Source organism: Stappia sp. P2PMeth1, assembly GCF_900185735.1.
Lineage (GTDB): Bacteria > Pseudomonadota > Alphaproteobacteria > Rhizobiales > Stappiaceae > Stappia.
The window spans coordinates 1-88,422 of record NZ_FYAW01000007.1 but is presented as its reverse complement, the minus strand read 5'-3'; the positions used below and the strand labels follow the sequence as shown (position 1 = coordinate 88,422).

Genomic DNA, 88,422 nt, shown 5'->3' with positions numbered 1-88,422 from the left:
TGGCGGCGAGCCGCGGCGGCTGCGCAGCCCCCCGCCGGCCGCCGGCGAGCGCGGCCGCGTCGGCCCGCCGCTCGATCTCGGCATCCGCGCGCTCAACACCTTCGTCACCTGCTGCGAGGGCCAGCGCATGGGCATCTTCGCCGGCTCCGGCGTCGGCAAGTCGGTGCTGATGTCGATGATCGCCCGCAACATGGCCGCCGATGTCGCGGTGATCGGCCTGATCGGCGAGCGCGGCCGCGAGGTGCAGGAATTCATCGAGGACGACCTGGGGCCGGAAGGCCTTGCCCGCTCGGTCGTCGTCGTCGCCACCTCCGACGAGAGCGTGCTGATGCGGCGCCAGGCCGCCTATCTGACGATGACCGTCGCCGAATATTTCCGCGATGCCGGGCGCAACGTCATGTGCATGATGGACTCCGTCACCCGCTTCGCCATGGCCCAGCGCGAGATCGGCCTGTCGATCGGCGAGCCGCCGACCTCCAAGGGCTACACGCCGACGGTCTTCACCGAACTGCCGAAGCTGCTGGAACGCGCCGGGCCGGGGCGGCCGGGATCGGGCTCGATCACCGGCCTGTTCACCGTGCTGGTAGAGGGCGACAACCACAACGAGCCGGTCGCCGACGCGGTGCGCGGCATTCTCGACGGCCATATCGTCATGGAACGGGCCATCGCCGAGCGCGGCCGCTATCCGGCGATCAATGTGCTGAAGTCGGTCTCGCGCACCATGCCGCGCTGCGTGCCGGAGCCGGTCCAGCCGGTGCTGCGCAAGGCGCGGGCGCTGATGGCGACCTATTCCGACATGGAGGAGCTGATCCGCCTCGGCGCCTATCGGCGCGGCTCGGACCCGGTGGTCGACGAGGCGATCTTCCGCCACGACCGGCTGGAAACCTTTCTCGGCCAGTCGAAGGGCGATGCAAGTACGATCGCCGAGGGCTATAGTGAACTTGCCAACCTTTTGGAAATGACTCTCGCTTAAGTTGGCCTGCGCAACGGGAGTACTGAGTAATGAAGTCGCGTGAGAGTCTCATTCGCCTGAAGCAGTTTCAGGTCGACGAGCGTCGTCGCCAACTGGCCCAGATCGAGTCGATGGTCGACGAGTTCAAGCGCATGGCCCGCGAGCTGGACGACCAGATCCTCGCCGAACAGGAGCGCGTCGGCATCACCGACGTGACCCACTTCGCCTATCCGACCTTCGCCAAGGCCGCCGCCCAGCGCCGCGACAACCTGCTCAACTCGGCAGAGGAGTTGAACGGCCAGCTCGAGGCGGCACGCGAGGACCTGCGCGAGGCGCTGGAGGAGCTGAAGAAGTTCGAGCTGCTGGAAGAGCGCGACCAGATCCGCGAGCGCCAGGAGCGCGAAGCGGCCGAGCAGGACGATCTCGACGAGGTCGCCTCCCGTCGCAAGACCCGGATCTGAGCACCGCCGCCCGCGCGCGGCCCGCGACCGGCTCGGAACACTCTCCCGCCACACTTTCCCAAAGGGCCCGCAGCGCGGGCCCTTTTGCATTTGCGCGAAAGATCGCCGCATGGGATAGCAGCGCCATGTGGACGATACGAGACGCAAGCGCGGGCGAAAGCGCAACGGCCATCGCGATCTGGCGGCGCGCGGTCGCGGCCACCCACGATTTCCTGGCCCCCGACGACCTCGCGGAGATCGAGGCGATGGTGCGCGGCTTCCTGCCGGAGGTGCCGCTGACCTTCGCTGTCGACCGGGACGGCACGGTGGCCGGCTTCATGGTGCTGAGCGAAGGTCATCTCGACGCGCTGTTCATCGATCCGGCCGCCCATGGCCGGGGCGCGGGACGCGCGCTCGTTGCCCATGCGCTGGCGCAGTTTCCCCGCCTCGTGACCGATGTCAACGAGCAAAACGCGGGCGCTGCCGCCTTCTATGCCCGCCTCGGCTTCACCGTCGCCGGCCGCTCGGAGCGCGACGACCAGGGCCGGCCCTATCCGCTGCTGCACCTGGTGCATGAGGCGGCCGATGCCCCCGCGGATGCGGCCTTGCAGGACGGCTGAACCATGCGCCTCATCCTTGCCCTGCTGCTGCCGGCGGCCACAACCTGCTTCATCCTCGGCCTGACCCTGCCGCTGATCGAGCTGGAGCGCTTCTATTTCCTCACCGACCGACCGGCGCTGCTGGCTCTCGTTTCCGGCCTGTGGCGCGACGGCGAGACGCTGCTCGCGGTCGTGGTGGGCCTGTTCTCCATCGCCTTTCCGGCGGTCAAGATCCTCGCCCTGCACGTGGCGGCGGTGGCCGGCCGCTCGGGGATCGGCCACGCCTTGATGCATGCGCTCGGCAAGTGGTCGATGATGGACGTGATGCTGGTGGCGCTCGTCGTCTTCGCCGCCAAGACCAGCGGCCTTGCCTCGGCGATCACCCTGCCCGGCCTGTGGTTCTATGCGGCGGCGACGCTGACGACCGCTCTCGCCGCGGCCATCCTCGCCCGCAGCCGCTGAGCGCAGGGATCAGGAAAGCGGTGCCCCGTTCGGCCGGTGGCTGCGCGGCTGCGCCATGCCGCCCCCTGCGCCGATGCCCGTCCCGCTGCCCGCCTCCACGGCCGGCTTCGAGCGGCGATAGGCATCGAGCCAGCGCATTGCCTGGGTCTCGGGAATGCCGAGGTGGCGGCAGCGCAGATGCGCCAGCGCCAGGAACACCTGGTCGGAGGTTCCCGCGACCCGGCACAGGCCGATCAGCTCGTCGATGCCGGCCTGGAACACCGCCCGCTGCACCGCGCCGACGCTCTCGCGCGTGCGGCGCGACAACAGGTCGAAGGCATCGCCCTGCCGCCCTTCGGCCAGCAGCACCAGCACGATCGAGCCGAAGCTGTAGGTGCCGTCCTGCACCAGTCGCCAGGCCTCGTCGACGTCGCAGGACTCCATGAACAGGTTGTATTTCGTCCGCAGTTCCTCGCTGTCCAGATCCGGCGCCGACAATTCGCGCGGATCGGCGCCGCTGAGGATCGCCTCGAGACGCGCCCGGGTCGGGGCGTTGACATGCGGCAGCAGCCACTCGCAGATCAGCGGCGTCAAATCGCCGCGCACTGCGACGCTCTCCCGCAGGCGGGTGTCGGACAGCGCCCGCTTGGCCAGCGTCCGCAGCGCCCAGTCCGACAGGCCGCTGCGCCGGTTCTCCGCCACCGCTCGCCACACCCTGGTCGGCCCGCGCTCGACCAGCGCATCGGACACCCGGCAGGGCAGGTCGGCGCGGCGGGCCACCGCCAGCAGATGGCTTTCCGGCATCCGCCGGGCGATCTTGACGAGATCGGCCTCCGTCAACGCCGGACTGAGCTCGAGCATCGGCGAGGCGACCAGGATCTCGTCCGTCGCCAGCCGGTAGGCGATCGGATGCGGCGTCTGGCTCCAGGGCGCCATCCGCTTCGACAGATGCGCCCGGTCCTTCAACCCGGCGTCGTCGAGCAGCTTCATGATGATGTCGCTGAAGAGCCGCAGTTCCGCGTCGCTGTGCTCGCCGACGCGCTCCAGAAAAAGGTCCGCCACGCGCTGCAGCAACCTGCGGCGCGCCTCGCGAGTCGTGGTGCGAGCGAGCTTCAACAGTTCGTTGAGCATCCGGTTTCCTTCTGCGGCCGGATCAGCCTGACACGGGATGGTTACCAATCCCTTGTCGGTCGAGGCGCGGTTTCGAGCGATCCGGTCGTTTCCGGCCGGCCTCGCCCCATCCGGCCACCCCTGCCGCGCCGATTGCCGCCGGCTGCCCTCGCACTGCGGATCGACTGGTTGATTTCACTCTGATATATCACTAGTCGAGTACTCGGGGCGATACGTTGCCCGAAACCCGCCTGCCAACCCCGACGCGCTGGAGATACCCATGCCGAACGGTCATCACCTTGTTGCCGGCGACTGGATCGCCGGAACGGGTGCGTTTCACGCCCTCGACCCCGCAACCGGCGAGCAGCTCGCCCCGGCCTTCGCGGAGGCCGACGCGGCCCTAGTCGACCGCGCGGCCCGCGCCGCCGAGGCCGCCTTTGCCGACTATGCCGCCCGTCCCGTCGCCGAGCGCGCCGCCTTCCTGCGCCGCATCGCCCGCGAGATGGAGATCGACGGCCCCGCCATCGTCGCCCGCGCCATGCGCGAGAGCGGCCTGCCGGAGGCCCGCCTGACCGGCGAGCTCGGCCGCACCACCGGCCAGTTGCGCTTCTTCGCCGACTGGATCGAGGCCGGCCACTGCTTCGACGCCCGCATCGACACGGCGCAGCCGGACCGCACGCCGCTGCCGCGTCCCGAGATCCGCTCGATCCTGCGCCCGCTCGGCCCCGTCGCCGTCTTCGGCGCCTCCAACTTCCCCCTCGCCTTCTCGACCACCGGCGGCGACACCGCCTCGGCGCTCGCCGCCGGCTGCCCGGTCGTGGTCAAGGGCCATCCCGCCCATCCCGGCACCGCCGAGCTGGTCGCCCGCGCCGTCGCCGCCGCGATCCGCGCCTGCAACATGCCGGCCGGCACCTTCTCGCTGCTGCAGGGCGCGGGCCATGCCTCGGGCGCCGCTCTCGTCGCCCATCCGCTGATCACCGCCGTCGGCTTCACCGGGTCGCTGCGCGGCGGCCGGGCGCTGTTCGACATCGCCGTCTCGCGGCCGCAGCCGATCCCCTTCTATGGCGAACTCGGCTCGATCAACCCGGTCTTCGCCCTGCCGGCGGCGCTCGCCGCACGCGCGGCGACACTCGGCGCAGACTGGGCCCGCTCGCTGACGCTCGGCACCGGCCAGTTCTGCACCAATCCCGGCGTCGTGGTGGCGCTGGAGAGCGAAGGGCTGGAGGCGTTCCTGTCCGCCGCCGACGCGGTGCTTGCCGGCATGCCGGCGCAGGCCATGCTGACCCCCGCCATTGCCGGCGCCTATCGCCGCGCCGTCGGCACCCGGGCGCAGGATGCGGCGCTGTCGGCACGGATCTCCGCCGCGCCGGCCGGCGAAGGCCCCGGCGCCTGTCACGTCACGCCGGCCGTGTTCGAGACGACGGCCACAGCCTTCCTTGCCTCGCACGCCCTGCAGGAAGAGGTCTTCGGCCCGGCGGCCGTCGTCGTGCGCTGCCGCAGCGAGGACGAGCGCCTCGCGGTCGCTGCCGCCCTTGAAGGCCAGCTCACCGCCACCTTGCTGCTGGAGACGGCGGACGAGGCCGACATGGCGATTGCCCGCAAGCTGGTTCCGGTGCTGGAGCGCAAGGCCGGCCGCCTGCTCGCCAACGGCTTTTCCACCGGCGTCGAGGTCTGCCATGCGATGATGCATGGCGGCCCCTATCCCGCCTCCACCGACACCCGCTCGACCTCGGTCGGATCGCGCGCGATCCTCAGATTCCTGCGCCCCGTCGCCTATCAGAACCTGCCGGCGGCGCTGCTTCCCGAAGGCATCGGCGAGGATGCCGCAGGACCCCGTCTGGTTGACGGCACGCCCCTATCGGGTAGGAGTTAGGGGAACCCTCCGGGAGGAGGCGGCCATTCCTGCCGCCTCCGCCACCGCTCGCCATGCGGTCCCGTCCTCATCTTCCGGGCGAGGCAGGGACGCCGGCGCGGCACAAGAAGGAAGCCGCATGCCCTTCCACGGACGCCTGACCCGTCTCCTCGCCCTCCTGTTCGCCGCCGTTCTGCTGCTGTCGGCCGCCCATGTCGGACCGGGCTTCGCCCAGACTGGCCAGCAATCCGGCCAGCAGCCGGGCGGCCCCGCGACAGGTCAGGCGCCCGGTCAGGCGCCAGGTCAGGCAGGCAGCCAGGCGGACGGCGCAGGGGACGCGGACCCGCAGGCCGGCGCCCGCCAGGACGCGGAAGCCTTGATCCGCCTGCTGCAGGATCCGGGCGCCCGCGACGCGCTGATCGACTATCTGCGAAACGCCCCGCCGACCGCAGGCACGCCGCCGCCGGCAGCGCCCCCCGCCGCGCCGGAAAATGCCCCGGAACCTCCGCCGGCCGAGCCCGCGCCGGACGCAGCGGAGGCGGCCGAGTTTCCGCGCCAGCCGACCCATATTGCGCTGCGCATCGCCGCCGCGACCCAGAACGTGCTCGGCGAGGGCATGGTCTATGCGCAGCGGATCGCCCGCTCCTTCACCTCGCTGCCGACCGCGCTCGCCTACAGCGCCGGCGCCAACTGGGAGCGTGTCCAGAGCATCGTGCTGCGGCTGGCCGTGCTCGCCTTCGCCGTGTTCGCGATCGTCTCGCTGCTGCACCGGCTCGCCGACCGGCTGTTTGCCCGGCTGATCGGCGACGGCAGCTCGGTCACGGTGCTGCGGCGCGTCGTGCTGCTGGTTCTCCATCTCGTGGCGGAGGCGATCGTCGTCGCCATCGCGCTCGGCGCCGGCTATGCGATCGCCCTTTATGCCGGCGACACGAGGGGCCGCGTCGAACTGGTGGAATCGCTGTTCCTCAACGCCTTCTTCTTCACCCAGGTGGCGAAGGTGCTGACCCGCTTCGCCCTCAGCCCGGAATTCACCATCCTGCGCCTCGTCCCGCTCGACGACGAACAGGCTCTGTACTGGCGGCGCTGGCTCTTCGTCATCTACAACCTGCTCGGCTACGGGACGATGGTGGCGGTGCCGCTGGTCGCCAGCAACATCTCCTTCCTGCTCGCCGATTCGCTGCGGATGATAATCGTGCTGGCCAGCGTCGCCATCGCGATCGTCGCGGTCCTGCGCAACCGCCAGGACACCCGCGAGCGGATCCTCGCCTATGCCGAACGCCAGTCCAACGTCGTCGCCACCGGCCTGGTGGAGGTCGCGGCCCGCATCTGGCACCTGGTCGCCATCGTCTATGTGCTGATGCTGCTCGGCGTCTGGCTGTCCCGCCCGTTCGACGCCGTCACCTTCATGGTCCGCGCCACCGGCCTGTCGGTGCTGACGGTGATGGTCGGCACCATCGTCTCGCTGGCGCTGACCCGGACCATCGCCGGCGGCGTACACCTGCCGCAGAACATCCACGAGCGGCTGCCGATGCTGGAGCGGCGGCTCAACACCTTCGTGCCGAGGGTGCTCTCGCTGGTCCGCCTCGCCGTCTTCGTCGGCGTCGTGCTCGGCATCCTGCACGCCTGGGGCACGGTCGACGCCCTGTCCTGGTTCCACTCCAGCGACGGCCAGGACCTGGTCAGCCGGCTGGCCTCCGCCGGCATCATCCTGGGCATCGGCTTCCTGATCTGGCTCGCCGTGATGTCCTGGGTGGACCTGCGCCTCAATCCGCGCGGCCGGTTGCCGACCTCGCGCGAGAAGACGCTGTTCAACCTGTTCCGCAACGCCTTCTCGATCCTGCTGCTGGTGATGATCGCGCTGCTCACCCTGTCGGAGATCGGCGTCAATATCGGCCCGCTGATCGCCGGTGCCGGCGTCTTCGGCCTTGCCATCTCCTTCGGCTCGCAGAAGCTGGTGCAGGACATCATCACCGGCGCCTTCATCCAGTTCGAGAACGCCATGAACGAGGGCGACGTGGTCACGCTGGGCGGCGTCACCGGCACCGTGGAGAAGCTGACGATCCGCTCGGTGCGCCTGCGCGACATCGACGGGGCCGCCCATATGATCCCCTTCTCCACCGTCGACCGGGTGGCGAACTTCATGCGCGGCTGGGCCTATCACGTGGCGGCGATCGGCGTTGCCTATGACAGCGACCTGACCGAGGTGAAACTGGCGATGCATGCCGCCTTTGACCGGCTGATGCAGACCGACTTCAAGTCCGAGATCCTCGAGCCGCTGGAGATGCACGGCATCACCACCTTCGGCGACAGCGCCATCACCGTGCGCGCCCGCATCAAGACCCGCCCCGGCTCGCAATGGTCGGTCGGCCGCGCCTATAATGAGCATATCAAGGCGGTGTTCGACGAGCGCGGCATCGAGATCCCGTTCCCGCAGGTCACCTATCACATGGCCGACAGGGCCCCGGCGGTCGAAGGCGGCAGCCTCGTCGCGCCGGCGGCGCCGGTGCAGGCGGCGCCTGGCGCCCTCGACACGCCGGGGCCGGCAGAGGCCGGTGCAACAACGCCCAAGCCCGCCCGCCGGCGGCGGCGCAAGAAGCCCCAGGACGTGCCGTCCGAGGACGATGTGTGACGGACGGCGACGCTGAGCCGGGTCCTGCCAGGACCCGGGGGCGACGACCCGCAGGCGGCGCCCCGCAGGCGGGCGCTCCTGACCGGGAGCATGGAGGCGCCCCGCCGCCACGCGGCATTCCGCAGGTTGTGGTTTTCCTCTTCACGTGAGCGTTGCGGTTGCCGTGAGGTGGCGTAAAGTAAACACCGCCTGCGCGCCCGTGCGCGACGGCCTTCCCGCACGGCGCCTGTTCGGGATTTTTCTTCCCATTTGCGATGAAAATAGAAACCATCATTCTGTTGTAAGCCTGTGCAGGCGCTATTAATGTGCCCACAAGGCCGTCCCGCAGGAAAACAGACTTCCCCAAGGGAAGATAAATCGGGGCGCGCCGAATCTTCAACTGGGAGAGTATCCATGATCATCCGCCGCAGCATGAAGGCCGCCCTTCTGGGCGTCAGCCTCGCCCTGTTCGCGACCGGCGCCGCCTCCGCCAAGAATCTCGTCTATTGCTCGGAAGGGTCGCCGGAGGGCTTCGATGCCGCCCTCTTCACCGCCGGAACCACCTTCGACGCCTCCGCCAAGCCGATCTACAACCGGCTGGTCGAGTTCAAGCGCGGCACCACCGAGGTCCTGCCGGGCCTGGCCGAGAGCTGGTCGGTCTCCGATGACGGTCTGGAATACACCTTCACCCTGCGCCAGGGCGTGAAGTTCCACACGACGCCGTATTTCACGCCGACCCGCGACTTCAACGCCGACGACGTGATCTTCTCCTTCCAGCGCCAGGGCGACAAGAACCACCCGTGGAACGCCTATACCGCCGGCGCCTCCTGGGAATATTTCGACAGCATGTCGATGCCCGATCTCATCAAGGAGATCGTCAAGGTCGACGACCATACGGTGAAATTCGTGCTCAGCCGGCCGGAAGCGCCGATGATCGCCAATCTCGCCATGGACTTCGCCTCGATCCTGTCGGCCGAATATGCCGACAAGCTCGCCGCCGACGGCAAGATGGAGATGATGAACCAGGAGCCGATCGGCACCGGTCCGTTCTCCTTCGTCGGCTACCAGAAGGACGCGGTCATCCGCTACCAGGCCTTCGCCGACTACTGGGGCGGCAAGCAGCCGATCGACAACCTGATCTTCGCGATCACGCCGGACGCCTCGGTGCGCCTGCAGAAGCTGAAGGCCGGCGAGTGCCACGTGATGCCCTATCCGGCACCGGCCGACCTCGCCGACATCAAGGCCGACGCCAACCTGACCCTGATGGAGCAGGAAGGCCTCAACGTCGGCTATCTCGGCTACAACACCCGGATCGCCCCCTTCGACAATGCCAAGGTCCGCAAGGCCCTCAACATGGCGATCAACAAGCAGGCGATCCTCGACGCGGTGTTCCAGGGCGCCGGCCAGGCGGCCAAGAACCCGATCCCGCCGACCATGTGGTCCTATAACGAGGCCATCGTCGACGATCCCTATGATCCGGAAGCCGCCAAGAAGATGCTCGAGGAAGCCGGCGTCTCGGGTCTCAAGATGAAGGTCTGGGCGATGCCGGTGCAGCGCCCCTACAACCCGAACGCCCGCCGCATGGCCGAACTGATCCAGGCCGACTTCGCCGAGGTCGGCGTCGAGGTCGAGATCGTCTCCTTTGAGTGGGGCGAGTACCTGAAGCGCTCGACCGAGCTCGACCGCGACGGTGCCATCCTGCTCGGCTGGACCGGCGACAACGGCGATCCGGACAACTTCCTCGCCGTGCTGCTCGGCTGCGACAGCGTCGGCAGCGCCAACCGTGCCCAGTGGTGCGACAGGACCTTCGACGATCTGATCCAGAAGGCCAAGGTCACCGCGGACAAGGAAGAGCGCACCAAGCTCTACGAACAGGCGCAGGTCGTGTTCAAGGAGCAGGCGCCGTGGGCCACCATCGCCCATTCGGTCGTGTTCATGCCGATGTCGGCCAAGGTGTCCGGCTATGTCATGGACCCGCTCGGCGGCCACTGGTTTGACGGCGTCGACATCGCCGAGTAAACCGCGCGCGCCGCGGTCTCTCCGCTCCGGCTGCAAGGTCCGGGGCGGAGATGCCCGGCCAACGCCATCCCGCACCGGCCCGGATCTCTTCCGGGGCCGGTGCGGTCGTTTTGGACACGCCCGATGATCCGCTTCCTGTTCGCACGCCTGGCGCTGCTCGTCCCGACCTTCATCGGCGTGACGATCATCGCCTTCGGCTTCATCCGCCTGCTGCCCGGCGATCCGGTGCTGCTGCTCGCCGGCGAGCGCGGCCTCAGCCCCGAACGCTACGCCCAGTTGATGGAGCAGTTCGGCTTTTCCAAGCCCGTCTGGCAGCAATATCTCGACTATCTCGCCGGCGTTCTCACCGGCGATCTCGGCAACTCCATCGTCACCAAGAAGCCGGTCTTCGACGAATTCATGGCGCTGTTCCCGGCGACCGTCGAACTGGCGATCTGCGCGATCATCATCGCGGTGGCGCTCGGCATCCCCGCCGGCATCCTCGCCGCCGTGCGCCGCGGCTCGGTCACCGACCAGGCGATCATGGGCACCGCGCTGGTCGGCTATTCCATGCCGATCTTCTGGTGGGGCCTGCTGCTGATCATCCTGTTCTCCGGCATCCTGCAATGGACGCCGGTCTCGGGCCGCATCTCGCTGATGTACTTCTTCCCGCAGGTCACCGGCTTCATGCTGATCGACAGCCTGCTGTCCGGACAGAAGGGCGCCTTCCAGTCGGCGGTCAGCCACCTGATCCTGCCCTCCCTGGTACTGGCGACGATCCCGCTCGCCGTGATCGCCCGCCAGACCCGCTCGGCGATGCTCGAAGTGCTGGGCGAGGACTATGTCCGTACCGCAAGAGCCAAGGGCCTGGCGCCGCTGCGCGTCATCGGCCTGCACGCGCTCAGAAACGCCATGATCCCGGTGATCACCACCATCGGCCTGCAGGTGGGCGTGCTGCTCGCCGGCGCCATCCTCACCGAGACGATCTTCTCCTGGCCGGGCATCGGCAAGTGGATGATCGACAGCATCTCCCGCCGCGACTATCCCGTAGTCCAGGGCGGCCTGCTGATGATCGCACTGATCGTGATGATCGTGAACCTGACGGTCGACATGCTCTACGGGCTTGTCAATCCGCGCATCCGTCACACCTGAGCCGGGGCCGACCATGACCGACACACCCGTTTCCACCGCCGCCGTCGAGGCGGAAAGCCGCAACGCCACCCGTAAGATGCTGGCGGAGTTCTGGTTCTACTTCTCGCGCAACCGCGGCGCCGTCGCCGGCCTCGTCGTCTTCGGCGCCCTTGTGCTGGTCGCGCTCGCGGCCCCGCTGGTCGCCCCGCACCATCCGGACATGCAGTATCGCGACAGCTTCCTGACCCCGCCGGCCTGGGCGCAAGGGGGCAAGGCCGCCTTCCTGCTCGGCACCGACGCCGTCGGCCGCGACATCCTCTCCCGCCTGATCTTCGGCGCCCGCTTCTCGCTGTTCATCGGCCTGGTGGTGGTCACGATCGCGCTCACCGGCGGCATCGTGCTCGGCCTCGTCGCCGGCTATTTCCGCGGCTGGGTCGACACCGTGATCATGCGGGTGATGGACGTGATCCTCGCCTTCCCCTCGCTGCTGCTGGCGCTGGTGCTGGTCGCCGTGCTCGGGCCCGGGCTTGGCAATGCGATGATCGCCATCGCCATCGTGCTGCAGCCGCATTTCGTCCGCCTGACCCGCGCCGCCGTGCTGGCCGAGCGCAACCGCGACTATGTGGTGGCCGCAAGGCTGGCCGGGGCCGGCCCCCTGCGGCTGATGTTCAAGACGATCCTGCCGAACTGCCTGGCACCCCTGATCGTGCAGGCGACCCTGTCCTTCTCCAACGCCATCCTGGACGCGGCCGCCCTCGGCTTCCTCGGCATGGGCGCCCAGCCGCCGACCCCGGAATGGGGCACGATGCTGGCGGAAGCGCGCGAATTCATCCTGCGCGCCTGGTGGGTGGTCACCTTCCCCGGCCTTGCGATCCTGATCACCGTGCTCGCCATCAACCTGGTCGGCGACGGCCTGCGCGATGCCCTCGATCCGAAGCTGAAGCGGAGCTGACCCGATGAGCCTGCTCGAAATCCGCAATCTCAGCGTCGAATTCGACACCGCCAGCGGCCCGTTCCGCGCGCTTGCCGGCGTCGACTACACGGTCGAGGCCGGGGAGGTGCTCGCCATCGTCGGCGAGAGCGGCTCCGGCAAGTCGGTCGCCATGCTGGCGGTGATGGGACTGCTGCCCGACACCGCGACGGTCACCGCCGAGCGCATGTCCTTCGAGGGCACCGACCTCAGGTCCCTCTCGGCGGCGCAGCGGCGCAAGGTCATCGGCAAGGACATCGCGATGATCTTCCAGGAGCCGATCGCCAGCCTCAACCCCTGCTTCACCGTCGGCTTCCAGCTCGACGAGGCGCTGAAGACCCACACGACCCTCAACCGCCGGCAGCGCCGCGACCGGGTGATCGAACTGCTCACCGCCGTCGGCATTCCCGAGCCGGAGCGCCGGATCGGCGCCTTCCCGCACCAGATGTCGGGCGGCCAGTGCCAGCGGGTGATGATCGCCATCGCCACCGCCTGCAATCCCAAGCTGCTGATCGCCGACGAGCCGACCACGGCGCTCGACGTCACCATCCAGAAGCAGATCCTCGACCTCTTGACCCGCCTGCAGCGCGACCACGGCATGGGGCTGATCATGATCACCCACGACATGGGCGTCGTCGCCGAGACCGCCGACCGGGTCGTCGTCCAGTACCAGGGCCGGCAGATGGAGACCGCCGACGTGCTCACCCTGTTCGAGAACCCCAGCCATCCCTATACGCGGGCGCTGCTCTCGGCCCTGCCGGAAAACGCCACCGGCGACCGGCTGCCGACCGTCGCGGATTTCGCCAGGGACTTCGCCAGGGAAACCCAGGCCGGCACGGATAGCGGCCGGGAGGCACGCCCATGAGCGACGTCATCCTCAAGGTCCGCGACCTCAAGCGCGACTACCAGATCGGCGGCGGCCTGTTCTCCGCGCCGCGCCTGCTGCATGCGGTCAAGGGCGTCAGCTTCGACGTGGAGCGGGGCACGACGCTGGCCGTGGTCGGCGAGAGCGGCTGCGGCAAGTCGACCCTCGCCCGCATGCTGACGATGATCGACGCCCCGACCTCCGGCTCCATCGAGATCGACGGCACGCCGATCGACATCACCCGCCACGGCATCACCCGGGAGATGCGCCAGGCGGTGCAGATCGTCTTCCAGAACCCCTATGGCTCGCTCAATCCGCGCCAGAAGATCGGCGCCGTGCTGGAGGAGCCGCTGCTGCTCAACACCTCGATGAGCGCGGCCGAGCGGCGCGACGCGGCGCTCGCCATGCTGGAAAAGGTCGGGCTCAAGCCGGAGCATTACGGGCGCTATCCGCACATGTTCTCCGGCGGCCAGCGCCAGCGCGTCGCCATTGCCCGCGCGATCATGCTGCGCCCGCGCCTCCTCGTGCTGGACGAGCCGGTCTCCGCGCTGGATCTCTCCGTGCAGGCGCAGATACTCAATCTGCTGGCCGATCTGCAGGACGAATTCGGCCTCACCTATGTGTTCATCAGCCACGACCTGTCGGTCGTGCGCTACATCGCCGACAAGGTGATGGTGATGTATTTCGGCGAAGCGGTGGAATACGGCACGCGGGACGAGGTCTTCGGCAATCCGCAGCACGCCTATACGCGCACGCTCTTTGCCGCCACCCCGAAAGCCGATGTCGCCAGCATCCGGGCCCGGCTGGAGAAGAAGTCGGCCGCCGCCGGCTGAGATTGGGCACCCCCGCCTGCGGGCGGGAGCGGGTGTCAGCCGCCGGCCTTGGCCTTGCTGCGCGTCTCCCGCTTGGGCGCCTGCGGCGGCGGCTGGACTGCCCCGTCCGCTGCCGGCGCCTTGCGTTCGCGCACCGCGCGGATGCGTGCGGCCAGCGACTGAGCCACCGACGGGGCGACAGCATCAGGCGCCTCCGTTGCCGCAAGCACCGGCGCCAGATCCTCGTCGGTCCCGAGCGAGGCGGCAACGGAGGCGGCAAGGCCGGCAAGCTCCGCGCGCAGGGCGACGAAATCGTCATTGCCGCGCAGTTCCGCCCGCAGCCGTTCGTTCTCGGTGCGCAGCCGCGCCGCTTCCCCGGCCAGCGTCTCCTCGCCCGAAGTCCCTTCCGCCAGCACCGACAGGCGGGTGATTTCCGCCTGGGCGGCGATGAGCCGCGACTCCGTCTCGAACAGCCGGTCGTCGCGGGCGCGCAGCTCCTGCCGGCTGAGGCCGCCGCCCCGGCCCGCGCCCTGCGTGCCGGACGCCTCGTCGATCCCGCCGGCCGCGGCGGCGCGCTCCTCGGCGCGCTTGAGCCGGCGCTTCAGCGAGGCGATCTCGCCCTCCAGCGCCGTCACCCTGGTCAGTTCGGAAACCTTGCCGAGCGGATCGTCGCCGCGTGCCGCCACCATCGGCACCTCGACCTCCGCCACGGTCGGGGGGTGGATCGAAACAGGAGGCTGGACGTGAACGGCCTCGCCGGATCCGCCGCCCCTGTCGCCGCTGGCCTCCGCCGCCATCAGCCGCTTGAGGCTGCGTTCCAACTCGCGGATGCGTGCCTTTGCCCGCGCCAGCGCCTCGCCGCCGTCATGGATCTCGCGGCGCAGATCCTCCTCCCGCGCCATCGCCTCGGCCAGCGCCTGATCCTTCGCCCCGAATTCGGCGCGCAGGTCGCCGGCCAGCGCCTCGGCCCGGTCGCGGGCGATGCGGTTCTCCGTCGCCTGCTGCCGCAGCCGCTCCAGCCCCGCCTCCAGCTTGCGGTATTCGACCGCGTGGCGGGCACGCAGGCCGGCGATCTCGCCGCGCACATCCGCATGGGTCATCGGCGTCGTCGCCTCGACGGCGGCGCGCGTCAGCCGCACCGCCCGGCGCCACACGGTCGGGATCAGCGCCACCGCCAGCAGGCCGGCGAGGCAGAAGCCGAGGGCCACATACATTGCCGCTTCAATCAAGACCGCTCACCACCGTTGGAGCACGGGCGCCGGACGGTTCCGGCCATGGAGGCCCCGCACCCGGACCCAGGCACCGAAACCCTGGCGCCTCGCGTGCCTCGGCCTTGCAGGCCGCGGGACATCGACGCCCCGTCACCTGCACATTTTACCATGCCTTCCTGATACAAGACGCAGGGTCGCCCGCCAAGCGCCTCGGCACGGCTCCGCTCAAAAAGGGTTCCAGGTCGGCTGGTCGGTGAACTTCAGGTAGCCGATATTGACCCCGAGCCGCGCGCCGACGCCGGCACGCACCGGCACCACATAGATGTCGTGGTTGGACAGCACCGTCATGCCGAAGCCGCCGATCAGATAGGCCGAGCCGTTGACGCCGACATAGCGGCGATAGATCGCCGACGTGTCGGGCAGATTGTAGACCAGCATCATCACCCGGGCCCCGTCGCCGCCGATGTCCCAGCCAAGCGACGGCCCCTGCCAGAACACCTTGTGGGTGCCGGCATTGCGCGTGTAGAGCTGCCCCTCGCCATAGCGCGCCCCGGCGATCAGCGCGCCGGAGCCTTCCTCCCCGAGGATATAGCCGTTGGGCTGGCCGTATTGTGCCACCGCGCGCTCCACCACCGAGGCAAGGCCGCCCGACAACTGGCCGAAGAAGCGATGGCCGGTATCGAGCAACTCGCCCTGGCTGTACTGCTCGGGCTGCTGCGCCCGCGCCTGCGGCAGGCCGGCCGCGACGAGCGCGAGAAGGCCGAACACCAGGGTGGCGGCGATCGTGCCGGCGCGGAAAGGGGAAAGTGACGTCATGATGCTCCATCCTCGATGCTCGCGCGTGCCAGCGGTTCGCTTCCGGCATCCGCGCGTTTTCCGCGGCCAACCTTTGCCGCCGCCCAAACGCCCTGTCGAACCTGCGCGGACCGCCGACAGACACCTCGTTCCGGCGACACGCGTCCAGTGACGCGTTTCCAGTGACACGTTTCCAGTGACACGTTTCCAGTGACACTGCTGCATTCGGCAAGGGCCGCCGGCCCCCCGGCCGGGCTCCTCCGCGGTTGCCCTCGAACCCGGCTTGTGGGCACAGTCGTCGCCCCGGGGAACGCGGACTGATTCGATGCCAGAGTGTAGTCCAAATCGGAAAAGATTATGGTCGCCGGCCCGGCGCGGCGGACGGAGCCTGCCGGCCCTTGTCGCCGGCCTGCTGGGCGTGTTTCTGATCGCCGCCCCGGCTCCGGCCATCGACTACGCCACCGATCCGATGTCAGGCTATGCGCTCGGCGGCCACGATCCGGTCGCCTATTTCATCGACCGCGCGCCGCGCCAGGGCAGCCGGCGGCAGGAGCTGCGCTGGGACGACACCGTCTGGATGTTCGTCAACGAAGGCAATCGCGCCGCCTTCCTGAAGGACCCGCATGTCTACGCGCCGTTTCTGCGGGGCTGCGACCCGCTGGCGCTCGCCGAAGGCTTCGTCACCATCGGCAACCCGATGATCTTCGCCCTCTACAACGGCCACCTCCTGCTCTTCCATTCCGAAATCAACCGCTTCCTGTTCCTGGCCGATCCGGACAACCTGCTGGCCGCCGCCAGGGGCCATGCCCGCGCCGAAGGCTGCAGCCACTGACCGGCGGGAGACCGGCCGGAGACCGGACCGCTTGGCAGCGCGGAACGGGCGGTGTAACCCTTTCGCGAGGATCGAATCGTGCCGCGACGGCAGGCACGGCCTTGGCATCGTCCGGGACAACCAGGACGGCCGGTCAGGGACGCTGCCACTCGTCGAGGCGCATGTATCGCCAGGGGCCTCCCAGGGATATCGCCAAGGACACTTCATGACCGCCATCGACGAACTCAGCGCCCTCGACCTTGCCGCCCTGGTGGCGAGCCGCGTCTGCCACGACATCATCTCTCCGGTCGGCGCGATCACCAACGGCCTCGAAGTCCTCGACGAGGACAACAGCGAGGACATGAAGGAATTCGCGATGGACCTGATCCGCAAGAGTGCGCGTCAGGCCTCGGCCAAGCTGCAGTTCGCGCGCCTTGCCTTCGGCGCCGCCGGCTCGGCCGGCGCGGAGATCGACCTTGGCGACGCTCATTCGGTTGCCGCCGGCTTCCTCGCCAACGAGAAGGCCGATCTCGACTGGCAGGTGCCCCGCCTCTTGATGGCCAAGAACCGGGTCAAGCTGCTGCTCAACCTGGTGCTGCTGGCCAACCAGTGCGTCCCGCGCGGCGGCCTGATCACCGTCACCATGGACGGCGATGCGCAGGCTCCCACCTTCCGGTTGAAAGTAACGGGATCGACAACCAAGGTTCCGGCCCTTGTTCTCGACATGACCTCCGGCAAGGAACCGGAAAGAATCGACGCCCACACCGTTCAGCCGGTCTACGCCGTCTTGCTCGCCCGTGACTCCGGTATGGCTTTAGAAGTCGTTAAGGAAGACGATGGAGTCAAGATTACTGCCACCTCTGCGGGTTAAACTGCTTCAAAAGTACCCTACGTCGTTTCAGTCTATCTTAACTGTTTGAGCCGCATTGTCTCCGTCAGGGATGGGTGGTCCGGATGCAGGATCCGGATCGTGTACCAGTAACCAGTCGGGTGAGTGTGGCCATGGACGACTTGCTTAGCGAGTTCCTTACAGAAACGAACGAGAGCCTGGATGTCGTCGACGTCGAGCTTGTGAAGTTCGAGCAGGAACCGAACAACGCGAAGATTCTCGACAATATTTTCCGTCTGGTCCACACGATCAAGGGAACCTGCGGTTTCCTCGGCCTGCCGCGCCTCGAGGCGCTGGCCCATGCCGGCGAGACATTGATGGGCAAGTTCCGTGACGGCGCCAAGGTGACGCCCGAGGCGGTCTCGCTCATCCTCTCCTCCATCGACCGCATCAAGGAGATCCTTGCCGATCTCGAGGCGGCCGGCGGAACCGAGCCCGAGGGCAGCGACGACGACCTGATCTCCGAGCTCGAGCGCATGTCGCTCGCGGCCGTGGCCGGGGGCGCCGCCGCCCAGGACGAACCCGTCGCCGAGGAAGAAGGCGTTGCCAGCGGCGGCCTCGTCGAACAGGTGCTGGAGCGTCCGCTCCGTCCCGGCGAAGTCTCCCTCGACGAGTTGGAGCGCGCCTTCCGCGAAGCCGAGGTGGAGGTCGAGCTCCCGGTTTCCGCTCCCGTGTCCGAAATCGAGGCCGATGCGGAGATGGAGGCGGAAGCCGCCGCCCCGCCGCCGCCCCGTGCCATCCGTCCCCGCGTCCGCGAGGAAGAGGCCGCCCCGCGCGAGAGCGCCGAGAAGGGCGAGAAGAAAGCCTCCGTGTCGAGCCAGTCGATCCGCGTCGCGGTCGAGACGCTCGAACACCTGATGACGATGGTCTCCGAGCTGGTCCTCACCCGCAACCAGCTTCTCGAGATCGTCCGCCGGCACGAGGATTCCGAGTTCAAGGTGCCGCTGCAGCGCCTGTCGAACGTGACCGCCGAGCTGCAGGAAGGCGTCATGAAGACGCGCATGCAGCCGATCGGCAATGCCTGGCAGAAGCTGCCGCGCATCGTCCGCGACCTGAGCCAGGAACTCGACAAGCCGATCGAACTGGAGATGATCGGCGCCGAGACCGAACTCGACCGCCAGGTTCTCGAGCTGATCAAGGATCCGCTCACCCACATGATCCGCAACTCCGCCGATCACGGGCTGGAGATGCCGGTCGACCGTCGCGCCGCCGGCAAGCCGGAAAAGGGCACGATCACCCTGTCCGCCTATCATGAGGGCGGCCATATCATCATCGAGGTCAAGGACGACGGGCGCGGCATCGATGTCGACCGCGTCAAGGCCAAGGTGCTGGAGCGCGGGCTGGCCAGCGAGGCCGAGCTCGACAAGATGACGGATCAGCAGATCCACAAGTTCATCTTCCACGCCGGCTTCTCCACGGCGCAGAACGTCACCAGCGTCTCGGGCCGCGGCGTCGGCATGGACGTGGTCCGCAACAATGTGGAGCTGATCGGCGGAACGATCGACCTGCGCTCGGTTCCGGGCCGCGGATCGAGCTTCATCATCAAGATCCCGCTGACGCTCGCCATCGTCTCGGCGCTGATCGTCGAGGCCGGCGGCGACCGCTTCGCCATCCCGCAATTGTCGGTGGTCGAGCTGGTCCGCGTGCAGTCGAACTCCGAACACCGGATCGAGCGCATCAAGGACACCCCGGTCCTGCGTCTGCGCAACAAGCTGCTGCCGCTGGTGCACATGTCCCAGTTGCTGGGCGTCGGCCCGAACAATGGCGGCCAGGAGATCGAGTCCGATACCGGCTTCATCGTCGTGATGCAGGTCGGCAGCCAGACCTTCGGCGTCGTCGTCGACGGGGTCTTCCATACCGAGGAAATCGTCGTCAAGCCGATGTCCTCCATGCTGCGCAACCTGACCATGTTCTCCGGCAACACCATCCTGGGTGACGGTGCGGTGATCATGATCATCGATCCGAACGGCGTCGCCTCCGCCATGGCCAGCCACGCGTCCAGCGTCGTCGCCGAAGGCGAGCGCAAGGAGGCCGAGGAGGCGATGACCTCCGCCCTCGACGGCCAGTCGACCGTGTCGATGCTGCTGTTCCGCGCCGGCTCGCCCGAGCCCAAGGCGGTGCCGCTGTCGCTGGTCACGCGCCTGGAGGAGTTCGAAGTCTCCAAGATCGAGCACTCCAACGGCCGCGACCTGGTCCAGTATCGCGGTGCCCTGATGCCGCTGGTCTATATCGAGGCCTCGCAGACCCGCCGCGCCGACGGAACCCAGCCGATGCTGGTCTTCTCGGATGCCGGCCGGTCCATGGGCCTCGTCGTCGACGAGATCGTCGACATCGTCGAGGACCGCCTGAACATCGAGGTCGGCTCCGACCGGCCCGGCATCCTCGGCTCGGCGGTCATCAAGGACAAGGCGACCGAGATCATCGACCTCGGCTACTACCTGCCGCAGGCCTTCGAGGACTGGTTCATGCGCAAGGAGATGGACATCTCCGCGCTGACCAAGAAGGTTCTCCTGGTCGACGACAGCGCCTTCTTCCGCAACATGCTGACGCCCGTCCTCAAGGCGGCCGGCTACGACGTCACCGCCGTCACCGGTCCGCACCAGGCCTTCGAGCTGCTGGAGAACGGCGACGCGTTCCAGGCGATCGTCAGCGACATCGAGATGCCCGAGATCAACGGCTTCGAGTTCTGCGAGGCGCTCAGGCGCGATCCGCGCTTCCGCAAGATCCCGATCCTGGCGCTGTCGGCGGTGGTCTCTCCGGCCTCCATCGAGCGCGGCCGCCAGGCCGGTTTCGACGACTATGTGGCAAAGTTCGACCGTCCGGGGCTGATCGCCTCGCTGAAGGACCTGTTCGCCGGTGAAATGGGAATTGCGGCATGAGGCACAACGACAATCTCGCAGCCGGTATCGACGATACCATCCAATACGTCACCGTCATCATCGGCGGCCAACTCTTCGGGCTGCCGATCAGCCAGGTGCATGACGTCTTCGTTCCCGAGAGCGTGACCCGCGTGCCGCTGGCCGCTCCCGAGGTCGCCGGCGTGCTGAACCTGCGCGGCCGCATCGTCACCGCCATCGACATGCGCAAGCGGCTGCACCTGCCCGACCGCGGCGAGAACGCCCAGGTCATGGCGGTCGGCATCGAGCACAAGGGCGAAAGCTACGGGCTCGTCATCGATCAGGTCGGCGAGGTGCTGCGCCTGTCGAACGACTCCATGGAACCCAATCCGTCGAATCTCGACAAGCGCTGGGCCGAGATTTCCGGCGGCGTCCACCGCCTCGACGGCAAGCTCATGATCATCCTCGATGTCGGCCGCCTGTTCGGCGCGATGTTCGAGCCGATGGTCGCGGCCTGAAGCGGCCGTACCGGTGAACTGAAACCCGGCAATCGGGAGACCAAGAAATGAAACACTGTCTCGTCGTCGACGATTCCAGCGTCATCCGCAAGGTCGCACGCCGCATCCTGGAGGACCTGTCCTTCGAGATCTCGGAGGCGGAGGACGGACTGAAGGCGCTGGAGGCCTGCCGCAAGCGCATGCCGGATGCCATCCTGCTCGACTGGAACATGCCGGAAATGGACGGCCTGGAGTTCCTGCTGGCCCTGCGCAAGGAATATGGTGGAGAAAAGCCCGTCGTCGTGTTCTGCACGACGGAGAACGACGTCGCGCATATCACCCGGGCCATGCGGGCAGGCGCGAACGAGTACATCATGAAGCCGTTCGACAAGGACATCGTGGAAGCGAAATTCCACGAGGCCGGGCTGCTGTAACCCTTTTCAAGGGCAAACCACATGAACGTCAGTTCTTCAGCGCCGGCCCCTCACCGGGACGGTGCCAAGGCGGATTGTATCCGCGTCATGGTTGTCGACGATTCCGTCGTCATTCGCGGCCTGCTCAGCCGCTGGGTCGAGGCCGACCCGGCGCTGCAGCTCGTCGGCTCGCATCGCAACGGCAAGCTGGCCGTCGACGATATCGAACGCTCCAATCCGGACGTGGTGGTCCTCGACATCGAGATGCCGGAAATGGACGGGCTGACCGCCTTGCCGCTGATGCTGCGCAAGAAGCGTGATCTCGTCGTCATCATGGCCTCCACCCTGACCCGCCGCAACGCCGAGGTCAGCCTGCGCGCCCTGTCGCTCGGGGCCCAGGATTATGTTCCGAAGCCGGAATCGACCAGCGAGGTCACCACCTCGATCGATTTCCGCCGCGAGCTGATCGACAAGGTCAAGGCTCTCGGCCAGCGCCGCCGCAATCTCGGGCCCGCCGGCGGCGGGCGCATGATGCGCGCCCAGACCGCGGCCGGACGCGCCGCGTCGCAGGCCCCGGCCGGCGCCGCCCCTGCCGGCTACAGCCGCCTTGCCGCCGGTCCCGCCGCTGCGCCCGCCGCACCGGCGATCCGCACCCGGCCCTATTCGGCGGCCCGCCCGCGCATCCTGGCCATCGGCTCCTCGACCGGCGGCCCTCAGGCGCTGCAGAAACTGCTGGCCGACATCGGCACGGCCATCCGCGAAGTGCCGGTGGTGGTGACGCAGCACATGCCGCCGACCTTCACCGCGATCCTCGCCGAACATCTCGCCAAGGCCTCGCTCCGGCCGGCGAAGGAAGCGGAGAACGGCGAGATCCTGAAGCCCGGCCACATCTATGTCGCGCCGGGCGGCCTGCACATGACCGTCGACAAGGACGGTGGCCAGGTGCTGGCCCGGCTGAACGACGGCCCGCCGGTGAACTTCTGCAAGCCGGCGGTCGATCCCCTGTTCGACAGCGTCGCCAAGGTCTACGGCTCCGCCACCCTGGCGGTGGTGCTGACCGGCATGGGTCATGACGGCGCCGCGGGCGTGCGCACCATCGCCGCCGGCGGCGGCAGCGTCATCGCCCAGGACGAGGCGACCAGCGTGGTGTGGGGCATGCCCGGCGCGGCCGCGCAGACGGGCATGTGTTGCGAGATCCTGCCGATCTCCCGGATCGGCCCCAAGATCTCCGGATTGTTGAGTGGAGGCCCCAGGTGATTGCGTCACAGTTCGAATATCTCAAGCAGTTCCTGAAGGCCAAGTCTGGACTGGTTCTGACCAACGAGAAGCAGTACCTGGTGGAAAGCCGCCTGCTGCCGGTCGCCCGGCGTCACGGCCATGCCGGCCTTGCCGAGCTGATCCAGGCGATGCAGAAGCCCGGTGCGATGCAGCTCTGCTCCGACGTGGTCGAGGCGATGACCACCAACGAGTCCTTCTTCTTTCGCGACAGCACCCCGTTCCAGCATTTCCGCGAGGTGATGCTGCCGGCGATGCTGAAGGCGCGCGCCGACCGCCGCGCGATCCGCATCTGGTGCGCCGCCGCCTCCACCGGCCAGGAGCCCTATTCGCTCGCGATCTGCCTGAAGGAAGCAGCAGCGAAACTGGCTGGCTACCGGGTCGAGATCATCGGCACGGACCTGTCGAACGAAGTGCTGGAAAAGGCCAGGAACGGCATCTACAGCCAGTTCGAGGTGCAGCGCGGCCTGCCGATCCAGATGCTGCTGAAGTATTTCACCCAGAAGGGTGACCTGTGGCAGATCAACCCGGAACTGCGCTCCATGGTGCAGTGGCGCAAGCTGAACCTGCTGGAGAGCTTTTCCACGCTCGGCTCCTTCGACATCGTCTACTGCCGCAACGTGCTGATCTACTTCGATCAGCCGACCAAGGTGGACGTGCTGCAGCGCATCGCCAAGCAGATGCCGGCCGACGGCTATCTGGTGCTGGGTGCGGCTGAGACGGTGGTCGGCCTGACCGATGCCTTCCGCCCGGTACCGGAACTGCGCGGCCTCTATCAGCCGGCCCAGGCCGCCGGTACGCAGGGCCTTGTGGCCCGCTCGCGCTTCCAGGTCGCCGGCTGAGCCGCCGCAAGCCACATTTGCACGACCCCGAAACGCCGGCGCCCTCGCGCCGGCGTTTTGCATTTGCGGCAGGCACCGGAGGGAAAGGGGCAACCGGAATCGGCACGGGGCCGGATGCCGCGCACGCGAAAAGCCTTGCCCGCAGGCAGCCTGGACGCTTCGATTTTCCGGAAATGTCGTGGATCCGGCGGCAAGTCGCTCGTATCGCAAGCGCTTGCGAAAATTGGCACCCCCAAGGGGACTCGAACCCCTGTTTCCGCCGTGAGAGGGCGGCGTCCTAGACCGCTAGACGATGGGGGCGTCGGCCGGTCAGTTACGAACAGGCCGCGTCAATAGAACGCCCGCGCGCCGAATGCAAGCCCCATTTTTCGCAAAGCCTGTGGACAGTTGAAAAACCGCCATGCCGACCGCCGATGTACCTGGCGGCCGCCCGTTGTTCGCTACTGCGCGACAAACGTCGTCTCGCCGATCAGCCGGCCGGTCGTCGCCTCCAGATGCAGCAGCTTGCTGGTCGTGCCGTCGCGCACCAGCAGGATCAGCCGATCGCCCGACAGGATCATGCTTTCCACCCGCCCGTCCTTGCCGATCGCGACGGTTGCGGCTATATCGCTGCCGTCCGCCCGCTTGCCGCTTTCGGACAGCTTGTAGATGATGGCCGCGAGAACGGCCATGAAGCCGAGCACCATGACGAGGCTCGAGACGGCGAGCAGCCGCTTCAGCTTCTTCTGAACCCGTTCCATCGCCGGATCCAGCGGGGCTTCCGCGTTGCGGTCTTCGTCGTCCATTGCCGGATGTGTCATGTCTATGTCCATTGAAGAGGAAGGCGATGCCGATGGCGTCGCGATCGCAGCCCTTGCCGTTTCCCAGGAGGATGCCGGCAGCCGCCTTGATGCGTGCCTTGCCCGCCATCTGCCGGAAATCAGCCGCAGCCGCATCCAGTCGCTGATCCGTCAGGGCCGGGCGCGCGTCGACGGGCGGACCATACTGGAGCCCAAATACCGGGTCAATTCGGGCGAGGACCTTGCGCTGGAGCTTCCCGAGGCGGAAGAGGCCGAGCCGACGCCGGAGGCGATCCCGCTGACGATCGTCTATGAGGACGAGCATCTCGTCGTCGTCGACAAGCCGGCCGGCCTCGTTGTCCATCCCGGCCCCGGCAACTGGAGCGGCACGCTGGTCAACGCCCTGCTGCACCATTGCGGCGACAGCCTGTCGGGCATCGGCGGCGTCAAGCGGCCCGGCATCGTCCACCGGCTCGACAAGGACACCAGCGGCCTGCTGGTCGTCGCCAAGACCGACCTCGCCCATCAGGGCCTTGCGGCCCAGTTCGCCGACCATGGCCGCACCGGCCCGCTGGAGCGCGAATATGTCGCCCTCGTCTGGGGCGCGCCGATGCAGCTTCGCGGCACGGTCGACGCCGATCTCGCCCGCTCCTCCGCCAACCGGCAGAAGATCGCGGTGACCAAGTCGGGCGGCCGCCATGCCGTCACCCACTGGCAGGTGCGCGAGCGCTTCGGCCCGAAGGACGCCGCCCCGCTGGCCGCCCTGATGGCCTGCCGGCTGGAGACCGGCCGCACCCACCAGATCCGCGTGCACATGGCCCATATCGGTCATCCGCTGATCGGCGATGCCGACTACGGCGCCCATTTCCGCACCAAGTCGGCACGTCTTCCGGACCAGGTCCGCGCGGTCGTCGACGCCTTTCCCCGTCAGGCCTTGCATGCCGGCCTGCTGGCCTTCGCCCATCCGGCGAGCGGGGAAACCCTGCGTTTCGAAAGCCCCCTTCCCGACGACATGGCTGCCCTGATTGCGGCAATCCGGACAATTTCCCCATCATAATTAGCAAAGTTTTGTCCTGATATTGTCCAAATGACACCTATATTGGGAGCTTCGGCGTGCCATTCGGGCGCCGCAACCGAATGCCCTGCGATGGCGGTCGCACACTCGGCCAGGACCGATGCGACCCCGGAGGGATCGTGGGAGAAGGGGTGCTTTCATGGCCCAGAACATTCCGGCGCTGAGCTCCGGCGAAGGCGGGCTCAGCCGATATCTGGACGAGATCCGGCGGTTCCCGATGCTGGAGCCGCAGGAAGAATACATGCTCGCCAAGCGCTACAAGGAGCATGACGACCCGGCCGCGGCCGAGCGGCTCGTGACCTCGCATCTGCGCCTCGTCGCCAAGATCGCCATGGGCTATCGCGGCTACGGCCTGCCGATCTCCGAGGTTGTCTCGGAAGGCAATGTCGGCCTGATGCAGGCGGTCAAGCGCTTCGAGCCCGACAAGGGCTTCCGCCTCGCCACCTATGCGATGTGGTGGATCAAGGCGGCAATCCAGGAATACATCCTGCGCTCCTGGTCGCTCGTGAAGATGGGCACCACCGCCAACCAGAAGCGCCTGTTCTTCAACCTGCGCCGGCTGAAGGGCCGCATCCAGGCGCTCGACGAGGGCGACCTGCGCCCGGAGCATGTCACGGAGATCGCGACCAAGCTCGGCGTCAGCGAGGAGGAGGTCGTGTCGATGAACCGGCGGCTCGCCGGCGACGCCTCGCTCAACGCGCCGATCCGCGCGGAGGCCGACAGCGGCGAGTGGCAGGACTGGCTCGTCGACGAGAGCGACAGCCAGGAGGCGATCTTCGCCCAGCAGGAAGAGCTCGACCAGCGGCGCAAGCTGCTCGGCGACGCGATGGAGGTCCTCAACGACCGCGAGCGGCGGATCTTCGAGGCCCGCCGGCTGTCCGAGGATCCGGTGACGCTGGAGGACCTGTCGAGCGAGTTCGGCGTCAGCCGCGAACGCGTCCGCCAGATCGAGGTCCGCGCCTTCGAGAAGGTGCAGAAGGCGGTCCGCCGGGGCGCGCGCGAGCTGGAACAGCCGCAGGCACAGATCGCCGGCCCGGCCTGACAGGCACGAGCGCCTCTCGCCTCGTGCAAATCGCAGTCCCGCGCCCCCGGCGCGGGACGCGCGTTTGCCGCAAAGCGGATTCCCCTTTCAGATCCGATGCTCTAACCTTCCCGGCAGTGCCGGGAAGGTTAGAGCATCGGACCGGCATGACGGCCGGCGGCAGGAAAGGCGGAAGACCCCATGCGCATCACGCGACGCAAGCGCCTGTTCGTGGCGGCGGTCGGGTGCCTGGTGCTCGCCGTCGTTACCGCGCTGCGCGCCTACGATCCGCCCTTCGTCTCGGAGATCCGTCTGATAGGCCTCGACAGCTACCAGCGCTTCTGGCCACGCCCTCACGATGACTTTCCCGTCCGTATCGTCGACATCGACGAGCGCTCGCTGGCCGTGCACGGCCAATGGCCCTGGCGCCGCGACACGCTGGCAGACCTGACCCGCGCGCTGGCGGAGCTGGGGGCCGCCGCCATCGCCTATGACGTGATCTTCGCAGAACCGGACCGGCTGTCGCCCCACCGCTATGTGCCGGACCTGAAGCTCGGCAGCGATGCCGCACTGGAGGGGCTTGCCGACCGGCTCCCGGACACGGACCAACTTTTCGCGGAGGCGATTGCCGAGGCGCCCGTCGTCCTCGGCTTCGCCATCCTGCCCAATGCCGATGGCGGCCGGCCGGCCGCCAAGGCCGGTTTCGCCCATGCCGGCAGCGACCCGGCCGCCAGCCTTCCCGCCTTCCCCTCGGTGCTTGCCAGCCTGCCCGTGCTGGAGGAGGCGGCGACGGGAAGCGGCGGCCTCAGCCTGTCCAGCCGCGACACGGTCGGCATCGTGCGGCGCGTGCCGATGGTCTTCACCGACGGGCAGGCGCTGTTCCCGAGCCTGGTGATGGAGGCCTTGCGGGTTGCCCAGGGCGCCGGCAGCTACATCATCCGCTCCGCCGATGCGAGCGGGGAACTGGGCACCGGCGCGGCGGCCGTCACCGACATCAAGGTCGGCGCGGTTCCCTTCCCCACCACGGCGCAGGGCGAGCTCTGGGTCTATTTCAACGAGGACCGGCCCGATCGCTACGTCTCCGCCGCCGACGTGCTGGACCCGGCGACACGGACCGGGCTCGCCGCGCAGATCGAGGGTCAGATCGTCTTCGTCGGCACCTCGTCGGTGGGTCTCTTCGACATCCGCGCGACACCCCTCGGCGACCTCGTCCCCGGTGTCTCGGTGCATGCGCAGGCGGCGGAACAGATCCTTGCCGGCACCTTTCTCAGCCGGCCCGACTGGGCCGACGGCGCCGAGATCATCGTCACCGTGCTGCTCGGCATCGCCGTCATCGCGTTGACCCTCGCCTTCGGCGCGATCTGGGCGGCGGCCATCGGCGGCGGCATCGCCCTTGTCCTTTATGCCGGCGCCATCCACCTGTTCCGCACGCAAGGGCTGCTGCTCGATCCGGTCTATCCGACCGCGGTCAACCTGTTCGCCGTCTATGCCGCCGCCACCGCCCTGCTCTACGTCCTGACCGAACGGGAAAAGCGCTTCGTACGCGCCGCCTTCGGCCAGTATCTGGCGCCGGAAATGGTCAAGCGGCTGGAGACGGCGCCGGACGCCCTGCGGCTCGGCGGCGAGATGCGCGACATGACCATCATGTTCATGGACGTGCGCGGCTTCACGCCGATCTCCGAGCAACTGACGCCGACGGATCTGGTCGCCTTCCTCAATGCCCTGCTGTCGCCGCTCTCCGAGGAGATCCAGGCACGCAGCGGCACCATCGACAAATATATCGGCGACAGCATCATGGCCTTCTGGAACGCGCCGATGGATGTCGGCGACCATGCCGCCAAGGCCTGCGGGGCGGCGCTGGAGATGGTGCGGATCGTCGACCGGCTGAACGCGGCAGATGCCTTCCACTTCCGCCAGCGCGGACTGCCGACGCAGAGCGTGCGCATCGGCGTCGGCCTCAACACGGGCGAGGCCTGCGTCGGCAACATGGGCTCCGACCGGCGCTTCAACTATTCGGTGATCGGCGACGCGGTGAACGTCGCGGCGCGAATCGAATCGAGCTGCAAGGCGGTCGGCGCCGATTGCGTCGTCTCCGAGGACACCGCGCGCGCGGCCCCCGGCTTCGCCTTCCTGGAGGCCGGCGCCATCCCGCTGAAGGGCAAGAGCGTGCCGATCCGCCTGTTCGCCCTTGTCGGCGATCCCGACTATGCGACCAGTGCCGAGTTCCAGGCACTCGCCGAAGCCCATGCGGCACTGGTCGCGGCGATCGACGACGGCGACCGCGAGACGGCGCTTGCGCGTCTTGCCGCCTGCCGGGAACGCGCGCCAGAGCGGCTCCACGACATCTACGACCGCTTCGCCGAACGCATCGAGGCAATGCCGCACCGCGCCCCGGCCTAGCGAGGGTCGCTCCCGGCCGGGCGGCGCGAACTGCCGAAGACTGCCAGCACGCGCCCGTCGAGCAGGACCAGACCGGCGAGCAGCACGCCCATGCCGGCGAGTTGCAGCCCCGACAGGGCCTCGCCGAGCAGCAGGGCGGAGATCAGCGTCGCCGATACCGGGATCAGCAGCGTGACCAGCGAGGCATTGGTGGCGCCGCCCTCGCTCAACAGGCGGAAATAGATGAGATAGGCAAAGGCGGTGCAGGCGGTGCCCAGCGCCACCACCGAGGCCCAGGCCGCCGGCCCCGCCATGGCCGGCGACCAGCCGCCGGGACTGGCGGACGCCTGCCAAAGCGCCAGCGGCAACAGCAACAGGCTGGAGCCGGTGAGTTGCCCGGTCGCCGCCACCATCACCGGCACACCGCGAAAGCGGCGGGCGAAAGCGGCGGCAAAGGCATAGGACAGCGCCGCGCCGAGACACAGGAACTGCGCCCAGGCCGGCTCACCGGCAAGGCCCGCCAGCGCGCCCGCCTCCAGCCCCGGCAACAGCAGCAGCGCCACCCCGGCGAAGCCGACGGCGATGCCGGCGACCCGATGCGCCCGCAACACCTCCTGGCGAAACGCCAGCGAGGCGACGAGCACGGTGAAGATCGGCGTCGTCGCGTTGAGGATCGAGGCAAGGCTCGCCGAGATGCCCGTCTGCCCCCACAGGATCAGCGAGAACGGGATCGCGTTGTTGAGAAGCCCCATCAGCAGGAAGGCGCCGAGGGTCGAACGATCGCGCGGAAAGGCAAGCCCGTAGATCCGCAGCACCGCGTGCAGCACCAGCGCCGCCAGCAGCACCCGCAGGAAGGCGAGAACGAAGGGCGGGATCTCGCCAAGGGCGATCTTGCCGAAGGGAAAGGTCGCGCCCCACACCAGCGCCAAGACGACCAGCAGCACCCAGTTCTTCCAGCTCATTGTCCCTCTCCGCCAACGCCTTGTCCGGCGCCTCGACATGCCTATCGCCGGCCGCCCGTCGCACCCACCCGATACGCGAGCGTTGCGGCCATCCAGGTTGAAAAGTCGAAACAGGGGCTTGTGGCGGGCGGCCACCGCGGTCAGGATCGGCGTTCCCGCCGCCCCGAGTGCTGGCCAGCATGCCCGACAATCCGTCCTCCCTCGCCTCGCGTCCGCTGCTCTTCCGCCTGATCCCGCTTCTCGTCGCCGCGGCTCTGCTGCTTGGCGCCAATGGCGTGGCGATGACCGTGATCGCGGTGCGCGGCCGGCTGAACGGCCTTTCCGACACGACCATCGGCCTGTTCGGCTCGGCCTATTATGCCGGCTTCATTCTCGGCGTGCTGGTCACGCCGATCCTGATCCAGCGCGTCGGCCATATCCGGGTGTTCTCGGCCCTTGCAGCGCTGAGCGCCATCTCCGTGCTGCTGTTGCTGCTCACCGCGCCGGGCGTGTCCTGGGCGGGCCTGCGCTTCGTCAGCGGCATCGCCTTCTGCGGCACGGCGATGGTGCTGGAAAGCTGGCTGAATGCGCTTGCCTCGAATGCCGAGCGCGGCCGCATCCTCAGCATCTACCGCATCGTCGACCTGGGCGCGGTGACCGGCGGGCAGTTCCTGCTGCCGGCCTTCGGCGCCGGCGGCGTCGAGATCCTGGTGGTGATCGGCCTTGTCTTCTGCGCCGCGCTCATTCCGGTCTCGCTCGCCCGCGAGGGCAATCCCCCGGTCTCCGACACGACGCGGATCAACTACCTGTCGATCTGGGCGATCTCGCCGGTCGCCGCCGTCGGCTGCCTGACCATCGGCCTGACCAACGGCGCCTTCCGCACCGTCGGCCCGGTCTATGCGCAAGGGGTCGGCCTCGACGCCGACGGGCTGGCGCTCCTGATCAGCCTGTGGGTGATCGCCGGCGCCATCTTCCAGTTTCCGCTCGGCTGGGCCTCGGACCGCATCGACCGGCGCTACGTGCTGATCATGGCGACGCTCGGCGCCGGCCTCTCCTGCCTGTTCCTGTCCGGCGTCACCGCTGAGGCGGCAATATTCCTCGGCGCCTTCCTGTTCGGCGGCTTCGCGCTGCCGCTCTATTCGCTCTCCGCCGCCCATGCCAACGACCATGCCGGCCCCGGACAATATGTCGAGCTCGCCGCCGGGCTGACCATGTTCTTCGCGCTGGGCGCCATGGTCGGCCCGCTGATCGCCTCGGCGGTGATGGACCGGTTCGGGCCCGCCGCCTTCTTCGTCTATACCGGCGGGCTGCACCTCGCCTTCGTCGCCTTTGTCGGCCTGCGGCTTCTGGTCCGCGAGGCGGCTCCGGCGAGCCGACGCGGCCGCTTCGTCTGGCTGCTGCGCACTTCGCCGGCGATCTTTCGCCTGGCAAGCAGTCAGAAGGGACAGGACAAGCCGGATCGGGAGTGACTTTTCCGCCGCGCCGGCCGGGAAAGCGGGTCTTGGGGCTCGTCAATCCGCCCTGCCGCCGTTATAGTCCGCCTCACCTTGCCCCGGTCGGCTGAACCGGGGTTTTTCGTGTGTGCTGGCACCACTGCCAGCCGGGTTTCGAGTGATCGAAGGAACGTATCGCATGGCCAATGTCGTCGTCGTCGGATCTCAATGGGGTGACGAGGGGAAGGGCAAGATCGTCGACTGGCTGTCGGAACAGGCCGACGTCGTCGTGCGCTTCCAGGGCGGCCACAATGCCGGCCACACTCTGGTGATCGACGGTGTCAGCTACAAGCTGTCGCTGCTGCCCTCGGGCGTGGTGCGCGGCAAGCTGTCGGTGATCGGCAACGGCGTGGTGATCGACCCGCATGCGCTGGTGGCGGAGATCGGCCGGCTTGCCGAGCAGGGCATCAAGGTGTCGCCGGACACGCTGGCGATCGCCGGCAACGCGACGCTGATCCTGTCGCTGCACCGCGAACTCGACGCGCTGCGCGAAAACGCCGCCACCGGCACCAAGATCGGCACCACCAAGCGCGGCATCGGCCCGGCCTATGAGGACAAGGTCGGCCGCCGCGCCATCCGCATCATGGACCTTGCCAATCTGAAGAGCCTGCCGGCCAAGATCGACCGGCTGCTGGCGCATCACAATGCCCTGCGCCGCGGGCTCGGCGAGCCGGAAATCGATCCGGCGACGATCTTCGCCGAACTCGAAAGCGTCTCCGGCCAGGTGCTGCCCTATATGCAGACCGTCTGGTCGCTGCTCGACACGTGCCGCCGCGACGGCAAGCGCATTCTCTTCGAGGGCGCGCAAGGAGCCCTGCTCGACATCGACCACGGCACCTATCCGTTCGTCACCTCGTCGAACACCGTCTCCGGACAGGCGGCGGCCGGCAGCGGCCTTGGCCCCGGCTCCATCGGCTATGTGCTCGGCATCACCAAGGCCTATACGACCCGCGTCGGCGAAGGCCCGTTCCCCAGCGAGCAGACCGACGAGATCGGCGAGTTCCTCGGCACCCGCGGCCACGAGTTCGGCACCGTGACCGGGCGCAAGCGCCGCTGCGGCTGGTTCGACGCGGTGCTGGTGCGCCAGAGCTGCAGCATCAACGGCATCAACGGCATCGCCCTGACCAAGCTGGACGTGCTGGACGGGCTCGACGAGATCAAGATCTGCGTCGCCTACGAGCTCGACGGCCAACGCATCGACCACCTGCCCGCCTCCCAGGGCGCGCAGGCCCGCGTCAAGCCGATCTACGAGACCCTGCCGGGCTGGAAGGAATCGACGGAAGGCGCCCGAAGCTGGGCCGAACTGCCGGCGCAGGCGGTCAAGTATGTCCGCCATGTCGAGGAGCTGATCGGCACGCCGGTCGCGCTGCTCTCGACCTCACCCGAACGGGATGACACAATCCTTGTCCAGAATCCGTTTCAGGATTAAGCGTTAAATCGTGGATCGCGCCCCGGCGCGATCCTATGTGCGGCGATCACGAGTGGCGACATGGCAGATTACTACCCGGTTTTGAAAAAAACCGTCGCAGCGCTTCCAGAGAACACCGGAGCAGCCCGGCGCGAGATCTATCAGCGCGCGCGCAAGGCCATCGTCGCCCAGCTCAAGGCCTATGATCCGCCCCTGTCGCCGTCGGAGATCACCGCCGAACAGCTTCGGCTGGAGGAGTCCATCCGCAAGGTGGAGGCGGAAGCCGCGCGCGAGACCCTTGGCTTCTCCGCCGCCCAGCAGCCCGTGGCAACGCCTCGCCCGGCCGCTCCGCCGCCGGCCGCGACCCCGCAGCCAGCCGCAAGGCCAGCCGCCCCGCAAGCCGCTGCCCCCGCGCGCCCGGCGCCCGCAGCGCCGACAGCGGCGGCCGCCCGGCCAACAGTTGCCGCCGAACCGCCGCGCGACACGCTGAAGAGCGCCATCGAGGAAGCGCGCAAGCTGGGCGAGGCCGCCGATCAGGCGAGCCGCTCCGCCCGCAGCGCCCTTGAGGACGAGCCGGCACCCGCGGCCCCACACAAGCGCGAGCCGACGCTCGGCGCCGAGCCCTCGCTTCGCACAGCACCGATGGCCGCGGACGAGGAAGAGCGCCGTCCGCTCGCCGGATCGCGCGGCTCGCGCGCGTCCGGCCGCGATATGGGTCCGTCCAGGGGCCCGTCGCCGCTGCCGCTCGACGCCGACATGCGCCCGTCCCGCCTGCCGGCGCTCCTCGGCGGCCTCGCCCTGCTGCTCGTCGTCGTGGGCATCGGCGCCGTGACCTATTCCCAGCGCGAGACGCTGCTGGGCCTGTTTTCCTCCGACGACAGCGCCCCGGCGCCGTCCCGGCAGACCACGGACACCGGCCCCGCGCCGACCGGCAACGGCGCCGACACCACCCCCGCCTCGCGCAAGGACACTGCCCGCCTGCTCGACGGGCCGGCGCCGGATGCACGCGCCGTGACGACGACGCGGATCACCCCGAACGGCCCGCAGACCGACACGCTGGCGCCCACGGATGCGGACAGCGGCGTGCGCACGGTCGAGCCGCAGACACCGGCTTCGCAGCAGGCCGACAGCGAGACCACCGAGGAGCCGGAAGCCGCCGCGACGGCGGAGGATCTGGCCGTCGAAACCCCGGCCGATGCCCTGCCGCAACAGGACACCCGCACCGCCGCCGCCCCCGCGCAACCCGACCCGACCGCCAGCACCGAGGCGCCGGTCGCCCAGCGCGCCATCCTCTACGAGGAGGGCCCGACCGCCGGCAGCGCCGGCCAGGCCTCGGCCGGCCGCGCGGTGTGGAGCGTCGCGCAGGAGACCGTCGACGGGCGCGCCGAGACGGTGCTGAAGATGCGCATCGAGGTGCCGGACCGCAACATTGCCGCCAATCTGACCCTGAAGCCCAACCGGGACGAAACGCTGCCGGCGAGCCACCTGCTCGAAGTGCAGTTCGAACTGCCGGAAGGCTTCTCCGGCCAGGGCGTCGCCGACGTGCCCGGCCTTGTGATGAAGACCACCGAGGAGGCGCGCGGCGATGCGTTGATCGGCGCCTCGGTGAAGGTCGCCGACGGCTACTTCTGGGTCGCCCTGTCCAACCTGCCGGACGAGCAGGAGCGCAACCTGATGCTGCTGCGCGATCGCGGCTGGATCGACATCCCGATGCTCTACGAGAACGGCAAGCGCGCCATCCTGACGCTGGAAAAGGGCACGCCCGGCAGCCGCGCCGTCCAGCAGGCGACCGACGCCTGGCGCGCCGGCTGACGGCGGCGCCCCCGCGCGACGCGCGCACATGAACACGCACACTTGAACACGCACACATGAAAAGGGCCGGAGCGGCATCCCGCTCCGGCCCTTTTCGCATCGTGCCCAGCGCCGCGAGGCGGCACCGGATCAGAAGGCCAGCGGCTTCGCCTGCTTCACATGCGGCAGCGAAGCGATCTTTGCCAGCACCGCCTCCGGCACCTCGCCGTCCACCTCGACCAGGCAGATCGCATCCTCGCCCGGCGCCGTGCGGCCGAGGTTGAAAGTGGCGATGTTGACCCCGGCCTCGCCCAGGACCGTGCCGAGCTGGCCGATGAAGCCCGGCTTATCCTCGTTGGTGACATAGAGCATGTGGGAGCCGAGCTCGGCTTCCATGTTGATGCCCTTCACCTGGATGACGCGCGGCTTGCCGTCGGAGAACACCGTGCCGGCGACGGAGCGCTCCTGGCGCTCGGTCTTCACCGTCAGGCGGATATAGTTCTCATAGGCGCCAGCCTGGGCCCGGCGCACCTCTTCCACCATGATGCCGCGCTCGCGCGCCATCACCGGAGCCGAAACCATGTTGACGGTCTGCAGCAGCGGCTGCAGCACGCCGGTCAGCGCCGCTGCCGTCAGCGCCTTGATGTTCATCTCCGCGACGGCCCCCTCGTATTCGAGGCGGATGCCGCTGAGACTGGTCTCCGTCAGTTGGCCGGCGAAAGAACCGAGCAGTTCCGCCAGCTTGACGAACGGGGTCAGGCGCGGCGCCTCCTCGGCGGTGATCGAGGGCATGTTGAGCGCGTTGGAAACGGCGCCCTTCATCAGGTAGTCCGACATCTGTTCGGCGACCTGCAGGGCGACATTCTCCTGCGCCTCGCTGGTCGAAGCGCCCAGATGCGGGGTGCAGACCAGGTTGGGCGCGCCGAACAGCACGTTCTCCGTCGCCGGCTCGTCCACGAAGACGTCGACGCCGGCACCGCCCACCTTGCCGCTGTCCAGCGCCGCACGCAGTGCCGCCTCGTCGACCAGCCCGCCGCGGGCGCAGTTGATGAGAATGACGCCGTCGCGCATCTTCGCAATCGCCGCAGCGTCGATGATGTTGCGCGTCTTGTCGGTCAAAGGCGTGTGCAGCGAGATCACATCGGCGCGCGCCAGCAGCGTGTCGAGATCGACCTTTTCGACGCCAAGGTCGACGGCGCGCTCGTCGGACAGGAACGGATCGAACGCCACCACCCGCATCTTAAGCCCGATGGCACGATCCGCGACGATGGAGCCGATATTGCCGCAGCCGATCAGACCGAAGGTCTTGGAGGTGATTTCCGCGCCCATGAAGCGCGACTTTTCCCACTTGCCGGCCTGGGTGGAGATATCGGCGGCCGGGATCTGGCGGGCGACGGCGAACATCATCGCGATGGCATGCTCGGCCGTGGTGATCGAATTGCCGAAGGGCGTGTTCATGACGATGACGCCCTTGGCGGACGCCGCCGGAATGTCGACATTGTCGACGCCGATGCCGGCGCGTCCGACCACCTTCAGCCGGTCGGTGGCGGCAAGCAGCTTGGCCGTCACCTTGGTGGCGGAGCGGATCGCAAGGCCGTCATAGTCGCCGATGGCGGCAAGCAGCGCGTCCTTGTCCTTGCCGAGATCCGGCCGGTAGTCGACCTCGACCCCGCGCGAGCGGAAAATCTCGACGGCGGCCTCGGACAGTTGATCGGAAATGAGAACCCTGGGGGCCATAGGTCAGTCTCCCTGGCTTGCCGGATCACGGTCCCGCGCCCTCGCGCGGGACCGGACGGCCTGTGTCGTCGGTCGTGTGGGGAAAGGCTCAGGCGGCCTTGCCGAGCGCCTGCAACTGCTGCTCGAAGGCCCAGTCGAGCCAGGGCAGCAGCGCCTCGACATCGGCCTGCTCCACCGTGGCGCCGCACCAGATGCGGAAGCCGGACGGCGCGTCGCGATAGGAGCCGATGTCATAGGCGACACCGGCGGCCTCGAGCGCGGTGGCCATCGCCTTGGCGAAGCCGGCCTGCTGCCCGGCATCGAGCCCGGCGACGCGCGGATCGACGATCCGCAGGCAGACGGAGGTGTTGGAACGGGTCGCCGGATCGCTCGCCAGGAAGTCGACCCAGCCGGTGCGCGCGACCCAGTCGGCAATGGCGCCGGCATTGCCGTCCGCACGGGCGATCAGTGCGTCAAGGCCGCCGATCTCCTTCGCCCATTTCAGCGCGTCGATATAGTCCTCGACGCAGAGCATGGACGGCGTGTTGATGGTCTCGCCCTTGAAGATGCCCTCGATCAGCTTGCCGCCCTTGGTCATGCGGAAGATCTTGGGCAGCGGCCAGGCCGGGGTGTAGCTCTCCAGCCGCTCGACCGCGCGCGGGCTGAGGATCAGCATGCCATGCGCCGCCTCGCCGCCCAGCACCTTCTGCCAGGAGAAGGTGACGACATCCAGCTTGGCGAAGTCCAGCGGCTGGGCGAAGGCGGCCGAGGTGGCGTCGCAGATCGTCAGGCCGTCACGGTCGGCCGCGATCCACTCGGCATCCGGCACGCGCACACCGGAGGTCGTGCCGTTCCAGGTGAAGACCACGTCGCGCGCGAAATCGACGGTGGAAAGATCGGGAAGCGCGCCATAGGGCGCCTCGATGACCCGCGTGTCGGCCAGGCGCAACTGCTTGACCGCATCGCTCACCCAACCGGAGCCGAAGCTCTCCCAGGCCAGCAGGTCGACGCCGCGCGGGCCGAGCAGCGTCCACATGGCCATCTCGACGGCGCCGGTGTCGGACGCCGGAACGATGCCGATGCGATAGTCCGCCGGCACTTGCAGGATTTCGCGGGTAAGCTCGATTGCCTCGGCGAGCTTGGCCTTGCCCGGCTTGGCGCGGTGGGAGCGGCCGAGCGGCGCATCGGCGAGCGCCGCGGCCGACCAGCCGGGACGTTTCGCGCAAGGACCGGAGGAGAAACGGGGATTTTCCGGCCGAACGGCCGGTTCTGCATGCTGCGTCATCTGACTACCCTTCCAGATAGGTGCTCCTCGTTGGGGAGGAGTGTCCCGCTGACGGAGATAGCCGAACCGCGTGTGGCCCGCAAGCGGTCAAAACGACGGAGCCGGTTGGGGGCCCCGATCGAAGGCAAGAGCAGAACGCACAGGACCGGGCACAAGGCCCGGTCCCATGATTGTCTCGACTGTCCATGGCAGCCACCCGCGGCGCCATGCCGCGGAGGGCGGTCCGATCAGTATCGGGCGACGATCGGCTCCGGCATGAAGGTCGGGCCGGAGTTGAACGTGTAGCGCATGCCGACCCGGAACTCGTGCGCGGCAAGATCCTGGTAGCGGATCTTGTAGGACGGATTGGCGCCGCCCGTGCTGAAGCTCTTGGTGTAGGCATTGCCGATGTTCAGGTAGCGGTAGCCGGCGTCGATCGCCCAGTTCGGCGTCAACTCATACGACCCGCCCGCCATCAGCGCCCAGGAGAAGTTCCAGGTGCTGCCGCCCGGATACTTGCCGGAGGCGCCGTCCGGATTGAGGAACTTCACGTCGCTGGCGGTGACGTAGGACGTACCGATACCGCCGCCGACATAGGGCGTGAAGCCGGCCCAGGTGCCGAGGTCGACATAGCCGTTGACCAGGAAGGTCAGGACGTCGATCTTCGCCGTCTCCTTGGAGAACCCGCCAATGCCGGGGCCGCCGCACGGCGCCGGGCACGGCGCATAGCCGGTGACCTTGGCCGGAAACTCGTAGTCGACCGTCACGTCGGCGCGCAGATAGTCGCTGAACTTGTAGCCGACGCCGGCACCGATCATGCCGGTGCGGGCCATCTTCTCGTTCCGGAAGTGCAGCGGCCCGTAGGCAACGCTCGGGGTCTGGTAGATCTTGTAGCCGATGTCGCCACGCAGATACCAACCTCCCGTCACGACCGGCACCTGCGGAACATGCTCGATCACCGGGATCGGCATATCCGCTGCGTGGACGGCTGACGAGACGATCATCGCGACGCCAGCCAGGCACATTTTCTTGATTTGGCTGCTCATGTCTCGGTCCTCGTAAGTGCGTCCGTACAGTCTTCGTTTGCCGGCCGCGCACGTGAAACACGAGGCTAGATTTGCCGAAAATGCTTAAGGTGGGCTTAACCGTAAAATTTAACCGTGTTTTTTTACGTTAATGAAGAGTAAACAAAAGAAGAGAGAAATTGCGATAAGCAACAGTCTCCCCGCATCTTTGCAGACTGTTAACCATACGAAAGGGCCGCCTCCTTTCGGAAAGCGGCCCTTGCAGCTTGGCGAGCAGAACGACCGTTCGGCGTCAGGCGGCGGCGCGCGCCACCGCCGCGGCGATCCGGTCGACGACCCCGGTCAGCACATCCTCGTTGTCCGCCTCACCCATCACACGGATCAGCGGCTCGGTGCCGGACGGACGGATGAGCAGGCGGCCGCTGGTGCCGAGCGTCTTGCGGCCATCCTCGATGGCCTGCTGCACGCCCGGATCGTCCAGCGGCGTGGCTCCGGAATAGCGGACATTGCGCAGGATCTGCGGCACCGGATCGAAGCGGCGGCAGACCTCGGAAACCGGCCGGCCGAGCTTGGACACGCAGGCCAGCACCTGCAGCGCCGCGACAAGGCCGTCGCCGGTGGTGGCGAAGTCGGACAGGACGATATGGCCCGACTGTTCGCCGCCGACATTGTAGCCGTGCTGGCGCATGTGCTCGACCACATAACGGTCGCCGACCTTGGTGCGGGCAAGCGTCAGGCCGAGGCCACCAAGATACCGCTCCAGCCCGAGATTGGACATCACCGTGGCGACGATGCCGGAGGCCGCCAGGCGCCCATCCTCCAGCCAGGACTGGGCGACCACCGCCATCAACTGGTCGCCATCGACCACCTTGCCGTTCTCGTCGACGATGATCACCCGGTCGGCATCGCCATCGAGCGCGATGCCGATGTCGGCGCGCACCTCATGCACCTTGCGGCACAGGGCATCGGTGTCGGTGGAGCCGCATTTCAGGTTGATGTTGTAGCCGTCCGGATCGACGCCGATGGCGATCACCTCGGCGCCGAGTTCCCACAGCACTTCGGGGGCGACCTTGTAGGCAGCGCCATTGGCGCAATCGACGACGATGCGCAGGCCGGCAAGGCTCATCTCCCGCGGCAGGGTGCGCTTGGCGAATTCCACATAGCGGTCGCGCATGCCGTCGATGCGCTTGGCCCGGCCGAGATCGGAGGGAGAGGCAAGTTGCCGCGACAGGTCCTGCTCGATCAGCTTCTCGATCTCGCTTTCCGCCTCGTCGGAGAGCTTGTAGCCGTCGGGGCCGAAGAACTTGATGCCGTTGTCCTGGTAAGGATTGTGCGAGGCGGAGATCATCACGCCGAGATCGGCACGCACGGAGCGCGTCAGCATCGCCACCGCCGGCGTCGGCATCGGCCCGAGCAGCAGCACGTCGAGACCGACCGCCGTGAACCCGGCGACCAGCGCATTCTCGATCATGTAGCCGGACAGGCGCGTGTCCTTGCCGATCACCACCCGGTGGCGGTGCGAGCCGTTGCGGAACGACAGACCGGCGGCCATGCCGACCTTGAGGGCGATGTCCGGGGTCATCGGCGCACGGTTGGCCGTGCCGCGAATGCCGTCGGTTCCAAAATACTTGCGCGTCATGTCGACCCTGTCTTTTGCGGCGGGAGGCCAGCCGGTTCGGCCGGTCGGCACATCGGCCTGCGTCCGCGTGTCGGCCGCGCCGGCCTGTGGCCGGTCCCGTGTCCCAAGCGCGGCACGAACTCCAGCCCGGCCGGCGGTTCCTCCATGTAGCACCAAGCTGCCAGAAAGGAGTTCAAAATTTGTTTTCGTTCGTTACAGCCGGCAAGGCCGCGCGGGATCGCACCGCCGCATGAAAACGGCCCGGCAGTCGCCTGCCGGGCCGTTTCGCGTTAACGGGAGGATGGCCGCGGGCCGTCAGCCGCGCAAGGATCAGCCCTGCGGCTGCGGCTCCATGCCGCCGGTCGGAGCATCGCCCTCGCCGCGCCGCTTGGCGCCGGTCTTCGGCACCGCCGAGGCGCGCGCCGTCGGCTGGTCGTCGTCGGTCTCGCGCACAGGCGGCTTGCCGTCGAGCAGGTCGCGGATCTCGTCGCCCGACAGCGTCTCGTATTCGAGAAGACCGTTGGCGATGATGTGGAGCTGATCCTCGTGCTCGGACAGAACGCGCTTCGCCGTCTCGTAGCCGGTGTTGACGAAGGCCTTGATCTCCGCGTCGACAATGCGCTGGGTGTCTTCCGACACGTGCTGGCTCTTGGCGACCGAATGGCCGAGGAACACCTCTTCCTGGTTCTCGCCATAGAGCAGCGGACCGAGCTTGTCGGACATGCCGAACTGGGTCGCCATGGCCCGCGCCAGACGGGTCGCCATCTGGATGTCGCCGGAGGCGCCCGAGGTCACCTTCTCGTAGCCGAAGATCATCTCCTCGGCGACACGGCCGCCCATCGCCACCGCAAGGTCGGCCTTGCACTTGGCGCGGGTCAGCGACACCTGGTCCTTCTCCGGCAGGCGCATGACCATGCCGAGCGCGCGTCCGCGCGGGATGATCGTCGCCTTGTGGATCGGATCGGACGCCGGCATGTGCAGCGCCACCAGCGCGTGGCCTGCCTCGTGATAGGCGGTGAGCTTCTTCTCTTCCTCGGTCATCACCAGGGTGCGGCGCTCGGCGCCCATCATCACCTTGTCCTTGGCGTCCTCGAACTCGGCCATGGTCACCAGCCGCTTGCCGCGGCGGGCCGCCAGCAGCGCCGCCTCGTTGACCAGGTTCATCAGGTCGGCACCGGAGAAGCCGGGGGTTCCGCGCGCCAGCGTGCGGACATTGACGTCCGGCGCCAGCGGCACCTTGCGCATATGGACCTTGAGGATCTTCTCGCGGCCGGTGACATCCGGGTTCGGCACGACGATCTGCCGGTCGAAGCGGCCCGGGCGCAGCAGCGCCGGGTCAAGCACGTCCGGACGGTTGGTCGCCGCGATGATGATGACGCCCTCGTTCGGCTCGAAGCCGTCCATCTCGACGAGCAACTGGTTCAGCGTCTGCTCGCGCTCGTCATTGCCGCCGCCCAGGCCGGCGCCGCGATGGCGGCCGACCGCGTCGATCTCGTCGATGAAGATGATGCAGGGCGCGTTCTTCTTCGCCTGCTCGAACATGTCGCGGACGCGGCTGGCGCCGACGCCGACGAACATCTCGACGAAGTCGGAGCCCGAGATGGTGAAGAAGGGCACGTTGGCTTCGCCGGCGACGGCGCGCGCGGTCAGGGTCTTGCCGGTGCCCGGAGGGCCGACCAGCAGCACGCCGCGCGGAATGCGGCCGCCAAGGCGCTGGAACTTCTGCGGATCGCGAAGGAACTCGACGATCTCCTGCAGGTCTTCCTTGGCCTCGTCGATGCCGGCGACATCCTCGAAGGTGACGCGGCCATGCGCCTCGGTCAGCAGCTTGGCCTTCGACTTGCCGAAGCCCATTGCCTTGCCGCCCGAGCCCTGCATCTGGCGCATCACGAAGATCCAGATGCCGAGGATGATCAGCATCGGGAACCAGGAGATCAGCGCGCCGAGCAGCGAGAAGCTCTCCTGCGGCGGACGGGCGATGATGCGCACGTCCCTGGAGCGCAGCAGCTCGACATATTCGCCGGCCGATTCGGGCGCATAGGACTGGAACGCACCGCCGCTGTTATAGGTGCCGATGATCTGCTGGCCCTGGATCGTCACCTCCCGCACATCGCCCTGCTCGGCCTGGTTCAGGAACTGGGAGAAGGGGATGTCGTTCGTCACCGTGCGCTGTCCCGGGCTCTGGAAGAGCTGGAACAGGGCGATCAGCAGCAGGCCGATAATCACCCAGAGGGCAAAATTGCGAAAATTGGTGTTCATGAGCGGTTCCTTCACCGCGACATGGCGGCGGTCTGCGCTGGATAGACGTTCTTTAAGGCCAAGATAGGTCCGCCGAAAGGGGCTGCCAAGGCGACGATGGAGATTCGCACGCAACAGGTCTCGTTTTTCTTAAAAATCTTCGACAGCGAACGGATTGGCGGCAAGTTCCGCCCGCCGCAGGCTTTCTTCCGGCCCAAAGGGAACCAGTCGGATCCGTGCGGGCGGCGTTCCGGCAAGGCCGGGACAATAGGCCGCATCGCCCGGCCCGAGCAGCAGGGGCGCGGCGGCGAAGGCCGGCGCGGGCCAGTCGCCCGCCGCCTTGCGGTCGATCCCGTGCTCCGAGAGCGTCCCCAGGGGCACGACACGAACCGTTTCGCCCCGCTCCGCCTCCAGCAGGAAGCGCCGGTCGAAGACGGCCCGGCCGGGGCCGCGCAGCGTCACCGGCGCAACTCCGCCCCGCCCCGGCTCGCGCCAGAAGACGATCTCGCCGCCGCGCCGGCGCGCCACCACGCCGGACAGTGTCGACTGGATCTCGGCATGTCCCGCCAGACGCTCCACCAGCCCCTCCAGCCGGGCGAGACGCGGCGGATAGGGCTCGCCGCCGGTCGCGGCCAGCAGCCTGGCGAAGAGGCGCAGCAGGCTCTCGCGCGGCAGGGCGGCGATCGCCTCCAGCCGCAGCCGCACCGGGCCGGCCGGATGGCGCAGGAGACCGGCGGCCAGCGCCGCGTCGACCTGCGCGTCGATGGCGGCCGCCGCCGAGGCCAGCCGCCCGGCGGTGGCGGCAAGCGTCGCGGCATCGAGCCCCTCTCGGGCCAGCGCCGGCATCAGGCGGCGCAGGCGGGTGCGCGCATAGGCCGGATCGTCATTGGACGGGTCTTCGGCAAAGGCCTCGCCCGCCGCCCGGCAGGTGGCGACGAGGCTGGCCTTGGAGACGGCGAGCAGCGGCCGCAACACTTCGACGCAGGTCCCCTCCCCGTCGTGCCAGAGGCCCCGCGCCGGCATCGCCGCAAGGCCGTAGACACCGCTGCCGCGACCAAGGCGCAGCAGCAGCGTCTCGGCTTGGTCATCAAGATGATGGGCGAGCACCAGCGCCTCGGCGCCGAGCTCTGCACTGGCCTCGACAAGCAGGGTCCGGCGCAGGTCTCGCGCCGCCGCCTGGCGATTGGCGGAAGGCTTGGGCGCTCGCGATGTCAGGACCCGGCAGGCAAGGCCGAGCCGGTCGCAAAGCTGCGCCACGGCACGGGCCTCATGCGCCGCTTCGGGACGCAGGCCATGATCGACGGTCAGGACGTGAATGTCGGGAGGGGCGGTCCTGCGCGCGCGCCAGGCGGCGACAAGCAGCAACAGGGCCGTGGAATCGGGGCCGCCGGAAACGCCGAGGGCGAGCGAGCGAAACGATGTCAGCGGTGCAAGGAGGGCGTCGGCCTGCGTCTCGCAGACGGGCCGCGCGCGGTCAGACGCAGCCACCGCTCTGCTGCTGGGCCTGGGCTTCGGCACGGATCGAGGTCGGCGCGCCCGGATACTTGGTCAGGAGTTCGCTGAAGGTGGCGCAGGCCGCGTCCTTCTGGCCGATCCCCTTCAGCGACAGGCCGAGCTTCAGCAGGCTGTCGGTGACCTTCGAACTGTCGGGATAGTCGGTATAGCTCTTCAGGAAGGCGTCGGCCGCATCGCGGTACTGCTTGCGGGCATAGAGGCTCTCGCCAAGCCAGAACTGGGCATTGGCCGCCAGCGGATCGTTCGGATGGTCCTGCAGGAAGCGCTTGAACCCGGCCTCCGCCCCGGCATAGTCGCCGGCCATGATCATCGAATAGGCGCCGTCATAGTCGCCGCGCGGCGATCCGCCGGACGGGACCGCCGCCATCTCGAATGTCTCCCGCGGCTGGCCGCCGGAGACGCCGGGGGGCAGGCTGTCCTGCCCTCCGCCGCCGGCAAATCCGCCCGGTTCGCTGGCAAAGCCGCCCGTGCCCGACTGTCCGCGCGCCAGGGCCGAGAGGTCGAGCGGGCCCGCCCCGAGCCCTGCCGTCTCCTCCTGCTCGTAGCCGCCTTCGGCGCCGAACTCGGCATCGCCCGATCCATCGACGGAGAGTTGGCCGAGCGTGCCGGTGGCAGGGCCGTAGCTCTCGCCACCGCCCTGCAGGCCGGCCAGACTGCCGGCCTCTCCGCCCCCGGTATCGGAGCGCTTGCGACCGCCCTGCTCCAACTGCTGGAAGCGGTACTCGTTGTCCTCCTGCATCCGCTGGAGCTGCTCCTGCAACTGTCGGATCTGGTAGGTAAGCTGCTCGATCTGGCCGGTCAGGCTCCGCACCTGCTCCTCGACCTGGTTGACCCGCACCGCCGCGTCGCCGTCGTTGCGCGACCCGAAAAGCTGGGCCGACGCCGACTGCGGCAGTGCCAGGAGCACCACCAGCGCGAAGACGCCGGGTAGAATTCTGAACGCCATGGGTTTCAATCGCTTCATGCCTGTCCTCCGCCCGTGCGGCAGACGGGCGACCGCCCGTCCGTCCGCCTGAACGCAATAGCACAGGGCGCCGCGACTTCGGCCAAATTTTGACGCGGGCCAAGGCATGCCGTCGCAACGCCTCGCCTAAAACAAAGAGCGGCCGCAGCGGTTTCCCGCCCGGCCGCCCCGAAGGCAGATAGATCGTTGCCGAGGCGCTGTCGCGCCGATCAGCTTCCGGCGTTGTCGAGCACGGTCACGCCGCGACGGTTCTGCGTCCAGCAGCTCTCGTCGTTGCAGACCGCGACCGGACGTTCCTTGCCGTAGGAGACCGTCTTGATCCGGTTGCCCGGGATGCCGCGCGCGACAAGATAGTTGCGCACCGCGTCGGCGCGCCTTGCGCCCAGCGCGATGTTGTACTGGCGCGTGCCGCGCTCGTCCGCATGGCCCTCGACCGTGACCGTGTAGCGGGCATAGCTGCGCAGCCACTGAGCCTGCTTGTCCAGCGTCGCCGTCGCCTGCGGCGTCAGCGTCGACTGGTCCTCGTTGAAGAAGACACGGTCGCCGACATTGACCACGAAGTCCTGGCCGCTGCCGGGCTGGACGTTGCCGGTCAGGCCGTCCGGCTTGGTCTGCGCGCAGGCGGCGAGAAGCATCGCGCCCACAACGACAGAAGCAATGCGCGCGCTTCGGCTACGCATTCCGAGATTGATCATCAAACACACTCCTGATCCCCACCACCCCGACAGGGTAAACGCTTCTACAGCGAAACCGGTTAAGCGCGCGTTCATCAACATGGTTAACGAACTCTTGCGCGCCACAGACGCAAGGGTTGTTCAACCCTAGCGGCTGGCTCCTATTCCAGCAAGGGCGACCACGCCGGATCCGACGCGAAGGCCGGCGTCGGCACCCGCTGCTCGTTGTAGCCGGTCAGATCCACGGTCCAGAGCTGCGGACCGCCCGTTGCGCCCGGCGTGTCGCGGAAGAACACCAGGACGCGGCCGTTCGGCGACCAGGCAGGCCCCTCGTTGTGATAGCCCTCGGTGAGGACGCGCTCGCCGGACCCGTCCGGCCGCATGACGCCGATCATGAAGCGGCCCTGATGCATCTTGGTGAAGGCGATCAGATCGCCGCGCGGCGACCAGACCGGCGTCGAGTAGCGGCCCGGGCCGAAGCTGATGCGCTGCGGATTGCCGCCATTGGCCTCCATCACATAGAGCTGCTGGGTGCCGCCGCGGTCGGACTCGAAGACGATCCGGCGTCCGTCCGGCGAATAGGACGGGCTGGTGTCGATCGCCGGCGTGTTGGTCAGCCGCGTCGTGCGGCGCGAGCGCAGGTCCATCTCGAAGATGTTGGCATTGCCGCCCTGCTGCAGGCTCATCGCCACCCGCTGGCCATCCGGCGAGAAGCGCGGGGCGAAGGTCATGCCCGGGAAGTTGCCGACCATCTCGCGCTGCCCGGTCTCGATGTTGAGCAGATAGACGCGCGGGTCGGTGCCCGCATAGGCCATGTAGGTGACTTCCTGGCGCGAGGGCGAGAAGCGCGGCGTCAGCACCAGTTCGTTGCCATTGGTCAGGTAGCGGACATTGGCGCCGTCCTGGTCCATGATCGCCAGGCGCTTGACGCGCTTGTCCTTGGTTCCGGTCTCGTCGATGAAGACGATGCGGGTGTCGAAATAGCCCTTCTCGCCGGTCAGGCGCTCATAGATCGCATCGGCGATGATATGGGCCATCCGCCGCCAGTTGTCGGCAGTGGTGTAGAATTGCTGGCCGAGCATCTGCTGGCCGGCAAAGACGTCCCACAGGCGGAACTCGGCGCGGATACGGCCGTCCGACTGCCGCTCGATGGCACCGACCACCAAGGCCTGCGCGCCGATCGGGCGCCAGGAGGCGAATTGCGGCGGCGTGTTCACATCGACATTGGTCTCGATGAAGCTTGCCGGATCGAGCGGCCGGAACAGGCCGGACCTGGCAAGGTCGGCCTTGATCACATCGGTGATCTGCGAGGCAAGCTGCGCCTCGCCGCCACGCCCTGCAAAAGCCGGCAGGGCGATGGGCAGCGGCTCGATATTGCCCTGGGTGATGTCGATCTCGATCACCGCCGATGCGCGCTCGGCCGGAAGCAGTCCGAAGCTCCAGATCACCGCCGCAAGCAGCAGGGCAGTGATCCGCAAGCCCGAGCTTGCAATGCTGGCAGATGCCTGTCTGATCATCCTCTAGGCTCCGTCGGTCCTGTGTCGCGGCGCACCGCGAAAGCGGATGTGCCGTGTCCCGGCCCATCCGTTGCGTGAGAATTCGTCATTTTCGCGTCCCTTGCGAATCTTGGCATATCCGCAACGGTCGTGGGATGTCCCGATCCATGCTCAGCCGCCGAGCAGTTCGCGCGGATCGAAATTGATGATCACTTCCCGCCAGGCATCGTATTTCGCCGCCGGCAGGGAATAGGGAGCGCAGCGCAGCACCGCCCGGCGCGCACTCTCCGCCGCGATGCCGAAGGACGGGTTGTTGCTGGAATTCATGATTTCCGGACGCTGGTCCACCTCGCCGCCCGGGGTGAGGAACACCTTGAGGCGGACATTGAGGTCACCCGCGCCGGCCGCGCCGGCCGGCGGGTTCCAGCAGCGCGAGATCTGCCCGCGCAGCGCGTCGATCTCCGACTGGCTCATCGTCACGCCACTCTGCCCCTGGCGGCTGCCGAGCGAGGCCGGCTGCGTCGAATTCGAGCTCGCCCCGCCCGCCGGCTCGACCTTGTTGAGCAGGGCGGCGATCTCGTTCGGATTGAAATTCTCGCGCGGCCGCTCGCGCTGCGGCTGCGCCGGCGGGGTCGGCTTGGAGCGCGGGCGCACGGTCGGCGGCGGCGGCGTTTCCGCCACTTTCTTCTCGGGCTCCGGGGCCGGGGTCGGCGCCGGCTCGGGCTCCGCCTTCGGCGCGGGAGGCTCGGGCGCCACCGGCTGCGGCTGCGGCTCGGGCGGCACGGGACGCTCGGGGGCGGGCGTCGGTTCCGGCGTGGGGGCGGGCGTTGGCGCGGGCGTTGCCTGGTTGGGACGCTTGGCCTCGGTCTCGGCCGGCTTCTCCTCCGCCTTCGGCTGCTCGACGGGCTTTTCGGTCGGCCGCGTCGCCTCGACCTCGCGCACTTCGGCCGTCTTCTCGCCGATGCGCAGGCGGGTCAGTTCGGAGACGGGCACCAGATCGACAGGCAGGCTGTCCACCGGCGCGATCTCGAACGGCTTCGCATCGGGGAAGGACATCACTCCCCAAAGCAGCACGGCCAGATGGCCGGCAGTCGATGCGATGAGCCCGACACGCATGGGCCTACTGCTGCTCCTCGAGCGTCACGAGGCCGATCCGCTTGTAGCCGGCCGCGCTGATCCGCCCCATCACCCGCATGATTGTGCCGTAGTCGGCGTTCTGGTCGCCGCGCACGAAGATCCGCTCCTCGTAGCCGGCGCGCGCGATCGCCTCCAGTTTCGGCACCACTTCCTCGGCGGCGATTTCCGTCTCCTGGATATAGATCCGCCCATCCGCGGCCACCGAAATCGTGATCGGCTCGGTGGCGCCTTCCATCGGGCTCGCCTGCGTCTCGGGCAGGTCGAGCGGCACGCCGACGGTGAGCAGCGGCGCCGCGACCATGAAGATGATCAGCAGCACCAGCATCACGTCCACGAAGGGCGTGACGTTGATCTCGCTCATCGGCTGGCTGCGCCTGCGGCGCCGCCGTCTGCCGGTGTCCTCGGGCGCCGCGCCGCCGGCGGACTGCATGCCCATGGGGTCAGCTCCTCTCGTCGATCTGACGCGACAGGATGGCGGAGAACTCGTCGGCGAACCCTTCCATCCGCGCGGCCAGCTTGCCGGCATCCGCCGACAGCTTGTTGTAGGCGATCACCGCCGGAATGGCCGCGAGCAGGCCGAGCGCGGTCGCAAGCAGCGCCTCGGCGATGCCAGGTGCGACGACGGCAAGGTTGGTGTTCTTGGAGGTGGCGATCGCCTGGAAGCTGGTCATGATGCCCCAGACCGTGCCGAACAGGCCGATGAACGGGGCGGCCGATCCGACGGTCGCCAGCACCAGCAGCCGTGCCTCCAGCCGTTCCGCCTCGCGGGCGATGGTCACGTCCATCACCCGGTCGATGCGCTGGCGCAGGCTGGCGATCGCCGGCCGCGCGCCCTCGTGGCTGCGTTTCCACTCGCGCATCGCGGCGATGAACAGCGCCGCCATCGAGTGGTTCGCCCGCCCCGACAGAGTCCGGTAGAGCTCCTCAAGCGACTGGCCGGACCAGAACACCGTCTCGAAGCGGTTCATCTGCCGCTTCGTGCGCGCGAACAGCAGCCACTTGTCGACGATGATCGCCCAGCACCAGATCGATGCCACGACAAGGCCGAGCATCACCAGCTTGACGACGAGATGCGCCTGCAGGAACAGCGCGAAGAAGGACATGTCGCCCTGCGGTGCCGCGAGGGTCGTTTGTGCAAGTTCCACGGGATTCATCTAATTCAGGACCTCTTGCCCGATTCCATTGGCGCACATGCCGGATCGGTTGCCGGTTGCCCGTATCGATCGGGCCAGTCGGTTGTCCGCTGATCGACCGCCTCAATGACGAGCGATTTTGGCGAAACTGGGACTGTTTCCGCCGATAACCTGCGGCATTAAGCCAGCGTTAAGGTTACTGTCGCGTTAAGACGGCGCGATGTCGGCGGTCAGGCGGGCGGCGAGCGCCGGCGGCAGGCGGCGCGGCCGCCCTTGCGGAGAAATCACGGCAACCGTCACCAGGGCGGAAAACAGCAGAACCTCTGCGCGCCGCACCTCCTGGGCAAGGACGATGCGCGCGCCGCGCGCCTCGGTAAGGCGGGTTGCGACCTCCAGCCGGTCGTCGATGCGCGCCGGCGCGTGAAAATCGATCTCCATGTGCCGGACGGCGAAGGCCAGCGGCTCGCCATGGGCGCCGCTCGCCAGCTCGTTGTGGTGGACGCCGCACAGACGCAGGAAATCCGAGCGGCCGCGCTCGGCGAATTTCAGATAGGCGGCGTGATAGACGACGCCGGTGAAATCGGTGTCCTCGTAATAGACCCGCACCGGCAGGACATGCCGCCCCTCCTCGATCCGGCCGGCAAGGTCCGGCCAGCGGCCATCCTCCTCACGTGTCGTCATCGGTGAACAGCCCGAGCTGCGGTGCGCCGCCGCCCTGCGGAACCGCCAGCCCCAGATGCTGGAAGGCGAGCGGCGTCAGGATGCGTCCGCGCGGCGTGCGCTGGATATAGCCCTGCTGGATCAGATAGGGCTCGACGATCTCCTCGATGGCATCGCGCGGCTCCGACAGGGCGGCGGCGATGGTCTCGATGCCGACCGGCCCGCCGCCGAATTTCAGCGCGATCTGGTTGAGATAGCGCCGGTCGAGCTGGTCGAGGCCGGCGCTGTCCACCTCGAGCTGGGTCAGCGCCCGGTCGGCGATGGCGGCATCCACCGTCTCCTGGCCGGCAACGACCGCGAAGTCGCGCACCCGCCGCAGCAGGCGGCCGGCGATGCGCGGCGTGCCGCGCGCGCGCCGGGCGATCTCCCGCGCCCCGTCGTCGCTCATGCCGAGGCCGAGGATGCGGGCGCCGCGCCGCACGATCAGCTCCAGCTCCTCGGAGGTGTAGAACTGCAGGCGGACGGGAATGCCGAAGCGGTCGCGCAGCGGTGTCGTCAGGAGGCCGAGCCGCGTCGTCGCCGCGACCAGGGTGAAGCGCGCGAGGTCGATCTTCACCGAACGCGCCGCCGGGCCCTCGCCGATGATCAGGTCGAGCTGGAAATCCTCCATCGCCGGATAGAGCACTTCTTCGACGGCCGGGCTGAGACGGTGGATCTCGTCGATGAACAGAACGTCGCGGTCCTCCAGATTGGTCAGCAAGGCAGCAAGATCGCCGGCCTTGGCGATCACCGGGCCGGAGGTCGCACGGAAATTGACGCCGAGCTCCCGCGCCATGATCTGGGCGAGCGTCGTCTTGCCGAGACCCGGTGGTCCGACGAAGAGCACATGGTCGAGCGCCTCGCCGCGGGCCTTGGCCGCACCGATGAAGACCTTGAGATTGGCGCGCGCCTGCGCCTGGCCGACGAAATCGTCGAGCACCTGCGGGCGCATCGTCGTGTCGATCTCGTCGCCGCGCAGTTCCGGCGAGACGAGGCGGCCGGCGTCCTCGCTCATCTGGCAAGCTCCTTGAGGCCGAGACGGATCAGCGTGGCGGCCTCGGCCCCCTCGCCCGCGCTCTTGACGGCGGCGGCCACCGCGGCGCTCGCCTGCGCCGGCTGATAGCCGAGATTGACGAGGGCCGACACCGCATCGCCGACCGCGGTCGGCACGGCGGCGGAAGCCTGCTGCGCGGCGGCGATGGTGCCCGCATCGACGCTGGCAAAGGCCGGCGCCTTGCTCTTCAGTTCGGTGACGATGCGCTCGGCGACCCGCTTGCCGATGCCCGGCGCACGGGCGATCTGGGCGGTGTCGCCCAGCGCCACCGCATTGGCGAGTTCGGACGCCTTCATCACGCCGAGCGCCGCCAGCGCCACCTTCGCGCCGACCCCCTGTACGGTCATCAGCAGTTGGAACCAGGCCTTTTCCGAGGCGCTGGAAAAGCCGTAAAGGCGGATCATGTCCTCGCGCACCAGGGTCTCGATATGCAGCACCGCCGCCTCGCCGCGCCCCGGCAGGCCCTGCAGCACGCGCGCCGGCGCATAGACCAGATAGCCGACGCCATGAACATCGAGGATCAGGTGATCGTCGCCGATCTCGTCGACCACACCCTTGAGCTTGCCGATCATGCCCGTCTCCCGGCTCCCATAGACAGAGTCATCGCGCCAGTTTCTCGGCAATGCGCGCCGCCGCCGGCGTCACCCGGTGCTGGGCATGGCAGATGGCGATGGCCAGCGCGTCCGCCGCATCGTCGGAATTGAACGTCGCCTTCGGCATCAGCACCTTCACCATCATGCGGATCTGCTCCTTCTCCGCGTGGCCGGTGCCGACGACCGTCTTCTTGACGAGGTTCGGCGCGTATTCGGACACGGCGAGGCCGTTCAGCGCCGGCACGAGCAGCGCGATGCCTCGCGCCTGGCCAAGCTTCAGCGTCGCCCCGGCATCCTTGTTGACGAAGGTGAGTTCCACCGCCGCCTCGTCCGGCGCCTGCTGCCCGACGACCTCCTGCAACCCGTCATGCAACTGGCGCAGCCGGTCGGACAGCGGCAGCCGGTTGTCGGAGAGGACGGTGCCGCTCGCGGCGAAGCCCATGCGGTTGCCCTCGACCACGATCACCCCCCAGCCGGTGCGCCGGAGGCCTGGATCGATGCCAAGGATGCGAATCGGGAGTGCCATGGAACAAATCGGTAACGCCATTCGCCGCCCCTGACCAGCGCGGACATGGCGCCAGCCCCGCAAACCAGCAGAAAACCGGGCGCCGTAAACGACGAAAGCCCGGCGAGAAACCCGCCGGGCTTTTGCAGGGACGCAAAGGAAGCGCGTCGCTCAGGCCGCCGTCAGGCGGGCCAGCGTTTCCTCGTCGACGTCGAAGTTGGAGTAGACGTTCTGCACGTCGTCGTCGTCTTCCAGCAGACCGATCAGCTTCAGCATGGTCTGGGCCTTGTCGGCATCGACCGGGGTCAGCGTCTGCGGCTTCCACACGGTCTTGACCGTCTCGGCCTCGCCGAGCGTGGCTTCCAGCGCCTTGGAGACCTCGCCGAGATCCTCGAAGGCGCAGGTGACCACGTGGCTGGTCTCGTCGGACTGCACGTCCTCGGCGCCGGCTTCGATGGCGGCCTCCAGAATCGCGTCGGCGCTGCCGGCCGCGGCCGGATAGACGATCTCGCCGATGCGGTCGAACATGAAGGCGACCGAACCGGTCTCGCCCATCGACCCGCCGCATTTGGAGAAGTAGGAGCGCACGTTCGAGGCCGAGCGGTTGCGGTTGTCGGTCAGCAGCTCGACGATCACCGCGACGCCCGCCGGGCCGTAGCCCTCGTAGCGGATCTCCTCGTAATTGTCGCCGTCACCGGCCTGCGACTTGTTGATGGCCCGCTGGATGTTGTCCTTGGGCATCGACTGCGCCCTGGCGTTCTGCACGGCCAGGCGCAGGCGCGGATTGGAGTTGATGTCCGTGCCGCCCATCTTCGCCGCGACCGTGATCTCCTTCGACAGTTTGGAGAAGATCTTCGAGCGGACCGCGTCCTGACGGCCCTTCCGGTGCATGATGTTCTTGAATTGGGAATGTCCGGCCATGTCGCTTCCTGGTCTTGTCGGGAACGCCGGCGGTCTCGGCCACGCCTTGGCGCGGCCCGGACACGGTCTCCAGGCGCGTTCCTCCCGGATTGATGTCGGGCAGGCGGGCCCGATCGGGTGCTGCCGATCCCGATCCGCCTGCAATCTCAAAAGATCGGCGCGTTATAGGCCGCAGCGGCAAGAAAATCCAGCATCGGCTGGCGATGCCGGCAACGCCTTTTGCGTCATCCTGCCGTCCAGAACGAAGGCAGCGCGCGGGTGAGCCGCCCGCCCAGCCGCACCGGTTCGATGTCGGTGGCAAGACCGGTGGCGTCGTCCACCTCGACCGCGACCCCGCACACCGTCGCCTCGCCCGTTGCCGGGGTGAAGCGCCCGGACGGGATCTTGCGCAGGAAGCGGGAGATCGGCTCGTCCTTCTCCATGCCGAGCACCGAATCGTAGTCGCCGCACATGCCGGCATCGCTCATATAGGCGGTGCCGCCCGGCAGGATCTGGTGGTCGGCGGTCGGCACATGCGTGTGCGTTCCCACCACCAGCGTCGCCCGCCCGTCGACGAAATGCGCCAGCGCCTGCTTCTCGCTGGTCGCCTCCGCATGCATGTCGATCACGATGGCATCCGCCACCTGGCCGAGCGGCGTTGCATCCAGCACCCGCTCCACCGCAACGAAAGGATCGTCGAGACTGTCCATGAACACCCGGCCCATGACATTCATCACCAGCACCCTTGCGCCGTTGCGCGCGGTGAACAGGTTGGCGCCGCGCCCCGGCGCCCCTTGCGGGAAGTTGAGCGGGCGCAGCAGGCGGTCCTGCCGCTCGATATAGACCAGCGTGTCGCGCTGGTCCCACACGTGATTGCCGGTGGTGACGACATCCGCCCCCGCATCCAGCACGTCCTGCAGGATCTCCTCGGTGATGCCGAAGCCGGCCGCCGAGTTCTCGCCGTTGACGATCACGAAGTCGATGGAGTGGCGCTCGACCAGCCCCGGCAGCAGATCGGTCGCCGCCTGACGGCCGCTGCGGCCGACGAGATCACCCAGAAACAGCAGCCTCATGCCCGCTCGGGTCCTTCCAGTTGGATGAAGCCGCGCTCGGTCAGGATCCGGTCGAGGCGGCGGTCGTGGGGTTCCTCCGGCACGCTTTCCACGTCCTGCAGCGAAAAGGCAATACCGACGGTTGCCGGCGGCGCGCCGCGCGCGGCGGCAATGCGCGCGATCGCCCGGTCGTAATAGCCCCGGCCATAGCCGATCCGCCCGCCCCGCCGGTCGAAGGCGGCGAGCGGCACCAGCATGCAGTCGGGCACAAGGACGTCCGCATCGGCCGGCGGTTCGGCCGTGCCGAAGCCGGCGGGCACCAGCACGGTCTCGCGGGTCAGCCGGCGGAACACCAGGTCGCCGTCGACGATCGCCGGCAGGCACAGCGCATGCCCGCGCGCGCGCAGCGCGTCCATCAACGGCCGGGGATCGATCTCGTCTCGGATCGGCCAGAAGCCGGAGACCACTGCGCCCTCCGGAAAACGCAGCGCATCAACGGCCTCGGCCAGCGCCAGGCCGCCCTCGATCCGCGCCTGGACGGGCAGGCCGGCGCGGCGCCCGAGCGCCTCCTTGCGGCGCAGGGACTTCAACGCGCGCAGGGCGCGGATCTCTTGCGGAATGTCGGTATCGGGAAAGGTCAAGCGTCGTGCTCCCCGGAGCGGCGGCCGAAAGGGCTGCCGACGCTCCGTCCAGGGCGACGGCGATAGAGGGAAATGACGTGGCCACCTCGGCCGTTGGAGGTTGCAATCCCGGGAAACCTACAGAGTAGGTGGGCGCCGTATGCCCCAGCCCACGGGCCGGAGCAGGAACAGCTCCCTAGGGATGCGTAAGGCCCCGGGGATATGTCTCCTGACGCACCGCGCAGCCACGCCAATTCCGATATAGGGTCGCTTTGCCGCGAAATACAACACACGTTTTCGCATGCCCGGTTTTCGCATGGCCGGCCGGCAGCGCGCGGAATGCCCGGCGCCCGCGGCCGGTCACGCATCCGCGGGTCGCAGCGATCGCGCCAGCCCGTCCGCCAGCGCCTCGACCTTTTCGGCCGCGTTGACGATGCGGCCGGCAAGCTCGGCTTCGTTGCGCGCCGCGCTGTCCAGCGCCACCCTTCGCGCCTCGCGCAGGCTGTCGACCTCGTCCTGCAGCGCCGCGAGCCGCCGCTCGCGCTCCACCAGTTCGTCGGTGACCATGATCCCGGCCATCACCGTCAGGCGCAGGTCGCCGATCTCGCCGAAACTGCCGCGCAGGCTGTCGATGGCGCTGTCGAAGCGGCGGGCAAGCGCGGTCAGCCGCTCTTCCTCGCCGTCGTCGCAGGCCATGCGGAAGCTGCGTCCGTTGATCGTCACGATTATCTGAGCCATCGCCTCGCCGCCTCAGCCGCCATGCGTCTCGAGCACGGAGCGGATCGATTCCATCGCCGACACCAGCCGTCGCGACACCTCGCGATTGGCATCCTCGAGCCGGGCGACACGCGCCTCGGCGGTGTCCAGCGTCGCGGCCAGCGAGGACCGGTCTTCGCCCAGCCGCTGCAATTCCTCCTGCAGGCCGCTCAGCGACATGTCCGCCTCCAGCCGCCGCTGCACCGCCGCGTCCAGCCGGGCCACCGCCCGCGCCAGCCGGTCCAGCGCGGCATCGACGCTGGCGCCGGGACCTGCCGCGGACGCGACCGGCCGGGTCTCGCCCCTGCCCGTCTGCCCCCCGGAAACCCCCGACGTATCGTCCATTCCAACCCCTTGTGGATTCGCGGCCAGCACCGCGCCGCCCGCAGGCGCAATACCCGCATCCGTCCCCTGCCGCTATACCATTCCTTGCCGCCCGATGCGAGATGGGGGGCAAGGCCGTGCGACAGGCCTTGCGGCGATCCGTTTTGTTGACTCGCCCAAGGTTCCTGATATTTGTCGAGCCGCCTCGGCGGGCTGCGGTGAAAACCGGTCGCAACCGCCGGAAAACCGATATCGCCGGCGGCCCGGACACGACCCGCGCCGACCCGTCCCGACCGGGCGCAGCGCCTCCCCGACGCGCCCTGGGACAGGCCGGAGGCGTACAACCGGGACCCGTGCGGTGCCCGCATCACGGACGAGTAGCCCGCGTGGGCCACCGACAGGGACGAACGGAATCAGATGACCGATCTCGTAAAGCACAATCGCATGGCCAATGCGATCCGTTTCCTCGCAGCAGATGCCGTGGAAGCGGCCAAGTCCGGCCATCCCGGCCTGCCGATGGGCGCGGCCGACATCGCGACCGTGCTGTTCACCCAGGTGATGCACTACGACCCGACCCGCCCGGACTGGCCGGACCGCGACCGCTTCGTGCTGTCGGCCGGCCATGGCTCGATGCTGCTCTATGCGGTCCACTACCTGCTCGGCTCCGAGGACTTCACCCTCGACCAGCTCAAGAAGTTCCGCCAGATCGGTGCGCTGACCGCCGGTCACCCCGAATACGGCCACGGCGCCGGCATCGAGACCACCACCGGCCCGCTCGGCCAGGGCCTTGCCAATGCCGTCGGCATGGCGATCTCCGAGCGCCATCTGCGCGAGACCTTCGGCGCCGACCTTACCGATCACTACACCTATGTGCTGGCCGGTGACGGCTGCCTGATGGAAGGCATCAGCCAGGAGGCGATCTCGCTCGCCGGTCACCTGAAGCTCAATCGCCTGATCGTCATCTGGGACGACAACGGCATCTCCATCGATGGCAAGGTGTCGCTCACCGACAGCACCAACCAGCTCGAGCGCTTCGAGGCCAGCGGCTGGAAGACCGTCGCCATCGACGGCCACGATCCGGTGGCGATCGCCGCCGCGCTGACCGAGGCGCGCAACAGCGACCGCCCGACCCTGATCGCCGCCAAGACCGTCATCGGCTTCGGCGCACCGAACAAGGCCGGCTCGGAAAAGGTGCACGGCTCGCCGCTCGGCGCCGAGGAACTGGCCGCGACCCGCAAGGCGCTCGGCTGGGCGCATGAGGCCTTCGAGGTGCCCAGCGACATTCTCGACGCCTGGCGCATCGCCGGCCTGCGCTCCGGCCAGGCCCGCAAGGAGTGGGAAAAGCGCCTTGCCGCCGCCGACACCGAGCGCCGCTCGGAGTTCGAGCGTCGCCTGCGCGGCGACCTGCCCGCCGGCTTCGGCGAGACGATGGCGAAGCTCAAGAAGCAGATCGCCCAGGACAAGCCGACCATGGCGACCCGCAAGGCCTCCGAATATGTGCTCGGCACGATCACCAAGGTGGTGCCGGAGACGATCGGCGGCTCGGCCGACCTGACCGGCTCCAACAACACCCGGACCGCCGACACCGCCCCGATCACGCCGGACGACTTCACCGGCCGCTACCTGCACTGGGGCATCCGCGAGCACGGCATGGCCGCGGCGATGAACGGCATGGCGCTGCATGGCGGCACCATCCCCTATTCCGGCACCTTCCTGGTGTTCTCCGACTATGCCCGTCCGGCCATTCGCCTTGCGGCGCTGATGCGCCAGCGGGTCATCCATGTGATGACCCATGACAGCATCGGTCTCGGCGAGGACGGCCCGACCCACCAGCCGGTCGAGCATTACGCCGCGCTGCGGGCGATCCCCAATCTCGACTTCTACCGCCCCGCCGACGTCACCGAGACGCTGGAATGCTGGCAGTTGGCGCTGGAAACCAGCGAGACGCCGAGCGTTCTCGCCCTGACGCGCCAGAACCTGCCGGCGGTGCGCACCAGCTTCGAGGCCGAGAACCTGTCCGCCCGGGGTGCCTATGTCCTCGCCGACAGCGACGAGGCGCCCGAAGTCACCATCTTCGCCTCCGGCTCGGAGATCGAGATCGCGCTGCAGGCCCGCGAGACGCTGGAGGCCGCCGGCACCGCGACCCGCGTCGTCTCCGTGCCCTGCATGGAGCGGTTCGAGCGCCAGTCGGCCGACTACCGCTCCGACATCGCCGGCGGGGCGAAGGTCAAGGTCGCCATCGAGGCTGGCATCCGCATGGGCTGGGACGCCATCATCGGCGCCGACGGCATCTTCGTCGGCATGACCGGCTTCGGCGCGAGCGGCCCCTATCAGGAGCTCTACCGCCACTTCGGCATCACCGCCGAGGCGGTGGTCGCCGCCGTCAACGCCCGCCTGTAAGCGGCGGTTCCGGCACCAACCTGACGGGCGGCGCAGCGCCGCCGCCCTCTCCTGCCCGTTGCGCTGACGCAGCGATCGGCTGTAAGACCTGTCGATCATCGGGAGATCGCCGACGTGTCGCCCACCCCCGGGGAACGCCGTTCCACTCACGCCCTCTGGCGCTCGATTGCCGAGCGTCCCTGGATCATGGCGCTTGCCATCGCCATGGCGCTCGCGCTGCTGCCGGTCGCCGTCTGGCTGGATCTCCGGAACCTTTCCGACGCCGGCCTGGCGACCCAGGCGCGCACCCTCAACGCCATGGTGTCGGAGATCCGCGCCTATTACGGCTCCAACGTGGTCGGCCGTGTCCAGGCCCATACCGGCGATTCCGTCGCCGTTCACAATTACGAGGACGTGCCGGGAGCAATCCCGATCCCGGCGACCCTGTCGCTGGAACTGGGCGGGGTGATCGCCGGCCGTGGCGGCGGCGATGTCGAGTACCGCTTCGTCTCCGATCTGCCCTTCGCCAACCGGGCCTCCCACAAGCTCGACGCTTTCGAGGCCGGCGCGCTGGCGAGTTTCCGCCAGAGCCGTTCGGCCGATGCGGTCGCCACCGATTTCTCCGGCTCGCTGTTCGAGCGGCAGATCCGCATGGCCGTTCCGGTGGTTCTGGGCCAGGCTTGCGTCTCCTGCCACAACACCCATCCCGAAAGCCCGAGGCACGACTGGCAGGTCGGCGACGTGCGCGGCATCCAGGCCATCACCGTCCACCAGCCGATCGCCAGGAACCTGTTCTCCTTCAAGTATCTGTTCCTCTACTTCGCCGGAGCGAGCGCCTTCGGCGTCGCCTTCGCAGGATTGCAATGGCGGCAGGCCAACGATTTCCGCCGGATGAACGCGGAGCTTGAGGAGGCGAACGGCTTCCTCGCCTCCATCTCGATGAAGATCTCGAAATACCTCTCGCCGCAGATCTACAAGTCGATCTTCTCCGGCGAGAAGGACGTGGTGATCTCCACCGAGCGCAAAAAGCTGACGATCTTCTTCTCCGACATCAAGGACTTCACGGAGACGGCCGAGCATCTGCAGCCCGAGGAGCTGACCAGCCTGCTCAACGAGTATTTCACGGAAATGTCCGCCATCGCCCAGGCGCATGGCGCCACCGTCGACAAGTTCATCGGCGATGCGATCCTCGCCTTCTTCGGCGATCCGGAGACGCGCGGCGCGCGCGAGGATGCCAATGCCTGCCTCGACATGGCGATCGCGATGCAGAAGCGCATGGCGGAACTGAACGCGCTCTGGCGCCGGCGCGGGATAGAAAAGCCGTTCGAGGTCCGCATGGGCATCAACACCGGCTATTGCAATGTCGGCAATTTCGGCTCGTCCGACCGCATGGACTACACGATCATCGGCGCGGAGGCGAACCTGGCCGCCCGCCTGCAGGGGATCGCCCAGCCCGGCGGCATCGTCATCTCCTACGAGACCTGGGCGCATGTGCAGGACCGGGTGCGCGTGCGCCGGCTGGAACCGATCACGCTGAAGGGCATTCCCGGAGAGATCGTGCCCTATGCCGTCGAGGGGCTGCGCGAGGCGGACGCAGCCCATCCGCAGACCATCAGCGAGGAGGACGAGGGCCTCGTTCTCCATCTCGACCTTGCGAAACTCGACGCCGAAGCCCGGCGCAAGGCCGAGGCCGTGCTGGAAAAGGCCCTCGGCGCGGTGCGGATGCGGGAGACGGCAGCAAACGACAAGGCCTGAGACATGCGCGCGCATCGGCCAGATATGTTGCTTGAACCCGTTGCATCCGTGACGAGGCTTCGGTAACCAGCCATCGGGCGCCGTGAAACGGCGCTCCAAAGACGACAGGAGCCGGACAACACGGTATTGGATCGCCCGGCTCGGCCAGATCAATCGCCCAAGGAACGCGGTTCGCCGCCACAGGAGAGACACGCATGACCGTGAAGGTTGCCATCAACGGGTTTGGTCGCATCGGACGCAACGTGCTGCGCGCCATCGTGGAGTCGGGCCGCACCGACATCCAGGTCGTAGCGATCAACGATCTCGGCCCGGTCGAGACCAACGCCCACCTGCTGCGCTATGACTCCGTCCATGGTCGCTTCCCGGCGACGGTGACCGTCGACGGCGACACGATCGACGTCGGCACCGGCCCGATCAAGGTCACTGCGGTGCGCGACCCCAAGGACCTGCCCTGGGGCGATCTCGGCGTCGACATCGCCATGGAGTGCACCGGCATCTTCACCGACCGCGCCAAGGCCGCCTTGCACCTGGAGAACGGCTCCAAGCGCGTGCTGGTCTCCGCCCCGGCCAACGGTGCCGACCTGACGGTCGTCTATGGCGTCAACCACGACAAGCTCTCCAGCGAGCACAAGGTCGTCTCCAACGCCTCCTGCACCACCAACTGCCTGGCGCCGGTCGCCAAGGTCCTCAACGACGCCTTCGGCATCGAGAAGGGCTTCATGACCACGGTGCACGCCTATACCGGCGACCAGCCGACCCTCGACACCATGCACAAGGATCTCTATCGCGCCCGCGCCGCGGCGATGTCGATGATCCCGACCTCGACCGGCGCCGCCAAGGCCGTCGGCCTGGTGCTGCCGGAGCTGAACGGCAAGCTGGACGGCGTCTCGATCCGCGTCCCGACGCCGAACGTCTCGGTCGTCGACTTCAAGTTCGTGCCCAAGCGCAAGGTCACCGTGGCCGAGGTCAACGCCGCGCTGGTGGCGGCCGCCGACGGCGCGCTCAAGGGCATCCTTGCCTATACCGACGAGCCGCTGGTCTCCATCGACCTCAACCACAACGGCGCCTCGTCGACCTTCGCGCTCGACCAGACCAAGGTGATCGATGGCGACCTCGTCCGCGTGATGTCCTGGTACGACAACGAGTGGGGCTTCTCCAACCGCATGTCGGACACCGCGGTGGCCTTCGCGAAGACCATCTGACTTGGCAGGCACGGCCGGCGCCCCTCGCGCCGGCCGTTGCGCATGAGACATCCAGGCGAGCGACCATGACCTTCAAGACCCTTGACGATCTCGGCAACCTGTCCGGCCGTCGCGCGCTGGTGCGCGTCGACCTGAACGTGCCGATGGACGGCAGCCGGGTGACCGACACCACCCGCATCGACCGGGTTCTGCCGACCATCCGCGAACTCGCCGACAAGGGCGCGCGGGTGGTGCTGCTCGCCCATTTCGGCCGCCCCAAGGGCGCCGTGGTGCCGCAGATGAGCCTCGCGCCCGTCGCCGCCGCCCTCTCCGATCGCCTCGGCCGGCCGGTCGCCTTTGCCGCGGACTGCATCGGCGCTGCCGCCGCCTCGCTCATTGACGGGCTGAAGGACGGCGATGTCGCCCTGCTGGAGAACACCCGCTTCCACGCCGGCGAGGAAAAGAACGACGGCGCCTTTGCCGATGCGCTCGCCGCGCTCGGCGACCTCTATGTCAACGACGCCTTCTCCGCCGCCCACCGCGCCCATGCCTCGACGGAAGGCCTCGCCCGCCGCCTGCCGGCCTATGCCGGCCGCACCATGCAGGCGGAGCTGGAGGCGCTCGCCTTGGCCCTGACCACGCCGGTGCGCCCGGTGCTCGCCGTCGTCGGCGGCGCCAAGGTCTCCTCCAAGATCGACCTGCTCGAGAACCTGGTGAAGAAGGTCGACCTGCTGGTGATCGGCGGCGGCATGGCCAACACCTTCCTCGCCGCCAAGGGCGTCTCGGTCGGCAAGTCGCTGTGCGAGCACGACCTTGCCGACACCGCGCGGCGGATCATGGATGCCGCCGCAGCCGCCGGCTGCGAGATCGTGCTGCCGGTCGATGCGGTCGTTGCCCGCGAGTTCAAGGCAGGCGCGGCCAGCGAGACCGTTGCCGTCGATGCGGTGCCGGAAGATGCGATGATCCTCGACGTCGGCCCGGCCTCGGTCGCCAATGTCGCGGCGAAGATCGACGCCGCCGCCACCCTGGTGTGGAACGGCCCGCTCGGCGCCTTCGAGATCGAGCCCTTCGACATCGCCACGGTGGCCGCCGCCCGCCATGCCGCCGGGCGCAGCCGCGATGGGTCGCTGACCAGCGTCGCCGGCGGCGGCGACACGGTCGCCGCCCTCAACCATGCCGGCGTCGCCGACGATTTCACCTATGTCTCGACCGCCGGCGGCGCCTTCCTCGAATGGCTCGAGGGCAAGGTTCTGCCGGGCGTCGTCGCACTCGAGAATTAAGCCTTTCGGCGAAACAGCTTGCGCCGCGCCTTCTAAAGCGCGGCGCTTTTGATAGAACGCCGCCAACGCAGAGCGGCAACGCTTGCACGCAAGAAGAGGGTCTCATCGGATGAGTGAACGTCTCGAGGATATCGCACAGGCCATGGTGGCCACCGGTCAGGGCATCCTTGCCGCCGACGAAAGCACCGGCACGATCAAGAAGCGCTTCGAGCAGATCGGCACGGAGAACACCGAGGACAACCGCCGCGCCTATCGCGAGATGCTGTTCTCCAGCACCGAGGCGATGAACGACTGCATTTCCGGCGTCATCCTGTTCGACGAGACGCTGCGCCAGAAGGCGGCCGACGGCACGCCCTTCGTCGAGATGATCCGCAAGGCCGGCGCCGTTCCGGGCATCAAGGTCGACAAGGGCGCCAAGCCGCTTGCCGGCTTCCCCGGCGAGACCGTCACCGAAGGCCTCGACGGGCTGCGCGAGCGTCTTGCCGAGTATTACGAGCTCGGCGCCCGTTTCGCCAAGTGGCGCGCAGTGATCGACATCAACGAGGAGGACGGCCTGCCGTCCAGCACCTGCATCCAGACCAACGCCCATGCGCTCGCCCGCTATGCCGCGCTGTGCCAGGAAGCCGGCATCGTGCCGATCGTCGAGCCGGAAGTGCTGATGGACGGCCCCTCGGCGGCCCACGACATCGAGACCTGCTACGAGGTCACCGAGTGGACGCTGAACACCGTGTTCGCCGAGCTGTTCCAGATGGACATCCTGCTCGAGGGCATCATCCTCAAGCCGAACATGATCGTCCCGGGTAAGAACGCCCCGATCCAGGCCACGGCCGAGGAAGTCGCCGAGCTGACCCTGCGCTGCCTGAAGGCCACCGTGCCGGCGGCCGTGCCGGGCATCGCGTTCCTGTCCGGCGGCCAGTCCGACATCGAGGCGACCGAGCACCTGCACCTGATGAACGCCGCCGGCCCGCTTCCCTGGAAGCTGACCTTCTCCTATGGCCGCGCGCTGCAGCAGGCCGCGCTGAAGGCCTGGGGCGGCAAGCCGGAGAACGTTCCGGCCGGCCAGGCCGCCTTCCTGCACCGCGCCCGCATGAACGGGCTCGCCGCCAAGGGCGAGTGGGCCAAGTCGCTCGAGACCGCCTGACCGGCACATCGAGACTGACCGAGCTTGACGAGAGGGGCGGTTTCGCCCCTCTTTTGCCGTGATCGCCCCTCATTCCGGGACGGGTTCAGATTGCCCGGCCGACGAAGCGGAAGGATGCGCCGTGCACCCGCGCCTCTACCTGATTACGCCCGCGAGTTTCGAGCTCGACGGGTTCTGCAAGGACCTCGCCTCCGCCCTTGCCGGCGGCGACGTGGCCTGCCTGCTGATCACCGACGGCGGCTGGGGCGAGGCCGGCTTCCAGAAGATCGCCGAGACCATCGTGCCGATCGCCCAGGCGGCGGGGACGGCTGTGCTGGTGCAGAACGATTCGCGCGCCGCCGGCCGCAGCCGCGCCGACGGCATCCATGTCGACACCTCGGACGAGGACCTGAAGCGCGCGCTGGAGACGTTCCAGCCCCGCGGCATCGTCGGAGCCGGCGACATCCCCACCCGCCATGACGCGATGACCCTCGCCGAACTCGGCGTCGATTACGTGATGTTCGGCCTGCTGGCGCGCGAGGAGGACGTCGAGCCGCACGCCAAGACGCTGCAGTTCTCGTCCTGGTGGGCGGAAATGTTCGAGACGCCCTGCGTCGCCCTGTGCGGCAGCGACCTCGCCGGCGTCGAGACCTGTGCCGCCACCGGCGCCGACTTCGTCGCCCTGCGCGGCGCCGTGTGGAACCATCCGGACGGTCCCGAGGCGGCGGTGCGTGCGGCCAACGAGGTTCTGTCCCGTTTCGAACTGACGGAGGCGGATGGCGGATGAGCGCACGCGGAGGGTGGCAGGCAGGCATGCTGGCAGTGCTGCTGTCCATCTGGACGGCGGCGCCTCCTGCCCTTGCCCAGGACACCCCCCCCGAAGCAGCCCCCGAAGCTGCCCCCGAAACATCAGCCGAAACGCCCGCCGACGCTCCTGCCGAACCGGACGCCGCGACCGCCGCGCCGGCGCCGGATCTTCCCGGGGCCGGCAGGATGCCCACGCCCGAGGAGATCGCCGAGCGGCTCTCCTCCGTGCTGCAGCGCCCGGTCAGCCCGGATGTGGACATTCCCCTTCTCGTGCCGCCCACCAGCGTCGCGCCGCCGCTGCCCCTCCAGGTCGAGGACGAGATCCGCGACTACGCCTATGGCGCCTTCCAGCGCGGCTGGTATCTGACCGCCCTGGCGCGGGCGACACCGCGTGCCGAGGCCGGGGATGCCGCTGCGCAGACCCTGCTCGGCGTGCTCTACGAGACCGGGCGCGGCCTGCCGCAGGACGCGGAACTGGCGGCAAGCTGGTATCAGTTGGCCGCCAACAATGGCGATACCCGCGCTGCCCTGCGCTATGGCCTGATGCTGCTCAACGGCCTCGGCGTCGCGCAGGACAAGGTGAAGGCCGGCGACATGTTCGAGATCGCCGCCAATGCCGGCATTCCGGAGGCGATCTACAATCTCGCCGGCCTCTATCGCACCGGCGAGGGACGGCCGCTCGATCCCGACCGGGCGCTGGAACTGTTGGAAAAGGCCGCCGATCTCGATGATGTCGACGCCCGCTTCCAGCTCGCCCAGTTCTATCTCGACGGCCCCGCCGACATCCGCAGCGAGCAGCGCGCCGCCTTCTGGATGGGGCGCGCCGCCCGCCAGGGCCATGTCGGGGCGCAGGTGCGCTACGCCATCCTGCGCTTCAACGGTCGCGGCGTCGATCCGGACGAGACGGAAGCGGCCGACTGGTTCGAGCGCGCCGCCAGCGCCGGCAATCCGGTGGCGATGAACCGCCTGGCGCGGACCTATGCCTTCGGGCGCGGCCGCGAGGTCGACCTGGAGAAGGCGGCCGGCTGGCACATGGCCGCCCGCGCGCTCGGCATCTCGGATCTGGAGATGGACGGCGTGCTCGCCTCGATCGACCTGGAGACGCTGGCCAAGGCGACCGCCTTCGCCGAAAGCTATGCGGCGGCGGCCGACCTGACCGTCGAGGACAGCCCCGACCTCACGCCCTGAGCCGGCAAAACCGCCTTTTTGCTTGATTGGCAACCGGAAGTGTGGTGGACAGGCCGCGCACCAGACATTGTGCCCGGCCGACGCAACGGCGCCCATGCCAGGGGCCCGCCCGGACGGGCCCGGCGGCCCAGGCGGCGCCGGAGACGCCTGCGGCAGGGGCAGCGGATTGCCCCCGCGGAGCGAACCGCCGCAGGACAGTTGGAAACGGAAGAAGACACATGAAGATCAACGGGAACGAGATCAAGCCGGGCAACGTGCTGCAGCACCAGGAGACGCTCTGGGCGGTCGTCAAGGTCGAGCACGTCAAGCCGGGCAAGGGCGGCGCCTTCGCCCAGGTCGAGATGAAGAACCTCATCGACGGCCGCAAGCTCAACGAGCGCTTCCGCTCCGCCGACAAGGTCGAGCGCGTGCGCCTCGAGCAGAAGGACTTCCAGTATCTCTATCCCCAGGAAGACATGCTGGTCTTCATGAACACCGAGACCTACGAGCAGATCGAGCTCCAGGCCGATTTCGTCGGCGAGCGTGCCGCCTTCCTGCAGGACGGCATGATGGTGACGCTGGAGATGCACGAGGATCGTCCGATCGGCATCACCCTGCCCCAGTATGTCACGCTGGAGATCACCGAAGCCGATGCCGTGGTCAAGGGCCAGACCCAGTCCTCGTCCTATAAGCCGGCCATGCTGGAGAACGGCGTGCGCGTCATGGTGCCGCCCTTCATCACCGCCGGCGAGAGGATCATCGTCGACACCGAACTGGTCGAATACGTCCGCCGCGCCGACTGAGGCACCCGCACGGGCCGGCGGCCGCATCCGCCGCCGTCCCGCCCCCTCTTGCGCGGCCGGACCCACCGCCGATCCCGCGCCAATTCCGCGCCAATTCCGCGCCAATTCCGGCAGGAAGCTTCCAGGAACCGTCATGTCCCGCTCCGCCATCCTGAATGTCATGGTCCAGGCCGCGCTGAAGGCCGGCCGCAGCCTCGCCCGCGATTTCGGCGAGGTCGAGAACCTGCAGGTCTCGCGCAAGGGGCCGAGCGACTTCGTGTCGGCCGCCGACATCGCCGCCGAGAAGATCGTGCGCGCCGAGTTGCAGAAGGCGCGTCCCGGCTACGGTTTCCTGATGGAGGAGTCCGGCACCATCGAGGGCGAGGATCCGCAGCACCGCTGGATCGTCGACCCGCTCGACGGCACCACCAACTTCCTGCACGGCATCCCGATGTTCAACGTCTCGATCGCGCTGGAGCGCGACGGGGTGATCGTCGCCGGCGTCATCTACAATCCGGCGATGGACGAGCTCTTCACCGCCGAGCGCGGCCGCGGCGCCTTCCTCAACGACCGGCGGCTGCGCGTCGCCGCGCGCAAGTCCCTGCCGGACTGCGTCATCGCCACCGGCATCCCCTTCCTCGGCGTCGGCGACCATGCCCGCACGCTCAAGGAGCTGCGCCACGTCATGGGCGAGGTCGCCGGCATCCGCCGTTGCGGCGCCGCCGCCCTCGACCTTGCCTGGACCGCTGCCGGCCGTTTCGACGGGTTCTGGGAGCACGGCCTGTCGCCCTGGGACATGGCGGCCGGCCTGCTGCTGGTGCGCGAGGCGGGCGGCTACGTCACCGACATCGACGGCGGCGAAAAGATGTTCGAGACCCGCTCCATCGTTGCCGGCAACGAGCAGGTCCAGTTGCAGCTTCGCCAGTTGCTCAAGGCCGCGCGGAGCTGAGGCTCGCCCCCGCGGCGGGGCGGGCGGGCGACATTACGGCTTTCCAGTCCGGTGAAAATCACGCTATCAAGGGCTTGTCCTCAATAGGGAGAAGACAAGCCGTCATGGCGCGTGCCTATGATTCGTACAGCCTGTCCAGTCCCTGGGTCTATCTGATCCGGATGATCATCTTCCTGGCGGTGGTCGCGTTCATCGCGCTCATCCTCTATCGCCAGATCGCCTCCGCCTTCATGAGCAATCCCGGTCTCAACGGGCTGATCATCGGCACCGGCGTCGTCGGCATCCTGCTCGCCATCCGCCAGGTCATCCGCCTGATGCCGGAGGTGAACTGGGTCAACGGCTTCCGCCTCGGCGATCCCGGCATCGAGGTCCGCCGCCCGCCGGTGCTGCTGGCGCCGATGGCGACGCTGCTCGGCAACCGCGCAGGCGACACGATCCTGTCCCCGGCCACCACCCGCTCGATCCTCGATTCCATCGGCATGCGTCTCGACGAGGCGCGCGAGATGGCGCGCTACCTCACCGGCCTGCTGGTGTTTCTCGGCCTGCTCGGCACGTTCTGGGGCCTGCTGCAGACCGTCGGCTCGGTCAACGTGACGATCCAGAGCCTCGATGTCGGCTCCGCCGATGCCAATGTCATCTTCGAGGACCTCAAGGCCGGCCTCGAGGCGCCGCTGGCCGGCATGGGCACCGCCTTCTCGTCCTCGCTGTTCGGCCTCACCGGCTCGCTGGTCCTCGGCTTCCTCGACCTGCAGGCCAGCCAGGCGCAGAACCGGTTCTACAACGAGCTGGAAGACTGGCTGACCACCCTCACCGACATCGATCCGGACGAGGCCGGCAGCGCCGGCTCCGGCCTAGTCGAACTGCGCTTCGCCATCGACAACCTGCGCAAGACCGTTGCCGAGGGCGGCGGCGGAGCCGGGCGCAACGCGGCGGTGGCCATGGCCAACCTCGCCGAGGGCATCCAGGGCCTCGTCCAGCATGTGCGCAGCGAGCAGCAGATGATGCGCGACTGGGCCGACGAGCAGTCCGAGCAGCAGAAGCGGATCGAGCACCTGCTCAAGACCATGGCGGCGGCGTTCGAGCGGATCAAGGACGAGCCGAAATGACCCGTCCCGCAGGGCTTCCGATTGGCGGGCGCGCTGCGACCGTTTCGCCGCCGGGTCACCGCCCCGATCGAGAAGCGGAATTGACTTCGAATTGGCCGAAAGGGCTCTAGAGCTATGGCCGGCACGCGCATGAGACGGCGGGAGGGACGCACGGACTATTGGCCGGGCTTCGTCGACGCCATGGCCTCGCTGCTGCTCGTCATCATCTTCCTGCTGTCGATCTTCGTGCTCGCCCAGTTCTTCCTCGGGCAGCAGCTTTCCGGGCGCGACACGGTGCTCAACCGCCTCAACGCCCAGATCTCCGAACTGACCGAACTGCTGGCGCTGGAGCGGGCGAGCGGCCGCGACCTGCAGGACACTATCGCCACGCTGACCGCCAACCTCTCCGATGCCGAGGCCGAACAGCGGCGCCTGCAGGGCCTGCTCGACACCTCCTCGGACCGGGCCAGCCAGACCGGCGGCGCCCTTGCCGGCATGGAAAGCGCGCTGGAGGAGGAGCGCCGCCTGTCGCAGCGCGCCCTCTCCCAGGTGGAACTGCTCAACCAGCAGATCTCGGCCCTGCGCCGCCAGATCGCTGCGCTGGAGGATGCGCTGGAGGCCTCGGAAAGCCGCGACCGCGAAAGCCAGACCAAGATCGCCGATCTCGGACGCCGGCTGAACGTGGCGCTGGCCCAGCGGGTGCAGGAACTGTCGCGCTACCGGTCGGACTTCTTCGGCCGCCTGCGCGAGATTCTCTCCCAGCGTTCCGACATCCGGGTCGTCGGCGACCGCTTCGTCTTCCAGTCCGAAGTGCTGTTTTCTTCCGGTGTCGAGACGATCAATCCGGCGGGCGAAGAAGAGCTGCGCAAGCTCGCCGACGCGGTCAAGGAGCTCGCGGTCCAGATTCCTTCGGAGATCAACTGGGTGCTGCGGGTCGACGGCCACACCGACGCGCGCCCGCTTTCGGGGACCGGACGCTTCCGCAACAACTGGGAGCTGTCGGCCGCCCGCGCGATCTCGGTGGTGCGCTACCTGGTCGACCAGGGCGTCGATCCCAGACGGCTGGTCGCCGCCGGCTTCGGCGAGTTCCAGCCGCTGGAAGAGGGTGACAGCGACGAGGTGCTCGCCCGCAACCGCCGCATCGAGCTGAAGCTCACCGAGCGCTGATCGCCGCCGGGTCAATGCCCGCCCACTCCCGGCAGCGGAAAAAGCAAAAGGCCGTTCCCGATCCGGAAACGGCCTCTTTTCATCGAAAATCGCCCGGATCGGCGCGAGATACGGTCGCGCCGCGTATCACAGACGCGACCAGAGCGACTTAATAGTCGTCGTCGTCATCCTCGTCGCGGGCCTTGCCCTTGAGCGAGTTGAGCTTGGCGAAGACGGCGGCGGCGTCGATCTCCTCGTCCTTCGGCTGCGAGGGCGCGGGCCGGGCAAAGGCGGCCGCCATCGCGTCCTCCGAGGTGGTCTCGTCGACCGGCAGCAGCGTCTCCTCGTAGTGTTCGCTCTCGGGCCGCGGCGGCAGGTTCTTCGACGCCTTCTCGACCTCCATGTCGAGCTCGATCTGGCTGCACAGGCCCAGCGTCACCGGATCCAGCGGCGTCAGGCTGTTGGAATTCCAGTGGGTGCGCTCGCGGATCGCCTGGATCGTCGGCTTGGTGGTGCCGACCATGCGCATGATCTGGGAATCCTTCAGCTCCGGATGGTTGCGCACCAGCCACAGGATCGCGTTCGGGCGGTCCTGGCGGCGCGACACCGGCGTGTAGCGCGGCCCCTTGCGCTTGCTCTCCGGCACGCGGGTCTTGGGCTCCTGCAGCTTCAGCCGGTAGCCGGTGTTCGCCTGCGCCTTCTCGATCTCCTCGCGGGTAAGCTGGCCGGTCATCACCGGATCCAGGCCCTTGATGCCCTGGGCGGCCTCGCCGTCGGCGATCGCCTTCACCTCGAGCGGGTGGAGTTTGCAGAAGTCGGCAATCTGCTCGAAGCTGAGGGACGTGTTGTCCACAAGCCACACGGCCGTCGCCTTGGGCATCAAGGGAGTGGTCGCCATGTGTAATGCCTCCTGTTCGCTCCGCCGGGAACCGCACTTGTGAGCGCAGGAGCCGGCAAAGCCTAAATCATCTGTCGCATGGAAGGGGAACTGCAAGGCTTATACGCGTTCCCCGCCATGAAATCAAACATGGATCACGTCGCGGCCCCGGTCAAAAGCACGATCTTGCCGATGTGTCCGGAGCTCTCCATCCGCGCATGTGCCGCAGCGGCTTCGGCCAAGGGGAAGGTCGAATCCATCACCGGGCGGACCGTGCCGGCCTCGATCAAGGGCCACACCTTCTCGCGCAACTGCGCGGCGATCGCCGCCTTGAACGCCGCCTCGCGCGGGCGCAGCGTCGAGCCGGTATGGGTCAGCCGTTTGACCATCAGCCGCGAGAAATTGACACTCTCGGCGATCCCGTTCAGCGTCGCGATCTGGCAGATGCGGCCCTCCACCGCCGCCACCTTCCAGTTGCGCTCCACATAGTCGCCGCCAACCATGTCGAGGATCACCTCGACCCCGTGGCCGCCGGTCGCCTCCAGCACCACCTCGACGAAATCCGCGCTGTTGTAGTTGATCGCATGGTCGGCGCCGAGCCGGCGCGCCGCCTCCGCCTTGTCGTCGGAGCCGACGGTGGTGAAGACCTCGGCCCCGAAGGCCTTGGCGAGCTGGATCGCCGTGGTGCCGATGCCCGACGTCCCCCCATGCACCAGGAACCGCTCGCCCGCCGTCAGCCCGACCCGGTCGAAGACATTCGACCAGACCGTGAAGAAGGTTTCCGGGATCGCCGCAGCCTCCGTCATGGACAGTCCGGAAGGTACCGGCAGCACGCTACCCGCAGGCGCTGTCACATATTCCGCATAGCCGCCTCCCGGCACCAGGGCGCAGACCCGGTCGCCCGGCGAGAGGCCGGCGACCTGCGGCCCGAGCGCGACGACGGTGCCGGCGACTTCCAGGCCGGGAATGTCGGTGACGCCGGGCGGCGGCGGATAGTGCCCCATCCGCTGGATCACGTCCGGCCGGTTGACGCCGGCTGCCTCGATGTGGATCAGCACCTCGCCGGCGGCGGCAGACGGCACCGGCCGCTGCATCGGCGCCAGCACATTGGGACCGCCCGGCGTCTCGAAGCCGATTGCCGTCATCATGCGGGGAATGTCGCTCATCGGACCCGTCCTCTTGCGCTTGCCTGTGGTGTCCCGGTTTAAGACGTCCCGCACGGCCTGACAATTGACGAGCGCCCATTCGGGCGGACATCCTGCCGGACGGCGAGGGGCGCGGTCGGCAAAGGGAGACCCGGACATGCAGGACGAGTTCGATTCGAAGACAGGCGGCATCGCCCTTCCGATTGTTCTGGGCGAGGACTTGTCGCGACTTTCTGTGGATGAACTGACGCGGCGCATCGAAGACTTGACAGGGGAGATTGCCCGCGTCGAACGCGAGCGCGATGCCCGCAGCGGCGTGCGCGCGGCGGCCGATGCGCTGTTCCGCAGCTCGTCCTGAGTGGGCTCCGTCACAGTTAACCTTCGATATTTACTTCAAATTTGACTTTGCGCTCCGCTGCGTGAGGCGCCAGGATTCATTAAAAATTTAGTCATTTACCAATTATTAAGCTTTCCAATTCATAACTGTGTGTATCCAGTCCTCTGGATTTCGAGTGGCTCCTGTCCACTCTGTTTGACGCCTCCCTGTTAATGACTTCGAGCCGCGGTCGCCGCGGCTCTTTTTTTGCCGGCGTCTTCGGTGTATCCCCTCAAGAAGCCGGCCGCCTGCGCCAGACGGCATGGCACGGCGCTTGCACAGCAAGCAGGGACCCGACCGCTGGGACCCGTTTTGGGACAGGTGTCCCGTTTCACGCCAGGCCTCGCAGAAGCGCCGGCAGGACACCGCGGTCGCCAGGGATCGAGACAAGGCTGGACAGGAGGCACTGGCGCATGACGGACTGGTTCTCATCCACGCGGCGAAATGCACCGATCGACTTCGCCGACCGGCTGGCCAATTCGGAGATGTTCTCCGCGCTGTTCCGCGACGGCATGGCGCTGGTGGAGGAAACCGCCGCCTATCTGGACGGCGAGGGACGGGTGCAGTCGAAGTCGCTGCCGCGCGCCGGCTCGCTCGCCTATGCGACGGAATCCATGCGCCTGACGACGCGGCTGATGCAGATGGCGTCCTGGCTGCTGCTGCAGCGCGCCGTCAACGAAGGTGAGATGTCGGCCGAGCAGGCCGGCAACGAGAAGAACAAGGTGCGCCTCGACACCCTGTCCTCGACGCGCGGCGGCTCCGGCTGGCAGGACCTGCCGCAGGAGCTGCGCGACCTGATCGAGCGGTCCGTGCGTCTTCAGGAGCGCATCCAGCACCTCGACCGGATGATCTACGAGAGCCGCCACGCGGAAGCCGCCGCGATCGACAATCCGGTCGCCGTTCAGCTCGACGTGCTCAACGCCGCTTTCGGCTCGCGCCGCTGAGCCGGCTTCCGGCGCGGAGCCGACAAGACCCAACAAAAAACCCCGGCGCCTGAGGCTCCGGGGTTTTTCGTGTCTGCGTCCACCCGCAAGGGCGGAGCGGGGCTCCGGCGATCAGTTGCCGAGGAAGCCCGCATACTTGTTCTTGAAGCGCGAAACGCGGCCGCCACGATCCATGAGCTGGCGGTCGCCGCCGGTCCATGCCGGATGGGTGCGCGGATCGATGTCGAGCTGCAGCGAGTCGCCGTCCGCGCCATAGGTGGAGCGGGTGTGGAACTCCGTACCGTCCGTCATGACCACCTTGATGGAGTGGTAGTCGGGATGAATGTCCTTCTTCATCTTCTCGTCCCCGTGCCTGCGGCTTACACCGGCCCTGGGGAGGCGCGGCGCATTCATGTTGGAGCTGTGGTCGTGCCCCCGTCCTGCGCACGTGGCAAGCCCGCCGGTGGCGGCAAGTCCTCGCTGCATGACGAAGTCACGGATTCATCGGCGGGCCACGCGGAAGCGCGCGCGGCACCTGAAACCTTGAGCGCGAGCCTATAGCCCATTCATCGGCGGAAAACAAGGCCGCAAAGCCGAGTTCGGCGCCCTCGCGGAGCCGCCGGCGCCGCGACAACCGCGATTGCGTCCACAGGTTGGACTTACGGCTCCAAACCGTTATGGTCCGCTGGCATCCGGCAGGAACAGAGAGCAAGAACAAGCGTGTCCCGATACGGCTCCCCCACAGCGCCCGACCGCGGCGGAAAGCGTGACCTGCGGCCGCTGGCCGCGCTGCTCCCCTATCTGGTGAAATACCGGGTCCGAGCGGTGCTGGCCCTGGCCGCATTGATGGGCGCTGCCGGCACCACCTTGCTGCTGCCGATCGCCATTCGGCGGATGATCGATTTCGGCTTCGGCGCGGACGACCCGTCGCTGGTCGACAACTATTTCTCGGTGCTCATTCTCGTCGCCGCCGCGCTCGCCACCTTCTCGGCCCTGCGCTACTATCTGGTCACCTCGCTCGGCGAGCGGATCGTCGCGGACCTGCGGGCCGACGTCTACAGCCACATCATCCGCCTCTCCCCCGGCTATTACGACAGCGCCCGTTCCGGCGAGATCGTCTCGCGTCTCACCGCCGATGCCACCCAGGTCAAGTCGGCGGTCGGCACCAGCGCCTCCATCGCCATGCGCAACCTGATGATGTTCCTCGGCGCCTCGACCATGATGGTGGTGACGAGCCCACGGCTGTCGATGTTCGTGCTCGGTGCCATCCCGATCATCGTGCTGCCGCTGATCGCCTTCGGCCGCAGCGTGCGCCGCCGCTCGCGCCACGCGCAGGACACCCTGGCCGACGCCTCGGCCTATGCCTCCGAGACGCTGGGGGCCGTGCGCACCCTGCAGGCCTTCACCAACGAGGCGCTGGCGAGCCTGCGCTTCGGCTCCAATGTCGAGGAGGCCTTCCGCGCCGCCCGCTCCGCCATCCTCGCCCGCGCCCTGCTCACCGCCTTCGCCATGTTCGTCATCGCCGGCAGCGTCGTCACCGTGCTCTGGGTCGGCGCCAGCGACGTCTTCAACGGCCGCATCACCGCCGGCGAGCTCGGCCAGTTCCTGCTCTATTCGATCTTCGCGGCTGGCGCCCTCGGCGAGCTCAGCCAGGTCTGGGGCGAGATCTCGCTGGCCGCCGGCGCCGCCGAACGCCTGTCGGAACTGCTGAAGATCAAGCCGGAGATCGCCGCCCCGGCGAAACCGGTGAAGCTGCCGCAGCGCGTGTCTGGCGCCCTCGCCTTCGACAACGTCTCCTTCGCCTATGGAGCGGGCAGCGGCCTGCCGGTGATCACCGACGTCTCGCTCGCTGTCGAACCGGGCGAGACGGTCGCCGTCGTCGGCCCCTCCGGCGCCGGCAAGTCGACCCTGTTCCACCTGTTGATGCGCTTCTACGATCCGAGCCAGGGCACGATCCGCGTCGAGGGCGTTCCCTTGCGCGACTGCGACCCGCTCGAGCTGCGCCGGCAGATCGCCCTGGTGCCGCAGGACACCACCGTGTTCGCCGCCAGCATCGCCGACAACATCGCCTTCGGCCGGCCGGAGGCAACGCGGGACGAGATCGAGGCGGCGGCCCGCGCCGCCTTTGCCGACGCCTTCATCCGCGCCCTTCCCAAGGGCTACGACACCGCCGTCGGCGAGCGCGGCGTCACCCTGTCGGGCGGCCAGCGCCAGCGCCTTGCCATCGCCCGCGCCATTCTCAAGGACGCGCCGATCCTGCTGCTCGACGAGGCCACCAGCGCGCTGGACGCGGAGAGCGAGACCCTAGTGCAGACGGCGCTGGAGGGCCTGATGCAGGGCCGCACGACGCTGGTGATCGCCCACCGCCTCGCCACCGTGCTCAAATCCGACCGGATCATCGTCATGGAAGGCGGGCGCATCGTCGAAAGCGGCCGTCACGCCGATCTCGTCGCCCATGGCGGACTTTATGCCAAGCTCGCCAAGCTGCAGTTCGAGACCGGCGCCCGCGCCTTCGACACCGCCTCCGACAGGCGCGAGTCGGCCGCCGAATAGGCCCCGGCACTGCCAGCGAGAGCGACAAAGGCCGGGCACCACGAGCGCCCGGCCTTTGTCGTGTCTCACGCTGGGGTGGAAGTCCGCTCAGTCCTCCGCCGCCACCGGCACCGTGTAGTTCAGCGGCAGCCGCCCGCCGTCCGGATACAGGGTCTGGCCGGTCATGTAGCTGGCATCGTCGGAGGCGAGGAACGCCGCGACGCCCGCGATCTCCGACGGTTCGCCGACCCGGCCGAGCGGCGTGCGCGACAGCACCCGCGTCTGCGCCGCCTTGTCGGCATTCACCGCCGTCAGCATGTCGGTCATGATCGAGCCGGGGCCGATGCCGTTGACGCGGATGCCATGCGGCGCCAGCGCCAGCGCCGCGACCTTGGTGAGCTGGTTCATGCCGCCCTTGGAGATCGAATAGGGCACCTGGTCGGCGATGGCGAAGACCGCGTTCACCGACGACATGTTGATGATGACGCCCGGCTCGCCGCCCGCCGCCACCTTGTCGACCATGTGACGGGCGACCGCCTGGCTGCACAGGAACGCGCCCTTCAGGTTGACCGACAACACGCGGTCGAAATCCGCCTCCTCGATCTCGAGGAAGTCGCCGCCGGCGACGATGCCCGCATTGTTGACCAGGATGTCGATGTCGCCGAAGGCGTCCAGCGTCGCCGCCACCAGGTTGCGGACGTCGAGCTTCTCCGCGACGTTGCAATGGACATAGCGCAACTCGCCGAGGGTCTTCAGCTCCGCCTCGGCCGCCTCGCCGCGCGCATCGTCCACATCGGCGATGACCACCTTGGCACCGTCGGCGAGAAAGCGGCGCGCGATCGCCAGGCCGATACCGCCGGCTCCGCCGGTGACGATGGCAACCTTGTTTTCCAGGGACACGGAGTTCCTCGCTGCTGTCTGTTCACGCAATTCCGGGACAGGCCGCCCGCGCGGGCGATGGGCCGTCCGCGCGCGAACATAGGACGCAGCGCCGCCCCTGTCGATGCGACAGCCTGAAAGCGCTGGGGAAGCAGCGGGCCGTGGCACCTTCCGCAGCGGCGGCCTCAGCCGCCGACCGGCAGGCCGCGTTCCTTCAGCGCCGCGGCGATCTCGTCGATGATCGCCGGATCGTCGATCGTCGCCGGCATCCGGTACTCCGCCCCGTCGGCGACCTGCCGCATGGTGGCGCGCAGGATCTTGCCCGAGCGGGTCTTCGGCAGCCGCTCCACGGTGATCGCCAGCTTGAAGGCGGCGACCGGGCCGATCCGCTCGCGCACCAGGGCGACCAGTTCCTTCTCGATCTCCGCATGCGGCCGGTCGACGCCGGCCTTCAGCACCACGAAGCCGCAGGGCGACTGGCCCTTGAGCTGGTCGGCAATGCCGATCACCGCGCATTCGGCGACGTCCCGGTGGCTCGCCAGCACCTCCTCCATCGCCCCCGTCGACAGCCGGTGGCCGGCGACATTGATGATGTCGTCGGTGCGCGCCATGATGAAGAGATAGCCGTCCTCGTCCATCAGGCCGGCATCGGCCGTCTTGTAGTAGCCGGGGAACTCTTCGAGATAACTGGCGTGGAAGCGCTCCGGCGCGTTCCACAGCGTCGGCAGGCAGCCCGGCGGCAGCGGCAGCTTCACCACCACATTGCCCAGCGCGCCGGTGGCGACCGGGTGGCCGGCATCGTCCACCACCTGCACGTCGTAGCCGGGCATGGGAACCGTCGGCGAGCCGTGCTTGACCGGCAGCATGCCGAGCCCGACCGGATTGCCGACGATCGGCCAGCCCGTTTCCGTCTGCCACCAGTGGTCGATGACCGGCACGCCGAGCTTGTCCTCCGCCCAGGCGATGGTGTCCGGATCGGCCCGCTCGCCGGCCAGGAACAGGGTGCGGAAGGAGCCGAGATCGTAGTCGGCGATCAGCTTGCCCTCCGGATCTTCCTTCTTGATCGCGCGGAAGGCGGTCGGCGCGGTGAACAGGCTCACCACGTTGTGCTCGGAAATCACCCGCCAGAACACGCCGGCATCCGGCGTGCCGATCGGCTTGCCCTCGAAGACGACCGTCGTCGCGCCCTGCAGCAGCGGCGCATAGACGATGTAGGAATGGCCGACGACCCAGCCGACATCGGAGGCCGCCCAGAACACTTCGCCCGGCGCCACGCCATAGTGGTTCGCCATCGTCCATTTCAGCGCCACCATGTGGCCGCCAGTGTCGCGCACCACGCCCTTGGGCTGGCCCGTCGTGCCGGACGTGTAAAGGATATAGAGCGGATCCGTCGCCTTGACCGGCACGCAGGCGACCTTGCGGCCCTGCGCCAGCGCATCGGCGGTGAGGGCGCCGAAATCATGGTCGCGCGCGCCGTCGAGCGCCGCCTCGGCCTGCACCCGCTGCAGCACGAAACAGGCCTCCGGCTTGTGCCGGGACATCTCGATCGCCGCGTCCAGCAGCGGCTTGTAAGCGACCACCCGGCCCGGCTCGATGCCGCAGGAGGCGGCGATGATCGCCTTGGGCGTCGCATCGTCGATGCGGGTGGCGAGTTCGCGCGCGGCAAAGCCGCCGAAGACGACCGAGTGCACCGCGCCGAGCCTGGCGCAGGCCAGCATCGCCATCACCGCCTCGGGGATCATCGGCATGTAGAGGATGACGCGGTCGCCCTTGCCGATGCCGTGATCGGCCAGCACCGCGGCCATGGCGTTGACCCGCTCCAGCGTCTCCTCATAGGTGAAGACGGCCTGAGCCCCGGTGATCGGGCTGTCATAGATGATCGCCGGCTGGCCGGGGCGGTCGCGCTCCACATGCCGGTCGAGGCAGTTGTAGCAGGTGTTGCATTCCGCGCCGGCAAACCACTGGCCATAGCCGCCAAGCGAGGGATCGAAGACCGTGTCCCAGGGCTTCATCCAGTCGATCTCGGCGGCGGCCTTCGCCCAGAAGCCTTCCGGATCGCGCGCCCACGCCTCGTAGACCTCGTGGTAACGGCTGGTCATCGGCTTGTCCTCCCTATGGAAATTCGGCCTGTCGAAACCCGGCCTTCCGCAACGCGGTTCAGCGTATCTGCCGCGACGGGGCACGGAAAGGCAAGCCTTGCCACCCTATACATTCGGCGAATGGGAAGTTTGCTTAGGCGGGCCGTCCTGCAACATGACAGCGCCCTGCTCCCCCGTATAGATTGGCCAGGGCGTCGATTCGGTGCCAGCCTCCTGTCGGTAAAGACCCCCGTGCATCCCGTTTCCGATCCCCTGTTCTATGCCTTCGCCATCCCGGCGGTGATCCTGGTCGGGCTGGCCAAGGGCGGCTTCGGCGGGCCGCTGTCGCTGCTCGGCGTGCCGATGATGAGCCTCGTCATTCCGCCGGTGCAGGCCGCCGGCATCATGCTGCCGATCCTCGTCGTCATGGACATGGCCGGGCTGATCGCCTATCGCGGCAAATATGACGGGGCGAGCCTGCGCATCCTGCTGCCGCCGGCGATCCTGGGCATCGGCATCGGCTATCTCACCGCTGCCCATGTCAGCGATGCCCATGTCCGCCTGCTGGTCGGCCTGGTCGCGGTGCTCTTCACGCTCGACTATCTGCGCGGCGGCGCCCGGATGGGCGAAGCGAAGCCGCAACGCCCCTGGGCCGGGCGGTTCTGGGGCTCGATCGCCGGCTTCACCAGCTTCGTCAGCCATACCGGCGGCCCGCCCTACCAGATCTACATGCTGCCGCTGCGGCTCGACCCGATCCGCTTCGCCGGCACCACCGTGCTGTTCTTCACCACGATGAACGCGATCAAGCTGGTGCCCTATGCCGCGCTCGGCCAGTTCGACGCGGCGAACCTTGCGACCTCCGCCGTGCTGCTGCCGCTCGCCCCGCTGGCGACCCTTGCCGGCGTCTGGCTGGTGCGCCGGGTGCAGCCGGCGCTGTTCTACCGCATCACCTATCTCGCCGTCGGCGTCATCGGCCTCAAGCTCTTGTGGGATGGGGCGAGCGCCCTCCTCGCCTGATCGCGCAGGCCGCCGAACGCAGTTGATCGAACGGGGCTTTGCCGCTTTGATGCCGGGAACGGCGGGGAGAAAGCGCCGGCTGACAGGGCATATCCGGAGGAACGAATGGCCGACAACGGCACCCCCTTCACGCGCGATCTCGACAAGGTCGAGGCGAACTACACACCGCTGTCGCCGCTGAGCTTCCTGGCGAGGGCCGCCGCCGTCTTCCCCGACCAGACCGCCATCGTGCATGGGCGCCAGCGCGTCTCCTATGCCGAGTTCTACGCCCGCAGCCGCAGGCTCGCCTCGGCGCTCGCCGCCAGGGGCATCGGCAAGAACGACACGGTGACGGTGATGCTCTCCAACACCCCGCCGATGCTCGAGGCCCATTACGGCGTGCCGATGACCGGCGCCGTGCTGCATTCGCTCAACACCCGGCTCGACGCCGCCATCCTCGCCTTCCAGCTCGACCACGCGGAAAGCAAGGTCGTCATCACCGACCGGGAATTCGCCCCGGTGATGAAGGAGGCGCTGGCGCTGGCAAAGGTCGCCCCGCTGGTCATCGACTATGACGACCCGCAGTTTCCGCAAGCCGGCGAATTGCTCGGCGAGATCGACTACGAGGCGTTCGTCGCCTCCGGCGATCCGGACTTCGCCTGGCAACTGCCGGCCGACGAATGGGACGCGATCTCGCTCAACTACACCTCCGGCACCACCGGCAATCCGAAGGGCGTCGTCTACCACCATCGCGGCGCCTATCTGCTGGCGCAGGCCAATGTCCTGACCGCCTCGATGGCCCGGCATCCGGTCTATCTGTGGACCCTGCCGATGTTCCACTGCAACGGCTGGTGCTTCCCCTGGTCGCTGTCGCTGGTCGCCGGCACCCATGTCTGCCTGCGCTGGGTCCGCGCCAAGCAGATCTGGGACGCGCTCGCGGACGAAGGCGTCACCCATCTGTGCGGCGCGCCCATCGTCATGTCGACGGTGCTCAACGCGCCGGAGGAGGACAAGCGCGACCTTGCCGGGCGCATCGTCGAGTTCTTCACCGCCGCCGCTCCCCCGCCCGAGGCCGTGCTTGCGGCGATGAAGGAGGCCGGCTTCAACGTCACCCATCTCTACGGCCTGACCGAGGTCTACGGCCCCGCCGTCGTCAACGACTGGAAGCGCGAGTGGGATGCCCGCACCCCGGCCGAGCAGGCGGCGCTGAAAGCACGCCAGGGCGTGCGCTATGTGGCGCTGGAGGATCTCGCGGTGCTCGATCCCCAGACCATGCAACCCGTCCCGGCCGACGGCGAGACCCTCGGCGAGGTGATGTTCCGCGGCAATGTGGTGATGAAGGGCTATCTCAAGAACCCGGCCGCGACGGCGGAGGCCTTTGCCGGCGGCTGGTTCCATTCCGGCGATCTCGGCGTCATGCATGAGGACGGCTATATCCAGCTCAAGGACCGCTCCAAGGACATCATCATCTCCGGCGGCGAGAACATCTCCTCCATCGAGGTGGAGGACGTGCTGTTCAAGCATCCCGAGGTGATGGCCGCCGCCGTGGTCGCACGGCCGGACGAGAAATGGGGCGAGACCCCTTGCGCCTTTGTCGAGCTGCGCCCCGGCGCGCAGGTGACGGCGGATGAGATCGTCGAGTTCTGCCGCCAGCGGCTCGCCCGCTACAAGGTGCCCCGCCATGTGGTCTTCACCGAACTGCCGAAGACCTCGACCGGCAAGATCCAGAAATTCGTGCTGCGCGAGATGGCGAAGGAGGTGTGAGCACCGCGCTCCGGCCGCAAGCGGCGGGCACGCCTGCGACAGCGCGCCGCCCCGTCGCCTTGCGCGTTTCGGAGTAAGATCTCAACGTTCGAAGACATGAAATAAACGGCGCCCACGGGTGCCGGGGAGCAGGACATGACACATCTTCGCCGCACGTTGGCAGGCCTCACGCTTGCCGCAACCCTGGTCAGCGGGGCCGCGCTGGCACAGCAGGGGATGGGTCAGGGCATGGGGGGCGGCGGCATGGCCACCCGGATGGAAGCCATGGACACGGACGGCAATGGCAGCGTCTCGCTGCAGGAGATGCTGACCCACGCCGAGGACGTCTTCCATGCGATGGACAGCGACGGCGACGGCAAGCTGACCATGGACGAATACATGGCGCTCCGGATGGGTTCCCAGCAGGGCGGCAACACCGCGATGCAGGCACGCCGGCAGGAGGAGAAGGAGGCGCGCTTTGCGCCCATGGACACGAACGGCGACGGGACGCTGAGCCTCGACGAGTTCCTGTCCGGCGCCAAGGCCCGTTTCGGCCTCGCCGATGAAAATGGCGACGGCGAACTGGCCCGGCCCGAGTGGCGCGCCTTGCACTTCTGAGGCGTGTTTGGGGCCGCCCACCTGCGCGCCGACAGGTCCGTGCGCCATGACACCCCGACAGTCTGGGCCGCGAAAACACAGAAGCCGCGGCAAGGCCGCGGCTTCTGCTGTGGTCGAAGGGGCCTTGCGGCCCCTTCCCGTGTCAATGCAGGATCTTCAGTGCAGGGTAGAGCCGGAGCGAAGCCGCTCGATCTGGTCCTTGAGCTGAAGTTTCTGGCGCTTCAGGCTGGCGATCTCCAGCGAGTCCGTGCTCGGATGGCGCATCGCCTCTTCCAGTTTTCGCTCAAGATCCGAGTGACGTTTCTTCAACTCGACCAGATGCGACTGAAGGGACATGGATAACCTCCTTGCCTATTCGCGTTTGACGACATCAGTGTGACACAGCCTGCAAGCCCTGTCGAACGCTTCCGAAGGTCCTTGCCCCGATTGCGCGATTGCCGTTAGCGCAGGGTTTACGGAGCGTTTTCTCCGGCGGATCCGCCCGTCCGCGGCCCTCCGGCCGCCGCCTGCGACACCCTGTCCACGGCCGCCGCGCGTCGCCGCGATGTTCAACGGGTCTACCGCCCGGGCCGCCATCGCGGTATCCTGTCGGCGGAAGCGTTTTGGCCTTCGGGAGGACCCTGTCCAAGCGTTCCGGGGCGTTGAAGATGATCGGCTTTGCGAAGGTCGGGCGATCCGCCTTGCACCTTCCGCCGGTCGGGTGGGCGTTTGCGCCGAAAGTCTGGAGTAGAGGCATGGATGCGGGCATGGACGGCGACTTCGACGACAAGACGGTGCGCATCGAGCTGGCGCGCCTGCGCCAGGAACACCGGGACCTCGACATGGCCATCGGCGCCATGGTGGAGACCGGCCGCGCCGACGCGCTGCAGCTTCAGCGCCTGAAGAAAAAGAAGCTCGCGCTCAAGGACCGCATCACCACGCTCGAGGATCGCCTGCTTCCCGACATCATCGCCTGACCGGCCCTGACGGCTCTCCGGCGCCGTGCCGCAAGGCCCTTGCGCACCGCCCGGCTCTGCCTATAGTGCGGGGCCTTCCGGCACGGCCGGCAACAGCAACCTCAGGCAGGGGCGCGCATGGGCGAGGCAAATCCGCAAGTGGCCATCATCATGGGCAGTCAGTCCGACTGGCCGACCATGAAACATGCGGCCGACACGCTGGCGGCACTCGGCGTCTCGCATGAGGCGCGCATCGTCTCGGCCCACCGAACCCCCCAGCGGCTCTACGATTTTGCGACCGGCGCCCGCGAGGCCGGCTTCAAGGTGGTGATCGCCGGCGCCGGCGGTGCCGCCCACCTGCCCGGCATGACCGCTTCGATGACGCCGCTTCCCGTGTTCGGCGTGCCGATCGAGTCCCGCACGCTGAAGGGCGAGGACAGCCTGCTGTCCATCGTCCAGATGCCGGCCGGCATTCCGGTCGGCACCCTTGCAATCGGCAAGGCCGGCGCGGTCAACGCCGCCCTGCTCGCCGCCGCCGTTCTGGCCCTCACGGACACCGCCCTCGCCGCTCGGCTCGACGACTGGCGCCGGCGCCAATCCGAGGCGGTCGCCGAGCACCCGTCCGACGACGCTTGACCAGGAAGGGCACGGGCAGATGATGAAGACCGGCGACCGGCCGTTGCTGCCGGGAGATACGATCGGCATTCTCGGCGGCGGCCAGCTCGGTCGCATGATCGCCCTTGCCGCCGCCCCGCTCGGCCTCAAGACCCATATCTTCTGTCCCGATCCGGCGAGCCCCGCCTTCGAGGTCGCCCAGACCCACACCATCGCCGGCTATGACGATGTTGCCGCGCTCGACATCTTCGCTGCCTCGGTCGATGTCGTTACCTACGAGTTCGAGAACGTCCCCGGCCCGACCGCCAGCCATCTGGCCGCCCGCGTGCCGGTGCGCCCGGGGCCGCGCGCCCTTGCGGTCTCGCAGGACCGGCTGGAGGAAAAGAGCTTCCTGCAGACCGCTGGCATTCCGGTCGCCGGCTTCTGGCGCGTCGACAGCGACGAGGAGGCGGTCGCCGCGCTGCATGAGGCCGGTGGCACAGGCATCCTCAAGACCCGGCGCCTCGGCTATGACGGCAAGGGCCAGATCCTGCTGCGCTCGGCGGCGGAAGCGCGCGATGCCTTCACCCGGCTCGGCCGCCAGGCCGCCATCATGGAAGCCTTCGTGCCCTTCGAGCGCGAGGTCTCGGTGATCGCCGCGCGCGGCCTCGACGGCACCTTGCGCGCCTATGACGTCGCCGAGAACGTCCACCGCGACCATATCCTCAAGACCTCGACCGTACCGGCGGCCCTTGCCCCCGAGCTGGCGGCCGAGGCCCGCCACATGGCGGAGACGATCTGCGAGCGGCTCGACTATGTCGGCGTCATCGGCGTCGAGATGTTCGTGCTGCCGGAGGGAGCAAAGGGCCCGCGCCTCGTCGTCAACGAGATCGCTCCGCGCGTGCACAATTCCGGCCACTGGACCCAGGACGCCTGCCAGGTCTCGCAGTTCGAGCAGCATGTGCGCGCCGTCGCCGGCTGGCCGCTCGGCAGCGCCGAGCGCCATTCCGACGTGGTCATGGAGAACCTGATCGGCGAGGAGGCGGACCGCTGGGCCGACATCCTCAGCGAGGCCGGCGCCTCGCTGCATCTCTACGGCAAGACGGAGAGCCGGCCGGGGCGCAAGATGGGCCATGTCAACCGCATCCGCCCGCTCAAGGCCTGAGCCGGCGACCCGGACCGGATCACCGCAGACCAGAACGCCTCAGACCAGGCCGCCTCAGATCAGGCCGCCTCAGATCAGGCCGATCCGCTCGCGCAGCGCGAAGCGCCACATGACGAGCACGGCGACGAAGGCAAGGCCCGCCGCCAGCCCGATCCAGATGCCGATGCCGCCGAAGCCGAGCGGGAAGCCGAGCACATAGGCGCCGACCATGCCGACGCCCCAATAGCCGGCCACCGCCATGATCATCGGCACCTTGGTGTCCGACAGGCCGCGCAACAGGCTGCCGCCGATCACCTGCGCCCCGTCGAAGACCTGGAACAGCGCCGCCACCGCCAGGAAACTGATGCCGATGGCATGGACGCTTGCCGCATCCGGATTGCCGAAGTCGAGGAACAGGCCGACCAGCGTCTCGGGGATCAGCAGGAAGACGATGGCGCTCGTGCTCATGAAGGCCATGCCGAGGTTGAAGCCGGTCCAGCCGGCCCGCCCGACCGCCTTGCGGTCGCCGCGCCCGGCCGCCAGGCCGATGCGGATCATCGCCGCCTGGCCGATGCCGATCGGCACCATGAAGGCGATCGAGGCGAACTGGGTGGCGATCCCGTGCGCCGCAAGGTCGATGGTGCCGATCCAGCCCATCATCACCGACGTGCCGGAAAACAGCGCCACCTCGACCAGGAGCGTCACCGCGATCGGCCAGCCGAGCTTGACGATCTCCAGGAGCTTCGGCCAGTCCGACCGCCAGATCCGCCCGAACACGCCATAGCGCCGCAGATGCGGCTGGCGCAGCACATAGGCCACCAGCAGCAGGAAGGTCACCGTCGAGGTGATCACCGAGCCGATCGCGGCGCCGACCAGTTCCAGCCGCGGAAACCCGAAATGGCCGAAGATCAGCACATAGTTGACCATGGCGTTGAGCACAGCTCCGGCCACCGTCGCCCACAGGACCGCCTGGGCCCGCTCCATCACGGTGATGAAGTTTCTCAGCGCCATCGTCAGCAGCGACGGCACCAGGGTGACCATCATCACCTGGGCATAGCCGCCGGCCAGCGCCGCCACCTGCGGCTCCTGGCCGAGCGCCAGCAGCAGATCCTCGGTGTGCCACATCACCAGCAGGGCCGGGATCGAATAGAGCGCGACGAACCAGAAGCCCATCCGCACCGCCCGCCGCAGCTCGCGCACCTTGCGCTCGCCGCGGGCCCGCGCCGCCAGCGGGATCACCGCCTGCAGCACGCCCATGCCGAACAGCCAGAGCACGATATAGAGGTTGAAGGCCAGCACCACCGCCGCCAGCTCGGTGGCGCCGAGCCAGCCGATCATCAGCACATCCGTGGTATTGACGGCCATCTGCGCCAGTTGCGCCCCGGCGATCGGGGTGCCGAGCGCCAGGGTCGGCAGGATATCGCCGCGCCAAAGGGCGGAAAGCCGGCCGGCCGGCCGGGCCGTGGAGGGATCGGTCATCCCCTGAACTCCGGGAGTGCCCGGAGCTCACACCGGTGCGCACAGGCCGCGAGGGCCTGAAGAGAGCGCAACCAGGTCCCGCACGGGCAAAGGACATGGACACCGGACGCCGCGCAGGGCGAAAATCCGCGCCGGCAGCCGGACCTCTTCCTAGTTCCTCGCTACAATCCTGTCCAGAAAAACCGGCCGCCCGCTTTTGCCGCCGCGACGCTGAAACCCTGTGCCGAACCGGGTCGGGATTCCCCACTGTGCAGCCGCAAAACATGGCTCGGAACCGGTGAATGCGGGTGGACAAGCCCGGTTGCCTCTGCTAACACAACGCCCTGACTGGCGACGCGAGGGCGGCGCGGCCTTGTCTTTGTGCAAGTGGCAGCCCCTTCCCGGATGGCGACCGGTTTCGGTGGTGATCCGACTTCGCTTCCGCATCACATTGAAATTGCTCCGCACAGGGTGCAGGTCCGCATCCCGTGCAAACACGATGGGAAAAGACGCGTGCAGGTTCTGGTCCGCGACAACAATGTCGATCAGGCGCTCAAGGCGCTTAAGAAGAAAATGCAGCGCGAAGGCATCTTTCGCGAGATGAAGCTTCGCGGCCACTACGAAAAGCCGTCCGAGAAGAAGGCCCGTGAAAAGGCCGAGGCCGTTCGCCGCGCCCGCAAGCTGGCGCGCAAGCGGGCCCAGCGCGAAGGCCTGCTGCCGAGCAAGGCTCCCCGCCGCTAAAAGTACGGCCCGGCGCGGACCAGTGTTTCGCGCCACGTCCAGCCGACACCCCAGGTTCTTTCGCCTCCCTCCCGGGCCGTTACGCCCGGCATGGAGGCGAAGCCGTTTGGGAAGGCCCGCGCCGGCCACGGCCGAAGCGGGTCGGTGCCAGTACGGGTCGGTGCCAGTATGGGTCGATGCCAATACGGGTCGGTGCCGGCATCGGGGAGGCGCCGCGAGCGGGTTCGGCCCTGGCAATTGGCGGATGTCCCGATGCGGTTCGCCGGGTTTCCGCCCGAATCGCTTGGCATCTTGTCGCCTGGCTTCTAGTCGCCCGGCATCGTCCGGCGGCGGGTGGAACGCGCTGGACGATCGTGCCATTGTCCGTCGCGATGGTGTCCGTCGCGATAAAGGCCGTCGCGATAAAGGCCGGTGCGACGAAAGGTCTTGGTTGCGGCGGAAGGCCTTGGCGGCCGGTTGCGGGACAGGACAGGATCAACCGAGGTGGTGGGCATTGCGTAAGGCGACGTTTCGATCAGGCCCCCTGCGGGGTGTTCTCCTCTCCGCCGCCCTGCTGGTGGCGGGTTGCCAGGCATCCGGCCTGTCCTCCGGTTTCGAGGTCGACCGTTCCGCCGGCTCCGCCGCGAACATCGATTCCCTCAACGCGGTGATCAAGGCCAACCCGCGCGACGCGGCCGCCTACAACACCCGCGGCATCGCCTATGGCCAGGCCGGGCGCCACAAGGAGGCGATGGCGGATTTCGACACGGCCCTGCAACTGTCGCCGGACTCGTTCCAGGCCTATGCCAACCGCGCGCTGGTCCACCGCCGCTTGGGCAACCTCAACGCCGCCGTCAACGATTACAGCGCCGCCCTCCGGATCAAGCCGGACTATGACCTTGCCCTTGTCGGGCGCGGCAATTCCTACCGCGAGATGGGCCGCGACGATCTCGCCCTTGCCGATTTCGACGCGGCGATCCGCCGCGATTCGAGCAATGCCCGCGCCTTTCACAATCGCGGCCTGATCCATCAGGCGCGCGGCAGCCATCAGCAGGCCGTCGAGGATTTCGCCATCGCCATTGGCCTCGATCCCAACGCGGCCGAGCCCTATATCGCGCGCGGCATTTCCTATCTCGCGCTGAACGATCCCAAGGCCGCCCTGTCGGACCTGTCCGAGGCGGTCAACCGCGACACGCGCTCCGCCGTCGCCTGGGCCAATCGCGGCTTCGCGCTGGAAACCCTCGGCCAGGCCAGCGACGCGCGCCGGTCCTACAGCCGCGCCCTCGGCATCGACGGCTCCAACCAGATCGCCCGCGAGGGCCTCGGCCGGCTCGACCGGGGCGGGTCCGGCGTGGTCACCCGGAGCTGACGCCAGGCCAGAGCCGTTTCGGAGCCGTTTCGGCGCCCCTCTCGGCATCCCTCTCCGGCGCCCTTCCCGCCGCCGTCCGTGACATCTGCGTGGCTTCCCATCCCCGTGGCTTCCGCCGCAGGGGAGCCCTTTCGTCCTCGTCGCCCCGCCCCCTTCGACGGCAATCCTGAGGGCCGTCCCACAGGCCCGCGGCACATCGGCCCGTCTCCTCCCGAAACGACAGGCCGCCGGTTCTACCCGGGCCACAAGACGCGAAAGGCCGGCAGCGGATCACCGCTGCCGGCCTTTCCTGTTTCTGCAGGTCTTCAACCGCGGGACCTTGCCCTCAGCGCAGCGACACCACCGGCAGCACGACAATGGCGGGTCCCTCGAACCGGTCGGGACGCGGCATCGCGGCTTCGCGCGCCGAGGCGCCAAAGCGGTTGGCATAGACACGGCCGCCCGGCGCCATCAGCAGTTCCAGCCGCCGCTGGTTGGGATGCTGGAGCTGGGCGAAGGTCCGGGTACGGGTGTTGGTAAGGCCCGAAAGGATTTCGGGAAGCGCGGTCCGGTCGGGAAGCGCGGCAAAGCGCGCCAGCGGATCGCGGATCACCGGCTCCGGCAGGCGTCCGGACACCGAGGCCTGGCGGGTCGCCGGAGCGGGAGCGGCGGCGCGCGACGGCGCCACGGCGGAATTGCCGCCCGATGCGCTCGCGGACGCGGTTGCCGGTGCATAGGCGAGGGTCGCGGCGGTGAGGTCCGCCTGCGGCTTGCGGCCGGGTGCCGCGCCGGTGGCGGCGGCGATGGCCGCAACGCCGTCCGTCGGGGCCGGTCGCGGCAGCGCGGCGGCGAGCGCGGTTCCGGTCGCGGCCTCGATCGGACCCTGG

General features: G+C 68.2%; 79 protein-coding genes, 1 tRNA gene, 1 other RNA gene and 1 pseudogene. 46 read left to right on the top strand and 36 right to left on the bottom strand.

Translation table 11 applies throughout. The annotated features are described in order from the left end of the window. The 4 genes from P2PM1_RS02130 to P2PM1_RS02115 form a co-directional block, all read left to right on the top strand. Positions 1-973: FliI/YscN family ATPase (locus P2PM1_RS02130; RefSeq protein WP_186397977.1), on the top strand; the 973-nt coding region annotated here is incomplete at its 5' end. Between the two features lie 29 nt (positions 974-1,002). Then, on the top strand, positions 1,003-1,413 hold the full coding sequence (fliJ, locus tag P2PM1_RS02125) for a flagellar export protein FliJ (RefSeq protein WP_186388397.1): 411 nt from the start codon (positions 1,003-1,005) through the stop codon (positions 1,411-1,413). A gap of 125 nt (positions 1,414-1,538) precedes the next feature. After that, entirely contained in the window at positions 1,539-2,012 is a 474-nt protein-coding gene (locus P2PM1_RS02120) for an acetyltransferase (RefSeq protein WP_186397976.1), read from the top strand. 3 nt (positions 2,013-2,015) lie between these two features. Beyond that, entirely contained in the window at positions 2,016-2,453 is a 438-nt protein-coding gene (locus P2PM1_RS02115) for a paraquat-inducible protein A (RefSeq protein WP_186397975.1), read from the top strand. A 9-nt stretch (positions 2,454-2,462) separates the two neighbouring features. Here P2PM1_RS02115 and P2PM1_RS02110 read toward each other — a convergent pair whose 3' ends face one another. Next, positions 2,463-3,563, bottom strand: coding sequence for a DUF2336 domain-containing protein (locus P2PM1_RS02110; RefSeq protein ID WP_186397974.1), 1,101 nt, complete (start codon positions 3,561-3,563; stop codon positions 2,463-2,465). A 259-nt stretch (positions 3,564-3,822) separates the two neighbouring features. On the opposite strand from P2PM1_RS02110, the gene P2PM1_RS02105 reads away from it, so the two are divergent. The 7 genes from P2PM1_RS02105 (at position 3,823) to P2PM1_RS02075 (ending at position 13,799) form a co-directional block, all read left to right on the top strand. After that, the gene (locus tag P2PM1_RS02105) at positions 3,823-5,415 is read left to right on the top strand and encodes an aldehyde dehydrogenase (NADP(+)) (RefSeq protein ID WP_186388401.1); all 1,593 of its coding nucleotides are present in this window, start codon (positions 3,823-3,825) and stop codon (positions 5,413-5,415) included. A gap of 118 nt (positions 5,416-5,533) precedes the next feature. Beyond that, complete coding sequence (locus tag P2PM1_RS02100; RefSeq protein ID WP_186397973.1) at positions 5,534-8,023, top strand: mechanosensitive ion channel domain-containing protein; 2,490 nt, start codon at positions 5,534-5,536, stop codon at positions 8,021-8,023. 393 nt (positions 8,024-8,416) lie between these two features. Further along, on the top strand, positions 8,417-10,021 hold the full coding sequence (locus P2PM1_RS02095) for an ABC transporter substrate-binding protein (protein ID WP_305849900.1): 1,605 nt from the start codon (positions 8,417-8,419) through the stop codon (positions 10,019-10,021). Positions 10,022-10,144: 123 nt separating this feature from the next. After that, on the top strand, positions 10,145-11,152 hold the full coding sequence (locus P2PM1_RS02090) for an ABC transporter permease subunit (protein ID WP_186388403.1): 1,008 nt from the start codon (positions 10,145-10,147) through the stop codon (positions 11,150-11,152). 13 nt (positions 11,153-11,165) lie between these two features. Further along, positions 11,166-12,083, top strand: coding sequence for an ABC transporter permease subunit (locus P2PM1_RS02085; protein ID WP_186388404.1), 918 nt, complete (start codon positions 11,166-11,168; stop codon positions 12,081-12,083). 4 nt (positions 12,084-12,087) lie between these two features. Continuing rightward, complete coding sequence (locus tag P2PM1_RS02080; protein WP_186388405.1) at positions 12,088-12,966, top strand: ABC transporter ATP-binding protein; 879 nt, start codon at positions 12,088-12,090, stop codon at positions 12,964-12,966. Beyond that, positions 12,963-13,799 (top strand): dipeptide ABC transporter ATP-binding protein, encoded by an 837-nt coding sequence (locus tag P2PM1_RS02075; RefSeq protein WP_186388406.1) that lies wholly within the window; start codon positions 12,963-12,965, stop codon positions 13,797-13,799. Before P2PM1_RS02080 ends, P2PM1_RS02075 begins: the two co-directional genes overlap by 4 nt. Before the next feature lie 35 nt (positions 13,800-13,834). Here the strand turns inward: P2PM1_RS02075 and P2PM1_RS02070 are convergent, their stop codons facing one another. Beyond that, on the bottom strand, positions 13,835-14,992 hold the full coding sequence (locus P2PM1_RS02070) for a hypothetical protein (RefSeq protein WP_186397972.1): 1,158 nt from the start codon (positions 14,990-14,992) through the stop codon (positions 13,835-13,837). A 222-nt stretch (positions 14,993-15,214) separates the two neighbouring features. After that, positions 15,215-15,805 (bottom strand): DUF1134 domain-containing protein, encoded by a 591-nt coding sequence (locus P2PM1_RS02065; protein ID WP_186388408.1) that lies wholly within the window; start codon positions 15,803-15,805, stop codon positions 15,215-15,217. 397 nt (positions 15,806-16,202) lie between these two features. Between P2PM1_RS02065 and P2PM1_RS02060 the strand changes: the two genes are divergently transcribed. The 7 genes from P2PM1_RS02060 to P2PM1_RS02030 all read left to right on the top strand — a co-directional run bounded on the left by P2PM1_RS02060 (position 16,203) and on the right by P2PM1_RS02030 (position 23,348). After that, a complete protein-coding gene (locus P2PM1_RS02060) occupies positions 16,203-16,616 on the top strand; it encodes a hypothetical protein (protein ID WP_208985165.1) in 414 nt (137 codons plus the stop codon). Positions 16,617-16,821: 205 nt separating this feature from the next. After that, on the top strand, positions 16,822-17,466 hold the full coding sequence (gene chpT, locus P2PM1_RS02055; protein WP_186388409.1) for a histidine phosphotransferase ChpT: 645 nt from the start codon (positions 16,822-16,824) through the stop codon (positions 17,464-17,466). 131 nt (positions 17,467-17,597) lie between these two features. Beyond that, complete coding sequence (locus P2PM1_RS02050; protein ID WP_186388410.1) at positions 17,598-20,363, top strand: chemotaxis protein CheW; 2,766 nt, start codon at positions 17,598-17,600, stop codon at positions 20,361-20,363. Further along, entirely contained in the window at positions 20,360-20,839 is a 480-nt protein-coding gene (locus P2PM1_RS02045; protein ID WP_186388411.1) for a chemotaxis protein CheW, read from the top strand. Before P2PM1_RS02050 ends, P2PM1_RS02045 begins: the two co-directional genes overlap by 4 nt. Before the next feature lie 47 nt (positions 20,840-20,886). After that, positions 20,887-21,252 (top strand): PleD family two-component system response regulator, encoded by a 366-nt coding sequence (locus P2PM1_RS02040; protein WP_186388412.1) that lies wholly within the window; start codon positions 20,887-20,889, stop codon positions 21,250-21,252. 87 nt (positions 21,253-21,339) lie between these two features. Then, entirely contained in the window at positions 21,340-22,488 is a 1,149-nt protein-coding gene (locus P2PM1_RS02035; protein ID WP_371515095.1) for a chemotaxis response regulator protein-glutamate methylesterase, read from the top strand. Next, complete coding sequence (locus tag P2PM1_RS02030) at positions 22,485-23,348, top strand: protein-glutamate O-methyltransferase CheR (protein WP_186388414.1); 864 nt, start codon at positions 22,485-22,487, stop codon at positions 23,346-23,348. Before P2PM1_RS02035 ends, P2PM1_RS02030 begins: the two co-directional genes overlap by 4 nt. A gap of 224 nt (positions 23,349-23,572) precedes the next feature. On the opposite strand, the gene P2PM1_RS02025 is transcribed toward P2PM1_RS02030, so the two are convergent. Beyond that, a tRNA-Glu gene (locus P2PM1_RS02025) sits at positions 23,573-23,648 on the bottom strand. Positions 23,649-23,788: 140 nt separating this feature from the next. Beyond that, on the bottom strand, positions 23,789-24,148 hold the full coding sequence (locus P2PM1_RS02020; protein ID WP_186388415.1) for a hypothetical protein: 360 nt from the start codon (positions 24,146-24,148) through the stop codon (positions 23,789-23,791). Here P2PM1_RS02020 and P2PM1_RS02015 point away from each other — a divergent pair. The 3 genes from P2PM1_RS02015 (at position 24,147) to P2PM1_RS02005 (ending at position 28,623) form a co-directional block, all read left to right on the top strand. Next, positions 24,147-25,184 (top strand): RluA family pseudouridine synthase, encoded by a 1,038-nt coding sequence (locus tag P2PM1_RS02015; protein WP_186397971.1) that lies wholly within the window; start codon positions 24,147-24,149, stop codon positions 25,182-25,184. The genes P2PM1_RS02020 and P2PM1_RS02015 overlap by 2 nt on opposite strands. A 157-nt stretch (positions 25,185-25,341) precedes the next feature. Continuing rightward, the gene (gene rpoH / locus P2PM1_RS02010) at positions 25,342-26,244 is read left to right on the top strand and encodes an RNA polymerase sigma factor RpoH (RefSeq protein ID WP_186388417.1); all 903 of its coding nucleotides are present in this window, start codon (positions 25,342-25,344) and stop codon (positions 26,242-26,244) included. A 180-nt stretch (positions 26,245-26,424) separates the two neighbouring features. Then, on the top strand, positions 26,425-28,623 hold the full coding sequence (locus P2PM1_RS02005; RefSeq protein WP_186397970.1) for a CHASE2 domain-containing protein: 2,199 nt from the start codon (positions 26,425-26,427) through the stop codon (positions 28,621-28,623). On the opposite strand, the gene P2PM1_RS02000 is transcribed toward P2PM1_RS02005, so the two are convergent. Beyond that, the gene (locus P2PM1_RS02000) at positions 28,620-29,564 is read right to left on the bottom strand and encodes a DMT family transporter (protein WP_186397969.1); all 945 of its coding nucleotides are present in this window, start codon (positions 29,562-29,564) and stop codon (positions 28,620-28,622) included. The two genes, P2PM1_RS02005 and P2PM1_RS02000, sit on opposite strands and share 4 nt — an antisense overlap. A 179-nt stretch (positions 29,565-29,743) precedes the next feature. Between P2PM1_RS02000 and P2PM1_RS01995 the strand changes: the two genes are divergently transcribed. The 3 genes from P2PM1_RS01995 (at position 29,744) to P2PM1_RS01985 (ending at position 34,256) form a co-directional block, all read left to right on the top strand. Next, positions 29,744-31,012 carry an MFS transporter gene (locus tag P2PM1_RS01995; protein WP_186397968.1) on the top strand — a complete coding sequence of 423 codons (1,269 nt, stop codon included), beginning with the start codon at positions 29,744-29,746 and terminating at the stop codon, positions 31,010-31,012. 163 nt (positions 31,013-31,175) lie between these two features. Further along, positions 31,176-32,465: an adenylosuccinate synthase gene (locus tag P2PM1_RS01990; protein WP_186397967.1), complete on the top strand. Its 1,290-nt coding sequence runs from the start codon at positions 31,176-31,178 to the stop codon at positions 32,463-32,465. 60 nt (positions 32,466-32,525) lie between these two features. Continuing rightward, the gene (locus P2PM1_RS01985; RefSeq protein WP_186397966.1) at positions 32,526-34,256 is read left to right on the top strand and encodes a hypothetical protein; all 1,731 of its coding nucleotides are present in this window, start codon (positions 32,526-32,528) and stop codon (positions 34,254-34,256) included. A gap of 129 nt (positions 34,257-34,385) precedes the next feature. Here the strand turns inward: P2PM1_RS01985 and serA are convergent, their stop codons facing one another. The 22 genes from serA to P2PM1_RS01875 form a co-directional block, all read right to left on the bottom strand. Continuing rightward, a complete protein-coding gene (gene serA, locus P2PM1_RS01980) occupies positions 34,386-35,972 on the bottom strand; it encodes a phosphoglycerate dehydrogenase (protein WP_186397965.1) in 1,587 nt (528 codons plus the stop codon). Between the two features lie 88 nt (positions 35,973-36,060). Continuing rightward, positions 36,061-37,236: a phosphoserine transaminase gene (locus P2PM1_RS01975; RefSeq protein ID WP_186388424.1), complete on the bottom strand. Its 1,176-nt coding sequence runs from the start codon at positions 37,234-37,236 to the stop codon at positions 36,061-36,063. Between the two features lie 227 nt (positions 37,237-37,463). After that, a complete protein-coding gene (locus P2PM1_RS01970; RefSeq protein WP_186388425.1) occupies positions 37,464-38,261 on the bottom strand; it encodes an outer membrane protein in 798 nt (265 codons plus the stop codon). A 271-nt stretch (positions 38,262-38,532) separates the two neighbouring features. Next, entirely contained in the window at positions 38,533-39,879 is a 1,347-nt protein-coding gene (gene glmM / locus P2PM1_RS01965) for a phosphoglucosamine mutase (protein WP_186388426.1), read from the bottom strand. 309 nt (positions 39,880-40,188) lie between these two features. Continuing rightward, entirely contained in the window at positions 40,189-42,117 is a 1,929-nt protein-coding gene (gene ftsH, locus P2PM1_RS01960; RefSeq protein WP_186388427.1) for an ATP-dependent zinc metalloprotease FtsH, read from the bottom strand. 129 nt (positions 42,118-42,246) lie between these two features. Beyond that, positions 42,247-43,584, bottom strand: coding sequence for a tRNA lysidine(34) synthetase TilS (gene tilS / locus P2PM1_RS01955; protein ID WP_186397964.1), 1,338 nt, complete (start codon positions 43,582-43,584; stop codon positions 42,247-42,249). Then, complete coding sequence (gene ybgF, locus P2PM1_RS01950) at positions 43,571-44,575, bottom strand: tol-pal system protein YbgF (RefSeq protein WP_208985164.1); 1,005 nt, start codon at positions 44,573-44,575, stop codon at positions 43,571-43,573. Before ybgF ends, tilS begins: the two co-directional genes overlap by 14 nt. 209 nt (positions 44,576-44,784) lie before the next feature. Then, on the bottom strand, positions 44,785-45,270 hold the full coding sequence (gene pal / locus P2PM1_RS01945; protein ID WP_186388429.1) for a peptidoglycan-associated lipoprotein Pal: 486 nt from the start codon (positions 45,268-45,270) through the stop codon (positions 44,785-44,787). Between the two features lie 140 nt (positions 45,271-45,410). After that, complete coding sequence (gene tolB, locus P2PM1_RS01940; RefSeq protein WP_186388430.1) at positions 45,411-46,766, bottom strand: Tol-Pal system beta propeller repeat protein TolB; 1,356 nt, start codon at positions 46,764-46,766, stop codon at positions 45,411-45,413. A 150-nt stretch (positions 46,767-46,916) separates the two neighbouring features. Continuing rightward, the gene (locus tag P2PM1_RS01935; RefSeq protein WP_186388431.1) at positions 46,917-47,861 is read right to left on the bottom strand and encodes a cell envelope biogenesis protein TolA; all 945 of its coding nucleotides are present in this window, start codon (positions 47,859-47,861) and stop codon (positions 46,917-46,919) included. A gap of 4 nt (positions 47,862-47,865) precedes the next feature. Further along, positions 47,866-48,318 carry a protein TolR gene (gene tolR, locus P2PM1_RS01930; protein WP_208984932.1) on the bottom strand — a complete coding sequence of 151 codons (453 nt, stop codon included), beginning with the start codon at positions 48,316-48,318 and terminating at the stop codon, positions 47,866-47,868. 4 nt (positions 48,319-48,322) lie between these two features. Next, positions 48,323-49,036, bottom strand: a complete 714-nt coding sequence (gene tolQ, locus P2PM1_RS01925) for a protein TolQ (RefSeq protein WP_186397963.1) — start codon at positions 49,034-49,036, stop codon at positions 48,323-48,325. Between the two features lie 186 nt (positions 49,037-49,222). Beyond that, the gene (gene ybgC, locus P2PM1_RS01920; protein ID WP_186397556.1) at positions 49,223-49,696 is read right to left on the bottom strand and encodes a tol-pal system-associated acyl-CoA thioesterase; all 474 of its coding nucleotides are present in this window, start codon (positions 49,694-49,696) and stop codon (positions 49,223-49,225) included. Next, positions 49,683-50,729: a Holliday junction branch migration DNA helicase RuvB gene (gene ruvB / locus P2PM1_RS01915; protein WP_186388434.1), complete on the bottom strand. Its 1,047-nt coding sequence runs from the start codon at positions 50,727-50,729 to the stop codon at positions 49,683-49,685. Before ruvB ends, ybgC begins: the two co-directional genes overlap by 14 nt. Further along, positions 50,726-51,340: a Holliday junction branch migration protein RuvA gene (gene ruvA, locus P2PM1_RS01910; RefSeq protein WP_186388435.1), complete on the bottom strand. Its 615-nt coding sequence runs from the start codon at positions 51,338-51,340 to the stop codon at positions 50,726-50,728. Before ruvA ends, ruvB begins: the two co-directional genes overlap by 4 nt. Positions 51,341-51,368: 28 nt before the next feature. Beyond that, entirely contained in the window at positions 51,369-51,887 is a 519-nt protein-coding gene (gene ruvC, locus P2PM1_RS01905) for a crossover junction endodeoxyribonuclease RuvC (RefSeq protein WP_186388436.1), read from the bottom strand. Between the two features lie 150 nt (positions 51,888-52,037). After that, positions 52,038-52,787 (bottom strand): YebC/PmpR family DNA-binding transcriptional regulator, encoded by a 750-nt coding sequence (locus tag P2PM1_RS01900; RefSeq protein WP_186397962.1) that lies wholly within the window; start codon positions 52,785-52,787, stop codon positions 52,038-52,040. A 224-nt stretch (positions 52,788-53,011) separates the two neighbouring features. Then, positions 53,012-53,839 (bottom strand): TIGR00282 family metallophosphoesterase, encoded by an 828-nt coding sequence (locus P2PM1_RS01895; protein WP_186397961.1) that lies wholly within the window; start codon positions 53,837-53,839, stop codon positions 53,012-53,014. Continuing rightward, on the bottom strand, positions 53,836-54,459 hold the full coding sequence (locus tag P2PM1_RS01890; RefSeq protein ID WP_244293103.1) for a 5-formyltetrahydrofolate cyclo-ligase: 624 nt from the start codon (positions 54,457-54,459) through the stop codon (positions 53,836-53,838). The genes P2PM1_RS01895 and P2PM1_RS01890 overlap by 4 nt, the downstream gene beginning before the upstream one ends. Before the next feature lie 74 nt (positions 54,460-54,533). Beyond that, positions 54,534-54,689, bottom strand: a non-coding RNA gene (ssrS, locus tag P2PM1_RS01885) — 6S RNA. Positions 54,690-54,798: 109 nt separating this feature from the next. Next, on the bottom strand, positions 54,799-55,176 hold the full coding sequence (locus P2PM1_RS01880; protein WP_186388439.1) for a cell division protein ZapA: 378 nt from the start codon (positions 55,174-55,176) through the stop codon (positions 54,799-54,801). A 12-nt stretch (positions 55,177-55,188) separates the two neighbouring features. Continuing rightward, on the bottom strand, positions 55,189-55,539 hold the full coding sequence (locus tag P2PM1_RS01875; protein ID WP_186388440.1) for a DUF4164 domain-containing protein: 351 nt from the start codon (positions 55,537-55,539) through the stop codon (positions 55,189-55,191). Positions 55,540-55,935: 396 nt separating this feature from the next. Here P2PM1_RS01875 and tkt point away from each other — a divergent pair, with 396 nt between their 5' ends. The 11 genes from tkt (at position 55,936) to P2PM1_RS01820 (ending at position 69,190) form a co-directional block, all read left to right on the top strand. Then, entirely contained in the window at positions 55,936-57,918 is a 1,983-nt protein-coding gene (gene tkt / locus P2PM1_RS01870; protein WP_186397960.1) for a transketolase, read from the top strand. A 186-nt stretch (positions 57,919-58,104) separates the two neighbouring features. Then, complete coding sequence (locus P2PM1_RS01865; RefSeq protein ID WP_186388502.1) at positions 58,105-59,652, top strand: adenylate/guanylate cyclase domain-containing protein; 1,548 nt, start codon at positions 58,105-58,107, stop codon at positions 59,650-59,652. Positions 59,653-59,846: 194 nt separating this feature from the next. Further along, a complete protein-coding gene (gap, locus tag P2PM1_RS01860; RefSeq protein WP_186388442.1) occupies positions 59,847-60,854 on the top strand; it encodes a type I glyceraldehyde-3-phosphate dehydrogenase in 1,008 nt (335 codons plus the stop codon). Between the two features lie 65 nt (positions 60,855-60,919). Next, the gene (gene pgk, locus P2PM1_RS01855; RefSeq protein WP_186397959.1) at positions 60,920-62,113 is read left to right on the top strand and encodes a phosphoglycerate kinase; all 1,194 of its coding nucleotides are present in this window, start codon (positions 60,920-60,922) and stop codon (positions 62,111-62,113) included. Between the two features lie 109 nt (positions 62,114-62,222). After that, entirely contained in the window at positions 62,223-63,254 is a 1,032-nt protein-coding gene (locus P2PM1_RS01850; RefSeq protein ID WP_186397958.1) for a class I fructose-bisphosphate aldolase, read from the top strand. 121 nt (positions 63,255-63,375) lie between these two features. Next, complete coding sequence (locus P2PM1_RS01845; RefSeq protein ID WP_186397957.1) at positions 63,376-64,020, top strand: thiamine phosphate synthase; 645 nt, start codon at positions 63,376-63,378, stop codon at positions 64,018-64,020. Then, positions 64,017-65,228, top strand: a complete 1,212-nt coding sequence (locus P2PM1_RS01840) for a tetratricopeptide repeat protein (RefSeq protein WP_186397956.1) — start codon at positions 64,017-64,019, stop codon at positions 65,226-65,228. The genes P2PM1_RS01845 and P2PM1_RS01840 overlap by 4 nt, the downstream gene beginning before the upstream one ends. 218 nt (positions 65,229-65,446) lie before the next feature. Then, a complete protein-coding gene (gene efp, locus P2PM1_RS01835) occupies positions 65,447-66,010 on the top strand; it encodes an elongation factor P (protein WP_186388447.1) in 564 nt (187 codons plus the stop codon). Positions 66,011-66,143: 133 nt separating this feature from the next. Then, positions 66,144-66,938 carry an inositol monophosphatase family protein gene (locus P2PM1_RS01830; protein ID WP_186388448.1) on the top strand — a complete coding sequence of 265 codons (795 nt, stop codon included), beginning with the start codon at positions 66,144-66,146 and terminating at the stop codon, positions 66,936-66,938. A 104-nt stretch (positions 66,939-67,042) separates the two neighbouring features. After that, positions 67,043-68,044: a flagellar motor protein MotA gene (locus tag P2PM1_RS01825; RefSeq protein WP_186388449.1), complete on the top strand. Its 1,002-nt coding sequence runs from the start codon at positions 67,043-67,045 to the stop codon at positions 68,042-68,044. Between the two features lie 114 nt (positions 68,045-68,158). Continuing rightward, on the top strand, positions 68,159-69,190 hold the full coding sequence (locus P2PM1_RS01820) for a peptidoglycan -binding protein (RefSeq protein ID WP_186397565.1): 1,032 nt from the start codon (positions 68,159-68,161) through the stop codon (positions 69,188-69,190). A 148-nt stretch (positions 69,191-69,338) separates the two neighbouring features. On the opposite strand, the gene P2PM1_RS01815 is transcribed toward P2PM1_RS01820, so the two are convergent. Next, a complete protein-coding gene (locus tag P2PM1_RS01815) occupies positions 69,339-70,067 on the bottom strand; it encodes a DUF1013 domain-containing protein (RefSeq protein ID WP_186397566.1) in 729 nt (242 codons plus the stop codon). A gap of 134 nt (positions 70,068-70,201) precedes the next feature. Continuing rightward, the gene (locus P2PM1_RS01810) at positions 70,202-71,212 is read right to left on the bottom strand and encodes an NAD(P)H-quinone oxidoreductase (RefSeq protein ID WP_186397955.1); all 1,011 of its coding nucleotides are present in this window, start codon (positions 71,210-71,212) and stop codon (positions 70,202-70,204) included. 136 nt (positions 71,213-71,348) lie between these two features. Here P2PM1_RS01810 and P2PM1_RS01805 point away from each other — a divergent pair, with 136 nt between their 5' ends. Beyond that, the gene (locus tag P2PM1_RS01805) at positions 71,349-71,549 is read left to right on the top strand and encodes a DUF1192 domain-containing protein (protein WP_186388453.1); all 201 of its coding nucleotides are present in this window, start codon (positions 71,349-71,351) and stop codon (positions 71,547-71,549) included. Between the two features lie 431 nt (positions 71,550-71,980). Then, on the top strand, positions 71,981-72,511 hold the full coding sequence (locus tag P2PM1_RS01800; protein WP_186388454.1) for a DUF1465 family protein: 531 nt from the start codon (positions 71,981-71,983) through the stop codon (positions 72,509-72,511). A 111-nt stretch (positions 72,512-72,622) separates the two neighbouring features. Here the strand turns inward: P2PM1_RS01800 and rpmE are convergent, their stop codons facing one another. Further along, on the bottom strand, positions 72,623-72,847 hold the full coding sequence (gene rpmE, locus P2PM1_RS01795) for a 50S ribosomal protein L31 (protein WP_186388455.1): 225 nt from the start codon (positions 72,845-72,847) through the stop codon (positions 72,623-72,625). Positions 72,848-73,210: 363 nt separating this feature from the next. On the opposite strand from rpmE, the gene P2PM1_RS01790 reads away from it, so the two are divergent. Continuing rightward, positions 73,211-75,043: an ABC transporter transmembrane domain-containing protein gene (locus P2PM1_RS01790; protein ID WP_186397954.1), complete on the top strand. Its 1,833-nt coding sequence runs from the start codon at positions 73,211-73,213 to the stop codon at positions 75,041-75,043. A gap of 87 nt (positions 75,044-75,130) precedes the next feature. Here the strand turns inward: P2PM1_RS01790 and P2PM1_RS01785 are convergent, their stop codons facing one another. Next, a complete protein-coding gene (locus P2PM1_RS01785) occupies positions 75,131-75,922 on the bottom strand; it encodes an SDR family NAD(P)-dependent oxidoreductase (RefSeq protein WP_186388457.1) in 792 nt (263 codons plus the stop codon). 164 nt (positions 75,923-76,086) lie between these two features. Next, positions 76,087-78,000 (bottom strand): propionyl-CoA synthetase, encoded by a 1,914-nt coding sequence (locus P2PM1_RS01780; RefSeq protein ID WP_186397953.1) that lies wholly within the window; start codon positions 77,998-78,000, stop codon positions 76,087-76,089. 231 nt (positions 78,001-78,231) lie between these two features. On the opposite strand from P2PM1_RS01780, the gene P2PM1_RS01775 reads away from it, so the two are divergent. From P2PM1_RS01775 to P2PM1_RS01765, 3 genes are all read left to right on the top strand, one after another. Next, positions 78,232-78,996 carry a sulfite exporter TauE/SafE family protein gene (locus P2PM1_RS01775; protein WP_186388459.1) on the top strand — a complete coding sequence of 255 codons (765 nt, stop codon included), beginning with the start codon at positions 78,232-78,234 and terminating at the stop codon, positions 78,994-78,996. 105 nt (positions 78,997-79,101) lie between these two features. Then, the gene (locus tag P2PM1_RS01770; RefSeq protein WP_186397952.1) at positions 79,102-80,739 is read left to right on the top strand and encodes an acyl-CoA synthetase; all 1,638 of its coding nucleotides are present in this window, start codon (positions 79,102-79,104) and stop codon (positions 80,737-80,739) included. 135 nt (positions 80,740-80,874) lie between these two features. Beyond that, entirely contained in the window at positions 80,875-81,336 is a 462-nt protein-coding gene (locus P2PM1_RS01765; protein WP_186388461.1) for an EF-hand domain-containing protein, read from the top strand. Between the two features lie 156 nt (positions 81,337-81,492). Here the strand turns inward: P2PM1_RS01765 and P2PM1_RS01760 are convergent, their stop codons facing one another. Further along, positions 81,493-81,672, bottom strand: a complete 180-nt coding sequence (locus P2PM1_RS01760) for a YdcH family protein (protein WP_186388462.1) — start codon at positions 81,670-81,672, stop codon at positions 81,493-81,495. A 398-nt stretch (positions 81,673-82,070) separates the two neighbouring features. Here P2PM1_RS01760 and P2PM1_RS01755 point away from each other — a divergent pair, with 398 nt between their 5' ends. The 3 genes from P2PM1_RS01755 (at position 82,071) to P2PM1_RS01745 (ending at position 84,030) form a co-directional block, all read left to right on the top strand. Next, complete coding sequence (locus P2PM1_RS01755) at positions 82,071-82,292, top strand: YdcH family protein (protein WP_244293104.1); 222 nt, start codon at positions 82,071-82,073, stop codon at positions 82,290-82,292. Positions 82,293-82,409: 117 nt separating this feature from the next. After that, the gene (purE, locus tag P2PM1_RS01750) at positions 82,410-82,907 is read left to right on the top strand and encodes a 5-(carboxyamino)imidazole ribonucleotide mutase (protein ID WP_186397951.1); all 498 of its coding nucleotides are present in this window, start codon (positions 82,410-82,412) and stop codon (positions 82,905-82,907) included. Positions 82,908-82,929: 22 nt separating this feature from the next. Then, positions 82,930-84,030: a 5-(carboxyamino)imidazole ribonucleotide synthase gene (locus P2PM1_RS01745; RefSeq protein WP_371636288.1), complete on the top strand. Its 1,101-nt coding sequence runs from the start codon at positions 82,930-82,932 to the stop codon at positions 84,028-84,030. Positions 84,031-84,099: 69 nt separating this feature from the next. Here the strand turns inward: P2PM1_RS01745 and P2PM1_RS01740 are convergent, their stop codons facing one another. Further along, positions 84,100-85,488, bottom strand: coding sequence for an MATE family efflux transporter (locus P2PM1_RS01740; protein WP_186397578.1), 1,389 nt, complete (start codon positions 85,486-85,488; stop codon positions 84,100-84,102). A 492-nt stretch (positions 85,489-85,980) separates the two neighbouring features. On the opposite strand from P2PM1_RS01740, the gene rpsU reads away from it, so the two are divergent. After that, positions 85,981-86,208, top strand: coding sequence for a 30S ribosomal protein S21 (rpsU, locus tag P2PM1_RS01735; RefSeq protein WP_029059436.1), 228 nt, complete (start codon positions 85,981-85,983; stop codon positions 86,206-86,208). Between the two features lie 493 nt (positions 86,209-86,701). After that, positions 86,702-87,556, top strand: coding sequence for a tetratricopeptide repeat protein (locus P2PM1_RS01730; protein WP_244293105.1), 855 nt, complete (start codon positions 86,702-86,704; stop codon positions 87,554-87,556). A gap of 325 nt (positions 87,557-87,881) precedes the next feature. On the opposite strand, the pseudogene P2PM1_RS01725 reads toward P2PM1_RS01730, so the two are convergent. Then, a pseudogene (locus P2PM1_RS01725) lies at positions 87,882-88,422 on the bottom strand (ATP/GTP-binding protein); the annotation flags it as partial.

Excerpts from the sequence above, each read along its gene's own strand:
- fliJ (WP_186388397.1), top strand. The coding sequence starts at position 1,003 with ATGAAGTCGCGTGAGAGTCTCATTCGCCTGAAGCAGTTTCAGGTCGAC.
- P2PM1_RS02120 (WP_186397976.1), top strand. The coding sequence starts at position 1,539 with ATGTGGACGATACGAGACGCAAGCGCGGGCGAAAGCGCAACGGCCATC.
- P2PM1_RS02115 (WP_186397975.1), top strand. The coding sequence starts at position 2,016 with ATGCGCCTCATCCTTGCCCTGCTGCTGCCGGCGGCCACAACCTGCTTC.
- P2PM1_RS02110 (WP_186397974.1), bottom strand. The coding sequence starts at position 3,563 with ATGCTCAACGAACTGTTGAAGCTCGCTCGCACCACGACTCGCGAGGCG.
- P2PM1_RS02105 (WP_186388401.1), top strand. The coding sequence starts at position 3,823 with ATGCCGAACGGTCATCACCTTGTTGCCGGCGACTGGATCGCCGGAACG.
- P2PM1_RS02100 (WP_186397973.1), top strand. The coding sequence starts at position 5,534 with ATGCCCTTCCACGGACGCCTGACCCGTCTCCTCGCCCTCCTGTTCGCC.
- P2PM1_RS02095 (WP_305849900.1), top strand. The coding sequence starts at position 8,417 with ATGATCATCCGCCGCAGCATGAAGGCCGCCCTTCTGGGCGTCAGCCTC.
- P2PM1_RS02090 (WP_186388403.1), top strand. The coding sequence starts at position 10,145 with ATGATCCGCTTCCTGTTCGCACGCCTGGCGCTGCTCGTCCCGACCTTC.
- P2PM1_RS02085 (WP_186388404.1), top strand. The coding sequence starts at position 11,166 with ATGACCGACACACCCGTTTCCACCGCCGCCGTCGAGGCGGAAAGCCGC.
- P2PM1_RS02080 (WP_186388405.1), top strand. The coding sequence starts at position 12,088 with ATGAGCCTGCTCGAAATCCGCAATCTCAGCGTCGAATTCGACACCGCC.
- P2PM1_RS02075 (WP_186388406.1), top strand. The coding sequence starts at position 12,963 with ATGAGCGACGTCATCCTCAAGGTCCGCGACCTCAAGCGCGACTACCAG.
- P2PM1_RS02070 (WP_186397972.1), bottom strand. The coding sequence starts at position 14,992 with ATGTATGTGGCCCTCGGCTTCTGCCTCGCCGGCCTGCTGGCGGTGGCG.
- P2PM1_RS02065 (WP_186388408.1), bottom strand. The coding sequence starts at position 15,805 with ATGACGTCACTTTCCCCTTTCCGCGCCGGCACGATCGCCGCCACCCTG.
- chpT (WP_186388409.1), top strand. The coding sequence starts at position 16,822 with ATGACCGCCATCGACGAACTCAGCGCCCTCGACCTTGCCGCCCTGGTG.
- P2PM1_RS02050 (WP_186388410.1), top strand. The coding sequence starts at position 17,598 with ATGGACGACTTGCTTAGCGAGTTCCTTACAGAAACGAACGAGAGCCTG.
- P2PM1_RS02045 (WP_186388411.1), top strand. The coding sequence starts at position 20,360 with ATGAGGCACAACGACAATCTCGCAGCCGGTATCGACGATACCATCCAA.
- P2PM1_RS02040 (WP_186388412.1), top strand. The coding sequence starts at position 20,887 with ATGAAACACTGTCTCGTCGTCGACGATTCCAGCGTCATCCGCAAGGTC.
- P2PM1_RS02035 (WP_371515095.1), top strand. The coding sequence starts at position 21,340 with ATGGTTGTCGACGATTCCGTCGTCATTCGCGGCCTGCTCAGCCGCTGG.
- P2PM1_RS02015 (WP_186397971.1), top strand. The coding sequence starts at position 24,147 with ATGTCTATGTCCATTGAAGAGGAAGGCGATGCCGATGGCGTCGCGATC.
- P2PM1_RS02020 (WP_186388415.1), bottom strand. The coding sequence starts at position 24,148 with ATGACACATCCGGCAATGGACGACGAAGACCGCAACGCGGAAGCCCCG.
- rpoH (WP_186388417.1), top strand. The coding sequence starts at position 25,342 with ATGGCCCAGAACATTCCGGCGCTGAGCTCCGGCGAAGGCGGGCTCAGC.
- P2PM1_RS02005 (WP_186397970.1), top strand. The coding sequence starts at position 26,425 with ATGCGCATCACGCGACGCAAGCGCCTGTTCGTGGCGGCGGTCGGGTGC.
- P2PM1_RS02000 (WP_186397969.1), bottom strand. The coding sequence starts at position 29,564 with ATGAGCTGGAAGAACTGGGTGCTGCTGGTCGTCTTGGCGCTGGTGTGG.
- P2PM1_RS01995 (WP_186397968.1), top strand. The coding sequence starts at position 29,744 with ATGCCCGACAATCCGTCCTCCCTCGCCTCGCGTCCGCTGCTCTTCCGC.
- P2PM1_RS01990 (WP_186397967.1), top strand. The coding sequence starts at position 31,176 with ATGGCCAATGTCGTCGTCGTCGGATCTCAATGGGGTGACGAGGGGAAG.
- P2PM1_RS01985 (WP_186397966.1), top strand. The coding sequence starts at position 32,526 with ATGGCAGATTACTACCCGGTTTTGAAAAAAACCGTCGCAGCGCTTCCA.
- serA (WP_186397965.1), bottom strand. The coding sequence starts at position 35,972 with ATGGCCCCCAGGGTTCTCATTTCCGATCAACTGTCCGAGGCCGCCGTC.
- P2PM1_RS01975 (WP_186388424.1), bottom strand. The coding sequence starts at position 37,236 with ATGACGCAGCATGCAGAACCGGCCGTTCGGCCGGAAAATCCCCGTTTC.
- P2PM1_RS01970 (WP_186388425.1), bottom strand. The coding sequence starts at position 38,261 with ATGAGCAGCCAAATCAAGAAAATGTGCCTGGCTGGCGTCGCGATGATC.
- glmM (WP_186388426.1), bottom strand. The coding sequence starts at position 39,879 with ATGACGCGCAAGTATTTTGGAACCGACGGCATTCGCGGCACGGCCAAC.
- ftsH (WP_186388427.1), bottom strand. The coding sequence starts at position 42,117 with ATGAACACCAATTTTCGCAATTTTGCCCTCTGGGTGATTATCGGCCTG.
- ybgF (WP_208985164.1), bottom strand. The coding sequence starts at position 44,575 with ATGAAGCGATTGAAACCCATGGCGTTCAGAATTCTACCCGGCGTCTTC.
- pal (WP_186388429.1), bottom strand. The coding sequence starts at position 45,270 with ATGATCAATCTCGGAATGCGTAGCCGAAGCGCGCGCATTGCTTCTGTC.
- tolB (WP_186388430.1), bottom strand. The coding sequence starts at position 46,766 with ATGATCAGACAGGCATCTGCCAGCATTGCAAGCTCGGGCTTGCGGATC.
- P2PM1_RS01935 (WP_186388431.1), bottom strand. The coding sequence starts at position 47,861 with ATGCGTGTCGGGCTCATCGCATCGACTGCCGGCCATCTGGCCGTGCTG.
- tolR (WP_208984932.1), bottom strand. The coding sequence starts at position 48,318 with ATGGGCATGCAGTCCGCCGGCGGCGCGGCGCCCGAGGACACCGGCAGA.
- tolQ (WP_186397963.1), bottom strand. The coding sequence starts at position 49,036 with ATGAATCCCGTGGAACTTGCACAAACGACCCTCGCGGCACCGCAGGGC.
- ybgC (WP_186397556.1), bottom strand. The coding sequence starts at position 49,696 with ATGACGACACGTGAGGAGGATGGCCGCTGGCCGGACCTTGCCGGCCGG.
- ruvB (WP_186388434.1), bottom strand. The coding sequence starts at position 50,729 with ATGAGCGAGGACGCCGGCCGCCTCGTCTCGCCGGAACTGCGCGGCGAC.
- ruvA (WP_186388435.1), bottom strand. The coding sequence starts at position 51,340 with ATGATCGGCAAGCTCAAGGGTGTGGTCGACGAGATCGGCGACGATCAC.
- ruvC (WP_186388436.1), bottom strand. The coding sequence starts at position 51,887 with ATGGCACTCCCGATTCGCATCCTTGGCATCGATCCAGGCCTCCGGCGC.
- P2PM1_RS01900 (WP_186397962.1), bottom strand. The coding sequence starts at position 52,787 with ATGGCCGGACATTCCCAATTCAAGAACATCATGCACCGGAAGGGCCGT.
- P2PM1_RS01895 (WP_186397961.1), bottom strand. The coding sequence starts at position 53,839 with ATGAGGCTGCTGTTTCTGGGTGATCTCGTCGGCCGCAGCGGCCGTCAG.
- P2PM1_RS01880 (WP_186388439.1), bottom strand. The coding sequence starts at position 55,176 with ATGGCTCAGATAATCGTGACGATCAACGGACGCAGCTTCCGCATGGCC.
- P2PM1_RS01875 (WP_186388440.1), bottom strand. The coding sequence starts at position 55,539 with ATGGACGATACGTCGGGGGTTTCCGGGGGGCAGACGGGCAGGGGCGAG.
- tkt (WP_186397960.1), top strand. The coding sequence starts at position 55,936 with ATGACCGATCTCGTAAAGCACAATCGCATGGCCAATGCGATCCGTTTC.
- P2PM1_RS01865 (WP_186388502.1), top strand. The coding sequence starts at position 58,105 with ATGGCGCTTGCCATCGCCATGGCGCTCGCGCTGCTGCCGGTCGCCGTC.
- gap (WP_186388442.1), top strand. The coding sequence starts at position 59,847 with ATGACCGTGAAGGTTGCCATCAACGGGTTTGGTCGCATCGGACGCAAC.
- pgk (WP_186397959.1), top strand. The coding sequence starts at position 60,920 with ATGACCTTCAAGACCCTTGACGATCTCGGCAACCTGTCCGGCCGTCGC.
- P2PM1_RS01850 (WP_186397958.1), top strand. The coding sequence starts at position 62,223 with ATGAGTGAACGTCTCGAGGATATCGCACAGGCCATGGTGGCCACCGGT.
- P2PM1_RS01840 (WP_186397956.1), top strand. The coding sequence starts at position 64,017 with ATGAGCGCACGCGGAGGGTGGCAGGCAGGCATGCTGGCAGTGCTGCTG.
- efp (WP_186388447.1), top strand. The coding sequence starts at position 65,447 with ATGAAGATCAACGGGAACGAGATCAAGCCGGGCAACGTGCTGCAGCAC.
- P2PM1_RS01830 (WP_186388448.1), top strand. The coding sequence starts at position 66,144 with ATGTCCCGCTCCGCCATCCTGAATGTCATGGTCCAGGCCGCGCTGAAG.
- P2PM1_RS01825 (WP_186388449.1), top strand. The coding sequence starts at position 67,043 with ATGGCGCGTGCCTATGATTCGTACAGCCTGTCCAGTCCCTGGGTCTAT.
- P2PM1_RS01820 (WP_186397565.1), top strand. The coding sequence starts at position 68,159 with ATGGCCGGCACGCGCATGAGACGGCGGGAGGGACGCACGGACTATTGG.
- P2PM1_RS01815 (WP_186397566.1), bottom strand. The coding sequence starts at position 70,067 with ATGGCGACCACTCCCTTGATGCCCAAGGCGACGGCCGTGTGGCTTGTG.
- P2PM1_RS01810 (WP_186397955.1), bottom strand. The coding sequence starts at position 71,212 with ATGAGCGACATTCCCCGCATGATGACGGCAATCGGCTTCGAGACGCCG.
- P2PM1_RS01805 (WP_186388453.1), top strand. The coding sequence starts at position 71,349 with ATGCAGGACGAGTTCGATTCGAAGACAGGCGGCATCGCCCTTCCGATT.
- P2PM1_RS01800 (WP_186388454.1), top strand. The coding sequence starts at position 71,981 with ATGACGGACTGGTTCTCATCCACGCGGCGAAATGCACCGATCGACTTC.
- rpmE (WP_186388455.1), bottom strand. The coding sequence starts at position 72,847 with ATGAAGAAGGACATTCATCCCGACTACCACTCCATCAAGGTGGTCATG.
- P2PM1_RS01780 (WP_186397953.1), bottom strand. The coding sequence starts at position 78,000 with ATGACCAGCCGTTACCACGAGGTCTACGAGGCGTGGGCGCGCGATCCG.
- P2PM1_RS01770 (WP_186397952.1), top strand. The coding sequence starts at position 79,102 with ATGGCCGACAACGGCACCCCCTTCACGCGCGATCTCGACAAGGTCGAG.
- P2PM1_RS01765 (WP_186388461.1), top strand. The coding sequence starts at position 80,875 with ATGACACATCTTCGCCGCACGTTGGCAGGCCTCACGCTTGCCGCAACC.
- P2PM1_RS01760 (WP_186388462.1), bottom strand. The coding sequence starts at position 81,672 with ATGTCCCTTCAGTCGCATCTGGTCGAGTTGAAGAAACGTCACTCGGAT.
- P2PM1_RS01755 (WP_244293104.1), top strand. The coding sequence starts at position 82,071 with ATGGATGCGGGCATGGACGGCGACTTCGACGACAAGACGGTGCGCATC.
- purE (WP_186397951.1), top strand. The coding sequence starts at position 82,410 with ATGGGCGAGGCAAATCCGCAAGTGGCCATCATCATGGGCAGTCAGTCC.
- P2PM1_RS01745 (WP_371636288.1), top strand. The coding sequence starts at position 82,930 with ATGAAGACCGGCGACCGGCCGTTGCTGCCGGGAGATACGATCGGCATT.
- P2PM1_RS01740 (WP_186397578.1), bottom strand. The coding sequence starts at position 85,488 with ATGACCGATCCCTCCACGGCCCGGCCGGCCGGCCGGCTTTCCGCCCTT.